Here is a 115,343-nt window from a genome sequence, read left to right on the forward strand (position 1 = left end):
CTCCAGGAAATACAGCAATGTTTTCTATCGCCCTACTTTCCAAATCGATTACAGCCAAACTCAGCGGAATATCTACTGAACGAGAACTGCTTTCCAATGACACACGGTCTGTACTGAATACAAGTGTCTTTCCATCTGGTGAAAAACTTGGCTGAAAATCAGAGTACTTGTCATTGGTCAATTGTAGAAGTTCTTTCGTTCGCAGATTATAAATATAAATATCGCTTTGCCCTTCTCTCAACCCTGAAAACGCCACACGATCGCCGTCAGGAGCAAACGTAATATTGGTAAATTCCACAATATCGCCCATTGCCTCTACCGACAGTGTTTTTCCTGTTTCCACATCCAGCGTCATCAGTTTGTTTTTCCCTTCGCTGAACACACTAAAGGCAAACCGTCTTCCATCCGGCGAAAAATCACCAGCAGATTCCAAAAAGCTGAATTCATCAATATCCTTATTGGTCGTTCGACTACCCAGTTTCCGGATAATCCGTCCAGTACTGGCATCTGCCAAGAAAAGATCTATGCCGAACAGGTCTTTTTCAGACATAAATGCCACGTAACGCCCATCGGGAGAAATCGCCGGCGAAACATTCATACGCCCGGCATTCTTCGAGGTAATCAGCGCCTGTCCGATTGGTCGGGAAGTGGTGTCTTTGTTTAAGCTTCGGAAAGTCGATTCCATGCTGTTGCGCCACAAGGTAGACATCGTTTGTGCATCATAACCGAACACACGGCGCATGGCAAATTCATAGCCGTATTTTGCGGTTTCCATAAACAACGGCATAATCACCGTATCGCCATAAGTCGCCCCCACATAGGCCCAAAATGCCTGTCCGTAACGGTATGGGAAATAATCATAAGATTGCTCGGTCAATTGTTTTAACGAAGGAATATCCTGGCGAGCATATGCATCACGCATCCACATCGCAGTAAAGGCATCTTTCTTACCGATAGACAGATACTCCGCCATCCCCTCAACCATCCACAATGGAATATTAGCAACACTTTCTAAACGAGTGGTGTCCTTACCTTCCATCAAAATACGGTATTGGAAAGCATGCACTAATTCGTGCCCCAAGACGTGGCGAGTCTGTTGGTTAATCTGCATAACAGGCATTACCACACGTTGTTTGAATGCTTCCGTCACACCTCCTGTACCTACTGATATCTCACCGGAAATTGTTGTCGTCTGTTGGAATTCGGGATGGTTATTATAGATAACAAGTGGATTTTTACGAAGAAAAGTATCTTGAAAAACCTGCTGATGCATGCCATACCACACTTCGGCTTCCTTTGCCAACCAATTGACCATGCTGTCATTTTTCAAGTAACTATACATCTCAAAATGCGGCGTTTGCCGAACTTCAAAATTCAGTTTCTTATAACGCATCTTGTTCTGTCCAAAATACTGCGCAAAAACCATATTGGGCAGCATGAAAATAGCCACACATATAGCCAAGAAACATGACTTCATAATAAACGATAATTTACCCATATCCATAATTACAGATTAGTTTGCTCTAAATATACACTTTTTTTACTGTTCCGTTGCTTCCTGATCCTCTCCTGCTGAAGGCAATGTTGGAAGAATTATCCTCGGCAAGTCAGGCCCCGCTTCTTCCACCTGTAAACTGTCAACAGGTGCCTCTATCCGTATCCGAGGACTTGGACAATTGTATTTTTTCTTGATTTCCACTTTAGCCTCGGGAAATTCCCCTTGTGCTATCCCTAATTCCGGTTGTTTATACAAAGCCTCCATAAACTGACCGAAAATCGGCAGAGCGGTCTTTGACCCTTCTCCTGTTTGTGAGTTTTTGAAATGAATGCTTTGTTCATCACAACCAACCCAAACACCTGTTACCAAATCTTTTGTCACTCCCATATACCAACCGTCTACATAATCAGATGAAGTTCCTGTTTTTCCACCTATCTGGTTATTATTCCGAAATAGATCCCACTCCCACAACGCTTGGGAAGTTCCTCCGGGTTCTTCCATCGTCCCCCGCAGCATGTAACTCATCAGCCATGCATTCTCTGGATCAACAACCTGCTTATACTCCGGTTTGAATTCAGCAATCAGTTTACCGTTATTGTCAAATATCTTGGAAACCAAAATCGGTGTTACCGCTTTTCCTTCGTTCATAAATGTTGCATAAGCTTTGACCATTTCAAAGACTGATACATCATTAGACCCCAAACCTACAGAAGGAACAGATTCCAAGTGGCTTTCGATTCCCACCCGATGAGCTGTTTCCACAATTTTATCCCACCCGATATCCCGGGTGATCTGTGCCGTCACTGTATTTAAAGAACGAGCCATTGCCCATCGAAGCGACATATTGCGATGAGAAAATGTCCAATCCGCATTTTTGGGTTCCCAAACCTCATTTTCGCCTTTGTCATTTACAAACTCAATCTTCACCGGTTTATCCTCATACGTATCGCAGGGCGCCATGCCGCTTTCCAGTGCCGCCAGATAGACAAAAGGCTTAAAGGTAGAGCCTGCCTGTCGTTTGGCTTGGTTGACATGGTCGAATTTATAGTACTGATGGTTAATTCCTCCGAGCCAGACTTTTATTTCACCTGTACGAGGTTCCATAGACATCATACCATTATTCAGCATGGCCAAATAATGTTTGAGGGAATCCATAGTGGACATTTCTACCTCTTCATCTCCGTCCCAGGTAAACACGGTCATTTTCTTCGGCTGATGGAGAATTTGGAACACCGTATCTTCATTTTGGTATTTCTCCATCAGGGCTGTATATATAGGCAACTTTTTTGCACGGTCTTCTAAGAAATTCGGAATCACATTTCCTTGCTTATCTCGCCAAGGAAGCTCATTACGCCAGGTATTATCCAGTCGTCGTTGCAATTCCTTCATCTGCTTTGCAGCTGTTTCTTCTGCAATTTTCTGCATACGGGAGTCAATCGTAGTATAGATCTTCAGCCCTGCAGTATAAATATCGATATCATTCTCTTCACTCCATTTTTCCAACCATTTTTCTACAGCCGTACGCAAGTAAGAATCGTTGGCAATGCGTTGTTCTTGATTGTTCAGATCCAGCACCAAAGGCTGTTTGGAAAAATTTGCATATTCTTCTTTACTGATATACCCTTCTTTCTCCATTTGTCCTATCACTATATTTCGTCTCTCTGCTGCTCTTTCCGGATTACGGATCGGGTTGTACAGCGTTGTCCCCTTGAGCATTCCAATCAAGACGGCCGCTTCCGGCACTGTCAAATCTTTAGGATGCTTATTGAAATATCTGATCGAAGCGGACTTTATACCATAGGCATTGTTACTGAAAGACACCGTATTCAAATACATGGTAATGATATCTTCTTTGGAATAGCGCCCTTCCAACTTATAAGCGGTCATCCATTCTTTGAATTTGGTAACAAGCATCTTGACCCCTGGAATCTTGCTCAACAAACCTTGCGATTGGGCATAACGCGTTCGATATAAGTTTTTAGCTAATTGCTGGGTAATAGTACTTCCGCCTCGCTTATCGCCCCGTAGTGTCGACACTGCACCAGATACCAGACCAATCACATCTACTCCATTATGCTTGTAGAAACGGGCGTCTTCTGTAGCAATCAATGCCTGCAGTACATTCGGCGAAATACTATCATACGCTACGGGATCTCGGTCCTGCTCAAAATACCTTCCTATCAGCACTGAATCCGCCGTATACAATTCCGAGGAAATATTCAGCACTGGCATAACAATATCCTTTTTCGTAGGCGAATAGCCGAACAACCAAAGAAAGTTTAATTGTACTGCACACACCCAAAGAATAAGGCTATAAATGGCAATCAGTCCATAGCGCAGGAATTTATTTTTGACCCGTTTAAACATGAGGTAAAGATGAAAATTGTTTTGCTAAAATCTTGTATGCACTATACAAAAACAAATGTTGGATTTTAAAATTAACTAAATTTAACATTTTCAGCATTCCATTTAAAATATAGGCCTATAATCAGTTGCCCACAAAAATTATACACTTACGTCGTACATGCAGATAAGTAAGTTTATTATTTGGATATATTTAAGTATTTTTATCCCTGACTAGCACGGCAAACATGTTAAAACAGACATTACAACAGAAATTACTACAAAAACTATCTCCACAACAGATACAATTCATCAAGTTGTTGCAGGTGCCTACCGTCTCATTGGATGCACGGATAAAAGAAGAGCTGGAAGAAAATCCGGCTTTAGAGGATGGAAGCCTTACCAACATGAATGACCCGGTGGAAGAATATCCTGACCGTGATCCGGATGACAATTTTGAAGATAACAATTCGGAATTCGAAGATGAGTTCAGTGTGGACGAGTATATACAAGAAGACGATTATAAAGATTATTCCAGCAACTACGGCAGTGATGATGACGACGACCGCAAGGAAATCCCTATCGCAGTACAGGACTCATTTTTTGAGCTTTTGCAAAATCAACTGGAACTGTTGGCTTTATCAGATCAGGATTATCTTATCGGTCAACAGATTATTGGTAGCTTGGATGATGACGGTTACCTTCGCCGACCTATCCTTTCATTGATTGATGATTTGGCTTTCTCACAGAATGTCATTGTCAACGAGGACGAAGTAGAATCCATGCTTAAAGTTATTCAGGACTTTGAACCTGCAGGTATTGGTGCGCGCGATTTGCAGGAATGTCTACTTATACAATTACGTAAGAAAGATCAACATAATCCAACTATACAACAAGCTATTAAAGTCGTTGAGAACTATCTGGATGAGTTCACTAAAAAACACTACGACAAAATAGAGCGCCAATTGGGTGTAGATTCGAATACGTTAAAAGATATTATTAACGAAATTCTGAAGCTTAACCCCAAACCGGGTGATTCTGGTACTTCGGCAGGAAAACAACTACACATTATTCCCGATTTTCATATCACAAACAATGATGGTATACTTCACCTAACGTTGAATGGTAGAAATGCTCCTGAACTTAGAGTATCCCGCTCGTATCAAGAGATGTTCGAACACTACGAGAAAGCGGAGAAGAACGATAAGAAGATGAAAGAAGCTGTTCAGTTTGTCAAACAAAAACTGGATTCTGCAAAATGGTTTATCGATGCTATTAAGCAACGGCAGCAAACATTATTAAAAACCATGAATGCCATTATGGAATATCAATACGAATATTTCTTAACTGGTGACGAGCGTCTTCTTAAACCCATGATATTGAAAGATATAGCCGACCGTATTGAAATGGATATTTCAACTGTTTCTCGGGTTGCAAACTCCAAATATGTACAAACAGAATTTGGCACATTCCTATTGAAATCATTTTTCTCGGAAGCGATACAAACGGATTCTGGCGAGGAAGTATCCAACAAAGAGGTTAAGAAAATCCTGGAAGAATGCATTGCCAATGAGGATAAGAAAAAACCTTTGGCCGATGAAAAGCTGACAGAGATTCTAAAAGAAAAGGGGTACAGCATAGCGAGACGTACCGTTGCAAAATACCGTGAGGCGATGAATATTCCCGTAGCAAGATTAAGAAAGGAGTTGTAAAGCTCCTCTTTTCATACATTGACATTTCTACGATTTTTCTATTTCTTATTTTCCCTAAATTTATACTATGAATATATTAGCATTTGCAGGAAGCAACAGTACAGAATCCATCAACCGAAAGCTGGTTACGAGTGTCAGTAAATATTACAAAGAGGCAAATGATACCATTGAAGTATTGGATTTAAACGACTTTGAGATGCCGATATACTCCAAAGAAAGAGAAAAGGAAAATGGCATACCGTCACTGGCTTATGATTTCGCAAATAAAATAGACCAAGCAGACTTTATACTTATCTCACTTGCTGAACATAATGGAAACTACAGTGCAGCATATAAGAATATTACTGATTGGGTATCCAGAATACCGCAACGCAAGATTTTCAACGGTAAACCTGTTTTCATTATGGCAACCTCCAATGGCAAAAAGGGAGCGCAAACCGTATTGGATATTGCTGTAAATCGATTGCCTTATGACGGTGCAGAAGTTTTGGAGAGTTTTAGTCTCCCAGAGTTTCAAGAAAACTTTGAAGAAGGAAAAGGTGTTACTACTATACTATATCGCAGCCAACTGGAAGCAAAAGTGAGAAAGACAAAGCGATTGTTAGCGGCTAAATTGAATGAAAACAATTAAGTATTAATTTTTAAAATTGAACAACTATGGCAAAGAAAGTATTATTAATTGTTGGGGATTATGTAGAAGATTATGAGGCGATGGTGCCTTTTCAGGCAATGGGCTCAGTAGGCATAGAAGTAGATGCTATCGCACCAGACCGTAAAAAAGGCGATGTCGTCCCTACCGCCGTACACGATTTCACAGGCGACCAGACCTACAAAGAATTGCGTGGACATAATTTTGCTATCAATAAGGATTTTGACAGTGTAAATCCCGAAGATTACGACGGATTGTATATTGCTGGTGGTCGTTCGGCAGAATACATCCGCTTAAATGACAAGGTGCTATCCATTACCAAGCATTTCTTCGAACACAATAAACCTGTTGCAGCCATTTGCCACGGCATCCAAGTGTTGACGACCGCTCGCGTATTGGCCGGAAGAACGTTGACTGCTTATGTAGCCGTAGGACCGGATATAGAATTAGCTGGTGGAACATGGAAAAACATTCCGGCTGACCAAGCTATAGTAGACGGCAACCTTGTAACCTCCCCTGCTTGGCCGGGCCATCAAGCTATCTTGAAAGAATTTTACAAATTATTAGGTATAACGATTAATCTGTAATGAAGAAAAACAAGAAGTTTTGGTGGTTCGCTATTGGTCTTATCGTTATTCTAGCTTATGGTATTTGGGAATCTTTTAACCAGCCTTCCATCAAGGATCTGCCAGGTGATTTTGAAGAGGTGGCATTTGTCCGCAACGAACAGAATAAGGGAGGAATATTGCGTATTTACGCAGTTACGGTTGGCGATATTCCACATGCAGATTTTGATGCTTGTGCTGATTTATTCCCTACCAACGATTATGGGAGCATGACAAAAATCTATTTTTTCGATAAGAACAAACCCTACCCTACGGAACTTTCCTTAGAACCACCACACTACGATGGCAGTAAGTATGAAGCTATCAGCATTCTGAAACGAACCGGCTCATCTAAAGAATAGACTTGTATAGAGACTTCCGAAGTTCAAGAAAACTTCGGAAGTTTTCTTGAAATCGTACTTGATCCCTCCTTTTGTCAGGATAACAAAAAGAACATCAAAAAGCTTTAACGGTATGAGCCGAAATAAACTGTGAAGGGGATACCTTCATCAGGTTTCGAAAAACCCGATTAAAATGTACAGCCGTATTAAACCCACATTGATAAGCCGCTTCCGAAATATTCTCTACACGATTGTTTATCAGCAGTTGACACGCCTTCTCTATACGTATCTCATTTAGAAAAGTAACAAAAGTCTTCTTGGTATGCTTCTTGAAGAACTTACAGAAAGCAGTAGGTGTCATATGTATAAGAGCAGATACTTCATCTACCGTGATATTCTTTCGATAGTTATCAATGGCGTATTTGATTACGGTATTGATACGAAGACCATCTGAATCATGAAAGTCCACCTTGCTCAATCCCGAATAAATAGAAATAAAATGATGCTCTTTGGCTAATATCTTCTTGAATATATACAAGACTTGAATCAATTTCTCGGGCCCATCTTCCATATGAAGGGATAAAAAGAGTTCTTTCAGATCTCCTGTAAAATCTGAAGGCAGCATCTTACTGGTCTCCATGTCATAGAATAGGGCTTTAATGGCCTGCATCTCAGTCATATCAAAGAAAGGTCTCAATTTTTCCAAAGAAAAAAACAGATGAATGACATGTACCGTAGCATTTTCAGACACTCCCTCCTCCTTAATAAACATGTGAGGATCATTAGGTTTCACTAAGAACACTTCATCTTGGCCACAGGGACGCAAAAGATTACCCAACATCAACGAGGCATTGCCCTTAATCAGGTAGCTGATCTGAAATTCCCGATGTCTATGGTAATAATCGTAGAAATTTACGCCTTTATTTTCCATAACATAGAATGCTCCATCTCCATACACCGGAACAGTGAACTCAATAGGTTTTCTATTTTCTGGCTGCTTCATACTCAAGCATGTATTTAAAAGCCTTTTTATAAAACTGGTTGTTTCAATTGTATTACGGGCCATTAAGTGGCCCGTAATACTTTTTTCGATTATCCTAAAAATGGATATCTATAGTCAGTATCAGGACTAAACGTTTCTTTGATCGTACGTGGAGAAACCCAACGCAATAAGTTAATCATCGAACCTGCCTTATCGTTCGTACCCGAACCTCTGGCGCCCCCAAATGGTTGCTGACCAACAACAGCTCCTGTACACTTATCATTGATATAGAAGTTTCCTGCCGCATTACGCAACGCGTGGGTCGCTTGCGCAATAGCATAACGGTCTTGTGAAATGATAGAGCCTGTCAACGCATAGATAGAAGTTTTATCCACCAATTCCAATGTCTCATTCCATTTTGCGTCTTCATATACGTAAATTGTCAAAACAGGACCGAATAGCTCTTCCGATAAGGTTTCGTAGTCCGGAGTTTTAGCCAAGATAACCGTAGGGTGAATGAAATATCCTTTCGAATTATCATACTCTCCGCCAATGACAACCTCGGCATCTGCAGATTGCTTTGCACGGTCTATATAACTAGTAATCTTATCAAAAGCTTTTTCATCGATAACGGCATTGATAAAATTACTGAAATCCTCCGTACCACCGATTTTGAAAGACTTGATATCTTTTTCCATCATAACTTTTAATTCGCCCCACAAGGACTGTGGAATATATGCTCTGGATGCAGCGGAACATTTCTGACCCTGGAATTCAAAGGCACCCCGTACCAAAGCTGTATTCAACACATTCAAATCTGCTGATGGGTGAGCAAGTATAAAGTCTTTACCACCTGTCTCGCCTACAATACGTGGATATGTTTTATACGTATGGATATTCTCTCCTATTGTTTTCCAGATATCTTGGAATACGCCGGTAGAACCGGTAAAGTGAATACCTGCAAAATCTGGATGCTTGAAGATTACATCACCTGCATCCGGACCGGAAACATAAATCAAGTTGATTACACCATCCGGCAATCCTGCCTCTTTAAAAATCTGCATCAATACATTTGCCGAATATATCTGTGTATTGGATGGTTTCCATACGACAACGTTACCCATCATTGCCACACAGGTAGGTAAGTTTCCTGCAATAGCGGTAAAGTTGAATGGTGTCAAAGCAAACACAAAACCTTCTAACGGACGTTGCTCAACACGATTCCAAACACCTTTACTGTTTGCTGGAGGTTGTTGGCTGTATATCTCCGTCATGTAGGCAACATTGAAACGCAAGAAATCCACGATTTCACAAGCGGAATCAATCTCTGCCTGATAAGGGTTTTTGGATTGTCCCAACATAGTCGCCGCATTTAATTTATAGCGATATTTTGTGGAAATCAATTCAGCAGCTTTCAAAAAGATACCTGCACGTTGTTCCCAAGCCAATGCTTCCCAGTCAGCTTTTGCCGCTAATGCTGCATCAATAGCAGCTTTTACATGGCTTTTGTCACCTTTGTGGTAATACCCCAATACATGCTGATGGTCATGTGGAGGAGTTAACTTACCTTTATTATCGGTACGTACTTCTTCCGAACCAATATACATTGGAATATCAATTTCTACAGATCTTGCCTCTGCAACAGCGTCCTGTAATAATTCTCTTTCTTTCGTTCCCGGAGCGTATGAATAAACAGGTTCATTCGCTGGTGCCGGAACATTAAAAAATCCTTTTAACATAGTTCTTTAAATTATGATGAGTTAAAGTTATGATTAATTCCTCACGACAAATTAACCAATAATAGTTTATATTATGCGTATTTTGCAATTAACAATATACTTTGACAACGTAATAAAGAAAAATATGTTGTACTAATATTTTATTTTTAATCGCTCGAATACCTTTGACCATAACCAAATCGGTCCAATGGTTACCAGCTGCCAAATATCTTTACCCTGCAGTGGCTTCATTTCGTTTCTTCCTAAAAACAGTATCCCACCAAGGCCTATCAAGGCCAAAAGCAGCGAGACAAGCCATACGGCAGGGCCACCATCACGCTCCACGTATTCCAACTGCACAATAAAAAAGCTCATGATCGCAATGCTAAACAGCATGGCATAGGACAGTGTGGGCGCTAGACGCAGGTATAAATAGACAATAATAGCAATATAAAAGGAGCCCCAATTCAAAAAGGTCTGCGCATTCATCCGTTCTAAAAAAGCCAGTTGCGGAAATGGAATCATCCAAATTAATCCCATCACCCCAAAGAATAAAAGTGTCAAAAACACCGCATAAATACTGCGATTCTTGTTTGAAATAAGGTTATCCAGTTCATAGAAATGACGCTCAACAGGTCGATCAAAAACAGGCGTCTTAGTTACTTTTTTATCCTTTTTTTTCATGATGCTAAGGTACGGAATATCGCTTAAACCCCACGGTTGGACTGATGTAAAATTTCCTTTCTATGCATCCAATAAAAAATGACGGGCAAAACGGTGAAACTCAGTATCAGACAGACAACAAGCCCCCCTACAATCATAATAGCCAAAGGTTTCTGGATCTCTGAGCCCATCCCTGTGGACATAGCTGCAGGCAACAACCCCATAGAACCCATCAAGGCAATCATAACCACTGGTCGAATCCGGCTTTTTACACCACTTCGTATAGCCTCCAACAAAGGTAGCTTCTGCCGGATATTATCACGTATTACACCTATCAGTACAATACCGTCAATGGTCGCAACACCGAACAAAATGATAAAACCTATACCTGCTGAAATCCCGAAAGTCGTTCCTGTAATCCACAGAGAGGTAAAACCTCCAATAAAGGCAAAGGCCAATGTCAACGAACAGACCAAAGTATCCTTGACATTTCCAAAATTAAAGTATAGCAGCAAGAGGATAAGCACTAAACTAATAGGTACTACAAGAGCTAACTGTTTAGCAGCTCGCTCTTTGCTTTCAAACTCTCCCGCCCATTCCATACGGTTCTCTTGCGGCAGGATTACTTCATGAGCAACAACCGCCTTCGCTTCTGCTATGGTACTCCCTAAATCCCTTCCCTCAATACTAAATCCCACACCAATATAACGGCTATTGCCTTCTCTATAAATAAAAGCAGGGCCAGTCTGATAACTCACCGTAGCAATCTCCTGCAGAGGGATACCATGACCATTGCTTGTTGGTATCAGGATATTCCTTATTTTTTCTGGAGTGTCTCTATAGGATTCATTAAACCTCAACACAACATCAAACTGCCTGTCTCCTTCATAGAATTTCGTTGCCGAATGCCCTCCTATAGTCATAGCAATCACGGCTTGCACGTCCGATGTAAACACACCATATTTCGCCATCTTGGAATCATGTAGTTGAATACGTAATTCTGGCAGTCCTATATTCTTATACACATTGATATCCGTTATCCCTTTTACCTTCCCAATAGATTCTGCAACCTGTGCAGCATATTTCTCCAGATCATAGAGTTCGTCACCAAATATTTTAATAACCAAAGCACTTTTTACCCCAGCTACATATTCCTCAACATTATCCTGTATGGGCTGGCTAAACCCTAAATTGATACCTGGATAATGGTTCAGTTGCTCCCGTAGCTCTTGAACTATTTCTTCTTTGGTTATTTTACGAGTCCAATCATGCTCATCTTTCAGCTGTATGTTGAATTCTATATTGAAAAAACCCGTCGGATCTGTTCCATCGTTCGGACGCCCTGTCTGTGTTAGTATGAAATCGATTTCCTCCACATTATCCAACATAATATGTTTCATTTCCTTTGTCAATCTGGTAGACTCTGTAAGACTAACACTATTGGGCAGCGTCGCTCTGATGTAAATGGCTCCCTCATTAAGTTTAGGAAGGAATTCCGAACCATAATGCAAAAATCGTCCTATACAGACAATCAAAATCCCCACGAATACAGCTATTGTAATCCGTTTATGGCGAAAAGAAAGTGCAAAAAGGCCATACACCGACCGTTGGAAGAATCGGGTGATAAGATTTTCCCGTTCATGCATATTTTTCGTAAATAGAAGTTTGCACATTGCCGGGACATAGGTCAAGCTCAACACCAGCGAACCCAGCAATGCATAACCCAACGTAAATGCCAAGGGAGTAAACATCTTACCTTCTACCTTCTGGAAAGAGAAGATAGGTAGCAAGGCCACAATCAGAATGACCAATGCGAAGAAAATATAAGATGCTACGCTACCAGCACTCTTCTTAATTACACCAAGCTTGCTCATCTTCGCAAAACGTGCTGGCCCTACCCGATGGGAAAGCGTTGCCAGGGCGACAAAAACGGTCTCCACAATAACCAAAGTTCCCTCAAGCAACAGTCCAAAATCCAAAGAACCCATAGAGATTAAATTAGCTGGTAGACCTTGAATCTTGAGCATGATGATGGCAAAAAAGAAAGAAAGTGGGATTACAGAAGCTACAATAAGTGTAGACTTCCAATTGTATAGAAATATAAAGACAATCAATGATACCAACAAAATACCTTCCACCAGGTTTTTGGAAACGGTATGCACTGTATTATCCACCAATTTGGTTCTATCCACGACCGTTTCAATCTTCACCCCTTCTGGAAGAACGCGGTTGTTCAGCTCTTCGATCTTCTCTTTCAACAGACTGACAACCTTAGAAGGGTTTTCGCCTCGAAGCATGATAACAATACCCTGTATCAAATCATCTTCCTCATTCAACCCAACCTGCCCCAACCTAGGTTTATGAGAGACCACTACATCCGCTACATTTTTAATCAATACGGGAGCCGAGCCATTCAACTTAATCGTGATATTGCCAATATCTTCCATTTTATCCAACAAGCCAACTCCTCGCACTACGTAAGCTTGGTCACCTTGCTGAATGACATCCCCACCTACATTGATGTTGGATTTGGACACAGCTTCGTACACGTCCAATGGGGATAAGTCGAAATTCTTAAGCTCCGTTGGGTGTATCCTAATCTCATATATCTTCTCTTCTCCACCAAAACTTACAACATCAGCCACTCCCGGTACTCCTAGCAATTCCCGCTCTATCACCCAATCCTGTAAGGCGGTAATTTCCTTTAACGGAAGATCTCCCTTTACAACATAGCGAAAAATTTCACCCGTTGCTCCAGAAGGAGGCTCTATAGACGCTTCTGCCCCATCAGGGAGTTCAACTCCCGATAATTTATTGGACACATACTGTTGGGCATAGAAATCATCTATATCATCTTCAAACTGCACAGTCACGACCGATAGGCCAAATAGTGAGATAGAACGTACATTCGATTTTCTTGGAATACTATTCACTTCTTTGGATATAGGTAAGGTCACTAGCTTCTCCACTTCCTCGGCGCTACGCCCAGGCCATTGGGTAATAATACGTGCTCGGGTATTAGTTACATCGGGAAAGGCTTCAATAGCTGTGTGTCTAAGGGCATAAACCCCTGCAAAAATCAAAACCATTACACCAAACAGCACAAAGGTGGTATTCCGTAGAGAGAAGGTTACGATATTTTGTACAATCTTTTTCATACTTATAATTTCTCTACTGCGTTATTTTACTCAACTCTTCAAAAATCAACAAAGCATTGTTCGCGATTATTTTCTCTCCTTCGAACATTGGTTCTGCGACAAAAGTATATTCTTCATTGTGCGCAATAGGATTTATCCGACGTGCTTGTATGTCACAATCTTCCTTATAGACCAGTATATATTCTTTATTATTATGGAATATTTTGGCCTTGTTCGGGATAGCATAAGCAGTCCCGAAATTATTTTTCATATTAATAACAATATCTGCACTTAATCCCGGCATCAAGTCAAGCTTCGGGTTGGCGAGTACAACCCTTGCTTTCAGCACATGTTCATTATCATCAAAGACATTATAAATTTTATCTATCTTTCCTGTATAAAAAGTATCTGGATAAGCAATTGTACGTACCTTCACTTCATCGCCGACATGAATATGCCTCAGGTTGCTGGCATATATATTGACCATCACCCACACCTCCTTAAGGTTAGAAACAGCGAACAGAGATTCACTATCTGCCGTGATAATCTGTCCTGCACTAATGGATTTCTGGATAACATAGCCATCTTTAGGTGCTAAAATTTGAAAATAACCATCTCCTACAGCACGATACAATTGTAAGTTCTCTTGAACACGAGCCAACTCTATTTGTGCATTTTCCAATTCACGCTCAATTTCCAACACCTCAGGCATAGATGCAAGCCCATCCGCAAGCAATTCCTTTTTACTTTTCAACCCTTTCTTCAAATGTTCGATCTGGTTCTCCTGCTGACGTTTCTGCTGATATAATTCTTGTATCTGCGTGGATTTTATCGTTGCCAGGGTTTGTCCTTTACGAACCTGATCACCCAGTTCGAACTTTACCTGTTCCACAACCCCATCTAGAAGACTACGAAAGGTTACCATATCGTTTTCATCATACTCTATCTTACCAGAGAGGGTGAGTTGTTCCTGAATAGGTTGCTCATGTAAGGCTATGATAGATGTGCTTTTTTTAAGCTGATCGTTGAGGCAAAATGTTTGTTTGGTTATCACTCGCTCTTGTTGTCCTTGGCTTGATTCACAGGCTTGTAAAAAGCAAAATAGACCGACAAAAGGTAAAATTTCAATTATTCTTTTCATCACGTTAAAAATCGTTTCCTACTAAATATTGTAATTCTTCGTATGTAAGATTATAGTTTTCCCATAAGTCCAGAAAAGCCTGCTTTGCCTCACGGGCAGACTGTACAAAATCGATGAATTCCATCAGCGATATCTGTTGCACCTGTAAATGCCTGCGGTAGTTGTCTATCAACTTTGCCTGTTGCGTCCAATCTTGTATGGGCCAATCTTGTAAAGCATTTTCGTATGCCAACAATTGAGCTTTGTAACGTTTTACAGCGGTCTCCATTTCCAGTCGCAGTGCAGATTGAAAAGCCCTTTCTTTATCAATACTTTCTTTGGCTGCCTGGATATTACCCTTATTGCGATTGAATACGGGTAATTCCATGCTTACACCGACGCCTATAAAATCACGCATGATATTTCCGCCACGGTCATAGCCAAGGTGCATGGTGAGATCAGGTTTAGACCGAGCCTTTTCCAACGAAAATTGGCTTTCTGCTTTTTTGACGGCCGTAGCCTGTTGTTTTAAACCTATATTTTGTTGATGTACCAAGGATAATAAATCTAACGGCAGACGTGCTGTGCGACTTACAAAACACCCCTCAGTATCAAGCTCCTCGACAGACAAACCCTGAATGCCTGTAATGGTCTGAAGAATCGAAATCGCTTCTGTTATACCTTCATCCAACAAAAGCGATTCTCTACGGAGTCTCACCAACTCCGCTTGTATTCTTTGGTAGTCTGCTAATGAAACATTCTGTTTTTGGCTTTGATTGGCATATTGCTGAGTCAGTTCCTCAAAAAGGCTAATAACATTACTCAACTCCTTTTTACCAACCTTCAAGTTAGCTAATCGGTAGAACCCTTGACGCAGTTCCTTTTTCAGTTCGCGCATCGTTTCTTCAAACGCATAAACATACTGTTGCTGGTCGAGTTGCTTAATAGCTACCCGCTTTCCACGCTTACCCGCAGTTTCAATTAGCTGTTCCAGTTCGACGGAAATCTGTTGCTTTTTACCGTAATTTCCGATTAGAGGAGGAAGCACTTCGCTGCTTGCGTTCGACCAAAGGTTAGCTTCATCAACCGTGAAAATAGGGTTAGTCCACAGTCTTTCCTGCAACACTTCAGCTTCTGCCTGCGCGATTTCATAACGAGCAGCAATCAGCAAATAGTTGTTCTCCAAGAAACAGGATTCAAGTTGTGATAGATTATAACTCTGTCCTCGTCCTTCTGTAAATGCCAGTATGGCAAGACATATCGCAAATAAATATTTCACCTTAAAACTTTTCTGCAAAGCTACAGTTCGTGTATTAAGGATGATTTTGGAGTAAATTAGAATTACATTAGAAATACAGACACACGGTTGTACCTTTATCGGTGGAGGTAATCTTCATTTCAACTCCGTGGAGGGTAAAAATTACGTTGGCTATCGATAAACCAACACCTTTACCTTGAAAACCTTTGGTATTGGCTGCGCGATAAAAGTTTTGTCTGACATTCGCTAAATCATTTTGGGGAATACCTATTCCTTTATCCATAACTGAAATCAACAAGCATCCTTTCTCCTGCTGCAAGACGACCCTTACCGTTTGGTTATCTGAATATTTGATGGCATTTTCAAGGATATTGCCAATGGCAAGTTCAAGCAATTTATCGTTACCTTTAACAGTCAATACGTTAGTGTCTTGTACCTGAATATCCACATCTAAATGTGCTTGATGATAGAGAACCATATTTTCAATCAATTGCCATACGACCTCATCGATTCGTAACGCGTTAAACTCGAAATTAGTCTTTGCACCAGACAGTAACATCATCTTGTCTAATGTTTCCTGCAAGTCCGTAGTGTACTGTTGCAACTGTTCTATAACATCTCGATATTCTTTTTCTGTACGTGATTTATTTTTGGTTACTTCCAGTGTTCCCAGTAACGCTGTTATGGGTGTACGTAGCTCATGCGACACATAGTCAATAAAATTTTTCTGTACGTGAAAGGTATCGGCGATACGTTTCACAAAATGGTTATAGGTCTCTACCAGGTCATTTACTTCAGCGTAGGTTTTTGAGAGTTGCAGTGGCTGGTTAAAATTCCGTGTATCTCTTTCCTTAATCTGTTTAATAATATGTATGATAGGTTGGTAAGCAATGTAACTGAGGTATTGAGAAAAGAAGAAGATAAAAACAATTCCCAATAAGAAAGCAATCAATAAAATCTTAAAAAGAGAAAACATCTGCGCCTTAAAATCCTCTTTGGGTTCTCGGGTAACAACAACAAAATCACCTTGGTTATCATGATAGAAAATACCGTTGTAAAAATAAGATTCTGTATCGAAAAACGCATTTTTGGATTGCCTTACCTGTTCCAAAAAGTCGATTGAAATATCAATCACAGACATCATGTCACCATTCGATTGTTGGTTTGCACTATCAAAAACCGCAATATTACGTCTGGAAATAGCCTTGTACAATTGATTTTGGATATTGGTATGCTCCATAAAAGAAAGCTCGTCCTTTTCAAGATAATAGATAGCGGCAAGCAAGGATTTACTTTCCAATGATTCCTTTTCTTTCTTCTCCATTTGGGTATAGTAAGAAAAATAAATCACCGCAGAAAACAGCAACATAACGATAGTAAAAATCGTTACGGAATACAATGACAAACGATGCTTTAATTTCATAGTAGCTACCCTTCTGTCTTAAACATATAGCCAACCCCTTTAACCGTATGTATATATTTATCGCCGTTCTTTTCGATCTTGTTCCTTAAATAGGAAATATAGACATCAACCACATTGGTGTGGTTGTCGAAGGTAATCCCCCAGACTGCGTTCAGAATCTGTACACGGCCAACGGTTCTGTTTCTGTTCTCAACAAGGTAATTCAGCAATTTATATTCCCGAGGCGAGAGCTCTACCTCTTCTCCATTCACACTAACCTTATATTGTTCCACATTAATCTGCAAATTTCCAAAACGGAGCTCTGTTTCAGGAAGTTCATGTAGATACTTCCTGCGGCGTGTCAATGCCTTGATCCGTGAAAGCAGTTCATCAAAATGAAAAGGTTTAGTGAGGTAGTCATCGGCACCATAATCCAGTGCCGAAACCTTGTCTTGCACACTATTTAGCGCACTCAACATCAGTATAGGTGAATAATTCTTTTTATAACGCAAGATTTGCAATAACTGCATACCATCCATTCCTGCCAGCATAATATCCAAGATGATGATATCCCAATCAATATTTGCATAAGTTTTCAAAACCTCCTCAGCATCCTTGCATAATGTAACCAAATACCCACACTCTTCCAGCCCTTTGACTAGAAAGTTACTGATTCGATTATCATCTTCGACTACAAGGATTTGCATAACCTGATCTATTTTTACAAAACTAGCGATTTTATTGGACAGCAGGTGCGCTTAATCAAAACTCTAATGCACTTCTAATATTGAACAGACAGATGATATCGCACCTATTAAGTTGTTCATCAGTTTGCAGTTTCTAATAGTATGCTATTCCCGATACTCCTTCCCTGTGAATATGTCAATATAATAGACCTCTTTTCCTTGCCCATTATTCAAACCTACTAAACCATCGGAAGATATGTGTTCATATCCCCTCTCTCCAATACGTTGTTTCCGCATATTATCATAGAGATAGAAGCATTCATCTATGGAATCCCGCACAGCGAAAATCTGCTTTTCACCATTCAAAACAGATATATTAGAATAATCTGGCGACAAGTTCCAAGAACCTTCTTTTGTATTCCAAATCCCCCACATAGCTTTTTCTTCTCCTTTTTTTATCTCGGCTATATACAAATCTGCCCCAGCATGAGAAATATGTCGGATTTTCCCCACTTTCCAATCTTTAGGCAATGAAGCCGATTTAAACACCATGTGCTTATCAGGCCATATAGAATTTCCAACCTGATCATAGATAAAAAAATCTTGTACATCGATCTCGCGTAGCAAATTACCCTTATCATCGATATATAGCCAATCATAAACCCAGACTGCATGATCGTAATTAAAACGTCCTAAGATAAAATACGGTGAATTGTTAATCGAATAGATCAAAGATACTTCTTTTAAAAAGTTACGTTGATCAGCAGTTGCCTGTCGGATTTGTTTTGGAAACGGCTTATCATATTGTGGAAAGGCATAAATCTGATTTGTTTGCGGGTCTTTCAACAGCTTCGGGATAATAGGTAGAAAACGTTCTTGATTAATCGAATCCAGTAGAAAAGTTCCACCGGACAAAGTAACGGAAAGACGATCTACTCCAGTCAGATTCGCATGTACAGCCTTTCCTCCTCTCCCTACGTCATAAATAGCAAAAATTTTGCCCTGCGATTTTATATACCGATGGTTATCCAATACGAAATCAATATCACTTTTCAACTTTTTAAAACGCTTGTTCAACCGTTGATACAGGTTATTATTCCAGATATAATGTGTAGAATCAAGTTCATGGACGTATGAAGTATATTCATTATCGAAGTATGGAACATCATCTTTCACAAGCACTTGACCTGTTTCCAAAATTCGGGTTTCAACCTTAACGTAATTCGCTCTCTTTTTTATATGCTTACTAAAGATATTCCACTCCCATTTCCATATCGGCATTTTCTTTTCATGAGGTTCTTGCATCATTATAAGCGTAAACCCTCCTACCGCTGAAAGCGATATCTCTTTTTTAACATAAGGTTGTACAATCCTACCCATTCCATCAATTACTGCACATTCCTTTGCTTCATTCTGAACCACGGCATAACCAGTTGACGTGAATTTGCTCGCATTATTAAACGTTTGGGCAATCAATACATTTAAATCTTCATCTACATATTGATATTTCCCCTGCTTCGTCAAAAATGGTATCCTATTTTCATGCTTGGTATGTAAAGAAGATTGTGCTCGGATTTCCATTGTGCTATTTCCACAACCTATCAATAACCCCAATATAACGAGTATCCGAACCCGATAACTTATGTAACAGCACATCTTTATTCTCCTTCTATTTGTAAAGGGTAAACATAGGTATAAAGAACTACTTAAGAAATAACGGATTCCAGTGATTTTTACCGATGGATTGTAGAAACGAAAAAAGCCCCAAAATTTTCATCTTGAGGCTTTCTATTCATATTCGGTAAAGAATTAACCTATTTGGCATAAGATACCGATCTTGTCTCTCTAATCACGGTCACTTTAATCTGACCTGGATAAGTCATCTCGGTCTGGATACGGTTGGAAATATCTGCCGCTAAAATTTCAGCTTGTGCATCCGAAACTCTCTCCGATTCTACCACTACGCGCAATTCACGTCCTGCCTGGATAGCAAAAGTTTTCTCTACGCCTGGGTAAGATAAAGCAAGCTCTTCTAATTCTTTTAATCGTTTGATATAGCTTTCCACCACTTCGCGACGGGCACCCGGACGAGCACCAGAAATCGCATCACAAGCCTGAACAACAGGTGAAATCATCGAAGTCATCTCGATTTCATCGTGGTGGGCGCCGATAGCATTGCATACATCTGGATGTTCTTTGTATTTTTCTGCCAGTTGCATACCTAAAATAGCGTGTGGCAATTCCGGGTTATCATCAGGTACCTTACCAATATCGTGCAATAATCCAGCACGTTTAGCAAGCTTCACGTTTAAGCCCAGTTCCGCAGCCATAGTAGCGGCAAAGTTCGCAACCTCACGGGAGTGTTGCAACAGGTTTTGTCCATAAGACGAACGGTAACGCATACGACCAACCATACGGATTAATTCCGGATGCAATCCGTGTATACCCAAATCGATAACGGTACGCTCACCGATTTCAACGATTTCATCTTCAATTTGCTTACGTGTTTTCGCAACCACCTCTTCGATACGTGCAGGGTGGATACGACCATCCGTTACCAAACGGTGTAGGGAAAGACGTGCAATTTCACGACGCACAGGGTCGAATCCGGAAAGGATAATCGCTTCCGGTGTATCATCCACGATAATTTCCACTCCTGTAGCTGCTTCTAAGGCACGGATATTACGTCCTTCACGACCAATAACACGTCCTTTAATCTCATCGTTCTCGATATTGAAAATAGAAACTGTATTCTCGATAGCCGATTCCGTCGCTGTACGCTGAATTGTTTGGATAACCACCTTTTTAGCTTCTTTGGAAGCGGTCAATTTGGCTTCATCTACAATATCTTTGATCTGCATGATAGCTTGCGAACGAGCTTCTTCACGTAAAGAAGATACCAATTGCTCTTTGGCTTCGTCAGCAGATAAACCTGCAATGGTCTCCAATTGCTTTATATGTTGGTTTTTCAAATGCTCAACTTCATCACGTTTCTTTTCATTCAGTTCGACAAGTTGATCCAGTTTTTTGCTCTTGTTATCAACCTCCTGCTTCTCCCGATTCAAGCTTTCAAGCTTTTGATTCAGAGATTGCTCTTTCTGTTTTATCGTATTCTCTTTTTGCGCTACGGCTTGGTTACGTTGGTTTACTTCTTTTTCATGTTCAGCCTTCAATTGTAGAAACTTTTCTTTAGCCTCCAAATTGCGTTGCTTCTTATGATGTTCAGCCTGTTGTTCAGCCTCTTTGATAATGCGTTGTGCCTTTTCATTAGCGGATTGTTCTTGTTTTTTGAAAACGAGTTGTAACAAAAAACGACCGATAACCACCCCAACGATAAGCGAAATTATAATTGAAATTGTTGTTAATAAGTCCATTTTTATATTAAGTTGTTTTTATTTAATTGTTTATTCGTTTAATTGTTTACTTGCATTTTTTTCAAAAAAAAACCGCAATTAAATATAACAGGTCCCATGTATTATTAAACTTCCATTACACATGATTGAGCAATTGATCATGACCGAGATGGCTTACGCAAAATGGCCTACATCTTGTTTTCGCTCGTGATATTGAAGCGTTAAGTTTAAAATAGTGACAACCCGAATTTAATTGCGGCAAATTCGTCGTTATAAAGCTCTACTTAAAAGAACGATATTTATTTACTAAAGAAATTGTTCAGCAGGGCATCCAATTCATGAACCTGTTGCTCGACCCCATCTTCATGTTGCTGGGCTTTGCGTTCAGCCTTTATCATCCCTGTAGCATATTGCAATACACACATAGACAATAAATCCTGCTTATCACGAACTGCATAATTATCTTGCAATTCCTTTATTCTTTCATTAACCAATTTCGCAGCGTGGCGGATAATCTCCTCCTCCTCTGTCTCTACCCGCAATGGGTAGACACGGTCTGCGATATTTATCTTTATGGAAATCTCTCCCATGCTTTTTGAGCTTAAATAACGTAACAGGCTTTTACTTCTTCCTTTCTTACACCTACTTCAACAAGCCTATACATTTGTCTATTTCTCGCACAAAATCGTTAATTTTTTGTTTTGTGTCAAGTATTTTTTCATTTATTGCTTCCCTATCCACATCCGACTCTTCCAAGGATTTCGCAACTGCCAAAGCTTTAAGCTTTTCCTCCAATTGTTGTACTTTCGCCGAACTGGTTTCGAATGCAACCTGCAACGATTGTACTTCTAACTTTAGGAGGTCATTTTCCTCTTGTAAGGCCTCACACAATTGAATCAAATTTCTCGTTTTCTCAACGATGATATTCATTTGTGAAGATAGTGTAGCCATATTTCGCAATTATACTTTATATGGAGCTGAACTAACGTATTGTAGCTCCTGTCTCTTTCTCAAAGTTAAGAATTAATTTTTTAATTATTGCATCAATTTGCTTGTCATTTAACGTTTTTTCTTCGTCCTGAAGGATAAAGCTCAGAGCATAAGACTTTTTGTCTGCTGCCAATTTATCGCCCTTATAAACATCAAAAATATTAACCTCTTTGAGCAATTTACGTTCTGTCTTAATAGCGATATTTTTCAACTGCTCAAAAGTAACCGCATCGTCCACCAATAAAGCCAAATCACGGCGTACTGAAGGAAACTTAGAAACTTCTTGGTATTTGATGCTATTCTTACGGATAGCTTTGATAACCAAATCCCAATCAAACTGCGCGAAAAAGACCTTTCCATCCACATCGGCTTTTTTCAAATTCACGGATGATACTGCTCCCAAAGTAACCAAGACCTTCTGGCCTTTCATATAGCTCAAACCGTAATCAAAGTATGTTCCATTAGCTTCCACAAGCTGTAAACCTGAAATGTTAAGGCGTTGAATAATAGCATCTACTGTGGCTTTCAAATGATAAAAGTTAACAGGCTGTGTTTTGGTCTTCCAGTGCTCTTCTCTGTCGTTTCCAGCTAGACAAATAGATAAATTCTGTTTCTCCGTATATCCTTCTTCTGATTTGAAATACGTTTTACCATATTCAAAATACTTCGCGTTCGGATTTTTACGTTTTTGGTTGTAAGACACCGATGTCAATGCTGAGAAAAGCAAATTTTGACGCATTGTGTCCAAATCCGAGCTTAACGGATTCACTAAACGCACAGCCGTATTTTCGTCATCGGCAAAGGCAAGTTTTGTCAGCGAGTTGTTTAGAATCTCTCTATAACCATTCGCAATCAACAAATCGGCAATTTGGTTCAGTACGACTTCCTTGTCTGGTTTTTCTTGTGTATTTAAGGATGCCTTTATCTGAGTCCCTAATTCAATATTGTTATAGCCGTAGATACGTAATACCTCTTCAATAACATCCACTTCACGAGTCACATCCACTTTATAGGCTGGAACGTTCACCAAAAGATCCTTCTCATCTTCCTTCACAATAGCAATTCCCAAAGCTGCAATGATACCACGGATTTCCTCTTTTGGAATTTCCTTACCGATTAAACGTTGCACGTTAGCATAATTGACCGTAAATTCAAATGGTTTGACTGGTTGCGGATATATATCTGTAACAGCTGAAGCAATCTGTCCACCTGCAATTTCCTGTATAAGCAATGCAGCTTTTTGCAATGCATATATCGTCATTTCAGGATCAGTCCCTCTCTCAAAACGGAAAGAAGAATCAGTTTTTAATGTATGTCTTTTGGATGTTTTACGTACAGAAACCGCATTGAAGTAAGCAGACTCCAAGAAGATATTCTTCGTTTCGTTGCTTACGCCAGAGTGCTCACCACCGAACACACCGGCAATACACATTGGTTTTTCTGCATCAGCAATAACCAAATCTTCCGAAGACAACTTACGCTCGACCCCATCTAAAGTAATGAAAGATTCATTCTCTTTAGCTAATCGGACAACAACCTCATTACCAGAAATTTTATCTGCATCAAACGCATGTAAAGGTTGACCTAAATCATGTAAGATATAATTGGTGATGTCAACAATATTATTGATTGGACGGATCCCTATGACTTGCAGTTTTTCTTTCAACCAATCCGGTGAATCTGTTACAGTCACATTACTGATATTGATTCCTGAATAACGTGGCGCAGCTTCTGAAGCCAAAACCGATACTTTGGTCAGCAAGTCATCTGTTGCTTTGAATGAAGAAGCCTCATTCAAGGTATAGGATTTACGGAAATATGCGGCTAAATCACGAGCAACCCCAAGATGTGAGGCCGCATCGGCACGGTTAGGTGTCAAACCAATTTCATAGCGATAATCATCCTGGATATTGAAATAATCCTTCACCAAAGAGCCTACCTCAGCATCATCTTTCAACTCAACAATACCTGCATGTGAGCTACCCAAACCTATCTCATCCTCACCACATAACATTCCCTCTGAAACTTCTCCCCTGATTTTGGATTTGGTGATTTTGAAAGGTTCGCCTTGCGTAGGATGGCAATGAGTACCAACTGTAGCGACGATTACTTTCAGTCCTGTACGGACATTAGGTGCGCCACATACGATATGCAACAACTCTTCAGCCCCTACATCCACTGTAGTGACTTTCAATTTATCGGCATTCGGGTGTTGTTCGCAGCTCTTCACTTCGCCCACAACCAAACCTTCCAAACCTCCTGGAATGCTCTGTACCTTTTCCAGAACCTCCACTTCGAGTCCTATATCCGTCAAAATCAAGGATAGTTCCTCGGGTGTTTTATCTATATCAATGTAATTCTTAAGCCAATTATAGGAAATATTCATCTTGGAATCCTCTATTTTAGGCACAAAGATAGGTTTTTGTTAAGGGAATATCCATTATTCCAATGGAAAAACCACGTTTTTTTTCGCAAATCATAAAGTCTTAAGTAATCGTTATTCAGCTTTATTCTAAATCTACAACCGTTCCCGATATTCTTTTGGAGTTACACCCAACATTTTTTTCACATAACGAGTAAAGAACGAACGGCTCGAAAAATCCATTTCATCGGCAATTTCTGAGATATTCAGATTCTTGTTCTGTAGCAAAATGGTTATCCGTTCTTTCACATACCGCTGTATCCATTCCGAAGCCGTAATTCGGGTATTGACTTTACAAATATAGTTGAGATATTTGGGTGTAATGTTCAACCTATCACTATAAAACCGCACCTCTCGCTCTTTCATACAATATTCCTGTACCAACTGTATAAACCGTTCGTACAACGTGCCACTTTGCAAACTACGTTTGCGTCGGTCGATTTCGTCTTCAAAAATATGCCACATTTCCAAAAGAAAAAGTTGCATTTGGAGTTTCAACACTTCTTCATAAAATCGATGATTGGTTTCTTGTGATTTATCATACAACAACTGAAAATTTTTTAAGATTTTCTCTTTGTCTTTTTCTCTGGATGCAAAATCGGGTTTTCTTTGGAATGTACATAGCTGTCTATACTCATAGTTGCACTGGGTAAATTCATTGTCAGCAGGTCGTTGTCCACAAACAAAAGCATGGCTTTAAAATTTGCGGAAAAACACAAATCAGAAACAGCAAAACCAGCTAACCAAAAGATAAATTCCCCCTTTTTGCAATGATATTGCCTCCCATTAAAGACAAATTTCACACTTCCGCTTTGGCAATAAAGATGTGTGTGATACCGAATTTGGAAGTCTTCCGGAAATTTGCGTATCTCTAAGACCCGCAGGTTCGGTCGCACTTTGCTGCATTTGGAGCCCTAAAATGGTTAACAGTTTCCCGTGCGCATATAAACTAGCTCCCTCTGGAGAAGAATGTACAGCATTAATGGTTTGTATATTATAATGAAGCTGGTCACTAATATCATTGTTATCCTTGAACACAAACAAATCATTCTCTTCAATACCATCTGGCTTTAAGGAAAAGTAATCCATGATTTCCTTAAAATACAGAAATGGTAGTGTTATCATATATAAAGAAAGTGGCGATTCCTTGAGTTGCGAAGAAATCAACAATTCCTCTTTGGCAATAGTTATTGCATTAAATTGGTTTGCCTGTAGCTCCCTTGTCCGACTCTCCACTTGGATTTCTATAGCCTGTCCATAGTTAAAAATCAAGCAAACACTAAGTTCTCGACTCTGAAACCGCAACTTGTCTCGGATAGCCTGTATATTAAAATAGGAGATACAGTCTGTCAATACAGTTCTATTTATAGTGCCGGAAATAGCAGAAGTCTGATTAACAAGCTTTAGCATGATCTGTTATTATTTTATTTGTTTAGACCTATTACAAATAAAAACACCGATTTTGTAGACATTCTGTTTTCATGGTGTTAAGAATTGCGTAAATTACTCACGTAACATTTTAAACGAAAACATGGATAATATAACGATAGAGCAAGTAACCTTAAAAGATAAAGAGCAACTCCAACAGATTGGCCGACAAACTTTCTTCGAAACTTTTTCATCGAGCAACACAGACGAGAATATGAAAAGATATCTCGAAGAAGGTTTTTCCTTATCGAAATTAGCACACGAACTTAACGATACTAATTCTGCCTTTTATTTTGCACGGATAGGGCAACAGATTATTGGTTATCTGAAAGTCAATTTTGGGGAATCGCAGACTGAATTAAAAAATGAACAAGCACTTGAAATCGAAAGAATTTATGTATTACGAGAATTTCATGGTAAGAATATCGGTCAGGTTCTATACGAGAAGGCAATGGCTATTGCCATAGAGAAAAAAGCCGATTACATTTGGCTAGGGGTTTGGGAGGAAAATCCACGTGCTATCCGTTTCTATGAAAAGAATGGTTTTGTGGCATTTGATAAGCATATCTTCCTGTTAGGCAATGATGCCCAAACAGATATCATGATGAAAAAACAAATATAGAGGAGCTATCTCAAAAGAGAAAACATCACCAGATTGCTTCGTTTCTCCATCGCCAGAGGCGAGGCACAGCGCAATGACGGTGATGTTTTTCTTTGATACTTTACTTAATAATTTCCTCGATTTCGTTCATGATTTTCTTTGCTATAGCTTCCGCAGCCTCTGGTGTAGGTCCTTCGGAATAGATTCGGATAATCGGTTCCGTATTGGATTTACGAAGATGTACCCATTCTTCAGCAAAATCAATTTTCAACCCATCAATGGTGCTATGCTGCTCATGCTTATATTTTTCCTGCATTTTGCGCAATAAACCATCAATATCCAATTCTGGTGTTAACGTAATTTTATTCTTAGACATGTAATATTGCGGCAACTCGGCTCGATATACAGAGGCTTTTTTACCCAATTTTGCCAAGTGCGTCAAGAAAATAGCCACACCAACCAAGGCATCGCGCCCGTAATGCGATTCGGGATAGATAACCCCTCCATTTCCTTCACCTCCGATGACAGCATGTACTTCCTTCATCTTCGTTACAACATTCACCTCACCTACAGCAGCGGCATAATATTCGCCACCATGTTTTACGGTTATATCACGTAAAGCACGCGTGGAAGAGAGGTTGGATACCGTATTTCCTTTCGTATGTTGTAAGATATAATCAGCTACTGCAACTAATGTATACTCTTCGCCAAACAGCTCGCCATCTTCCATCATAAATACTAAACGATCCACATCCGGATCAACCGCAATACCTAAGTCTGCTTGATTTTCTAAAACTGCAGCTGATAAATCGGTTAAATGCTCTTTCAGCGGTTCAGGGTTATGCGGAAAATGCCCATTAGGCTCACAATGTATTTTATATACAGTCTGAACACCTAAGGCTTCCAACAAGGCTGGAATAAAAATCCCTCCCGTACTATTTACTGCATCTACTGCTACTTTAAAGTTTGCTTGACGAACTGCTTCCTTATCGACCAAAGGCAATGCTAAAACTGCATCAATGTGTTTTTGGAGGTAGCTATCATCATGAACAATCTGTCCCAAATCATCAACCTCAGCAAAGTCAAAATCCAAAGATTCACCTAGGGCCAGTACTTCTTTTCCCTCCTGATCGTTTATGAATTCACCTTTGTTATTCAAAAGCTTTAAAGCATTCCATTGCCCCGGGTTATGGGAAGCTGTCAGAATAATACCACCTGCAGCATTCTCCATAGGCACTGCCAGTTCCACCGTCGGCGTAGTCGACAGTCCTAAATCAACCACATCTGCCCCAATACTTTGCAAAGTACCCACAACGAGGTTATTCACCATCGCCCCAGACAGACGTGCATCTCGTCCTACCACAAATTTCTTATTACCGGTCTTCTCGATTAATATTTTTCCAAAGGCCGCTGTAAATTTTACGATATCGATAGGTGTCAAACCATCTCCCGGCTTGCCCCCTATTGTTCCTCTAATACCTGATATAGATTTAATAAGTGTCATATTTTCTGTAAACTTTAAATCGTAAAAATAGCTTTATATCGTATAATTTTCATATAAAACTTTCACATTTAAATTGGAAACATTACTTTTGCGCAACATTGTTACATTTAGATTGAGAACGGGACACTCTTTTATCCTTAGTTACTCGAACAAAGTGTTTACGATGGAAGATATAAATAGCTTCATTTTTATGGATACATGCCATTTAATAAAAACGAATTATTTATGTTTGGGAAGTTTTTAAACATCATAGTTACGTATTATGTTAAATCAGTTAATCCATTTTGACCAAGAGATATTTCTACTCATCAATCAAGGAATGAGTAATCCTTTCTTTGATTGGTTACTGCCTATCCTTAGAAACCCCTATACTTGGGCACCTTTATATTTATTCCTGATTATCTTCTTTATCAAGAATTACGGTAAGATGGGGATAATTATTGTTGCCTTTACTTTAGCAAATTTCGGTGTATCCGATGCTTTGTCATCTCATATTATCAAGAAAAATGTCAAGCGCATACGCCCATGTAACGATCTAGTCTTTAAAGAAGAAGTCAACATTAGGGTTCGCTGTGGATCTGGATTTAGTTTTACTTCTTCGCATGCCACCAACCATTTTGCCATGGCTTTTTTCTGGATAGCCCTATTCCGCAGGAGATGGAAACATACACTCTGGCTTTGCATTACCTGGGCATCACTTATCAGTTTTTCACAGATTTATGTAGGTGTTCATTATCCTTTTGATATTCTTTGTGGGGCACTATTGGGAATTGGTATAGGGACAGGTATGGGATATTTATTCAAACGGTTTTTCCCAAATTATTTACAAGCAGATACTAATAAAGCTACGGCTAACACACTATGAGTTCTTTTTTAATCGTCACGATTTTATTTGGATCAGCCTTTTTGGCGGGTCTGGCTGTTTTCTTTGTCAAGAGAGATAACACCAATTTATTAAAACTTACGCTTTCATTTAGCGGGGCTTATCTATTCAGTATCACGGTATTGCACCTGATTCCACATGTTTATCTCAGTTCCACAACAAGTCCTGAAGTGATAGGTCTTTATGTGCTTGGGGGCTTTATCTTCCAATTAGTGTTGGAACAATTCTCACAAGGGATTGAGCATGGACATATCCACCACAGCAACCATCAAGTATTTCCATTGGGGATTTTGATAAGCTTATGCTTACATGCTTTCTTGGAAGGGATGCCCTTAGCAGCGGGCCATCAGACAGAGTTGGTATTTGGTATTGCTATCCATCACATTCCTGCAGCATTCGCATTGGGTAGCCTTTTGTTGAACACCAAACTGAACAAGACAAAGATTACCTTATTTGTCTTGATTTTTGCGGCAATGACTCCACTAGGCTTTTTAACAAGTAAAGGGATTAGTCAAGGAGAGATAGGCAATATCGCACAATACTTCGACAAAATGATGGCTATCGTGATTGGTATTTTCCTACACATTTCTACTACCATTCTCTTTGAATCCGGTTCGGCAGATCACCATACTTTCAATAAAAGGAAAATGCTCGCTGTTCTTTTAGGAATAGCCGTATCGTTAGCAAACTTTCTATTCGATGGTCACAGCCATGACCACGGTGGAGGCCATCATCACGATCATGAACATCATCACCATCATGATGAGGAGCACCAACATTAAAAAACGAAGGGCTTTGTGTTATAACACAAAGCCCTTCGTTTTTTAATCTAATTCTTCTATATTTGGGTATAAACAATCTACAGCACCCATGAAAAATCTCAAATATTTCTGAATACTCTTTGTTTTATACTTCGTATTTGCCCACCCCGCTATCATCTATTACAATATCCCACGAAATAATATTGCAGATGAAAACCCGATAATAGCATTGTTGCTGCTTGCTATAGCGGTTATTGGCTGGACAATCGTATTAGTTATACTGGCGCGATCCATCTAAAAAACACCTATGGTCAACGTACAAATATCAGCAAGATTCTTCAAAGCGGTCGCTCCGTTGTTGGTACAGTCATCAGTAGTAAGACATTGCCAAGCAACGATGATCGATATGTACCCAAAGAGGTAACTGTCGAATTTAACAACTTCGCTAAGCAGACTGTCCGCTACACGTTAACCATAAACAATAGCCAACCGCAGCTCCGTCGATATGAACCTGACAAAAAATTACGTTTGTGTATCGATGAACAATTGCGTTATCCCCCATATATTCTTCCGGAAGATATACAAGCTAAATTACATTCGGGTCGTATTGCAACATTATACATACTTTGGGGCTTATTCGTATTTGCTATTATCGGATATTTCCTCTATGCTTACCAAACGGAAAACAATGGATACGGTTGGCGCTTCTTGGTCGCTTACCATCCCCTGCTTCTTTCACTTTACATGATTGCTCTCTTCGGTTTCATCGGCTATATGATAAAAGGTGGGTGGTACAACAGGGCTGCAAGAGGCAGCAAAGGAATGAAGCTATTACTTTTCGGAAATAAGACGAATGCGACTGTATTATCCGCTACGCAGACCGGAACTTACATCAATAACCAACCGGAAGTGAAGTTTAATCTTTCTTTCATGGATACCAAAGGCAGAACCCACCAAGCAAGCATAAAAAAGATTGTCAACCTGTTAAATCTTTCCTACATACACAAAGAAACCAAAACAATACTTTATCTACCAGAGGAACCAGAAGTTATTGCTTTTGAAGAAGATATTGAATAAAGTGAAGGAGGATCATTTACTTATATAACTTTAAAACACGAAACACATGATTAAAAGGACATTATATTTATTCATAGCCGCAATCTTATGTACTTCTTGTCGGGAAATCAGTAAGTCTATTACCGATACACTACAAACCAATCAAGAGGAAAAGAAAGAAACAAATGTGCCCAAAAGCAATACTGCTAATGAATTCTATAGTGAGGATGAATTAGCCGAATTAGGTCGATCTGAACAACAGAGGATATTCACGGCCGATAAAGAAGCACTACAACAGGCTGAGAACAGCTTGCGTCAGCGATCTGAGTTTCAAGGAAAGCCCATTGTTATCTTTCGTAATGCCCATTTCTATAATGATGGAAGAATTATCCTGACCATCCAGAATCCAGAGAATCCGGAATTTATTGACAGCTATCATTACAAAAATGGCCAATGGGGTGAGCCTGTGCGGACAACCAAAGCCGACCGTGTAGAGGAAAGGCTTATCTCCTTAGATAAAGTACCTTTCGTGAACGCGAATAAAGTATATGAAAGCATCCAACAAAAACTCAAAGAAATCGATTTTGAAAAGCCCGATATAACGGTTTACTTTGTTATAAACAAGAATAAAACACGGTGGTATCCAGGTAGTATAGACACGGATCGGTCTCGTTATTCCTTGGAATTCAATGAAGATGGCACTTTAATAAACTTTAAGAAGGACTAATCCTTCTTAAAGCTATTATATTATCTCTTTGTTGTAGGCAGAAAACGCTTATCATTTGCTTCGGAATCACCATATTGCTGACGGGTGTCCGCAAGTTTTTTGTGCATATCCGCCCGCACCTGTGCGTAATCTGGATGGTTATAAACATTATTTAGCTCTTTTGGATCTTTCTCTAAATCATAAAGCTCCCATTCATCAACATCATAGTAGAAGTGCATCAACTTATATCGGTCTGTCCGTATACCATAATGCCGTTTGACGGTATGAATAGACGGGTATTCATAATAGGTGTAATACACCGCATCCCGCCATTTCTTTTCTTTGCCATTGACCAGGTTTCGGAACGATTCGCCTTGCATATCTTGTGGAATTTCCACGCCCGCATAATCCAACAAAGTCGGTGCAAAATCCAGATTCTGTACTAAGGCATCGGAAGTTTGACCAGATTTAATCTCAGCCGGATAGCGAACCAGTAAAGGCGTGCGCAGGGATTCTTCATACATAAAACGCTTATCGTACCAACCGTGCTCTCCAAGATAAAAACCTTGGTCCGACGTATACATCACAATGGTATTTTCATCCAATTCGTTTTCTTTCAAAAAATCCAACAAACGCCCTACGCCATCATCGACTGCTGCAACCGTTCCCAAATAGTCTTGCATATACCGTTGATATCGCCAACGCATAAGCTCCGTATCCGACATATGCGCATAATTCGCTTTAAAATCAGCCATAATAGGGTCGTATACCGCATCCCACTTAGCACGTTCTTCCGGACTCATGCGTCCGAGGTTATTGTTGAACGCCGCCTTATCCCAAGACATATATTCCTTAATTCCCAGTTCGTCCATCATCGCTGGCGGAATCTTATTATCCCCTGCCCAATTCATGTGCTTTAGGATATGCATTTCTGCTGTTTTAGCAGCCGTCCCTCTCCCTTGGTAATCGTCAAACAAAGTTGTCGGTTCTTTATAAGTACGGGAAGTATATTCCTGAATATGTCGTAATGCTGGCAGCCATTCGCGATGAGGCGCTTTCTGATGATAAAGCACACAAAAAGGTTTGCTTGTATCACGCTTGGCAATCCAATCCAACGTCATATCGGTAGTCAGGTCAGTTACATAACCTTCTATCTGCTGCTTAGTGCCATTAATCACAAAGTTAGGGTTATAGTATTCACCCTGGTCGATGAGCACTGCGGAATAATCAAAACCCTGTGGCAATCCATCCATATGGATTTTACCGATTAAAGCCGTCTGATAACCGTTCTTCTGCAAAAGCTTCGCAAAATTATCCTGATTCCAGTCAAATTTTGCTTCGTTATCAATCTTTCCGTTCACAAAACTATGTTTTCCCGTGAGCAAAACCGCACGGCTGGGCGCACACAGGGAATTAGTTACTGTCGCTCGAGTAAATAATACACCTTCTTTTCCAAGCCGATCAATGTGCGGTGTTTCATTCAGCCCATAGCCGTAAGCACTTACTGCCTGATATCCATGGTCATCACTCATAATATAGACAATGTTTGGACGTTTGGCCTTGGTCTGGGCACTACCTACAAATGGCAGCACCATAAAAAAGCTCACAGATAACAACTTACATATGTTCATCTTATTCTTTATTATACATAAAAATGATTATGGTGAAAATACAACTTTAATAATTAGGATACAAATAACCTCACAAAACCTTAACGTTAGCTTAATCTAGCACCAGTACATTTGTAGTATTCGATGTATACATTCCTTTTAATATACAATTAATTCAAATTCTATAATGAAACATCAATTAAAAGCTTTTATCAGCAGCGGATTACTCTTGTTTTCTGGATGGAGTTATGCACAGGAAATGGCCATGGGTACAGTATACCACGACCAAAACAACAATGGTAAACGTGATAAGAAGGAAGTAGGACTTCCTAATGTATCCGTTAGTAATGGTGTAGAAGTCGTATTGACAGATGCGAATGGCAAATACCAATTGCCTGTTGGCGATGATAATATTATATTCGTCATTAAACCAAGTGGCTATATCTCAGCATTGGATAATAACAATCTTCCCCAATCCTATTATATCCATAAACCCAAAGGTTCACCAGAGAATTTGACCTATAAAGGTGTTGCTCCCACCGGAGCATTACCGAAGAGCATCGATTTCGGGCTTCAAAAAACCGATGAATCCGATCAATTTCGCATTTTAGTATTCGGCGATCCGCAGGCCTACACCGAACAGGAGCTTGCTTTCTTCAATCGTGGTATCGTAGATGAAGTAGAAGGAATCAAAGGAATTAGCTTCGGTATCAGCTTGGGGGATTTGGTTGGTGACAATTTGGATCTGCACCACGGCTATAAAAAAAGTATTTCCCGTATCGGTGTTCCTTGGTACAATGTCATAGGAAACCACGATATGAACTTCAACGTAACGGCAGATAGCTTATCCGACGAAACCTTTGAGACCAACTTTGGCCCGGCAAACTACGCCTTTAATTATGGCAAGGTACATTTTATTGTGTTGGATGATATTCTCTACCCAAACCCACGGACAGGCAAAGGTTATCTGGGCGGTTTCCGAAAAGACCAACTTGACTTCGTAGAGAACGACCTGAAAACTGTACCCAAAGACCACCTCATTGTTTTGGCTTTTCACATCCCTTTAGAACATAACAACGGCGATGTTTTCCGTGCGGAAGACAGGCAACGTCTTTTCGACCTATTAAAGGACTATCCGAATACACTTTCACTATCTGCACACACACATTTACAAAATCAGCTATTTTACACGAAAGAAAACGGATGGCATCAGGCAAAGCCGCACCATGAGTATAACGCAGGAACTACTTCCGGCGACTGGTATTCAGGACAATTGGATGAACGTGGTGTTCCGACTACAACAATGCGTGACGGAACACCAAACGGTTATGCTTTTATTGATTTTGACAACAACAATTATAACATCCGTTATCAAGTTGCAGGAAAAGACAGCAAGCATCAAATCAATGTATTCCATGCCAAGGTAGTTGGTCAAGGGAAAACTTCCCGTGCAGCCATCTATGCCAATTTCTTTATGGGGCATCACGGGAACAAAGTGGAGTATTCCGTAGACGGTGGTGAATGGAAAGTGATGCATCCAACCAATGCGACTGATCCAGCTTATCTGGCTTCGCTCTATCCATGGGACAATGGAGATACACTACTTCCCGGTCGTCGTCCTTCTGATGCCGTAATCAGTCGACATCTGTGGTGGGCAGCCTTACCTGCTACACTTCCGGTCGGTCAACACGAGATCCGTATCCGGGCTACAGACGATTATGGGAATACATATGAAACATCAAGTAGCTATCGTGTAGACCCCACTAAAAATTATCCTGACCCACCTCAGAAATAATGGACAGAGGGATGTTGCGTATGTACACAACATCCCTTTTCTTCTTTTTCCAATTGTAATCGTTCAAAAAGCCTTGCATAATCTTTTACCATCTTATCCCAACCAAAATGATTTAACGTATAATTACGGTAAGCTTCGCGTTGCTCCACCATTGCTTTAGAATCAACAAACAATTGCTTCAAGGTTTGCACCCACAATGCCTCATTTTCAGCTTCTATCAATAGACCATTTTTCCGATGATGTATAGCATCCGTTATTCCTTCGAGTTCTGACGCGATCACGATTGCTCCGCTAATACTCGCTTCTAAGCATACCAAACCAAATCCTTCCATATCTCCTGACACACGAATATTCGGCATCACAAATGCAGTTGCTTCCGCAAGGAGCACTTGCAAATCCTCTTGTGGAAGCTTACCTACATGCTTCACTTGATTGCTATATCGTTCATCACAAAGCAAACCTCGAAGTTCCTGTTCGTCAGAAGGGTATCCCATCATCAACATATATAACTCCCGCCAACGAGCAGGTAAACGGTTAAGCCATTTCTCTTTCTTCGAGGGTTCAACTGAAAAAGGTCCTGCCATCACCAAATAACTCTCTTCAGACAACTTTGGCAAAACGTTCTTTATAAACCAGGAAAACCCTTTTCGTTTTACAGGTCGTCCCAAGGTAGTAAGTATCCGACGATTTTGAGGAATATCGTATTTTATACAGAAATCTATCCATTGTTTTTCTTGTGTGGCCTGAGCAAAATGATGGTCTATGCCATTGGGAATGACTGTTATTTTATCCGCAGCGATTCCTCTTTCTATAGCAGCTTTCGCTGTAGCCTTGCTCACCGTCACTACTTGGTCGAAGCGGTTAAACCGAGGAAGAATAAAGCGCTGGTAAATTTTCCATGGGAAGACAACATCTAATCCATGTAAAGTCACGACACGTTTCAAATGCACATAACCAACATGCCACAGACTCAATGCCGCAATCAGCCCATCATTGAAATGCACGACACTAATTTTAGGATAGCGATGTATCATCGCCAAAATACGACCGTTCAACTTCCGGAAGAATTGAAAAGAACTCTCTTCTCCTGTATAAACAATCTTTCTTACCGTGACACAGGTTTCCATACCTTTTATCAACTCATAGCTTTGTTTTTCCATCCCCCCTGTAGCAGGTGGATATTTATGACTGACGAACAGGATTTCCATAGTTGAAAAGTTTAAGTGTATCCGGTTTACGGACTAAAACATAACAGATTATGCCAATGAATATCCAAAAGACCTGACGCGCACGGCGGAGTACAGATACTACTAGCCAAACCGAAACAGCCTGAATACCAATAACGGCTAGCACTAACTTATTTCCCAGTTCTTCTATACCTAACTGTCCGGGAATAAATGCGCCCAGGCTTTTCACAGCGATAACGCCCATATCCAATAGCAAGCTCTCCATCAGCGGGATATTATACCCCAGAAAGGAAAGAATATAATAAAATTCCATGCTCCCGACCAGCCAATGCAAAGCAAAGAGCAAATAGGAAAGCCAAAAATTCACAGACTGCTGCTGATAAAAACACCGAGCCTGAACGGCTAAATCCCTGACCTTATACACCCATCGACGAAAACATCCCCCTTCTTCAACATTCGCTCCTGTGGTTTTCGATGTTCGGCTAAGCCAGAAAAACAGAACAATCTGCCCAACAATCAATAGATTAAGGAAAAACCACAACCCATATTTAACGTAAGCAGAAGATGTCCAATCCATATTGGACATCAGCCAGATAATAGCCAATGTAAGTAACAATAATTGCGACAAGACAGCTGTTATCCGCGAACCAACGATTGATCGGGTTGTCAATTCGGTCGATATTCCATAAGGTTTAAGTAATTCATTTTTCAAGACGTCCCCCCCTATCACACTGGTGGGGTTATACAAACCAACTGTTTCACCCACCTGACGGATCATAAAAAGTCTTGTAACCGTTATTTTTCTCCGCTGAGTGCCCAAACATACCCACCAGCCTAATGTACCCAAGAGATAGGCAACAAAAGTGACACCGATCAGCATGAAAAATTTCCATCCTATTTTTGTCAATTCTGCAAAGACCATCCGGAAATCAACCTGCACAATAAAAATCGTAATAGACACAAAGATAGCGGCTATGACCAGTAGTCTTAGGATCCGCGTGCTGATTAACCGGCGAGCCATATCAATTCCCGATTCGGTTTCAAACTTAATTGTGCAAGTTCCGCAAAATAGCGATTCGTCAATCTATTCCAGTCCATTTCCTGCACCGTATCGAGTGCATGACGGGCGATGTAAGAGCGAAGACTATCATCCTCTAACAAAAGGCGGATATAAATCAAGTAATCTTCTGCTGCCTTTGGTTTGCACTTATATCCGGTTTGTCGGTGACGTATCAAATCCGCACTTCCTCCTCCATTGGCAATGACGCACGGTAAACCCGAAGCCATAGCCTCCACCACTACATTTCCGTATGTCTCCGATACCGAAGGAAACACAAAAACATCGCACGACGCATATAAAGCAGCTAAATCGTTGTGGGATAGCTTACCCAAAAAAATAGCATTGGGCATTTGCTCTTGCATCTCTTCCTTCGCTGGTCCCTCCCCCACAACGAGAAAGTTATGCGCTATGCCCTGTTTATCCAACAAATGATAGATATCAATCAACGTCTGGATATTCTTCTCCCAGACCAATCGACTGGCAAATAAAATATTAGGCTGATTATTGCCAGTAATTTCTTGTACATAATCCCTATCCCTTTTTCCGGGGTGGAACAGGTTCAAATCAATCCCTCTTTGCCAAAGCGTCAACCTTTCTCCTTCTACCCCCAAATCTTCCAATTGCTTCTGCATTGTCAACGATGGCACATACGTCAATTGACAGGTATTATAGAATCTTCGTGTTGCTGCCCGCATCCAACGTTGTACAGGTTTAATCAGCAAAGGCATTTTTTTGAGGTAGTAAGGTATATAAGAAAGGAAATTGGTATGATATAGGCTGATAACTGGGATACTTCTTTGTCGTGCATATTTTAAAGCAAAAAATCCCAGCAGTGACGGCGTGGCGATGTGAATAACATCCGGTTGGAAGGCATCCAATTCCCGTATAAGTCTGCTCCTCACCAAGAGAGGCACACTCAGGCTATAATCTTTGTTGACTTTCGTATTTACAGTAGGTACATGTAAGCACCGATGCCCATGTAATTCTTCCGGACCTTGACCACAAACAAACAAAAACGAAAATCTCGAGGCATCAATCCGATCTATAATCTGAAACATGGTTCGCGATGCACCATCAAACTCTTGTATAAGTATCTCTGCAAAAAAAACTGTTTTCACCATACGGTACCCTGATTTTATGGTGAACAAGATAGATAGTGAATATTTCCTTAAAAACAACTGTATATTAACGATTTATGAAATTATAAAGATATTTCAAGATATACAAACAATTAGAAAACAAAAAATTAATCAATTTTTCATAAACAGCTAATAACCACAAGGTAGCTTTGGGTAAAATAAAATAACTCACAAAATGGTCTTCGAAATGGCTTTGCACAAAAAGAAGTTCTGGAACAAAGTATCCCCTGTTTTACTCCTCCTCCTGACAGGCGCCTATTGGATAAAGACGACATCTTCTACCCCCTATATCCAATCTAAGTCCGAACTATCCACCGCTGAGTTAACAAATCTCAAAGAGGGAGAACTAAGTCTCCTGACATACAACATTGCAGGTCTTCCCGAAGTACTATCCGCAGCAAGTACGCCACGCGCAAGTAGCATAAAAGAAATTGCGAAGAAAATCAATCGATTTGACATCGTCAATGTACAAGAGGACTTTCACTATCACAAAGAACTTTATAATTCCGAGAATAATCACCCCTTTCGCACCTTGCATAAACCGGGACTCCCCTACGGCGATGGGCTCAACACCCTATCGAAATACCCTATAACCGAAACAAAACGCATTGCATGGAATGCATGCCATGGTTCTGACTGTTTAGCCGCCAAAGGATTTTCTTTTATCCGTATACAATTAACCAAAAATATCTATGTTGATGTGTATAATGTGCATGCAACCGCCCGCGACGAAAAAGCCGCCGCCGCCGCTCGTCAAAAAAACATAGTACAATTGGCCGAATATATAAATATGCATTCCGCAAAAAATGCAGTGCTTGTTATGGGCGATTTTAATGCACATTTTGCCGCTTCTTGGGATAATCTGCAATGGTTCACCAAGGAAACACAATTGCAAGATGTGTGGGTGAATATGATGCATAATGGAGAATATCCGGATGGGCAACCCTCTTTCACACCTAAAGAAAAATTGACATTGACCGATAATTGCGAAAGCATTGATAAGATATTCTTCCGAAATAGTGAAGATATTATATTCCTACCTCGTCAATATAAGATTGAAGATCAATATTTTTCGAACAAAAAGCACACAGCCCTTTCCGATCATCATGCTGTTTCATGCGTTATTTCATGGAAAACACGATAAAAAGAAAACTTAATAATCTATTAACCCTACATTAACCTTAAGGGAACTTACCTCCGGTAGCTTTGCCGCAAACTTTGAGTTAACTCATTTATAAAAGTAAACGGAATTCTTTATGAAAAAAAGCAGGGGAACTACTGTAAACTTTGGAAAAGTTAGGTATTTGCCATTATTATTGGCATTACCGCTCCAAATGCCAGGAACAGCCATGGCAGTAAACAGCATGAACACCATTTGGCAAGAGCAAGTTCAGGTGACGGGTGTTGTTGTAAATGCCCACGACCAAACACCAATCCAAGGTGCTACACTCCACGTCAATCAGCAGACTGTCGGCACCACCGATGGTGCAGGTAAATTCAGTATTTCAGTGCCTGTTGGTAGTGAATTGCGGATAAGCAGCGTAGGTTTCACCACCGAGAGAATCGCTATTACCCAACAGCGAAATAATCTCGTTGTGTCATTGAAAGCCACCTCTGCCGATATCGACGAAGTCGTTGTCACGGCTTTAGGTATCCAACGCGAGGCACGCCAACTAGGGTATGCGGTGAGTACCATCAAAGGTGACGAACTACGCGAGGCTATGCCTACAAACTGGTCAGACGCGTTAAAAGGTAAAGTAGCAGGATTGAATCTTACACAAGCAGGTTCTGGACCACTAAACAGCACCCGCATAAACCTGCGTGGAGACCGTTCTTTCAGTCCCAATAACAATGAAGCATTGATTGTTATCGACGGTATCCCAATGATCAACAGTAGCGGTAAAGCCAGTTCTGGTGTCAACGATGCCTATGGTGCCGGTGTTACCGGAAACATAGACAAAGATATTCCCATCGATTTTGGTAATGGATTGAGCGATTTGAATCCTGATGATATTGCCTCCGTAACCGTGTTAAAAGGACCTGCAGCAGCAGCCCTTTACGGAAGTCGTGCTGGAAATGGGGCTTTAATCATCACGACTAAAAAAGGTCTTAAACGTGACGGTATCGGGATCTCCTTAAACTCTAACACAGCGATAAATGATATTTTAAGATGGCCGGATATACAATATCAATACGGTCAAGGTAATAATAACCGTAATGCTAACGGTGAGCTTTATTATTCCTATGGTCTTTCTGAGGATGGTGTAAATACAGGTTCTACTTCCAGTGCCTGGGGTCCTAAATTTAATGGACAAATGTATTATCAATACGACCCCGCAACAGAAGAACAATCTACAGAACGTTTGCCTTGGCAGCCCTATAAAAACAATATCCGCGACCTATTCCAGACAGGGAGCACATTCACCAACAGTGTGTCACTTGACGGAGCTACGGATAAATTCTCTGCACGCGCCTCTCTGACGCACACCAAAAACAATTGGATTCTGCAAAATTCGGGGTTTGAACGCTTGGTCGCATCGATGAACACCAGTGCGCAGATTTCGGAGAAATTGAAGATCAATGCAAAGTTTTCTTATGCAAGCAAAAACAGCGACAATCTTCCGGGAACAGGATATAACAATCAGTCTATCTCCTATTTCATGATTTTCCAAAATCCAAACGTGGATTTGAATGCTGTATACGGCCCCCGTTGGAAACGTGGCCAAGAACAGTTGAAACAGATTCACCCATATAGCTCCTATATCGAGAATCCATTCATCATCATGCATGAGATGACCAACGGAATCAACAGTATGAACATGGACGGTAATCTACAAGGGGTTTACACCTTTAATCCGAAATGGGAATTGATGGTGCGCTCGGGAATCAACCTACGTCAGGACAAACGCGAAAGCCGTCGTCCTTTTGACACGGCAAACTTCCCTCGCGGTTATTACAAGCAGCAGGATGTATATTTCTTCGAGTCCAATACCGACGCTCTACTTAGCTTCAATGAGTCATGGGATGATCGTTTCTCGCTAAGAGCATCTTTAGGGGGCAACGTTCGTAAGTACAACAGCAAAGAGAACAATGCAGTAGCGCGTGCGCTAAACCTTCCCGGCATATACAAGCTGAGCAATTCTTTGGAAGCACCAGTTGCCAATAACACCATTGAAGAAAAAAATGTGAATAGTGTTTACGGTTTGGTCAACTTAGGCTGGGATGATAAAGTTTATGTAGACATTACTGGACGTAACGACTGGTCATCTACCCTTCCATCGTCCAACCGTTCTTATTTCTATCCATCCGTAAGTTCCAGCTATATCCTTTCGGATATTTTTGAACTGCCTTCGACCATTTCTTTTGCTAAAGCACGCTTGTCTTGGGCAATGGTGGGTAACGACACCGAACCTTATCGGTTGCATAAATATTATCAAATTTCGCCGTTCCCTGGATCGTCTACCTCTCCGTCAACATTACACAATACTAATCTGAAACCCGAAATTTCAACCTCTTGGGAAGCCGGGATAGACTTTTCGTTGTTCAACAGTCGCTTAAATGCGGATGTAAACTACTACAACAACGTTACTGTCAATCAGGTGTTACGTGTACCGTTGGATATTACCACAGGTTACAGTTCCGCTTTCATCAATGGTGGCAAAGTACGCAACCGAGGCATTGAGGTTTTACTAAGCGGTCGTCCTATCGTAAATGACAATTTTAGCTGGACAACTACGGCTACATGGGCAAAAAACAAAAACCGTATCTTAGAATTAAGTAAAGATCTAAACACTGAGGAGCAGGTTATAGCAACAAGTGGAGCAGGAGCAGTTTCCATCATCGCACGTGAAGGAGGTACTACCGGCGACCTGTATGGTTATGCCTTAGTGCGCAATGAGCAAGGACAGGTTATTTTCGATGCCAACACAGGTCTTGCTATACGTCCCACAGAAATGGAAAAAATAGGTAATGCTTATGCAGATTGGCGTGCAGGCTTCAACAACGAATTCCAATACAAAAACTGGACTCTAGGCGTGCTTTTGGATGGTCAATACGGTGGTATCGTGTACTCACAAACCCACCACAAAATGACCGAACAAGGAAAACTTGGGCATACCCTTCGGGGTCGTGAAACAATGACCATAGTTGGCGATGGCGTTATCCAAAATAGTGACGGCACCTATTCTCCAAATACCAAAGAGGTTGCTATCCAGACTTGGTACGGCGATTATTACCGCAGAGCGAATGCAGAGACCAATAGCTTTGATGCCTCTTATTTAAAATTACGTGAAGTTCGTTTAGAATATCGTTTACCACAGTCTTTTAGTAAACGATTAAGAGTCTCTAACATTAATGTAGCCGTTTTCGGTCGGGATTTAGCGATGATTTCGAAATTCCCAATCTTTGATCCAGAAACAGCAGCGTTGAATGGCGATACGATTATGCCAGGCATGGAAATGGGCCAGATGCCTACACCACGTACATGGGGCTTTAACCTACAACTTTCACTATAGTACACAAATCTTGAATACACGAAAATGAAAAAATTATTTTATATACTACTTGGCGCTACTTCTCTCCTGACGACAGTGTCCTGTACGAAAGATTTCGATGAGTTGAATATAAACCCAAACCTCATCGATAAAGTTACTCCTGGAAGTTTGGTTACTCCAACGGTATACGGGATGAGCAACTATTTTACCCTAAGAAGCTACGACTTCACTTGGCAAATCATGCAGGTTGGATTACCCAACCCAAGTGTACAGTTGGGCATCCACAGGTATGATTTCATGCCTACCTCTGGAAACGGAACTTGGAATACCTGCTACACTTGGTTGAGAAGCGTACGGGAGATGCGGGAAGCAGCCGATGCTTTTAACCAACCTGTTTATCATGCTGTAGCTTCTACATTGCAGGCTTATATCGGTGGCATACTAACCGATTCATTCGGAGATGTACCTTTCAGCGAAGCCTTGTTGGCAGAAGACGGCATCAATCAGCCCAAATTTGACACGCAAGAGGAAATTTACACCCGATTAATCAACGATTTAGAAGAAGCAAACAAAATTTACGCCGGGGAAGGCAACATGAGCGGCAACGACCTGCTCTACAATAACGACAAAACAAAATGGCGGAAATTCAACAATTCGTTATTGTTGCGTCTTTTACTACGAACTTCCAATCAATCTACATTTGACAGCTACAACCGTATCCGTCAAATCTTAGGCAACGAGACTGAGTATCCAATTTTCACCAGCAATGCGGATGCTGCTCTTGTCACCATTACAGGTATTGCACCCTATAGTTACGCTTGGGCACGCCGTCAGGACTATGTGAACTTTGAAGCGATGTCAAGTTTTTTCGTTGATATGCTGAATGATATGAATGATCCCCGTCGTCCACTTTTCATGACACAGGCCAGCCGTATGGTGGACGGAGCCCCACAAGCCATCGGCTATAAAGGTATCCCAAGTGCACACTCCGGTGACGAATCCCAGTTTGACTACTCGCCGAGCACGCCAAATGGAAATCTGATGATCTACGATCAGATAGGTACACCGATTAAGCAAGTGATGATGAGCTATGCCGAAGTGGAATTTATAAAAGCAGAGACAGCATTGCACATTGGAAACCAAGACCTTGCCAAAGAATGTTACGAAAGGGGTGTTACTGCTGCTATTACACAATGGAACGGTGGCGCTATACCCGTGGACTATTTTGACAACGAGGCTGCGGCATTCGACGGCACATTAGAAAGGGTCCTAGATCAAAAATACCTTGCCCTTTTCTTTAATGATTACCAGCAATGGTATGAATATCGCCGCACAGGTTACCCTGTATTGCCAAAAACAGAACATATGCTTCATGATGGCATCATGCCTTCCCGCTTTATGTATCACAGTGATGTACAACGCTATAATCCCGAGAACTACAAGGCAGCAGTTGATCGCATCGGAAAAGATGATTTTCATACCAAAGTATGGTGGGAAAAATAAGTAGGATTAAACAGGTAATTTAACCACAAAGACGCAATTTCACACAAATGGAATTGCGTCTTTTTATTATCTTTTGATTTGCCAGAAAAAAATGTATTTTCGCTTTCACAACAATACATTAGCATCTCATGGATCCAAGTCATTTGTAATTTTTATCTATATCAAGAAATATGTTTTTTGTCGTGCTGGATGAAATTGAAGCCCCACAATAAACATAAATCAAACAGTTTCCTAATTATTGAATCATTACAAATGAAAAAGACAAATATCGCTGTTCCAGCAGCTCTCCTATCCATGATCTGTGTACAAGGGGGCGCTTCCATCGCTAAGCGGCTCTTTCCTACCGTGGGTGCTATCGGTACTTCGGCCTTACGAATAGGCTTAGCAGCTATATTACTTACCCTCATCAACAGACCTAACTTCTCCAAGTTCACCAAACAACAATGGCTCTACTGCGCCATATACGGAATTGGCATTGCCGCTATGAACCTTATCTTCTACATGGCTATCCAGCGTATTCCTTTAGGTCTTGGCGTGACCATCGAATTCGTGGGGCCATTATTTTTGGCCTTGGTCCTATCCAGAAAATGGCTCGATCTGCTTTGGGCGCTACTGGCTTGTACAGGGATCCTATTGATTGTACCCTGGCAAAGCGGAGATGTGGATCCAATTGGTTTGCTGTTGGCCTTCACTGCAGGCATATTCTGGGCAGTCTATATCGTCATGGGCGGAAAAGTAGCCAAAGTGTTGCCCGGTAAAGATGCTGTAACCACTGGCATGCTCTTTGCCTTTCTGTTCATCATTCCTTTTGCTTTGTGGGACGGCGCTATCTTAAACAGCAACGGTTCTGTTTTTTTATTAGGACTTGGGGTTGCCATATTTTCCAGTGCGCTGCCCTTTTCGCTCGATTTTATCGCTTTGAAAAGACTACCGGCCAAAACCTTCAGTATTTTAACAAGCTTACAGCCCGCATTTGCAGCCTTATCTGGATTAATATTTCTACAGGAAAAACTGTCTTTCTTACAATGGGTATCCATTGCTTGTGTAGTATTGGCAAGCATGGGAACAACCATCTTTAGCCAAGGTAAAACAGAGTAATACCTGCTGATAAAGACTCTCGCAACAAAACTTTGACAACATTACAATGATAGAATCAATCTAAATTAACTATCTTTGGTCAATTTCAACTTATTATACTTAATATAAAAGTTATTATTTTTTTTAATCCAAGATGCAAGAAAAACTTAGTCTTACCGTATTGAAGATTGGCGAAAAAGCAACAATCAGTGCCGTCAACTCTGAAGAACTGCCTGCCAAGTTTTTGGAAATGGGACTTCTTCCCGGTCACGTTATCGAGGTAAAGCACAAAGCTCCCTTCAACGGACCTATTGGCCTTCATATTCACTCATCCAATGTATTAATCGCCCTTCGCAAATCAGAAGCTGAACATATTTTTGTTGAAAAATAACGCATGAAAAATCCTATCATAGCCCTTTTGGGGAATCCCAATGTAGGGAAAACTTCTCTTTTTAACCGTATTACCAAGTTACACCAGCGCGTGGGGAATTACCCCGGCATCACTGTTGAGAAACGTGAGGGAACCGTCAATGCAAACAGCAAAACCTATAGTGTCATTGATTTACCAGGCACCTATTCACTTTTCCCAACATCATTAGATGAAGCAGTTGTCTACGATGTCTTGGCCGATAAGAGGAACAAATATCACCCCGATTTAGTCGTCGTTGTCAGTGAACCCAATAACATCAAACGGTCTATTATCCTATACCAACAGGCACGTGAACTGGGCGTTCCTGCAATTTTTGTCATCAACATGATTGATGAAATCAAAGAAAAGGGATTAGAGATTGATTATGACCGCCTCGAGCAATATTTAAACACCAAGGTATACACTACCGATGCCCGTAATGGTAAAGGCATACAGCAGTTGATACAGGCATTCGAAGAGCGTCCGTCACACTATGTCAGCCGCTTCACTATAGAAGAGAAATACCAATCAGCTTTAGAGGAAGCTAAAAAACTATTCCCGCTACATACAGAATACCAGACCTGGCAGTTTTTAGCACAGGATCACGTATCATTTTTGGATGAAAAGCAACGTGCTGGCCTGAAAGCTATCAAGGACAAACACGCCTTCACCTTCCATGAGTTACAAAAAACCGAAGCATTGCAACGCAATGAGCAAACCAGCGAACTGATTAAAGATATTATCTTCCACAAAGATAACCTTCAACTGTCGGCTACCAATAAAATGGACCGTATTTTGTTACATCCTGTTTGGGGTTATGTCATTTTCTTTGCGCTGCTATTTATCATCTTTCAGCTTGTCTTTACCTTGGCAACACCGATTATGGACTGGATCGATGAGCTTTTCGCTTCGCTGATTGACACAACTGCTGCTGTACTTCCAGAAGGACCTTTTTCTGATTTACTTACACAGGGAGTTCTCGCAGGTATTGGGGGGATCGTCATTTTCGTGCCGCAGATTGCTATCCTATTCTTACTCATTTCCATGATGGAAGAAACTGGTTACATGAGCCGTGTAGTATTCCTGATGGACAGATGGTTAAGACCTTATGGATTAAACGGAAAATCGGTTATTCCACTGATGTCCGGAGCAGGTTGTGCCGTCCCGGCCATCATGGCAGCCAGAAATATTGAAAACACCAAGGAGCGACTGATCACGATGCTGGTCACACCCTTTATGACCTGTGCTGCCCGTTTACCTATCTATATTGTATTAATCGCTTTAGTTATTCCAAACGAAACATTCATGGGCTTTGGTTTGCAGGGATTGGTACTTAATGCATTATATATTTTAGGGGTATTAGCCGCGCTTCTATCGGCATGGGTATTGAGTAAAATCATCAAAACTACCCACAAGTCCTTCCTTATTTTCGAACTCCCGGCCTACAAAGGACCCGATTGGAAAAATGTAGGGTACAATGTTTGGGACAAAACCTCTGGTTTCTTATTTGGAGCCGGTAAAATCATTCTGGCTATGGCTGTTATCCTTTGGGTATTGGGCAGCTTCGGCCCTAATGATAAGTTCAGCAATGCCGAGAGCTATGTAACTGAAGCTAATCCTACTTTGTCAGAGGACGAATTATCAGAAGAAGTCGCTTCTTATCGTCTAGAACATTCTTTCCTTGGATACCTTGGCATGGGAATTGAGCCGTTTGTTAAGCCGTTGGGTTACGATTGGAAAATGGGTATCGGATTGATTTCTTCCTTTGCAGCCCGTGAGGTATTTGTCGGCACAATGGCGACAGTATATAGTCTGGGAGAAGAGGTCGATGTGGAAGACGAGGAGGAACAACAGACTTTACTGTCAAAAATGCGTTCAGAGATAAACCGCAATACTGGAAAACCAGCTTATAATTTGGCTTCTGGTATATCATTGTTGCTGTTCTACGCATTTGCCATGCAATGTATGAGTACTATTGCCATCATGAAGCGTGAAACAGGTTCCTGGAAATGGACAATCATGCAGACTGTCATGATGACCGGATTAGCGTACGTTGTTGCATTTATTGCTTATCAGGCGTTGAAATAAGGAACTTTAAAAAGCAGGGCGTCATCGTCATTGCGAGGTGCGATAGCAACGAAGCAATCTGCGTTTATGTTATAACTTTCGCAACTTAAAAAAATATGGACTCATTAACTATACAATACATTCTCATCACCGTCATCTTTTTGGTGGCTGTTTATTATTTGATTAGGCGCTTTCTCCCTTCCAAAAAGAGGAACAGCGGAGGATGTAACAAAGGTTGTGGATGTGCCATGGACGAAACAAAAAAATAGCTTTAGGGCTACTTTTTTGTTTCTAAACTTACCTATCTTTATGGAATCTTAACAAAGAATGCATCGTTAAAATAAAGCTTACCGCAAAATGAAACAACTCTTCATATTATCATTGGGGCTGGCTATAAGCCATTCATCATTCGCCCAAAAATCTATTGTACAGAAAGCCGACTTAAAAAACGTCACCGTCTTTACGCAAGCAGCTGAGCTGAACCATACAGCAACCGTAACATTACCAAGCGGTAGTAGCGAAGTCGTGTTCACACATGTAGCAAACAGTATAGACGAAAACAGTATACAAGTCGGTTCCGGTTCTGGTGTAACCATCCTTTCTGTACGCCCTGCACGTAACTATACTAACGTAGATGTAAAAACAGCGGCTTACACAGAAGTAGAAAACAGCTATAAACAAGCGCTGACTACGCTTAAGAAATTAGAGAATGAAAAAGCTACAGAAGAGAGCTTACTCAAACTACTGGAGAAAAATCAAAAGATAGCTGGAGAAAATAGCAGCACTACTGTTGCCGAACTGGCTAAAATGGCTGAATACTACAAACCAAAATACTTGGAAATAAAGAATAACATCAGTACATTGGAAGATAAAATCGTGCAACAGCAGGATATAGTCAACAAAGCCCAAGTACAATTTGACGAGGTCAAAGGACAAACTTCCGGATCTGGCGGGCAATTGGCCGTGCAGATCATGAACAACCAGGCCGGAAATCAGCCTTTCCAGATTTCCTACTTGACACGACAGGCGCAATGGCATGCCTCCTATGAACTGCGGGCGGAAAACGCATCTGCGCCTTTACAACTGTTGTACAAAGCCAATATCTCCCAACAAACAGGTGTGGATTGGCAAGCGGTCAATCTACGTTTGTCCACAGCCAATCCTTCGCAAGGAGGAATAGCACCTACATTAAATCCATGGCATTTATACTATCAACAGGACTATAATCAACCAGCTAGAATTATGTTGCGTGGTACGACAGCTAAGACCAGTAGCTCGGTCCAGATGGAAGAAGTTGCTGCATCTCCCGGGGCTTTAAACGACTATGTCCAACAAAGCGAGAATCAATTGAACACCACTTTTGACATCGACATTCCTTACAGTATTGCTTCAAATGGAAATCAGCATTCGGTTAATTTACAATCATATACTCATCCGGCCACCTATCAATACTATGTAGCACCACGGTTGAACCAGGAGGTGTTTTTACGTGCAGAATTGACAGATTACGAGAAGCTAAACCTTGTGCCGGGACAGGCAAACGTACTCTTTGAAAATATGTTGGTCGGTAAAACATACCTTAATCCGAATGTAGCAAGCGACACGTTGAAATTGAGCTTAGGTCGTGATAAAATGATTGCTGTAAAACGCGAGAAAATCAACGACCTCTCCTCTTCTAAAACATTTGGTAATAGCCGTACACAGACTTTTGTCTACGAGATAACAGTCAAAAATAACAAAAAATCGGCGATAGAACTTACCTTGGAGGAGCAATACCCCCTATCAACGGACAAATCTATGGACATCACATTAGATGAAGCCAAAGGTGCAATTATCAATAAGGAAACGGGCATCGTGACTTGGAAATTAAATATTCCAGCTGGTGGCACACAGCAGATCCGTTTTGGTTATTCCGTTAAACATCCCAAAGACAAAACGGTGAACTTATTTTAAAATTTGTAGCTTTAAGCCATAAGCATCTATATAATTTATTTAAAGCTTATTGCTTAAAATTTATTTTAAATGAAATTCACAAAGAAACCGCTGATAATACAGCGGTTTTTTTATTTTTACATTATGAACAATAACAAGGTACTACCTTATGCCCTTTTCATACTGTTTTTGATGCAGGTTTTCACTGCTGAAGCACAAAGGAAAAAGAAGGATAAAAAGGATTTTGAACGTTCGCCAAAACAAGAATTGGTATACGATGACAAAGCTTACCTTCCGGTTATCCGTACTGTGCAGTTTTATCCGCAAGGAAAAGAAAACCAACTGCCAATATACACCTTGGGAAGTACAGAACGCTTGTTATTGACTTTCGATGACCTACGTGCCGATGTACGCAATTATTACCTAAGTATCGAACATTGCAACCAAGACTGGACACCGAGCCGGACAACTGTTCTGGACTACATCGATGGCTTTAACGAAGACCGTATCGATAATTTCCAAACTTCCCGAAGCACTTTCCGGTCCTATACACAGTACAAGCTTACTTTTCCAACAGAATACATCAAGCCTAAATTGGCTGGAAATTATATCTTAAAAGTCTACGAGGATGCCGATAAGAGCCGTCTTGTTCTAACACGCAGATTTTATGTCCTCAACAGTTTAATGCAGGTCAATTCTACCGTCCAGTCCTCATACAAAACCACTAATCGTCTTAAAAACCAGAAACTGAACATCAACCTGACAACAGGGTTGACCATCCAAAACCCACAACGTGATTTGATAGTCCAGGTGAAACAAAACCAACGTTCAGATAACCAGATGATATTGCAAACACCAAGTTTTGTAGGCAACAATGAGTTCCGTTACACCAATAGCGAAACTTTTGATTTCAAGGGAAACAACGAATTTAGATTTGTCGATATGCGCAGTTTTCGCATACCCTCTGAACGGGTGCAACAGATTACCCAAGATTCTATCACACAAATTCTGCTGTACACAGATGAAGATGACAGTCATGAAACCTATGCCGCTACATTTGATGAAAATGGCTTATATTTTATCCGCAATCGAGATCTCAATGATGATGCCTTAGACGCCGATTATGCCGACGTGACCTTTTCACTCAAGACGAGCCAAACGATACAAGGAAACATTTATCTTGTCGGAGGTTTCAATCATTTTCAACGTACAGAAGAGAACAAGCTACATTTTGATGAAGAAAACCAAATATGGAAAGTGACTCTACGACTAAAGCAAGGGCTCTATGACTACGATTATGTTCTGGAAGATCAACAAGGAAATGTAATTACGGATGCTTTTTCAGGCACACATTTCCAAACCGGCAATGATTATCAGATATTCATCTATAACCGACGTCCAGGCGCCTATTGGGATGAGCTGGTAGGGTTCGGTCAAAACAGTATAAACAATAGAAACTAAAACCATACTTAACACTTTGAATACACAACAAAACGACGAAAAAAAGCTCAAACGTGGATTGAGCAACCGACATATACAGCTCATTGCCTTAGGCGGAGCCATAGGCACAGGTTTATTCTTAGGAATCGGACAGGCAGCTGTTTTGGCGGGTCCTTCAGTCATCTTAGGTTATGCTATAGCAGGCATGATCGCATTTTTTATCATGCGTCAGTTGGGCGAAATGGTAGTCCATGAACCCGTCTCCGGTAGTTTCAGCTATTTCGCCTACAAATATTGGGGACCATTTGCAGGTTATTCATCTGGATGGAACTATTGGGTGCTCTATCTTTTGGTAAGTATGGCCGAACTGACAGCTATAGGTCATTACGTACAATTTTGGTGGCCGGAAATTCCACTATGGATATCCAGCCTATTTTTCTTTATTGTCATCAATGCCTTAAACCTAGCTTCCGTTAAGGTCTATGGCGAAACGGAATTCTGGTTTTCTATTATCAAGGTCGTAGCCATTATCGCCATGATTATTTTCGGGATTTACCTGCTTCTAAGTGGTAACGGTGGAGAACAAGCTACCATAGCAAACTTAACCAATGATGGAGGTTTTTTCCCAAAAGGTTGGTTAACAACTGGTGAAAATGGTGCTTACCAAGGCTTATTAGCGGCATTAGTCATGATTATGTTCTCTTTCGGCGGATTAGAATTAGTTGGAATCACCGCAGCAGAAGCTGAAAATCCAGAACGCAATATTCCCAAAGCGACCAACCAGGTACTTTGGCGTATCTTAATTTTTTATATCGGCTCGCTGATTATTCTTTTCTCCTTGATGCCTTGGCGACAGATTACTCCGGAGACTAGTCCTTTTGTTGAAGTTTTTGCCAGTCTGAAAGGCATGCAATTTGAACTGGCGGGTAAGACTTATTACTTTACGAACATCATTGCCAATGCTTTAAATATCATCGTACTCACAGCAGCCCTTTCCGTATACAACAGCTGTGTGTATAGCAACTCACGGATGCTCTACGGATTAGCGGAGCAAGGCAATGCACCTAAATTTCTGACCAAGTTGAATAAGAACCACTCGCCGATCAATGCTATTTTGGTTTCCGCAGCCTTGGTCGCTGTCTGTATTGTCATCAACAAAGTGATGCCTGAGAAAGCTTTAGAGGTACTGATGAGTCTCGTGGTATCTTCTCTGGTTATCAATTGGATTATGATTAGCTGGACGCATATATTCTTCAAAAACAAAATCAACAATTTAGGCGAGCCGTCCAAATTTCCGACTTTATTATATCCCTATACAAACTACATTTGCTTACTATTTCTATTAGGCGTATTAATCATGATGTGGTTTACCGGGTTAAAGATTTCAGTAGAACTTATACCTATCTGGTTGCTCCTACTTTACGTGAGTTATCGGTTAGTAAAGAGAAATCAAAATAATAGAAGATAAGTCGTTAAACAAATTTGTAGTCACTTTGTAGATAGTGTACAATAGATGCGTAGATGCTTTGTGGAAATAGTTTATTATGCCTGCTAGTGATAAATTCCTCAACTTTGGATAAGAAAAATTATTCATTTTAAAATATCAAAAACATGGACAACAAAACACTTTCAATCGTATCCTACATCACGATCATCGGATGGTTAATTGCGTACTTTGCAGGAAAAGAAAAGGCAAATGACTTATTGAAGTATCATCTTAGACAATCTTTAGGGTTATTTATTTGCTCCGCTGCTTTCAACATTATTGTCACTATTTTGGTTTTAATTATCCCCGCTTTGGCTATCCTTTCTTACTTTAGCATTATCTTTTTGATCCTTATTATTCTCGGGATCCTAAACGCTGCTAATGAGGTCAAAAAACCATTGCCTATTATCGGTAAAATATTCGAAAATCAATTTGCTTTTATTGGTTAACCTGATTTCCAAAAGACACAGTCATGAGAAAAATATTAATCTATAGTTTAATTGCTTTTCTAGCAGTTCTTTACGCGTCGTGCAATTTCTTGGGTAGTAATCCAGATGAAATCTTTGCAAAAGTCGGGCTGAACGCCAACAAAATTCCAAGGAGCTTCAAAAGGTCTTTCGATGAAATCCGTGCACACCACAAACAGGGTTCTCTGACAATCATTACAAAGGATAATGAAGTAAAAAATGGGGTATCTGCTACAAAATATATCTAAGGCTATTGTGTTTCAACAAGATATCAAAAGCATACAGAAATTGAGAACAGACGAAGAATCGGAGCCTATTATTAACTTAGGCTTGGATATGTTTCGATATGCAGAAGAGATTTATCAAACCGATTTTCCTCGCATTGCCAAAATGATCGACGAGGGGAAACCGGACGAAGAAATCGACACGGCTATTGAGGAGCTTGACAACAGTAAAGGTGTAATATTGGATGAAAAGTATGCAGCCCTAATGGAACAACTGCTCCCCTATGCTGATAAACATGGTGTAAAATATAAGACATTTAACTCACCGTTTTAACTACTTGGTATCTTGACATTAATACGCTATATGAAGAAATGGCTTATTATATTCATCAGCACAATGAGCTTTCTATTTGCGGAGGCCCAACCGACATATCGGTTGGACTCCGTCGTTAGTGTTCGAAGCGATATACAAAAGAAGACTTCTTGGCAGAAACACGATACAGTTCAGAATCGCTTATTCGCCCAACATGAGAACAGAATCGAGACAATTCTCCATGAAGGTTCAAGACACGTTACACAATACGATCAGCGGGGTAACGAGCTTGAACATATCTACAGCAATTGGGACAGCACTGTACATAAATGGATCGAACAAGAGAAAGTTACCAAATCCTACGATAGCCAAGATCGTATGCTTTCCTACATAGAGTACGAAAAAATTGGTACAGACTGGATAGGACTCGCCAAAACCGAACAAATCTTTGAAGAAAGAGCCATCAGCAATATAGAGTATACAGGTAGAGGAGGTCGTTGGCATCCTATTTTTAAAAATGTAGAAATGTTGGGTGACAAAGATGTATCATTGCTCAGTTACAATTACCAATGGGATAGCCTTGCCAACGATTGGGTCTTCTGGATGAAGCACGACAAGACTTTTTCTAGCGACACCTTATTGCACGAATCTACTTATATATGGGAAAATGGCAAATGGATGAACAAAGAAAGGATAAGCTATGTCTATGAAAAAAATAAGCTATCTGACCGTGTAGTCTATTCAGGGACAAAGGACGACTGGCAGTTTAATCACCTTATTCAATTCCGACCATTTGACACAGGTCATGCCGAAGAAGCTTTCTATTGGTCTGTAGAAGAAGAAAAATGGAAACCCGAATCTTTCCAAGAATCCTATATGGATAGACATGGACGGGTAACAGACTATGCCGCCTTTATCTGGAACAAGAAAAAAAGAGAGTATGTCCGCGCTGCACAAGGTATTACCGTATACGACGCAAAGGATAGAATAACATTCTTGCAAGAAGCGCAATACGATGACGAAGGCAAAGGAATCAACGGCTCGCAAATGACTCTTTATTTTGACAAAGAAGACAATTTATACCGTGAAATACACCGCTCTTTCCATCCAAAAGATAGTTGGAGAACTCACCGAACCAAAGAAATCACTTTCCGTAAAGATATCACTTACCAAGACGAACAAGGAAAGACATATGTAATCGACCCAGCTCGATTAGGCATGGAGAACCTATCCAAAAGTCAATATGCTATAGACTGCATCTCCATCTACAAACATACTGATGGCCAAAAGATATTGGAAGAAGAGATCAGATATTACTATACCCCGCTATCCGAGAAGTACTGAACAGCGCGCAATACTATACCCAAAAGGTAAACGCTAACTACAAAACCGAGAAAATAATCGATTTTGAAACAGCAATTATTATATTTGAAGGAAAACATAAACCTTCCATTTTATTTTGATATAAAAAATATGATGACTTGGTATAAAAGATCAAACAATGAAATCTAAATATATTCAACTCATGGTCTTGTGTATCGGAATCATCCTGCTGATCCTTTTTATAAACAGGTTTACCACTGTTAATCTCAATTTTACAACAAACTCAAAGAATATTCCTGATTTATCACAACCGATAGAAAATGATTTTTGCAGCATAAAAAGAGTGACTAAAGGCGATTGGAACGAGATACGCTATGACCCGAAAAATGATTTTTATATTATAGCCTGCAAAACAAAGATAAAACATATTGTTTGGACAAAGTTTCAAATGTTGCAATTCCTGCCGAATACAACGACCACGATTTTAAATTGTATGACACTGAAGATCTCGGTATTGAAAACGGAGTATTAAGTATCCGGCTATATAGTATCGGACCAAGTGGAAATCATTTTGCTGGTTTCAAATATGTTGAGAACGAACTTATTCTGATCAGCTATGAAGGCTATTTCAGGGGTGCAGGTTCTCATTCCTCACGGACTTATAATTTTGAAAAAGAACAATTAACAGCAAATACCACAGATGTAATAGACGAAAAAGAAACGACAACATCTGAAATTATTCCTTTAAAAAAGAAAAAATATTTGTTTGAGAATACATCAATTACCGATTTTTATAATCAAGATTAACAAAAAAAGGGTTTGGCAATTGCCAAACCCTTTTTTGTTACTGAACATCCAGCTCTTTAATATAAATATCTCTATACCAAACTTGTGAACCATGTGCTTGCAGTTCAATCTGCTCTTTCGGGAAGATGGACTGATTGCGATCCCAGTAGTTTTCCAACGTTACGTTATCAACCACCAGTTCACCGTTCAACCAAACCCAAACTTTCTCGCCGATCATACGGATTTTAAAAGTATTCCATTCGCCCAACACATTATCCGCTACTTTCAACGGGTCTTTCGGATTCTTTGCGTTGTTGTACAAACCGCCAGAACCAACCTGTGCTCCTACTTCTGTTCTGGAAATATCCCAAATCTGTACTTGCGGTGTACCCCTTAGATAAACCCCTGCATCTGGCTCTTTACCGTTAGGGTCTAATTTCCAATCCACTAACATTTCAAAATCACCATAGTGTTTTACCGTAGCAATATTATCACCATGCCCACTGAAAACCAAGTCACCATTGACGGCAGTCCAGTTTTCACGCATATTTTTATCGGCAGCAGCCTGCTTATCTGCCAACTCCTTCTCCGACATCTGTGCGCGCTTGATTGGATTTTCTACCAATCCTTTCCAACCAGTCAAATCTTTACCGTTGAAAATGGACACATAGCCTTCGCCGGCAGACATTTCAGACAAGTGGCGCACAATGGCTTCACGCAAATACGCACTTTCACTACCCGAAAGATTACTCATTGCGGCATTCAGTATATTACGTACATCCGTACCATCAAAATCATGAGTTTCCGTAGCAATGCTCATTGCAGTATTCGTTGCCGACCCTTTCAGTTCCGCATCATTCATATACTTCGCCGCGAACATCATCGCCTGATACGTTCCCGTTCCTTGCAAACTACCTAAAACCGAACGTTTCTGTGCTGTATTTTTAGCCAAAGCAAAAGCATCTTTCAACAGCAACGTTTTCTGTTCAGCAGTATGGCTGCTTGCATTGATCTGACGAACCAATCCACGGAAAGCCGTCTCAAAATTAGCTTCGTCCTTTTCCGTACGGGACAACGTAATCAAGGTAGGCAACGCGTCTGGTGTAGACCAGCCGGACAAAGAAGCAATTGCTGCATTGCGAAGATTTGCATTATCTAGGTAACTCTTCACCGCTTTCAGCGCATCATCCCCTCCTATTCCAGCAAATACAGGAAAGTATTTTACAGACTGTGCTGTCGGATTACTTGCAATACTTGCTGCCAACGCTTTGATTTTAGCGTCTGTATCGTTACTACTATGTAACGCAATAACCAAAGCCTGTTGAATATATCGGGCATCGCTTTCGGAAGCTTCCGGCAACAATTTGACCAAAGTATCGTAATCAGCAGCATTAACCACATTTGGCAAAGCTTTTAAAGCAGCAGTCTTTACATTATTGTCAGCCGATGAAAGCAATGGCAATACAACTTGTGAGGATTGTGCATTCGTACGTTGGGACAACAATTCCAATAATACCAATTGCGTCTTTACATCTGAACCGGCAACCGACTTGTTTATCGACTCTACAACGGTAGGGTTTTTCGAAGAAAGCAACAAAGATTTGATAGCTTCCGTAGTCAATGCGTCAGCCTGCGCGATTTCACCGATTAAATAATCCGTGTTCGCATAATTAGAAAGCTTGGATAAAGTATTCAGAGCCGCTATTTTAGCACGGGTATGCTGTACATTTCCCAAAGATTTTTCAATAGCAGGCACATCGTTAGCCGATGCTTCTTTCGCTAAGAAGTTCAAGATGCTTTCTTGTACCTCCGGTGAAGATTTTCGCAAAGTAGCAATCAGCGTTTTCGTGTCTGCATCTGATCCATGTTCACGCAACAAATCCAATGCCGCTGCGCGATACAAGGTATTGCTGCTACTGGCAGCTTTCATCAGTTGTTTACGTGTCTTCGCTGGATTAGCTTTTGTAAGCAACTGTAAAGCCCCAACCTGTAAAGCGGCCGACCCAGCTTTTTCAGCTTCCTTAGAAATTGTTGTTGCGATAGAGGTAGCTAACTTTTGCTGACCTTCATCAAATAGATTGTTGGCATAATCCAAAGTCAATCCACCGATATTGCTTTTATCGAATTGATAATTTACAGATTTCAGTTTCTGCAAGAACACAGGAGCAGATTTAGCACCTGCTATTTTGCTTAAAGCAGTATACGTATTGCGCTGAAAGTTTTCATCCTGATATTTAGCTAATGTCGCCAAAACAGCGTCTTCATCAGATTTAGAACGTAAATCGCCTAATACTGCGACAATAGCTGTGGTAGCTTTCTCAGAACCTGCTTCCGCCAACGCTTTGGACAAAGCCTGCGAAGCTTCCGCTGTACGAATACCGTTCAATGCCAATGCTGCCCGGTCTACCAAATAATCATCTTTCAGATAAGGCACGATAGCTTGGATAGCTTCATTTTTAGAAGCCTGCTTCATCAATGTCAGCACAAAACCTTTGTTATCTTTGTCGCTGATTCTATCCAAAGCCAGAATAAGACCTTCAGAGAAAGTAGCTCTTTTAGCATCCATCCCCGATTGCATGACGTAGAACGCATAGGAATTTGCGGCATATTCTACTGCGGCATTGTCCTGTCCTTGCGGTTTCAATCCTTGTAAAAGTGTAGCGATGTCTTCTGCAGTAAAGCTTTCCAACTCCCGCATAGCCGATAAGAACTTAACCTGCTCTTCGGCAGGTTGCTGTGCCAGCACATCGGCAATCTTGGCTGTAGATGTCTTATGTGCCGGTTGTTGGGCATAGGCGCCAACTTGAAGCAATAATAAAGCTGATAATGTATTAAATACTTTTTTCATTTCTTGTCGATAGATAGAATTAAATGGTCCAAGGTCCTCGCATCGGTTGATCAATCAAACGGTTAGCCGCTTCGTCATTCACAAACTCCTGCTTATCCGAATCGAAATGTAAGGTTCTGTTTAAGCGGAGTGCTGCAAGCCCTAAATTTACTAATGTTGCGGAATAATATCCGTTCTGTTCATTCAATGCAAATTTCTGACGTGTACGACAAGCCTCCACAAAATCCGTCATCTGCGGAGCAGGATCTGGGAATTGTGCTAATTTTCTTTCCAAATCCGGAATATCCGAAACGAAACCTTTATAAAGTTTACCTTTTGGTCCTTCGATATAGGCTTGTCCTGCTTCCGTTCCTGCGCCATCCAGTACGATCTGGCAACCATCGGCATACGTATAGGTAATTTTACGCCATGTGCCTACCGCGTCATTGTGTTGTTGCGGTGCATCAACTTCAATCTTGACAGGACTTTCATCGTCTTTACCTAAGAAATATTGAACAGGATCTAGATAATGCTGTCCCATATCGCCAAGACCACCCCCATCATAATCCCAATAACCACGGAAAGTCGTATGAACACGGTGCGTGCTGTATGATTTGTATGGCGCCGGCCCCAACCACATATCATAGTCCAGCTCCTTAGGTGCCTGCTCCACCGGTAAATTCTCCTTCCCTACCCAATAAAATTTCCAGTCAAAACCCGTATGCTTACTGATAGTCACTTTCAAAGGCCAACCCAACATACCCGTATCCACTAACTTTTTCACTTTCTTGACAGGCGTATTCAGTCCGTAGAAATTAGCGTCAAAACGAAACCAGGTGTTCAAGCGGAAAATATTTCCATGTTGCGCCACGGCTTCTTTCACTTTTTTACCCTCACCTATCGTACGTGTCATCGGTTTTTCACACCAGATGTCTTTGCCTGAACGCGCTGCTTCCACGGCCATAATACCATGCCAGTGCGGAGGTGTTGCAATATGGACAATATCCACTTCAGCATTTTGGATTAGATCACGAAAATCATGATGCTCCTTTACCCCACCGCCCAAAACTTTTTGAGCCAAAGACAAATGACGGCTATCTACATCACAGATAGCAACGGTTTTTGTTCCCGCATATTCAAAATGGCCTCTTCCCATCGAACCTACTCCGATGACGCCCTTAGTCAAATGATCACTCGGAGCCAAGAACCCTTTACCACCAAGGACATAGCGGGGAACTATCGTAAAAGCTGCAGCACCAATCAATGACTTTTTAATAAAATCACGTCTTGAAGTGTTTTTTTCCTTCATTTTTATTGCGTTAGTTTAATTGAATGTTAACAAAAAATATAATTGAAGCCTAAGTTATCAAATTATTGGCAATAAATTGTAGATTTATTCCCGAAAAACGAAATAGACCCAAATGACATTCTGTAGAACAGCAGCATTAGACCATATAAAACAAACGACCGATTGGGACATCGTCATTATCGGCGGTGGAGCAACCGGTTTGGGCATTGCCGTGGATGCCGCTTCCCGAGGCTACAGAACATTGCTACTGGAAAAACACGATTTTGCCAAGGGTACTTCCAGCAAAAGCACAAAACTGGTACATGGCGGGGTACGCTATCTGGCGCAGGGCAATGTCAAACTGGTATACGGTGCTTTAAGAGAACGCGGTTTAATATTTCAGAATGCTCCGCACGTTTCTTTCGTCCAAAGCTTTGTTATCCCTACCTACAGCCTTTGGGACAAATGGAAATTCATCATCGGGTTAAAACTATACGATTGGATGGCCGGAAGCCTGCGCATTGGAAAATCCGTCATCCGCAACAAGCAAGAAGTGTTGAGCATGCTCCCTACACTACAGCCCAAAGGTCTGTTGGGTGGAATACAATATTTCGACGGACAGTTTGACGATGCTCGGTTGGCTATCAATCTGGCACAGACAGCCGCTGAACATGGCGCAACTTTACTCAACTATGCGGATGTTACCAACATAACCAAAAACAAACAAAGCTATGTGAGTGGACTTTCCTTCACTGACCGCACAACCCAACAATCTTACACAATTTCCGCTAAGGCAGTCATCAATGCTACGGGTGTATTTGTAGATGACATCCTAAAAATGGACAGCCCTAGCCACACCAACCTTGTGCGTCCCAGCCAAGGCACGCATATCGTTATCGACAAACATTTTTTGGGTGACAAAGATGCCTTGATGATTCCTAAAACCAGCGACGGGCGCGTTTTATTTGGTGTTCCCTGGCATGATAAAGTGCTCTTAGGTACAACCGACACACCGTTGGAACAACATCAAATCGAGCCCAAACCCTTGGAAGAAGAGATCGATTTCATATTAAAGACAGCGAGCCAATACCTCACTCAAGCTCCACAACGGAAAGATATACGCACTATATTTGCCGGATTACGCCCTCTCGCAGCTCCGACAAAGGACAAGCAAAGCACCAAGGAAATCTCGCGCGACCATAAGCTTATCCAAAGTTCATCCCGAATGATTACCATTACTGGTGGGAAATGGACAACTTACCGCAAAATGGCTGAGGAAACGGTAGATTTAGCCGTAAAAACTGCCAGGCTTCCCGAACAACCTTGTCAGACAAAGCACCTGCCTATCCACGGCGCTACATCCACACGCTATGAGGGGCATTGGCAGGTCTATGGAGACGATTATCCTCGTATTGTGGAACTCATGCAAACCCATCCTTCATCGGCAGAAAAGCTACACCCAGATTATGATTTCCGAATGGCAGAAGTGATCTGGGCTTGTCAACATGAAATGGTGGTCAAACTAGAAGATTTCCTTGCACGACGCATACGTTTTCTACTTCTTGATGCTAAAGCTTCTCTCGAAGCTGCCCCCAAAGTAGCCAAGCTGATGGCTGAGCAATTAGGCAAAGACGAGCAATGGATTGCAGCAGAGTTGAGTGATTATCAAGAATTAGTTGAAACCTATATAGTATAAAAAATTGAATCCATAAACTGTGATTATGACCAAAGAATTTATTTTAGCGTTAGACCAGGGAACAACCAGCTCTCGGGCAATCCTGTTCAATAAAAAAGGACAGATTGAAAACGTAGCACAGAAAGAATTTACACAGATATATCCGAAATCAGGTTGGGTAGAACACGATGCACAGGAAATCTGGTCATCGCAATTGGCTGTACTTACCGAAGTTATTGCAAAAGCCAAAATCAAACTGCCACAAATCAAAGGTATTGGAATTACAAACCAGCGCGAGACTACTATCGTGTGGAACAGGAAAACAGGCGAACCTATTTATAATGCTATCGTATGGCAAGACAGGCGTACGGCAGAATATTGCAAACAGCTTGCCGATAAAGGGCTTGATAAAAAGTTACAAGAAAAAACAGGACTGCTCATCGATGCTTACTTCTCCGCTTCCAAAATTAACTGGATTTTAACTCATGTCCGTGGCGCTAGAAAGTTAGCAGACAAAGGTGAGCTGGCTTTCGGAACAGTGGATTCATGGCTGGTCTATAATCTAACCAATGGTGAAAAACACATCACCGATGTTTCCAATGCATCACGCACTTTGTTATTTAATATCCACACCTTGTCTTGGGATGAAGAGCTGCTTACCCTTTTCGACATTCCGAAATCCATGTTACCGGACGTCTGCAGCAGCTCCGAAGTATATGGCGAAACCAGTACCGAATTAGGAAGCAAACCGATCCCTATTGCCGGTATCGCAGGCGATCAGCAAGCAGCTCTGTTCGGACAGCTATGCACACAAAAAGGCATGGTCAAAAACACCTACGGCACAGGTTGTTTTTTATTGATGAACATCGGCAAAAAACCAGTTATATCAACCAATAAGTTGGTCACAACAGTAGCCTGGAAAATAGGAAGTGAAGTAAATTATGCATTGGAAGGCAGTATATTTATCGGCGGTGCCGTTGTACAATGGTTACGCGATGAATTGGGCATTATCAAAAAATCCAGTGATGTGGAGCGATTGGCAACACAAGTAGATAATTCAAATGGCGTTTATCTCGTTCCAGCTTTTTCTGGATTGGGTGCTCCCCATTGGAATCCACAAGCTCGAGGTACGCTTTTGGGATTATCCCGAGGCTCAAACGATGCACACATAGCACGAGCAGCATTGGAAAGTATTGCTTATCAAACCTACGATATTTTGAAAGCCATGGAAATCGATGCCAAATCTAAAATTAAAGAATTAAGAGTTGATGGCGGAGCAACACAAAATCAATTTTTGATGCAATTCCAGGCTAATATCCTACAGACCAATGTCATTCGGCCGGCAATTACTGAAACAACAGCAATGGGTGCAGCTTTTCTTGCCGGACTTGCCGTTGGTTTTTGGAAAAACCGGGAAGAATTACAAGCGCTCTGGAAAGAGGAAAAGACTTTCATGGCTGATAAAAAGAAAAAGCACAAAGTCGAGATACAAGAGTGGAAACGCGCAACGGAGACAGTAAAATATTGGGCAAACTATCAAAACTCTTAATTATGACACCTTTTATAGCAGAACTTATAGGCACTGGTGTAATGATACTACTGGGAGGTGGCGTAGTAGCCAATGTATTATTAAAAGACACCAATGGAAACAATAGTGGCTGGATTGTAATCAGCACCGCCTGGGCTTTGGCCGTATTTGTGGGCGTAAGTATCGCAGGACCATACAGTGGCGCGCACTTAAATTGTGCGGTAACTTTGGCCAATCTTGCTTTAGGGACCATGGATTTATCCACCGCTATAAATTATATGGCGGCACAGTTTCTAGGGGCTATGCTGGGAGCTTTAGTCGTTTGGTTAGTCTATAAAGATCATTTTGACCGCACCACCGATGCAGGAGCTAAACAAGCCGTGTTCTGCACCTCCCCTGCAATAAAAAACCTACCTGTCAATTTTTTGAGCGAAGCCGTAGCTACCTTTGTCCTGATATTTACTATCCTGCATTTTACAGATGCAAAACTCGGTGAGTCAAACACAATTGATCTAGGTTCTATCGGGGCTATTCCAGTTGCCTTTTTAGTTTGGGTAATCGGGCTTTCTTTAGGCGGGACAACAGGATATGCGATTAATCCGGCTCGAGACTTAGGACCACGTATCGTGCATGCACTGCTTCCTATCCAAGCAAAGGCTGGGTTTAATCTCTCGTATGCTTGGGTTCCGGTCGTTGCTCCGATGGTGGGATCACTCTTGGCGGTCTTACTGCATACCTATATCTCTGGGTAATACGCTGTAACAAAAAAAAGACTTCCGAAGTTTTTGAAACTTCGGAAGTCTTTTTTGTATTTGCCCTTAAATCGTTCTCGTTTGCAACGAGGAGGCATTCTAATACTCGTTGCCGCATCGTCGCGCCTCAGCTATGACGAAGGCTCAAGCGAGTACAAGAGAGTGTACAATAAATTGTCATCTTGAGTCTCGCCCAAGGCGAGAAAAGACACAATTTGCTGATCTTCAAACACATTAAGTCCTTCCCGCTTGAAGCGAAACTCATTCTCATACTCATTACCACTATCGCTTAAACGAGTACGAGAGAAAGAACACTATTTAATCCTGTACCGTCCATACTAACTTATCAATGGCATAGCCCGATTGTTTCGCATAGTCTAAGTATTTCTGTTTAACTTCCTCGGGAATATTTTTATCTCGGGACAATATCCATAAGTAATCTAAGTTCTCACCGAATACCAAAGCATACCGGTAATCCTCATCAACCATAACCACATTATAACCCGAATAAAAAGGGCCGAAAAAAGAAACCTTTAATGCACCTTCATTTTCCCCACGAAGAAAACGCGCTTTACCCACACTTTGTTTATTCTTCTCCTTGACCATATCGTACCCCTGATTATTTACACGGATACTCCCGTCATCGTTTAGTGTATAAGTCGCAAGCACATTTTTCAGATTTTTCTCCCAATAGAAATCCATACGGGCAATTTCATACCACGCCCCTATATATTTTTCTTTTTCGAAATTTTCCACTACCGCAACTTCCGATCTGACTGGTTTCAATGCATTATAAAGAGCTGTACCTGCAGCCACAGCCGCTAACAATAACAATGATTTTTTCTTATCCATATTAGTAAAATAATGAAAATGAGGAAAAAGTTTTTCAATACAAGTATCTTGATTAAATCAAAAAAAATACTGTCAACAATACTAAATTAAAAGGTGAATTGTATTGTTCATAATAGAATTAAATTATAGTCGTGACGACATCAATCTTTCCTTTAGTTGCATTTGAATATGGGCAGATATGGTGCGCAAGTTCAACAAGCTTTTGTGCAGTCCTACTTTCAATACCCGGAAGGCAAACGAATAGTCTAGCTTGTAACTGATAGGCCTCGCAAGACACTCCAAGATCTACTTCCGCATCCACATAAGTATCTTCAGGAAGTACTGTCCCAAGCTTTCTAGCTGCAATAACTAAAGCACCAATATAACATGCAGACCAGCCAACTGCAAATAGCTGTTCTGGATTTGTTCCTTTTCCTGCCGATCCCGGACGAGACAATAGCACATTCAATTTTTCGTCGCTGCTCTTTCCAATTCCGTCCCTACCACCCGTTGTGTGTGTGTGCTCGCTGTGTAGATTACTTTTTCGATGTTGTTCATTGCTCATGTTGTTTAATTAATGATGAATTGTCTTCTACTTTTACTGACCCCTAATTATTTTGCTTTATTTTTTTCTTTTTGTGCCTGTTGGCATCTCATATCTCTATTACCAAAGATACTATAAAGCCCTGATACTAAGAACGACCATAATTGGCTCAATATTAAATTTGAAGATAGAATCCAACAGAAATAAAAGAATTTACACACTTTTGGTGACAGTGCCTCTGAGAACACAACAAACTCTTTCGTTGACGCAACAAACTCTTTCGCTAACACGCCAAACTCTTTCGCTAACGCACCAAACTCTTTCGCCAACACACCAAACTCTTTCGCTAACTCACCAAACTCTTTCGCCAACTCACCAAACTCTTTCGCCAACACACCAAACTCTTTCGCCAACACACCAAACTCTTTCGCTAACACGTCAAACTCTTTCGCTAACACGCCAAACCATTGTAAACCTACATCAAACAGTTTAGGCTTTACAAAGGCCTGTAATATGCCATTCATCGCTTACCACTTATAACTTATTTGGAAACTTCAGGTGTCTGTGATAGCTTTGCAAAAAGAAAGAATATTTTGTACACAAAAGAAGAAGCAAAAAAACTAAAAGAGAAGTTCTGGACCAGCTTTGGTCAATATATGTCCTTAAATTTATCGGACGAAGGCCTCAAAACCAATTGGATAAATTACAAAACGGGCATAAAGCATCTGTACTTCCGTATGGACGCGGACAACAAAACTGCTCAAATCTATATCGAAATAGCCCATACTGACGAAGGAATCCGCGAACTTATCTTTGCCCAGTTTCAGGAATACAAAGCTATATTGCATGCTGAATTGGGGGAAGAATGGGAATGGGATGCCTGCTATTACGATGCCTACGGAAAGCCAACAGCAAGGATAGGAATCGTACTTGAGGAGAAAGTTTCCGTATTAAAACAGGAGGACTGGCCAAAACTCATCAGCTTTTTCAAACCCCGAATCATGGCTTTAGACAGTTTTTGGAGCAATGCGAAATATGGCTTTGACATGTTTAAATAAGCATAGATATACTTAACTTTACCCACATGAAAACAATACTAAAACTTATACTTATCTGCTTACTAGTCTTGCAACATCAATTCGCAAATGCTTGGGGCATGACAGGTCACCGGGTCATTGCGGAAATTGCAGAAAACCATCTGAACAAAAAAGCAAAAAAGAATATCCAAAAAATCATTGGCAACCAAAAACTGGCTTACTGGTCCAACTGGGCGGACTTCATCAAATCCGATCCAGATCCTGCATTAAACCGGACAGGTTCCTCTCATTTCCTAAACACCAATGGCAATCTTTCTTTTGAAGCTTTTGTGCAGGAAATCCAAGCCAGTCCGGATTTTAACCTTTACAAATCCTACAACCGCATCAAAGAAGAAGCCAAACAGGCAGGGCTCTCACAGAAACAGCAGGAACAAAACCTATATTTCATTATCCATTTATTAGCCGATGCTCACCAGCCTATGCATGTCAGCCGTGCGGAAGATCTAGGTGGTAACAAGATTGAAGTAGATTTTTTTGGGCATAAGACTAATATACACCGTGTTTGGGACTCGGATTTGGTAGACAATGAAAAATATAGCTATACAGAATATGCTCGTGTGTTGGACATCCGTTCCCCGGCCTATTACAAGCAATTTACGGAAAGTAGTTTTGAACAATGGCTGTATGAATCCCATCAAATGGCAAATACCATTTATGATGATGTTGCTAAAAATGCCAACTTGCGGTACGAATATATCTATCAGAACAAATACCGTATGGAAGAGTGTTTATTAAAAGCAGGCCTCCGTTTAGCAAAAGAACTAAACGAGATATACGGGAGATAGTCCCGATGAGAATTTTCAGAAAAGTAGAATAGATTGTCATGGTGAGCGAAGTCGAACCACGATAATCTATTCACACATACTCGTTACCGCTATGCTCAAACGAGTACGAGAGGTGGTAATACAAACCTTCAAGGTTTCAGATTTAACTTTCCCGATGATACCGCTGCGCGATAATAGTAACCACCAGAATCTGAAACGCGTGGAAAATCATTAAGGGTAAAAAGAATAACCCTGCACTGGTAGAATTAGCAAACAAAAACTTCCCGAAGACAGAACCGTGTGTCAGTGATTTTTTTGACCCACAAAACAACGCTGTAATACGGTCTTCCCTATTGAAGCGAAAAACGTATTTTACCAAGACATAAATCAGTCCATATACCAGAAAGAATAAGACCACAACTCCTGCGAACAGTGCTAAAAGATAGTTTTGGCTTATCTTATCAAAAACACCGCCAACGAAGGATTCTGCAAAGCTGGCATAAACGATGAGTAAGATAATACTTTTATCGAATTGGCTCAATTGCTTGCTGTATCGAGTTGCCCACTTGCCCCAATAAGGTTGCAACAGCAATCCCAAAATAACCGGAATGATGATTTCCTTGATAAGTCCCCAATACACATCGCCCCACACATTGATTTCCTCAAATTCCAAAAAGAACTGCATCCACAATGGTGTAATCAACACCCCCAATAAGCCGGAAATACTTGCATTGAAAATAGCTGCCGGAATATTGCCCCGAGCAATGGATACCATGACCACAGAAGAAGAAACCGTGGAAGGCAATGCCGCCAAAAAGAAAAATGATAGCCAAAAATCATGTTGTACAGCGTTCTCAACCAAAGGATAAAACGGAAGCACAAGCTGCGGAAACAGCCCAAAAGTAGCAAATTGCACTAAGAGATGCAGTCGCCAGTTACCCAGCCCCTCCTTAATCTGCTTAAAGCTTAGCTTCAACCCATAAAAGAAAAATATCAGCGATACGCCTACGGTTGTCACCCAACCCAACACTTCGCCATCCCGCCATTGAGCGAGTTGCGGAAATACATAGGCTACACCAATAACAAGCAACAAAGCGACAATAAAGCCATCGAAATTAACTTTCTTTGAAAATGACATGCCCCAAAGATAAAAAATTCCCATTGAAACGGTATCCTTTCATCTGTTTTGACAGATAATTACCATTTTATCAAAAAATTACTGCAATAAATGCGATGCATATAATATATTTGCAGTATCATGAGTACACCATCATATTTATCAGATAGGATTAACAATTTATCCGAATCTGCGACCCTAAAAATGACAAAATTAGGGCGCGAGTTGGCTGCTAAAGGCGTCAACGTTATCAGTTTAAGTGTGGGCGAGCCCGACTTCAACACCCCTGACAACGTTAAAAATGCTGCAAAGAAGGCTCTGGATGACAACTTCACCCGCTATTCACCCGTTCCGGGATACCCAGATCTGCGTCAGGCTATCGTGGACAAGCTAAAGCGTGAAAATGGATTAGACTACGAACCTTCACAGATTGTAGTATCTACAGGAGCGAAGCAATCCTTATCTAATGTGATCCTAACCTTGATAAATCCGGGCGATGAGGTCATCATTCCGACCCCATATTGGGTTTCTTATTCGGAAATGGTTGTTCTTGCTGAAGGTAAATCAGTATTTATTAATACAGATATTGAATCTGATTTCAAGATTACGCCGGAGCAATTGGAAGCTGCCATCACACCGAAAACGAAACTATTCATGTTCTCGTCCCCTTGTAACCCAACCGGGTCTGTCTATAACAAGGAAGAATTAGCGGCATTAGCCAAAGTTTTTGAAAAACACCCACAGATTTTTATTCTTTCCGATGAGATTTATGAACATATCAACTTTGTTGATAAGCATGAATCTATTGCGCAATTTGACAGCATCAAAGACCGCGTGATTATTGTCAATGGTTTTTCCAAAGCATTCGCGATGACCGGCTGGCGATTGGGCTATATTGCTGCCAACAAAGAGATTGCTGCCGCAAACGACAAGCTACAGGGACAAACTACATCTGGAACATGCTCTATCGCACAGAGGGCTGGTATCGTAGCCTACAACGAAGGTTTGGATAGTGTGCAACAGATGAAAGAAGCTTTCCTCCGTCGCAGACAATTGGTATACGATTTATTAAATGACATCCCGGGTGTGAAAACCAACCTTCCACAAGGTGCTTTTTATTTCTTCCCGGAAATCAGTTCCTTTTTCGGTAAAAAAGACACACAAGGCAACGTCATCAAAGATTCTGCCGACTTGGCTTTATACCTATTAAACGAAGGACATATTGCTACTGTTGGAGGTGACTCTTTCGGAAACAATAATTATATCCGTCTTTCCTACGCTGCTTCGGATGAAAACCTCAAAGAGGCTTTAAGAAGAATGAAAGAGGCTTTAGGAAAATTAGCCTAACACATAAAAAAACGAAGCCAATTGGCTTCGTTTTTTTATGCTATATTTGTGCTAATAAATATAGCATTCCTTACATGAAACGTTCCGGAACAGCAGATCTTCCCTTGCATTATGGCAAAGTGCCTGCCTGGCTCTACGAGCGTATGTCAGCCTTGGGGCTTTCTATTGTAGAAGTTATATTGGCAGACTATGGTCCGGATGAGGTGCTAAGGCGGTTAGCTGACCCATTCTGGTTTCAGAGCTTGGGCTGTGTCTTAGGGATGGACTGGCATTCTTCCGGTATTACCACCTCTGTCATGGGTGCGCTAAAGCGAGCCATTAATCCCCAAGCAGCTTCTTTGGGTATCTATATCTGTGGCGGAAAAGGTAAGTTTTCAAAAGGTACGCCTACTGAGTTATTGCGCATAGCCGACCATACAGGCTTACCCGGCAACGAATTAGTGCGAGCCAGTAAATTATCAGCCAAAGTAGACAATACGTCCATACAGGACGGCTATCAGCTTTATTTGCACAACTTCATCGTATCGGACAAAGGGAATTGGACAGTCGTGCAACAAGGTATGCATGACCATAATGGAACGGCACGGCGCTATCACTGGCATTCCGCTAATATGCAGTCGTTTATCGACAATCCACATACTGGTATTGAAGGACTTTCGCAAGGTACTATTCTCAACCTTACGGATACACAAGCAGCCCCGAACCGACAGGGCATTCTGGATATTTCCCATGAAGACCCTACCAAGATATTGCAGGAATTTACGCACTTGGTTATGCCTACCCGACACGACATACGCTCTTCTGATGTAGACTTGAAACGTCTGGGGGCATTACTCTACGTGACCCGCGAAATGCCATTGGACAATTTTGAGGATCTTCTTTTGCTGAAAGGTGTTGGTCCACGTACAATGCAATCTTTGGCACTGGTCAGCGAAGTCATCCACGGTGCTCCGGCTCGTTTCCGTGATCCCGCCCGATTTGCCTTTGCTCATGGTGGAAAGGATGGTCATCCCTTCCCTGTCCCTCTCGACATTTATGACGACAGCATACAGATATTAAAAAAAGGTATTGAAAAATCAAAGATGGGCAATAGCGATAAATTGCAATCTATACATACGCTCCACGAAATTATCTTGCAGGCCGAGACACATTTTACACCGAAATTTGACGTGCAGCAAGTCATCGAACAGGAGCGCCGTGATTCCTGGAAGTACGGCGGTATGACCTGTGAAGGAAAAGCAAAGCCATACCCTCAGGACAATCAGCTATCCCTTTTTTAAGCTTCTCCCCTTCTTTTTGTTAAAGATTGTTAATACAACCCTGCGGATGTAATGTTTCGTCCATAGCGGACGTTATTATTGTACTTTTCATAGATTAGTTTATAATTGGTTAGTTAGCAGAAATCCCGGAGTTCCCCGCTCCGGGATTTTCTTTTCTAAAAAAATTACACCTCAACACAATATTCCCGAAATACCATCGTTTTAATAATACAAAGAAAGCAATAAACAGGTGATAGCCAATAGGCATCATCTTCAAAATAAACGCTTCTTTATTGAATTTTGTAAAGAATAAGCAAAGGGTTTATTCGAAAAAAGAAACAAGAGAACATAAGAAACAAGAAACGAAAAAAAAGAAAAACAGTAAAGAAGTCTGAAAGGGTTTAGAAGAGATTCTAAACCCTTTTGCTATATATAATGCCGCCATTATTTCAGCAAATTCGTAACAAAATGGATATTCTTATTTTCTGAAAGGTTCAGAATCTCTAGAACTTCGTAACTTTATGACTATACAACTTCATAACTTAAGAAATGAACAAAAACCTTATTTACCTGTTTACCTGCATGCTATTTATAGCCTTGTCTTCGAGCAGTTGCCAATCTTCCAAAGCAACATCACACAAGGAATTTCCGATGTTCTGGACTTGGTTAGATTACCGTTCTGATATAAATTTTGATTCACTGTGTCGGGAAATGAACGAGTTGGGGATTGAAGGAGTCATGCTTAACGCACCTACCCCCGAGGATTATAAAGTAGCCATTCCCATTGCAAAAAAATATAATATTCAAGTCTACGCGTGGCTATGGACTATGAATCTGGAACATGACAGAGAAAAAATATTAAAAGAACACCCCGAATGGTTCAGTGTCAACAGGTTGGGGAATAGTCTAGCGGATACAACAGCTTATGTGGGGTATTATAAATTTCTGTGTCCTATTCTTCCTGAAGTGCAGGAATATATTAAAGCAAAAGTAAAATCTTATGCGGAAATAGAAGGCCTAGATGGTATCTCCATCGATTACCATCGGTTTGTGGATGTTGTTCTTCCGACTACGCTTTGGCCAAAATACGGAATTGTTCAAGACCGTGAGTATCCAGAATGGGATTTTGGTTATCATGCCGAAATGATTAAACGTTTTCAAGAAGAACATGGTTATGATCCTCGCGAGCAGGAAGATCCATCGAAAGACACGACATGGAGACAATTTCGTTGTGACCGCATCACAGATGTAGCCAATATGATTGCTGACGTCGTTCACGAGCATGGAAAAACCATGGCTGCATCACCATTCCCAACACCAAAAATGTCTGCACGTATGGTTAGACAGGATTGGGGAAAATGGAACTTAGATATTGTTTTCCCTATGGTTTATCACCAATTTTATACAGAAGATGTCAGCTTCATTGCCGACTGTACCATTGACAATGCAAAGAACAAAAATCCAAACACCAGTTTATACTGCGGCATTATGGCCAACGACAGTACAGAAGTAATCCAAGCCATGGACGCTGCTTTAGAAAATGGTGCGCAGGGAATAGCGATATTTACCATGCGCAGCCTAAAAAGCCCGGAAATAAAACAACAATTCAAAGCTTATACCGATAAAGCGAAGGCTTTACGTAAAGAAAATGGTGGTATCTATCCTACAAAAACCACCTCAAAGATTAACAAAAACCCTTTCGAGAACCAGCATATTATGAGCCGTATCGAAAAACGTATTCAACGAGATATTCAGGCTAAGAATAAACTAAAATCCAGCCCTACATTATCCCTTTCCCCCTATGAGTTAGTAGAGGAATACGACGTAACCAAGCGCTATAAGATAGAAGATAAGAATAGTGGACAGGTTTTCCATATCACATTCTATTTCTATGGCGATCTGTTATCAGGTTGGGACGTGAAAGCTATATAATTTATCGTAGAGGGGTAAAAGAAAGTTAATTTTTGTTAACGGCACAGGACTAAACTCTATAATGGCATCGCAATTGTAACCTATATATGACAATCAAAACATAAGGTATCATTAAAAAAAGAGTTTATGAAAACAAGTATCAAAATTTTAAGCTTACTGTTTATTGCCCTATTTACTTTTGCCTCCTGTAGCAAAGATGACGATCCTTCAGATAACGATTTGTTTATCGGAAAATATGAAGGTCCGATTTCCTTTTCCAGTTCAAATGAGGGCGATACCGATGTGCCGAGGAAAGACGGTTCAGTTACAGTAACGAAAATTGGAGATAATTATACCTTCAATTTTTCCGATGGCATTCCTACATTAAGCAATATCGAAATGAAAAAGGGCGACAACAACACGCTGATTATCGGCGATGGCGCTTTAGGAACCATTACAATAACGGCCTCCACGCTGGTAATTGCGTATACAACGGATGGCCGTGCATGGACAGCCAATTGCGAACGCTAATAAAGTATGTAGATAAAGCATAGAAAAGCCAACCTTAAGAAGGTTGGCTTTTCTATGCTTTATAATCCTACCGAATGTTTATTTTTATCCTATGGATATTGCCAAAAGGTTTAACAGAATAGTCTCAATATATTTTCATCTGCAAGCTAAGTCGGTAGTTAAAGCTCAGGAACTAGCTACACGTTTTGAAGTAAGCTTGCGCACGATTTATCGGGATATTAAAGCCTTGGAGCAAGCCGGTGTCCCCATATATGGAGAAGCAGGAACGGGCTATACGCTGATGGACGGTTATCGGCTTCCTCCTACCCGCTTCTCCTCCGAAGAGATATTAAGCCTTACTGCCGCAGACAAGTTAATGAGGAAATTTGTCGATGCTGACCTGTACAAAAACTTTGATACGGCAATCAACAAGATAAAAGCACATTTACGCTATACGGATAAAGACCAGATAACCACTTTGGAAAATAATATGTGGATGAGTTCTATAGGCAATACCTTCAACGAGCAAGTTCCTTCAGCCCTTTCTACTCTCTTTGAAAGTATTGCCGAACGTAAAATAGTAAACCTAAGTTACCAAGGCAATGCATATACAGAGTGCTCTTATCGGGAAACAGAGCCTGTCGGTGTTTTTCATCAGGGGAATTATTGGTATTTTATGGCCTATTGCCACCTAAGAGACGATTATCGACAATTCCGAATTGACCGAATACAGCAAATCAAGCTAACGGATAGAAACTTCACCAAAGCACACCGTGAACTTTCTTTCTACTTACCGCAAAAGGAAGATATTTCCACCACAACAGTTCGGATTTCCGTTCCTGTATCATTTGCTCACTATATGCATTGGGACCGCCCTTATTACGGGTTTATTGAAGAAGAAGTAATAGATGGGCATGCAATTATGACATTTCATAGCCGAAATGTGGAAGAAGAATTTGCCCGTTGGTTTTTGATGTTTGCCGATAAGGCAATTATTTTAGAGCCTATGAGTTTAAAAATGCGAATAAAGGAACTTGTAGATGCTATTCGTATTCCTTAATTTTTTCATCTCTTTACTTCTTATTTACAGTCAAAAACAGTAAGTTATATAACTATAATAAACCGACTACATGATGAGATATATACAGTTTTTATGCTTTATTTTTTTGTTGACCATCACAACAACATTACGCGCGCAACAGAATCCAGTATTTCCAGGCTGGTACGCCGATCCGGAAGCGATTATTTATAATAACGAATATTGGATATTTCCGACCTATTCTGCTCCCTATAAAGAACAGATTTTATTTGACGCATTCTCATCTAAGGATCTGGTCAGCTGGACCAAACATCACCGTATATTAGATAATACTGAAGTGAAATGGGCACACATGGCAATGTGGGCGCCCAGTGTTATTGAGAAAGATGGTAAATATTATTTTTTCTTTGGAGCGAACGATGTACATGAAGGCGAAATCGGTGGAATCGGCGTAGCGGTTGCCGACCAACCACAAGGGCCATATAAAGATTTACTGGGAAAACCCCTTATCAACGAAATTGTCAATGGTGCACAACCCATAGACCAGTTTGTATTTAGGGATAAAGACGGTCAGCATTACATGTTTTATGGCGGCTGGCGACACTGTAATGTGGTAAAATTAAGTGATGATTTCAAAAGCCTTGTGCCTTTTGAAGATGGCAGTATTTACAAAGAAGTTACGCCTGAAAATTACGTAGAAGGCCCTTTCATGTTTATTCGTGATGGGAAATACTATTTCATGTGGTCAGAAGGCGGATGGACAGGCCCTGATTATAAGGTAGCCTATGCTATTTCAGATTCTCCTTTCGGTCCCTTTGAACGCATTGGCACCATCTTGGAACAAGACCCAGAAATTGCAACCGGAGCCGGTCATCATTCGGTGATTAAAATCCCAAATGAGGATAAATATTATATCGTTTACCACCGCAGACCTTTAGGGAAAACACAGGCCCATGAAAGAGAAACCTGTATCGAGCCCATGACTTTTGATGAAAAGGGTTTTATAAACCCCGTGAAAATGACCTTTGAAGGTGTGAGACATGAGTTAAAATAGCTTAATCAGCCAGCAAGAACCTTATTCTTGCTGGCTGATTAAGCTTATTCTATTACTACCTATCCCAGAAAAAAGGTGGTTCTATCCCTAGAGCCCGCAGATAAACAAATCCTTGTGCCCGGTGATGGATTTCATTATCCACGAAATAGAGCAGATTGCTATAAATAGGAAATTTGTACTCTCCAAATAGATTGTGTTCTTTATGGAAATCTTCCTCAGGAATACGGTTATAAAGTTCTATAATCTTAGGCGTATCTGCATCCCAACGAGACAGCAGGGCTTCTTTAGTACTTAAACCCAAATCGTGCACATACCCTTCCTCACTTCGTTCCACAATACCTCTCAAACCTGGCTCGGCAATGGATATCAATTCCATGACTAACTGCGCAAAAGAACGCATGCCTCCGATTGAAAATTCAAAAAGGTCCTTTTCCGGGAATTTCTCTATAGTGCGACGTGTCAACACACGGTGTCCCAACCAATGCTGCAAAAACTCCTCTTTTGTTAAAATTACTGCTGTATTCATGATAATAAATATTAAATGTTCTTAATTACTGCTGTGCACACCACAAAGGTAAAACCCGATTATGACAACAGTATGTCAACAGAAAACGTATATATTTCACTTTTTTTATTGACTCTATTTTCACCGATGGCTACCCCTCTTTTACCGAGAAAAGACATTGATTGGTCTAATCTCCATTTCGCAGGAACCCTGTTTAATCTACCTTTGAGTCAACAAAACAGAAAATAAATAATTAAAATATTTAAAACATTAAAAACACAGTATCATGAAAAAGACATTGGCAACCCTCGCAACAGCATTCGTTATGGTAGCATCATTCAGCTCATTTGCAGCAGAATCACCACGTCCTTCAAAAGAAAGTAAATCAACACACATGATTGACAACTATTTAGCTTCGTCTACTTTGGGGGACATCACTTGGAACAATGCCCTTTTTGCTGAAGATTTTGAATACCGCAATCTCAACAACAACGATCAATTCGACAAAAAGGCATACATGAAGTTCTTAAAAGAAAATAAGAATAAAAAATACAACTGCACGACGACATACAGCATTTTAGATGAAAACGCCCAGACCTGCTTGGCTAAAGCAACAATGGTTTTCGAAAATTTCACCCGTGTAGATTATATTACGCTAAATAATAGTGAAGACGGTTGGAAAGTCAGTAAAGTAGTGACGACATACCCATAGAAGCAAGGGTTATTGCTTCAAATCAAAATATCACTCGATATTTAATTGTTTAGTTTAATTGTTAAAAGCCTGTATCTCCTACAGGCTTTTTTGACGTAATATGACTAAAAAATTTGTTGTATCTGTTGTTCCCTATCATTGAATTGAAAAATCTCTCCAACTTCTTTTTCCCACAACAAACGACCTATCGGGGAGTGCGGAGAAATAACCATATAGGTATTTCCAGCTATCTCCAGCTTTCCCAAACTAATTGCAAGAAAATATGTAGCGCCTTCCGTCACAATCACAGCACCAAGAATAGCTTTCTCCTTTGGTTTAAGCTCTATTTGCTGCAGAACAATCAAATCCTTTTTAACCTGATTCAGTTGGTCCTGATAGCGACTTAAATCCTGCTGTATCATCTCCCGAGAGGTTTCATACTTATCACCGGCGCTACTTTTTGTTTCGCTTTCCAAAGATTCTTGTGCCTGTGTCATCCCTAGTTGTATTTCTTCAAAACGTGCTTGGGTACGTTTCAGACAAGATTCCTTCAGTAGCTCTTTTATATTTCCCATAGTTACTCTTTCCCTATAAAAATAAGATAGGCTGACCCAAACTTTCGTTTATAGGACAGCCTATCTGATGCAAAGATACCTGACTTCGCTATTAATTTTTCAAAGCTTCTTTTAAGTTTTTCGCTTTTCTTTCTGCGTCATTAGCAATCTCTTTGGTTTTATCTGCTGTTTTTTCAGCAGCTTTATCTAAAGCCTTGCCTGTAGAGTGCGCCGCATCTTTTGTAGCATCTACCGCAGAACCTACGCCTTTTTCCACTTTATCCCCAACATTTTTAGCGGCATCTTTTACTTTTTCCCATGCATTTTTCGTTTCATCCACAGATTTCTGAGCCGCTTCTTCTGCTTTTTTATCTCCCTTAGCAACCGCAGCTTCTAAATCTGCTTTTGCTTTGAGATAAGCTTCTTCTGCTCTTGCTACGGCATCGTCAGCTGAATGATCGTGACCTGCATGGTCATGGTTGTGACCTGCGTGATCGTCAACTACAGATGTACTATCTGTATTATTTGATGAATTAGTAGAAGCATTATTACACGAGGCCATTATCAAGGCTCCCGCAACTAAAGACAATAATCCAATTTTTTTCATGATTATAATTTTTTTAAATTGACGAGTATGATATACAATATTTATGCCAAATGAATATAATTAAGCTTTAGGATAAATAGTACCTTTTGCTGCCTCCAAGGTGTTTTTCAATAGCCCTACGATGGTCATAAGCCCTACACCTCCCGGTACAGGTGTAATCCAAGATGCTTTTTTAGCCACAGGCTCAAAATCCACATCACCATACAATTTAAAACCAGACTTAGTTTCTGTAGAATTTTCTCGGTTGATACCCACATCGATAACAATAGCACCCTCTTTAACCATATCTGCGGTAACAAAGTTTTTCTTACCGATAGCTGCCACAACCACATCACCTTGCAAAACTTCTTCCTTAAGATTTGCCGTGCGGCTATGCGTCAACGTCACCGTACAGTTCCCTGGATTACTATTACGCGCTAACAAGATACTCATTGGGGAGCCTACGATATTGCTACGTCCAACCACAACAGCTTTCTTACCGGCAATATCCAATCCATAATGCTCCAACATCAACATTATTCCATATGGTGTGGCCGGGATAAAGCAAGGAAGATTTCGTTGCATACGACCCAAATTTATGGGGTGAAAACCGTCCACATCTTTACGGTAATCTATCGCTTCAGTAATTTTATCCGGATCGATATGCTTCGGTAATGGAAGCTGCACAATCAATCCATCGATAGTAGGGTCTAGATTAATCTCATGGATTTTAGCAATAAGCTCTTCTTCTGTAATATCGACACCATAGCGGATATTCGTCGATTCGAAGCCTACCAGTTCACAGTTACGCATTTTACTGGCAACATAGGTTTCACTTCCGCCATCGTTGCCTACCAAGATAGCCACCAAATGAGGTTTACGTCCTGCAGAAGCTGTAAATTCAGCAGCTTCTTTTTTAATATCTTCCTTAATTTTCGCAGAAACTACTTTTCCGTCTAATAAGTTCATTTTTTTAGTATTGAGTATAGCGCATTGAGTATTGCCCGGTCTTTCTATTAACCAACAATACCCGGTACATTTTCAAATCTTCAAATCTTCAAATTTCCAAATTCCCTAATCCAACTTCAACACGGCCATAAACGCCGATTGTGGAATCTCCACGTTTCCAACCTGACGCATACGTTTTTTACCTTTTTTCTGTTTCTCCAAAAGTTTGCGTTTACGCGAAATATCACCACCATAACATTTTGCCGTAACATCCTTACGCAAAGCCGAAATCGTTTCACGGGCAATAATCTTAGCGCCGATAGATGCCTGTATACGAATCTCAAATTGCTGTCTTGGCAGAAGTTCTTTCAATTTTTCACAGATTTTTTTACCAAAATCATAAGCATTGCTTCGGTGAATTAACGATGATAGTGCATCCACAGGTTCATCATTCAGGCGAATATCCAATTTCACCAAGTCAGATTGACGATAACCGATCTGATGGTAATCAAAAGATGCATACCCTTTGGAAATAGTCTTCAATTTATCATAGAAGTCAAATACAATCTCCCCCATCGGCATTTCAAATACCAGTTCAACACGATCAGAAGTCAAGTAAGATTGATTGATGATCGTTCCTCGTTTTTGTATACAAAGGGACATCACTGGCCCAACAAATTCAGCTTTGGTAATGACATTGGCCTTGATATAGGGCTCTTCGATGAAATCCAACTTACTCGGATCCGGTAAATCGGAAGGGTTATGTACTACAATTTCTTCTTTATCCTTGGTTAAGAACGCACGGTAAGAAACGTTGGGAACGGTCGTGATAACCGTCATGTTAAACTCTCTTTCCAAACGTTCCTGAATAATCTCCATGTGGAGCATGCCCAAGAAACCACATCGGAAACCAAAACCTAAAGCTGCTGAGGACTCTGGCTCAAATACCAACGAAGCATCGTTCAATTGTAAGCGGTGCATGGACTCGCGAAGCTCTTCATAATCTTCGGTATCGACCGGATAAATCCCTGCAAATACCATAGGTTTTACCTCTTCAAATCCTTTGATAGCCTCCGAGCAAGGTCTTTCTTTGTGGGTGATGGTATCCCCTACTTTGACTTCCCTTGCTTCCTTGATACCCGATATGATATAACCTACATCACCCGTTTTAATCACATCTTTAGCTACCTGATTAAGTTTCAAAGTACCGACCTCATCAGCAAAATACTCTTTTCCTGTAGCCACAAACTTTACTTTATCTCCTTTACGAATTTCCCCATTTTCCACTTTGAAATAGGCCATAATCCCTCGGAAAGAATTGAACACTGAATCGAAGATCAAAGCTTGCAAAGGTGCGCCCGGATCACCTTCCGGTGATGGAATGCGGTCGATAATAGCAGACAAAATATCTGGTATTCCCATACCAGTCTTACCCGATGCAGGGATGATATCCTCACGTTTACCACCAATCAAGTCAACAATCTGGTCTTTCACTTCCTCTGGCATTGCTCCTGGCAAGTCCATTTTATTCAAGATGGGAATAATTTCCAAATCGTGTTCCAATGCCAGATATAGATTGGAAATAGTCTGCGCTTGTATACCTTGCGAAGCATCTACAATCAACAAAGCTCCTTCACAGGCAGCGATCGACCTTGACACTTCATAAGAAAAATCTACGTGTCCCGGTGTGTCGATTAAGTTTAACACATATTTTTCTCCATCTCTCGTATATTCCATCTGAATCGCATGCGACTTGATGGTGATACCACGCTCACGTTCTAAATCCATATTATCCAACAGTTGTGCTTGCGCTTCCCGCTGAGAAATGGTATTGGTATACTCCAACAACCTATCAGCCAGCGTACTCTTTCCGTGGTCAATATGTGCTATAATACAAAAATTACGTATATGCTTCATAAAGGATTTTATCCAAAATAACTAAATGGCAAATATAGTCTATTTACAATAGATTTTTACCATTATTTTTCGGAAGCGCTCGGCAGTAAACAAAAAAAAGGCCCTACATAAGTATTATGCAGGACCAACTCATAAATTAGTCAGTTAGTAGTAAACTTCTTTACAATTGTTCTCCGTGCTGGGATAAATCCAAACCAACCTCTTCCTCTGCTTCACTGACACGCAAAGGCGTAATGATATCGGTGAGTTTAAGTAAAATAAAAGCAACGACTATGATAAAAACTGAAGCTCCGATTAAGCCTATAATATGTGCGGTAAAAAGCGAAGTTTCACCAAAGAACAAACCATTGGCTTCAACAGCTTCATTAATCGATTTGTGCGCAAACACGCCGGTCAACACCATCCCCACCATACCACCTACACCATGACTTGGAAACACATCCAATGTATCATCAATGTTGGATTTTGTTCGCCAGTCAATCAGTAATCGGCTAATAATGGCTGCTACCGCACCGATTACCAAAGAATGTGGAATACTGACAAACCCCGCAGCGGGTGTAATCGCCACAAGTCCCACGACTACACCGATACAGGTTCCCATCGCAGAGGGTTTCGTTCCGCGCGCGGCGTCAAAAAGGATATACATCAATGCTGCAGCTCCTGATGCTGCGGTTGTAGTCGCCAAAGCTGTTGCAGCCAGAGCATTGGCTCCAAAAGCTGAACCCGCATTAAAGCCAAACCAACCAAACCAAAGCATCCCAGTTCCTAACAACACATAACTGATACGTGCCGGCGTATGTTCTTTAAAAGACTTCCCTTGTTTTAAATAGAAAGCAGAAACCAAGGCTGTCAAACCTGCAGACATGTGCACGACCGTACCACCGGCAAAATCCAAAACCCCCATCTGGTATAAAATCCCATCGGGATGCCAAGTAGCATGCGCCAACGGTGCGTATATAAAGATAAAAAACAGGCAGATAAACAAGATATAAGAGGTAAACCTAATTCTTTCGGCAAAAGCACCAGTTATCAAAGCCGGCGTAATAATAGCAAACTTCACCTGATACATGGCAAACAAAACAAAAGGAATCGTTGGTGCACCGCCCCACGGCTCATGATCCAAAACTCCCTTGAACATAAAAAAGGTTGTTGGATCTCCAATAAAACCACCGATGGAATTTCCAAATACTAAGCTAAACCCAAACACAATCCAAATCACAGCTACCACTGCCATACAAATAAAACTCTGCAGCATGGTAGAAATTACATTTTTCTTCTTGACCATACCGCCATAGAAATACGCCAATCCCGGCGTCATAATTAAAACCAACGCCGTTGAGGCCAGCATCCAGGCAATATCTGCGCCGTTATAATCAAAATCATTTAAATTTTTAGGCAAATTAGGATTAAACAAAGCCACAAAGACAATAATCACCATGATTAAAAATGGGAAAATTGATTTTTTCTGATAAGTTGACATATTTTTAAAATTTTACACCGCAATTATATAAAACATTATCAATAAAAAAGAATTTTAAGTGAAAAAACAACAACAAAAAGATAAATAAATTTTAAAAAAATCATTTTTTTAAACAAAAAACAGTAAAATAACACAAAATAAAACATAGATTTATACCGCAAAACAAACAAACCCAAAAATATAATATGAAAAGAAGAACAAAAACACAAAAATTAACAGCATTATTAGCCTTATCAACAGCTTTTTTTAGCTTAAACGCCCAAGAAAGCAACACAACCTTCTCCTTAACCTTAAATTCAGATCAATTTTTCGGTGTAGCACCGAGCGTTGGTATAGAACATAAGCTATCGGAAAAGGTAGGTGTCTCTGCTTACGGAATTTTTTGGGGAGCAGGAACAGCAGCAAACTGGGGCAATTGGACAGAATTTGGCATAGGTACCAACCTTTACCTCAGTGAAGGAATTACCTTTAACCCCAACATCGGTTTTACTTTCGGCAATCTACTTTCTAAAGGAGCCAGCGATGGTCAGTTAGGCGGTATCGCTGGCGATGGTATCGTTCCAAATTTCTTTTTCAATGTAGACATACCAAAATTTGAAAGTGAGATCTATGCTGGTTATTACGCCCCGCTTCGCGATAAAGCTCCAGCAGACGGATCTACTTTAGCTTATTTGCATTACTGGGCAAACGCAGGCTATAGAGTGAGCAGCCTATTCTCATTCGGTGGACATTTTGAGCATCTAAGAAGAACAAAAGATGATATCGGTGGTAAATTAGACTACTATCAATGGATCGGTCCCTATGTTCAATTTAACGCTGAAAAATACGGGAGCTTTATAAGATTCTCTGCAGGTCCGGAAATTAAAAACGGCCTACAGGAAAAAGACTCTTATTACAAACTTTCCGCAGGTATTTCTTTTTAACCCCCTCCTTACATAAAAACAATAAAAAAAGGGATGTTCGTTGAACATCCCTTTTTAGCTATATACGTAAAAAATTACTTCTTAGCGACTAAAGAAATCTTAAAGTTGATTTCTTTGGAAATCAAATCATCCTGTTTACCGGAATAAGTAACTCCCCAGTCTTCACGAGCAATATTAAAATCAGCGTCTACTTTAGCTGAAGCATCTGTCAATTCAACTACTTTCGCATCGAAAGTAATGTTTTTAGTTACATCTCTGATAGTCAAATTGCCGGACACTTTAATATCACCTGCCGCCGCACCAGCTTCTACAGCTGTCACTTCAAATTTTGCTTCAGGGAAAGTAGCCGCATTAAAGAAGTCTTCCGACTTCAGGTGACCATCTAACTTTTCTTTCCACTCGCCCTCCAAGTCAGTAGAGTTAATAGATGTAACATCCAAAACAAAATTACCACCGGTGATTTTATCTCCATCAACGGTCAATGCACCCGATTTGATGTTTACTGTACCTGTATGGCTTCCGGTTACTTTTGTACCAGTCCAAACAACAGTAGAGGCTGCCGCATCCACAGCGTACGAAGCACCTTCTGCAGTTGTTGTAGTCTCGATAGAGTCAGTCGTTTCCGCTTTTTTCCCCTCAGGGTTTCCTGCGCATGAAGCAAGAATCAATCCCGCTACAGCAGATAATAATAAGATTTTTTTCATATTCTATTTCTAATATATAAAAGTTTGTTTTGCAAATTACAAACCATAAAAATAGGACAATCTGTTTAAACACAAAGATTACCCTATTATTTTTAACATTTAAAAGACATTTCTAATGATAAGGAATCGCTTCGATTCTGCGGATATCCGCCCCCAAAGCTTTTAACCTTTCTTCAATATCTTGGTATCCACGTTCAATTTGCTCAATATTATAAATCACCGATTTGCCTTGAGCCGAGAGCGCTGCGATAAGCAATGACACTCCCGCACGAATATCCGGCGATGTCATTTCAATACCTCTTAACTTCGTTTGCTTGTTCAACCCAATTACAGTGGCCCGGTGCGGATCACACAAAATAATCTGCGCACCCATATCAATCAGTTTGTCTACAAAGAACAAACGGCTTTCAAACATTTTTTGATGGATCAGCACATTACCTTTTGCTTGAATAGCCGTAACCAACACAATACTCAACAAATCCGGTGTGAAACCTGGCCAGGGAGCATCTGAAACCGTCAAGATAGAACCATCAATAAAAGTATCAATCTCGTAAGACTCTTGAGCAGGAATAAAAATATCATCTCCACGGAGCTCAAATTTAATTCCCAACTTAGCAAAAACAGTCGGGATAATCCCCAACTCGTTGAAGCAGACATTTTTAATGGTAAGCTCCGAGCCCGTCATGGCCGCCAACCCGATAAACGACCCGATCTCAATCATATCCGGCAACATACGATGTTCTGTTCCACCTAATTTTTCCACTCCCTCAATAATCAAGAGGTTTGAACCTATACCGGAAATCTTCGCTCCCATACGGTTCAACATTTTGCAAAGCTGCTGCAAATAAGGTTCACAAGCTGCATTGTACAGAGTCGTTATGCCTTTCGCCAGAACAGCAGCCATCACGACATTTGCCGTCCCTGTTACAGAAGCCTCGTCAAGGAGAATATATGTCCCTTTCAATTCCGTTGCATCGACATTGAAAAAATGCTTGTCCGGGTCGTAAACAAATTTTGCCCCCAGTTTTTCAAATCCAAGAAAGTGCGTATCCAATCGACGACGACCGATTTTATCGCCTCCCGGCTTGGGGATCGCTGCCTTACCAAAACGAGCAAGTAATGGACCAACAATCATAATCGATCCACGCAATCCACCACCTTTTTGTTTAAACTCTTCCGACTGGAAATAGGCGATATTAATATCTTTTGCCTGAAACTCGTAGGTATCTTTATTTAATCTATTGACCGTAACACCTAAAGCCTTCAATAGATCAATCAGTTTATTGACATCTTTAATATCGGGAATATTACTGATAGTCATTTTTTCTTCGGTCAAGAGAACCGCCGATAATATCTGCAAAGCCTCGTTCTTCGCCCCTTGTGGAATTATTTCACCTTTAAGGGGTTTTCCACCCTGTATTTCAAATGCATTCATATTCTTCTATATATTTATTCTCAGTGAGCCCTGATATGCAACATAAACAAAAAGAAAAAGGCAACCAAATAACGCTCTACGCCATGCAATTGCCTTTTTTCTTATACTGTTGGCAGGTGCAACCTACATCTTCTTCTTCTTCTTTTTGTTATTGTTATTATTATTGTTCATCATCTTCTTACCACCATTCTTATGGTTGTTTTGCTGTTGCGGTGTATTGCCTGATTTCGTACGGCTACCCGGAGGCGGAGTTTTGAAATCCAATTTTGTCAATACTGTATCCAATGGCAAAGACAATTGCCCTTTGGACAACTCGATAAGATCATGAATAATATGGTCATCCTGTACCGAATCTTTGTTCCAGGTAATGTAAGCCATCTTCATAAAATTAGCGATGGAAATCGCCATTTTTTGTCTTGCTTCCGAACCTTCCGGCATCGCTAACGCCTTTTCAATCATACTTTCCACGGTATGTCCATAATGCTTATAGCGGATGCGATGTTGTGGATAGTCCAGCATCTGTGGCTTCTGGTGAATGGCCTCACGATCAGGTTCCGGATATGGAGAGTCAACATCAATTTTAAAATCGGAGATAATATGCAAATGATCCCACAACTTGTGTTTAAAATCTGACACGTCCCGTAAATGCGGGTTCAGCACCCCCATCATATCAATAACGACCTGTGCATAGCGATTTCTTTCTTCTTTCGTTGGAAGCGTACAGATATAGTCCACCATATTCTGCACATTCCTTCCATATTCCGCCAATATTAACTTGGGCCTTGTACTGTTATAATCAAACTCCATAAAGTATATTTATACGCTTCATCTAACGCGGATGCCTGCGCAATTATTATTTTTTTTACTATTCTACTATTCTAAGTTTTGCAAATTTAAGCAACAATTGTTTCTGTCCCAACTCTTTGAAGAAAATAGTTGCTTTCACATCCGGTTTATTCCCTTCAAGGTTCACCACCTTTCCAAATCCAAAACGCTCGTGTTCGACCTGCATCCCCACCTGTAACCTAGAAGTATCCGAAGGTGCAAAACCCTGAGTTGGCACGTGTGCTTTCGGCAAAATTGAAGTGGTCTTAACCATCTTGGGCTTAGGTTTCGAAAACGTATCCGTTTCCCGTTGTTTCCAAGCCACACGTTCAGATTGGAATCCACCATCTGTATACATATTTGCCGCAGTCTTAGAATGGAAATCCAACTCCAGACAAGCGGGATTCAACTCATCTAAAAAGCGGCTTGGCTCGCAGTTATTCAACGTTCCCCAACGATAGCGCGAAGTCGCATACGACAGATGTAGCTTCTTTTCCGCACGGGTAACAGCTACATAGAACAACCTGCGTTCTTCCTCCAGCTCAGAACGTGAGTTGAGCGATAATTGGGAGGGAAATAGATTCTCCTCCAACCCGACGATAAATACCGCTGGAAACTCAAGCCCTTTAGAAGAGTGAATCGTCATCAACGAAACCGTATCTGCATTAGGATCCTTATCATTATCATCATTGGTCAACAAGGCAATATCCTGCATAAAGATATCCAATCCCTTTTCTTCCAAATCTTCACGTTCCGAAAACTCCTTAATCCCGTTCAACAGCTCTTGAATATTTTCATAACGGCTCAATCCTTCTACAGATTTATCTTCATAAAGGTCTTTTAAAATTCCTGAATGCTGTGCGATATGCATAGCAACATCAAAAGCCGAAGCAGTCTTTGCAGCTGCCTGAAAACTCTGGATCATCAAAGCAAAATTACCAACGGCAGTCGCACTTCTTCCGTCGAGAAACATTTGTGCATTAGCAACAACATCCCAAAGACGGTATTGCTGCTGGTCGGCAGCAACCATAATTTTCTCAATGGTCGTATCACCGATACCACGACGCGGGTAATTGATCACGCGCTTCAACGCCTCTTCATCGTTCGGGTTGAACGTCAAACGGAAATAAGCAATCAAATCCTTGATTTCTTTACGCTGATAGAAAGACGTTCCTCCATAAAGCTTATATGGAACACCCAATTTGCGCAAGGCTTCTTCCATCGCTCGAGATTGGGCATTCGTGCGGTAAAGAATGGCAAAATCTTTATATTGCAATCCTTTCAGTGCTTTTTCCTGGCTGATAGCCTCCGCAACAATCTTTCCCTCCTCGTTATCCGAAAATGCTCTGGCTACTTTTATTTTTTCACCATCTTCATTCTCGGAGAAAACATTTTTCTCCAGTTGATTTTGGTTTTTTTCAATAATACTATTGGCCGCATTGACGATCATTTTAGTTGACCGATAATTTTGCTCCAGCTTGAACACACGCACATCAGGATAATCCTTCTGGAAATTCAGAATATTCTGGATATTCGCACCACGGAAAGCATAAATACTTTGCGCATCATCTCCCACCACACAGATATTTTCATTGACCGCTGCCAAACGCTTTACAATCAGATATTGCGAAAAGTTGGTATCCTGATACTCATCCACCATCAAATATTTAAACTGGTGTTGATATTTATGCAATACATCAGGAAACTTGTTCAGTAACACATTGGTCTTAAACAATAAATCGTCAAAATCCATTGCTCCAGCACGATAACAGCGCTGAGCATATGTCATATAAATTTGTCCAAGCTGCCCTCTACCATTGGAAATATCTTCCGCCATGATGGCTTCATTTTTATTATATTCCTGTGGAGAAATAAGATTATTTTTCGCTGAAGATATTCGTCCATATACATGGTTGGCGTTGTACAGTTTATCGTCCAGGTTCATTTCCTTGATGATAGCCCGTATGAGGCTTTTTGTATCGTCCGTATCGTATATGGTAAAGTTTTTAGGATAACCTATAAGCTCTGCTTCCACACGCAAGATACGTGCAAAGACAGAGTGAAATGTACCCATCCAGATATTTTTGGCTTCCTGACCGACTACTTTCATGATACGCTCGCGCATCTCCTTTGCAGCCTTGTTGGTAAAGGTCAACACCAAGATATTGAAGGGATCGACACCCTTCTGAATCAAGTGTGCCACGCGATAAGTAATCACACGCGTTTTACCTGATCCGGCTCCAGCCACAATCATTACCGGACCTTCGGTCTGTTCCACAGCTGAGCGCTGCGAGGGATTTAATCCTGCTAAATAATCCAAATCTTTCTCCTAATTTTAGTTGAATTCGCTCCTACAAAAAGGGAATGTAAAGCTACACAAAATTGAATAAGGAACAAAGTGGAAAGATAAAGGAGCAAAGACCTTTTCATCTTTGCTCCTTTAATCTTTAAACCTTAAACTATTAAACACTAAAAAGGTGCATCATCCGGCATATCATTCATCCGTGAAGGCATGGTGATACCTCCGCCGCCACTGCCATCAAAGCCACCACCGAATCCACTAAAGGCATCAGACGGACCCATAGCAGAACTAAAGCTATCCGGCGTACCGAAGGAATCCCCGGCTGCGCCGGCAAAATCCTCTTCCAGATCCACAAATTTCACATATTTACCTACGAAACGCAATGGAACGATACCGGTTTCACCATTACGGTGCTTGGCAATAATCACCTCTCCGACCCCAGCAGTTGGTCGTCCCTCTTCATCCTCGGTAAGTCCATAGTATTCCGGACGGTATAAGAAAAGTACCATATCGGCATCCTGCTCAATAGAGCCCGATTCCCGCAAATCGGACAACATCGGGCGCTTACTGTTACCAGGGCGCGATTCCACCGCACGGCTTAACTGCGAAAGTGCCAATACAGGGATATTTAATTCTTTCGCAACAGATTTCAAGGCTCGCGAGATACTACCGATTTCCTGCTCACGGTTACCGCCCCCTTTCCCCTCGGCCTTACCATGCATCAACTGCAAGTAATCGACGATTACCATCTGTATATCGTGCTGCGCTTTCAAGCGTCTGCATTTCGCGCGGAATTCAAACACATTCAGTGCTGGTGTATCATCAATAATAAGTGGAGCTTCGGTCAAGCGACCTATCCTAGAATGCAATTGTTGCCATTCATGGTCAGCAAGGTTTCCTTTTTTCAATTTTTCCTGTTCAATTTCCGTTTCTCCAGCTATAAGACGGTTGACCAACTGTACAGACGACATCTCCAAAGAGAATACCGCCACAGGCTTTTGATGATCTACAGCTGCATTCCGTGCAACAGAAAGTACAAAAGCGGTCTTACCCATCGCTGGACGCGCCGCAATAATGACCAAATCCGAAGGCTGCCAACCGGAAGTCATCCTATCCAATGCTGTCAATCCGGATGGAATACCTGTCAACCCATCCGTACGATCACGCAACATTTCCAGGTTGGAAATCGCTTCACGCATGATATCATCCATCTTTCGGGAGTCCCGACGCAAGTTATTCTGCGCAATATCAAATAGGGATTTCTCTGCGTGATCCAGCAAATCGAAAATATCCGAAGTTTCGTCGTATGAGCTGTTAATGATTTCGGTCGACACCTGAATCAACTCTCGTTGTATATATTTCTGGGAAATAATGCGAGCATGATATTCTATATTAGCAGCAGAAACAACCCTATCAGTCAATTGTGTAATATAATACGCTCCACCAACCATTTCCAGAGCTCCCATTTTGCGCAGTTCCGCCGTCACTGTTAGTATATCTATGGGTGAAGTTTGTTGAAACAAACGAAATATCGCCTCATAGATTTTTTGATGTGCTTCTTTATAAAACGAATCTGGCTTTAGAATATCAATAACTTCGCTCAGCGCATTCTTTTCCAACATCAGCGCACCCAACACAGCTTCTTCCAAATCAACAGCTTGAGGAGGAAGCTTACCAAGCCCGCTGACCAGATTATTCAGACTGGTACGCTTCTTATTAAAAGAAGCTTTATTGGCCGCATTGCCGGTCATGTTATTTTGATATTCGTTCTCTAACGCCATTACAAAAGATATACAGTTTAATTCCTTAATTTATTCCTCTTTGGGAGGTGGGGAAACAAAATTATAAAAAATACCAACGAAGCGACAAACAAGTTGTAAACACTTCTAACAAGTTGCCCCAACAAGCAATCTTTATGCCCTTGACACCATTGGTTATCAATACCCTTGTTTTGAACACCTTTTGTTAAAAACGTGTGGAAAAAGAAAAAAGTGTTATGAACATCAAATGATTAAACCAATGTTAATAACTTTCAGCAATGTGGATAACCTACAACTTTCCCTTTCCTAAAGCAACCATTCCCCTATTTTAAGCATATCATTTCATAGCCAATGAGTTAACTAAAAACCTCTCATTTCTACTATGGATAAACGAAGGTCAAATACTATTTTTAGGATGTAAGCCTTTATTGTATCTTTGTGCTATGGCAAATGACAGTTCAACGATAAAGCCTTACAAATCCAAGGAAGGTAGCAAGAAGGAACAAGTAGCGGACATGTTCAACAACATATCCAAAACCTATGATAGGTTAAATCGTATGATGACAATGGGCATCGATACTATTTGGCGCAAAAAAGCTATCCGCTCCTTGAAGGATCTTAAACCACAGCTATTATTAGATGTGGCTACAGGGACAGGGGATTTTGCCATTGAATCACTTCGTATTTTACAACCAAAAAAAATCATCGGTGTCGATATTTCTGCTGGCATGCTAGAAGTCGCCAAAGAAAAAATACAGAAGAAAGGCTTGGAAGGCAAGTTTGAAGTACAATTAGGAGACTCTGAGAGGCTACAGTTTGAAGACAACACTTTCGACGCCGTTACAGTAGCATTTGGCGTGCGCAATTTTGAAAATTTAGAACAAGGTTTAGCGGATATTCGTCGGGTACTGAAGCCAGGCGGTCGAGCAGTTATATTGGAGTTATCCAATCCGAAAGCTTTCCCTATTAAACAGCTTTATTATTTCTGGTTCCATAAACTAACACCTGCTTTTGGAAAACTTGTCTCAAAAGACACGAGAGCCTACTCTTACCTACCAGAATCTGTGGCAAACTTCCCTGACGGTGAACGTTTTGCAGCCATTACGAAAAAAGTAGGCTACAGCAAAACAAAAGTTCGTCCGCAGACTTTTGGTTTTTGTACAATTTACGAATGCACAAAATGAGCAGATTACGTACATACCTCGTTCTTATCCTGTTAACCTTGATTAACTTTACGTATGCACAGCGAGGGCTTTCCCTTCCATTCTCTTCGTTTTACGATGAGAATGCCTGGCTTTCTATGGGATTACAATACAATTATGTCAACTCTTCCTACAAGGTCGGACTGAAAGATAATTGGGCTTCAATGGGGATTCGAGATGTCCCAGTTAATAATGTGCGTTATATAGACGAATTTACGTCGATCCAATCTATAGTAAGCCATGGCATGTCCGTAGCTTTACCTATCGAAGTTCGCTTTACAGATAACTTATCCAGCTCCTTCCAACCAACATTTACATTTATAAATAGTACAGGGGTTAACTTCAAAGGTCCTGATGCAGGAGGTGTAGAAAAAGAACTAATCCGAAAAATGCGCCATGTAGGCACCGGGGGAATTGAAGGAGCAAACTATAATGCTTTCGAGTTCCCTATCAATATTCGCTTCCGATCGGATGAAAAGATACTGAAGAATAAGTTCAATCGATACAGGGGCTATGTAACAGGTGGAGCACGTTATATTCGTTGGGCAAATATCGTTGGCGAATACAATGAATATAAAACAATGATTGCCAATGGTACTTTCTCTAACCCACAAATGTTGGTCATGAAGCCCGGTTATTTTGCTTGGGAAGCAGGAATGGGCGTGGAGATTTTCTTCCCTTACTTCCGTATGTCTCCCGAAATCAAGCTTATACAAAGCTTTGGTGATGTACTGGACCGTAAACATATTTTATCGCAAAACAACCCTTTTATGACGCCCTTAGATAAAACTTTTATCCGAAATATTCAGTTTAGCTTAATCTTTCAATAACCATGAGAACAGTATTTATCACGGGAGCAAGTTCAGGTATTGGTGCAGCATGTGCCGCGGTTCTTGCACGCGAAGGAAAATATCGTTTATTGCTGTGCGCCCGTCGGTTACAGCGTTTAGAAGAACTGCAGCAACAGCTACACGAGATTGCTCCACAATGCGAAACCTATATCTTTGAATTAGATGTGCGCAATGCTGAAGAAGTAGAGCAGAAACTTCAGCAGCTACCTGCTGAATGGCAGTCTATTGATGTATTGCTTAACAATGCGGGCTTAAGTCAGGGCTTAGATCCAATCCATCGTGGCGACATTGGTGATTGGGATCGCATGATAGACACCAATGTCAAAGGCTTGCTATATGTCACCAGACAAGTTATTCCTTTGATGGAAAGCAGTCAAGCTCCGCACATCATCAACTTAGGCTCTATTGCCGGCAAAGAAGTCTACCCCAACGGAAATGTCTACTGTGCGACCAAGCATGCGGTAGATGCATTGACACAGGCAATGCGTATTGACCTTTTAGAAAAAGGTATCAAAGTAACCTCTGTAGATCCGGGTATGGTGGAAACTGAATTCTCAGAGGTACGTTTCAAAGGCGATAAAGAGCGTGCAAAAAATGTCTACCAAGGACTTACACCGCTATCGGGAATCGATATCGCAGAAATTATAGCTTTTGTGCTCTCTCGCCCTGCGCATGTCAACATCAATGATCTTTTGGTTATGCCAACAGCGCAAGCTTCAGGGACTGTAGTGAAGAGAAATACGTAGTGAGATATTAGACACAATTAAACATTGAACTTTAAACGGTTAAACATTTTAAACAATTAAACAGAAAAACATGTCACTAGAACAACAAATAAATCAGGATATCAAAGCGGCAATGATTGCTAAAGACAACGCTCGCCTACGCGGTTTGCGTGCCGTTAAAGCTGCAATATTATTGGCAAAAACAGAAAAAGGTCAACAAGAAGAAATGACCGAAGAAGCGGAAATCAAAGTTTTGCAAAAATTAGTAAAACAACGTAAAGAATCTGCGGAAATATACAAACAGCAAAACCGTGAAGATCTTTACCAGATCGAACAGGAGGAGCAGGAAGTCATCGAAGCCTATCTACCAAAACAATTAGACCGTGCGGAAATTGAATCCATTATTAAAGGCATTATCGCCGATACTGGAGCTGCATCAGTGAAAGATATGGGTAAGGTAATGGGGGCTGCAAACCAGCAATTGGCAGGCCGTGCGGATGGTAGAACCATTTCAGAAGTGGTCAAGTTCCTATTGAGCTAATTAGCATCTATGCAACAGCTGATTTGGACCGTCAAGAGCTTCCATGAGCTGACAGCTTTGGAACTGTACCGTATCTTGCAATTGCGCATTACGGTATTCATGTTGGAACAAGATTGTCTTTACCCCGAATGTGATGACAAAGATCTTAAAAGTCAGCATCTGTTTGCTTACACAGCAGAAGGGGTTATCGCTGCTTACGCACGCCTACTGCCTCAAAACCTATCCTACACAGAGGTGTCCATAGGACGTGTCGTTATTGATGAAGGCTACCGCAAATATGGCTTGGGAAAAGAGCTAATGCGGCGAGCTATAGACTATTGGGATACCCAAGCTCCGGGAGAAGCCATCCGCATCAGTGCGCAACTGTATTTGCAACGCTTTTATGAAGCATTAGGCTTTCAAAAAGTAAGTGAAGAATATCTGGAGGACGATATTCCGCATATCGAAATGCTTAAAAAATAAATCCAAAAAAATAAGGGTGGCAATTGCCACCCTTATTTTTTTGGATTTCCATAATGTCTATCCCGCTCAAAAGTATTCATATGCCTTTCTTTCTTGGCCGGATAAACATCTGCTATAGTAATCATAATACCCGTTTCTTCCACTTCTCCAAATTCATCATTCAATGCCGTCCCAAATGTTTTCATTGTCGGCGAAAGATTCATGTATGTATTGATTAATGGAGGAATATTCTCACCCAACTCCCTGATTTTGGTATTCAACAATTTGTAACCTTCCTTGTAATCCAAACCGTCAAATATGCCCATATAGGATGTAATATCTGTCTTATAACCAATCTTCAACGATTCTAGTGGAGTTGCCAGACCTTCTTTATCCGGGAAATAATACTCCATAAAATAAACCAACAGATCCCGTGCCGTCGCATTGTAATGTGGATACATCGTCACCTTGCCAAAAAGATATTTAATCTCCGGATTTAGCATAACCAAAGCCCCTAGCCCATCCCAAAGATTATCCAAGGAAAACAAGCCTTTGCGGTTGTCAACCGCTGGCTGATAACGCGGTTGTACCCAAGATCGTCCAAGCTCGATGGTGTGAGGTAGATATTCCGATTTAAATTTTTCCGAAAACTCAAAATAATGTGCCGTAGAAAGGTGAAGCTGTCCTTGCTCATCCCGTGAATCTTCACATTTAATAGATCTGTATCCAGCTATGATCTCTTCATCTTCGGGATTCCAAGCGATTAATTGGTCATAATTGTGCGTACAGGTATCGTTTTCATCAATATCCAAAGGCAACCCTGTTCCTCCTCCTGCACCACGAAAAGTAAGTTCGCGGAGCCTGCCGATTTCGCGCATAATATTGGGCGCGGTATGATAGTTCACCAAGTAAACTTCGTTATTGCCATTGTTGGTATAGCGGATAAAAGCTTCTTTTGTTAATTCCGCTTTTATCAATGCTCTATCTACTGGTGCAATTATTTCTTGCATATATTATTTTTTATCCGCTAAACTATAAACTATCTCTCTCACCTCCTTCGCCCAATCCCGCTCACTTTTTGAAGCATCGAAATGGCTATAAGGTATTCTTTTTCCAAATGTAATCGTCACACGCTGGTTACGCTGTGAGAACATTTCATCAGGCAAATATAACATCTCCAAATTAACCTTTAGGCCTATCTTTTGCCTGATACGTGCTAAATTATAGAAAAAATTGGAGTTTCTTCCCGAAATATGCACAGGAATAATATCGCGTTGATACTTTTTTGCTTTTGACACAAAACTTTTTTTCCATTCCAGATCGGTGATTTCACCCTTTATCTTACGCGACACCAATCCTGCCGGGAAAATAAGCAAGGCATTTTCGGAGGCATAGGCTTTGTCTATCGCGACAATACCACTCTTGGCTTGATTTCCTACTTTATTCACAGGAATAAACAAAGGCTCAAGGTTGCGGATATTCATCAGAATATCGTTCACTAAAAATTTCACATCCCGACGATATCGTCCAATACCCTGCATAATAGCAATCCCGTCCAGACCTCCCAAAGGATGGTTGGAAGCAAAAATAACATTATCTGTCGCAGGAATATTTTCCACGCCTTCCAGTACAACATCTACACCAAGTTCCTCGATCAGGGCATCCACAAAATCCAGTCCATAAAGATCCCTAAACTTGGTCATGATATAGTTTATATCATCCTCATGCAGGACGCGCTCTAAATATCGTACTAAAGGTCTGGGAATCCATTTCGCCAATTTAGGACTTTTTTTGTGGATGACATTACGCACCTCAATAAACTTCACCTGTTCTTCTTCGTTCATGCTTGATGATAAGTTATCTTCTACATTTCCACATTAGCTATAGGCTTTAAGCAATAAGCATCGATTAAAAGCACTTTGGCAGGCTAAACAGTCAGCTTACAGCTTAAGGCTTACTGCCTATTGCTGAGTTTCAATCAACAAACCGTAAAAATACATAAAATTTATTTCATACGGTCAAAAAGTTCCTATATTAGATGACAGAATATGCAAGCTGATTAAACGTTTTGCGCTGCTAAGTGTTTAATCATATAAAGGAGCACATCATGTACATAGGCGAAATTCTTACACACGACGATTACCAGCTGACAGTGGAAGACACCATTGGTTATGCCTTGGACAGAATGAACGAGCTACATGTACATCAGCTCCCTGTCATTAACCAAACGGAACTATTAGGCGTTATCCACGAAGAAGACTTATTGTCTGCCCACAACGACAACCAATCTTTAAGTAGTCTCTTTGTCTCATTGCGTTTTGTATATCTCTTCGAAGACCAGCATATTTTCGATGCCTTACAATACACATCTGTACATCAACTAGACCTTGTTCCTGTGCTGGACAAAGATAAGATGTATGTTGGTGTTGTGACCTTGTCCGAACTTTCTAAAGCCATCAACGTCACATTAGGCAATGACAACAGCGGAGCCATTATCGTATTGGAAGTTGGCAAAAACGACGTAGCATTCTCTCATGTCGCCCACATTGTCGAATCTGAGAACATGCGCATTCTCAACATGTCCTTACGCAATATAGAAGAAAGCACCAAAACCGAAATCACGATCAAGGTCGATAAGCAGAATATTTCTGCCCTAATCGCTTCTTTCTGGCGCTTCGACTATACCGTCAAAGCTACATTCAACGACGGAAATCAGCATTCTGACATCAAAGACCGCTACGATATCCTTATGAATTATTTAAATTTATAAGAATAACCTATTTTTTAGCATCTTTGCAAAAGCTTTGACAACAATACTTCCCATGCAACAACACACCATAGCAATATATGGAAGAGAATTCAATTCGTCTGTAATCCCCTATGTAGAGCAACTATTTGCCTATCTAAAGGAGAAAGGCGTTCAGGTATATATTCATTCGGACTTTTATGGCTTCTTGAAGAAACAGTTTAACTGCCCAGATGATTTTTTGTTGTATTACAACCATGGCGACCTTCCTACAGACATTCTCTTTCTTTTGAGCCTCGGAGGTGACGGAACTATGTTATCCGCAGTTTCGCAAGTCAAAGCTTCAGGTATCCCCATCGCGGGAATTAACTTCGGGCGTTTAGGGTTTCTAGCCTCTATACATAAGACCAAAATCATCGAAGCTTTAGAGGATATCTTTTCAGGGAAATACCAACTACAACCCCGCGCTTTATTAGAAGTATCCGGTAGCGACAAAAACATCTTTGGAGAAGACAACTTTGCGCTCAACGATATTACTGTATTTCGCCACGATACTTCCTCCATGATTACCATCCATGCAAAACTCAATGGAGAATTATTGAATGCCTACTGGGCGGATGGCATTATTATCGCCACGCCTACGGGTTCCACAGCTTATTCACTAAGTTGTGGCGGACCGATCATCATGCCAGGAAGTGGTAATTTCGTCATCACGCCCATAGCTCCGCACAACTTAAATGTTCGTCCTATTGTTATCTCAGCAAATAGCACTTTAGAGTTAGAAATCGAGAGTCGCACGGACAAATATATCCTCAGCTGCGACTCTAAAACGGCAACTCTGCCAACCACGACTAAACTAACCATCCGCAAAGCACCGTTCCATATTAACCTTATCCGGTTGGAATCAGACAAATATTTCAACACCCTAAGGGAAAAGCTACTTTGGGGATTAGACGTAAGGAACTATTAACAACAGCACCACTCTTTTAACATTTATTAATTCATTTATATTCTTATAAAACAACTATCTTTACGCCAAAAGTCACAAATCTTGAAACGCGTCTCGTACATACTGATTATTTATGTTCTATGCTCAATACATACTGTCTCTGCGCAGCAATGGGAAATTGGCATCAACGCTGGCGCAACAGGGTTTATGGGTGATATTAACCCAACGAATCCCTTTTACTTCAAGAGTGCCGGTGGTGGGCTATTTGTCAAGCATAATTTTAACCCTACCTGGGGCGTTCAGGCTTTTTTCAATTATCTGCACCTTGCCGGAAGTGACAAAGATGATAAAGATCCCTATCGGAATAGCCGCGGCCGCGTATTCAACAACCAAGTAAAGGAATTTGGCGTACGTGCAGACTTCAACTTCTTCAAGTTTATCCCTGGCCGTCAGGTTTATCGTTATACGCCTTATCTATTTGCTGGCGTAGCAGGGGTTCGTCATAGTCCATATATCCTCAGTGGAGGCACACGCTATGAACCTGAAGAGGTCAAATTGCAGGCCAGCGACAGCGTCAGCACTAAAATACAGAAAACAGCCATTAGTATTCCTTTTGGAGTCGGTTTTAAATACAACATTAAAGGGCCCTGGTCCATTGGTGCTGAAGTAGGCTACCGCCTGGCTTTTAACGATCAGCTGGATAATATTTATGACAATTACCCTACCTCTTCGGTCATTCCAAATGGAGTACAGCCGGAGTTACACGAAATATCCCAAAATGGAAATTCTCTTTGGCAGAATATGGCTTTCCCGAGAGGGAATGCAGCAGATTATGCAGGGAAACCTATTGGGAATGGACGGGCATTTGACGGCTATATGACTGCCGGCGTGACCCTAACTTTTACTTTCATCAGTAAAAAATGCTATTGGTGGAATTAATGACAAACGAAGAAAGTGACACATGAGTTTCAAAGATAAATTAAACAAAGATAGACTACCTCAGCACATCGCCATTATTATGGATGGCAATGGTCGCTGGGCAAAGGGTATTGGGAAACTACGCATTTTCGGGCACCAGAACGGAGTAAGCGCGGTGCGGGAGGCAATGGAAGGTGCTGTTGAAATCGGAGTCAAATACCTGACGTTATACGCCTTTTCGTCCGAAAACTGGAATCGTCCGAAATTTGAAGTGCAAGCGTTAATGGAGCTTTTGGTCAACACCCTTGCAAAAGAGACCAAAACCTTCATGGCTAACGGAATCAGATTGAATACTATCGGAAATATTACCGACCTGCCTAAAAATTGCCAGGACAAACTGCGGGACACAATGGAGGTGACAAAAGAGAATACATCCTGTGTACTGACTTTAGCCCTCTCCTACGGCTCACGAGCTGAACTTGTAGAAGCCAACAAAGCTATCGTACGCCAAGTATTGGAAGGGAAATTAGACCTCGACAGTATCAATGAATCTACCATAAACGATAATTTATACACAGCAGGTATGCCCGACCCGGATTTGATGATTAGAACAGGGGGTGAGTTGCGTATCAGTAATTACCTACTCTATCAAATGGCATACACCGAGCTATGTTTCTTAGAAAAGATGTGGCCAGAATTCCAAAGAGAAGACCTTTTCGAAGCCATTTATGAATATCAGCAACGAGAAAGAAGATTTGGCAAAACAAGCGAACAATTGTAATATTTACTTTACCTTTGCAGCATTATTAACGCACGGAGAATAAACTGAAAGGTAATTATTTTCTTTTAACAAAAATTAACAAGAGATTGGTGTACTTTAGCACCCGAGAAAACATACTAAATGAAGCGCATACTCTATTTAATAGCATTTACATTACTCCTTGGTAGTCAAGCGCTGCAAGCGCAGATCGGCCGTAATCCCATTAACTTAAATGATCCGAACGAAATCAGTTATTTAGATCCTAAAAACTACATTATTGGCGGTGTTCGGGTAACGGGTACACAATACCTTGATACGGATGTGCTGATTACCATTTCTAAACTGGTTGTTGGACAATATATCGAAGTGCCTAGCGAGCAAACAGCAAATGTGGTTAAAACGCTGATGGGGCAAAACCTATTTGACGATGTACAGTTGTATGCAGAACGCATCCAAAATGACGAAACCATCTTCCTTGAAATCCGTGTACAGGAGCGCCCTCGCTTAACACGTATCGATATCGAAGGTTTGAAAAAAGGAGAAACAGAGGAGGTGCGTAAACGCTTAAATGCAAACGCTGGCAAAATCGTCAACGAGAACCTGATTAAAACCACGCGTGCGACCATTCAGAAATTTCTACGGGAGAAATCTTACCTCTACCCAAATATTGAGGTCAAAACTCTAAAAGACACCGCACAGGCCAATAATGAAATTGTAGTAGTCAACGTAGAAAAAAATAAAAAAATTAAGGTTCACCGCGTGCATTTCGACGGAAACGAGGAATTCAGCGACAAGCAATTACGTAAAGCGCTGAAAGGTGTTAAACCTCGCCGTTGGTATCGGATTTTTGGCCCTGGCAAATTCAAGGACGAAAAATATAAAGAAGCGAAAGAGAAAATGATCGCGAAGATGCAGGATAAAGGTTACCGCGACGCGGAAATCCTTGCAGACAGTGTCGTTCGTTATGACAATAATGAAGTAGATGTTTATATCCACCTGCACGAAGGCCCCAAATACTTTTTAGGTGACGTATCTTGGTCTGGTAACTCTAAATACAGTGATTCCGTATTGAACATCATATTGGGTATGGAAAAAGGCGATGTATACAGTGAAGAGAAGCTACATACTAAGCTTTCCGGGCCTACCCGTAACAGTGATGACATCAGCGCCTTGTACCAAAATGATGGATACTTAACATTCAATATACAACCGGTTATCAAAAGAATTCTTAACGATACCGTAGACCTTGAGATCATCGTGAGCGAAGGCAAACAATTCACGATCAACAATGTCGTTGTCAAAGGTAACGATGTAACCAACGACCGTGTTGTCCTACGTTCTATCTATACCAAACCCGGACAAAAATTCTCACGTGCTTTACTCATGCAAAGTGTGCGCGAAATATCGCAATTGGGGATGTTTGACGAGCAAAAGATAAACCCAATGCCGACCAACTTGAATTACGAAGAAGGCACGACAGATTTATTGTACACCATCGCCGAAAAGCCGTCAGACCAAGTGGAACTTTCAGGAGGTTATGGTGCTGGACAGGTTATCGGTACCTTGGGTCTAACATTCAATAACTTCTCGACCAGCAATTTCTTCAAGAAAGACGCCTGGAAACCTCTTCCTCGTGGAGACGGACAAAAGCTGAGCATCCGGGGACAAACATCAGGAAAACGTTACCAATCCTATAGCTTCTCGTTCTCGGAACCTTGGTTGGGTGGTAAAAAACCAATTTATTTCGGTCTGAGTGCATATACTTCCAGTTCTTCTTTTGGAGGGTTTAACTGGTATACAGGTCGTCAAATGGTAGCCGATTCAGAATTAAATAGAATCTGGATGACAGGGGTAACCGCGACTTTAGGTAAGCGCTTGCGTTGGCCGGACAACTATTTCCAGATTAATACATCTTTATCGTTCCAGCGCTATAAGTTGCAGAATTACGGTGGCTATTTCTTGTTTGACAACGGTACGGCTTATAACATGAATATTACGCAGGAAATCAGCCGTAACTCGATTGATGCGCCAATCTATCCGACTTCGGGTTCACACATCCGTTTCTCGGTACAGCTAACGCCTCCGTACTCCGCATGGAATAACATTGATTACCAAAATGACCCTGATGATGTACGCTTTAAGTGGACAGAATATCATAAATGGAAATTTGATAGCCAATGGTACACCAAAATTGCCGGTAAATTGGTATTCAAAGCACAGGCACAATTTGGTTATTTGGGCAACTATACCAATAGAACGCAAACATCTACTTTCGAACGTTTCAAACTGGGGGGTGATGGTATGATGGGATTTGACTTCCTACAAGGTTCTGAAATCATTGCCATGCGCGGTTACCAAAACGGAGCTATCATCCCGGAAACCACAGGTAGAGATTCTGAACGGATCGCTATAAGTTCCGGTAGCCCTATCTATACAAAATACCAGATGGAATTACGCCATCCGGTGATGCTCAACGATCAGGCTACGGTATTCGTTTTGGCTTTTGCAGAAGCGGGTAACACTTGGAATAAATTCAGTGAGGTGAATCCATTGAAATTACGTCGTTCTGCCGGTGTCGGTGCACGTATCTTCCTACCAATATTTGGTATGTTAGGTATTGACTACGGTCATGCTTTCGACCCTATTCCAGGTATGCAGTCCAGCCAATGGAAACAGAACTTCACCTTCAGTATCCTACAGAACATGGGTGGTTTCTAATAATAGAAAATATATACAAGAGAGACGGGCAGCTATTGAAGCTGCCCGTCTTTGTTTTTATAACAGTTAATTTAAGTTAAAAACAGTAATGAATTTCAATCATCCTATGCTTTTTTTTATTAATTTGCGCCATAGATCGAATAGCGGTTTACGGATTAAACTTTTTTCGCTTTTTTCGGTCTGAAAGAGTATTAGGAAATAATAAAAATAACAATATCGATGAGAAGAGTATTTATACTATTTGCTTTTTTAGCCTTCATGACAAGTGCTACTTATGCACAACGTTTGGCTTATGTAGACTCAGAATATATATTGAAACATATCCCTGAGTACGTATCTGCTCAAAAGCACCTCGACGACTTAGCTACGAACTGGCAAGAGGAGGTAGACAGACAGTACGGCGAAATCGAAAAGCTATACAAAGCCTATCAGAATGACCAAGTGTTGTTGAATGATGATATGCGTCGCCGTCGTGAAGATGAAATCGTCAACAAAGAAAGAGAAGTGAAAGAATTCCAGCGTCAGAAATTTGGCTATGAAGGTGAATTGTATAAAGAGCGTATCCGCTTGGTGCAGCCTATACAAGATCGTGTAGCGAAAGCCATACAAGATATTGCAAATAATCAAGGGTTAGATATCATCCTGGACAAAGGTAGCGAGGTTACTTTTTTATTCGCTAACCCAAAATTGGATAAGAGCAACGATATCATCACAAAATTAGGTTTCAAACCAGATCCTAATCTTTCAAACTAATTTTGTATACTTGCGCCATAAAAAAGCAAATTAATTATTAACAACATATTTTGAACAATATGGCATTAGGTTTGTAAAACCTAATGCATCAAAAGAGAAAAAGTAAAAAAAGAATGAAAAATTTATTTAAAGGTGCGGCTTTAGCAGCGGTAATGTTCTTAGGCACTCAATATGTTAGTGCACAACAAAAAGTTGGTCATATCAACGCTGATGAGGTATTTCAGGCAACTCCAGAGTTTAAAGCTGCGGAAGAGCAGTTGAAAACTTTACAGGAATCAAAAGGCAAAGAATATCAAGGTATGGTCGAGGAGTACCAAAAGAAATTAGCTGAAGCACAGGAAAAAGCCAGAACACGTAGCGAGGCGAACAAGGCAACAGTAGATGTAGAATTGGAAGCTATGGGACAAGAGCTTCAAAACATTGAGCAACGTATTCAGGAAAACCAACGTATTGCACAGGAAGAAGTGGGCAAAAAACAACAAGATCTGCTTGCTCCAATCCAACAAAAGGTAATGAATGCAATTAATGCCGTAGCGAAGGAAAAAGGATATGCTTACATTTTGGATGTTTCCAATGGTAGCGTTATCTACTTCGATGGTGGTGAAGATGTATCCGCTGATGTAAAAGCAAAATTAGGTATCAAATAAGATTAGATTCTAATCAAGTACAAAAAAAGCTGTGCAAATTTGCGCAGCTTTTTTTGTACTTATACTATTTTATTCTTTTATAATATTCCTGCAATACAAACTCCAATTGCTCTGCTTGGCTTAAGTCAGAGTTATCCAGTACAATAGCATCCTTAGCTTGTCTTAGCGGACTTTCCTCGCGCGTGCTGTCGATATGGTCACGATGGGCTAAGTTCGCTCTGACGTCTTCTACTGTCGTCTCCTCTCCTTTTGCCTTTAGTTCTGCAAAACGGCGTTCTGCACGCACATCCGGACTGGCTGTCATAAAGATCTTCAAATCTGCCTTAGGAAACACCGTCGTACCTATATCCCTACCATCCATGACAATATTTCGACGCTGCCCTAATTGCTGTTGCTGTGCCACCATTTCGTGACGTACCTCTTTAATAGCACTGACTTCGCTTACCTTCTCCGAAACATGCATTTGCCGAATTTCGTCAGATACATCCTCTCCATTTAGCAGAATTTGTGTTTTTTCATTATTTGGTACAAAATCGATTTGTATATTTTTCAAAGCGGAAACAACCTGATTCTCATCGTTAAAATCTACATTATTCCGTAGGAAATAGAGCGTTACGGCTCTATACATCGCCCCGCTATCAATAAAGACAAAGTTTAAATGCTTAGCTAAGGCCTTGGCGACCGTACTCTTACCACAGGAGGAAAAGCCATCAACCGCTATTACAAAATTTTTATCCGCCATTTCTCTATTTACTTCCTCCAATTACTATTCCTGCTTTGTTCATCAACGGAACTTTAATCAAATTTTCATCAACAATACTTTCCGGAAGGAAGATATATTTTTTATCATAGATCGTACCATCGATATAATAGCTCAACCAATATTCGTTGGTCAATCCGAATACCTGTGTATCGATTGCTTCCACCTTTACCGCTTCCTTGCCTGCAACATCACCTATAAAATGTCGAAGCGTAGTCGTTTTTACTTCCCGACCGTCTTTCAGTCCATAACCTTTAGAAGACACTAACACATTTTGCAGTGAGACCTCCTTTTCATTGACCAAATAGACATTCCATACCTTATTCTCCGGGCCTTCACTTTCCAAGACCACCGCTATCGAAATATCCTCTACAATATTCTGAGGCAAATCTTTCTTCATGCTATTTTTTAGCTTTTGCTTTTGTCGTTTTTTTAGCTGTTGCTTTCTTTGCAGGAGCTTTTGCTTTTGAAGCTTTAGGGTCTGCTGCTGCCCATTTCAACACATCTTCATACGTAATCTTTTCGACTTCAGTACCTTTCGGAATCTTGAGGTTCTGCTTACCAAAACGGATGAAAGGTCCCCAACGCCCGTTCTCAATCTGCGCATCCGGATTCTCATCAAATACACGGATTACTTTCTCAATATCACGCTGGCGTTTATCTTTAATAATCTGTATAGCTTCCTCTTCGGTCACATCCATGGGATCCATGCCTTTAGGCAGGGAATAGAAAGCACTGGCATGACGGATATACGGACCAAAACGACCAATAGCCACCGTCATTTCCTTATCTTCGAACTCACCTACTTTCTTCGGTAGCTTGAACAAGTCCATCGCCTCATCAAAAGTGATAGTCTCAATCATCTGTCCTTTGCGTAAAGAAGCAAAACGGGGCTTCTCTTCATCATCCGCAGAGCCAATCTGTACCAGTGGTCCAAAACGACCTACACGCACGCTCACAGGCTTTCCTGTAGCCGGATCAGTCCCTAAACTACGTTCATTGGTTGCCCTATCAGCATTTTCCAATGTATCTTCAATGCCATCATGGAACGGACCATAGAAATCATTCAACATAGCCGTCCATTCCTTATCTCCTTGCGCTATTTCATCAAATTCCTTCTCTACCTTCGCTGTGAAGTGGTAATCTACAATATCATTAAAATGCTCAACCAGAAAATCATTCACCAACATACCAATATCGGTAGGGAACATCTTTGAACGTTCAGCACCCGTAATTTCCGTTTTTGTATCTTCTACAACTTTTCCATCTGCTATATGCAAGACCTTATATTGACGTTCCTTTCCATCCCTATCTTCCTTCACCACATATCCCCTGTTCTGTATTGTAGAAATAGTCGGTGCATAAGTTGACGGACGTCCAATACCTAATTCTTCTAATTTTTTCACCAAAGAAGCTTCGGTGTAACGTGCAGGAGGACGAGAAAAACGCTCAGTTGCTGTCAGCGCTTTCAGGTTTAAGGATTGTCCTTTTTCCAAAGGAGGCAATAATGCGTTACCACCCTCATCATCTATTGCTCCGTCATTCTCATCATCGGTAGACTCTATATAAACCTTCAGAAAACCATCAAAACGCATAATTTCCCCAGTAGCTACTAATTCTTCCGAACGTGTAGAAACATGGATTTTAGCGGTCGTTTTTTCAAACTCTGCCTCACTCATCTGTGAAGCAATAGCTCTTTTCCAGATTAGTTCATATAATCTACGTTCTGCATTATCGCCATCGATACTATGTTGGGAGAAATATGTTGGACGAATAGCTTCGTGTGCTTCTTGTGCACCTGCCGATTTTGTTTTATAACGGCGCATTTTATGGTACTTATCGCCGTAAGCTTTTACAATCTCGTCTTCTGCTGCCTGAATAGCCGTATCACTTAAATTGACAGAGTCAGTACGCATATAAGTAATGCGCCCGGCCTCATACAAGCGTTGTGCTACCTGCATGGTACGCGCCACAGAAAAGCCTAATTTACGGCTGGCCTCCTGTTGCAAAGTGGATGTAGTAAAGGGAGCTGCGGGGTTTCTTTTTGTAGGTCTTTTTTCTAAGGAACTAATCTCAAAAGCCGCCGCAATACAATCTTGCAAGAATTTTTCCGCTTCTTCTTTCTTTTCAAAGCGTTGCGGAAGCTCCGCTTTAAACTGTTCTTTTCCCTTCCCTGTTGTGAACTGGGCCACAATCTTAAACGAAGCCTCAGCCTGAAAACGGTTAATTTCGCGCTCACGTTCCACAATCAAACGTACAGCGACAGACTGCACTCGTCCGGCAGAAAGTGAAGGCTTTACCTTGCGCCATAAAACTGGCGAAAGCTCAAAACCCACTAAACGATCCAAGACACGTCTGGCTTGCTGCGCGTTGACTAAATTAAAATCAATGCCACGAGGCTGCTCAATAGCCTTAAGAATAGCAGGTTTGGTTATCTCGTGAAAAACAATACGTTTGGTTTTATCTTCTTTTAATCCTAAGGTTTCGTACAAATGCCAAGAAATAGCCTCTCCCTCGCGGTCCTCATCGGATGCTAACCATACGGTTTCAGCTTCTTTAGACAATTTTTTCAATTCACTGACAACTGCTTTTTTATCAGAAGGCACTTCGTACTTCTGTTTAAAGCCGTTATCTACGTCAATAGCGTCATCGGTCTTCACCAAATCGCGAATATGCCCATAACTCGACTTCACTAGGAAGTCCTTACCCAAATAACCCTCTATGGTTTTGGCCTTTGCCGGTGACTCTACAATCAGTAAATTTTTTGCCATCTATTATTAAATGATTTTTGCAAAGAAAAGTAATTCCCAATGGAAAGACAAAATAATTTTTGTCACTCCTTTATAAAAGCTCTCCTTTTTCGGGCATTTTACGAGGAAGAGGAAAGAAAGACCTAACAAATTTTCTTTATTATTGTACATTATGGACAAAACAAAATCGACAAAGGAGAAGATGATTGCCGGAGATCCTTATCTGGCAATGGATAAAATATTATTTGACGAACGTCAACATGCCAAGATGGAGCTTTTTAAATACAACAGTATGGAGCCGACAAAAATCAAAGCCCGCAATCAGATATTAAAAAACTTGCTGGGTAAAACGGCTTCCACTTTTTTTATTGAACCTCCTTTCCGATGCGATTATGGATATAATATCGAATTGGGCGATAACTTTTATGCGAACTATAACTTAACCATTCTTGATTGTGCACCAGTTAAAATAGGCAATAATGTGATGATAGCCCCCAATGTCTCCCTGTTCACGGCTGGTCATCCGGTTCATCCCGAGCCGCGTATAGCCGGATGGGAATATGCATTCCCCATCGTTATTGAAGATAATGTATGGATTGGTGGAAACACAGTGATTAATCCAGGGGTAACCATTGGAAAAAATTCTGTCATTGGTTCTGGTTCGGTGGTCACCAAAGATATCCCTGCAAATGTAGTAGCTGCGGGTAATCCCTGCCGAGTTATACGCTCCATCACCGAAGAAGAAAGATTGAATTGTGCAAAAAATCAGAAAATAGAAGAAATACGTTAATTTAATTATTCTTTTCTGTCAATATACGTTGCATTTCCTCTAACATAACTGGAAAGCCGGGATAAGTCATGCCGTGACCATAGCCTTGAAACTCCATCAATTTGGTATCAGGATGCCCCACAATATCCATCATGCGCTTAAGGTAAGCATTTTCCTCATATCTTCCCAACATTTCCTTTTCTCTATCTCCGGTCAACAAAACCAACGGAGGTGCGTCTTTACGCACCCAATACAGAGGGGCTAATGCATCTATCGTAGGTTGCTTTTCATCAATCCCCAATTCCTTGCGTGCCGTAAAATGGGTAATGGCTTGCCCACTAAAAGAAATAACCCCTGTTAAATCATTCGCATTCATCCCATGAGGTTCCAAGTAACTTGGGTTTAGTGCCAACATAGTCACCAGATAACCACCAGCTGAATGTCCGGACAAGAAAAATTTGTTTTTGTCACCATTATATTTATTAACTTGATTATAAATAAATGACACCGCTTTAGCTGCATCGTGGATAATCCCTTCTACTTTAACCTTTGGCGAAAAACGATACCCTACCCCAACAACAACTAAACCTTTATCTTTCAAATAAGATGGAATCTCCTTCTGCCCTCCTGTCAATCCACCTCCATGAAACCACACGACCACCGGTCTTCCTTCTGCTTTCTCTTTACCATCTACAGGATAATAAATATCCAACAGGCATTGTGTCCGCTGATAATCATCCTGCCCAGCATCATAATACGGAACGTTCTCTACGAACTGATAATTGTATTTATCTTGAGCAAACGCTTGAAAAGTGAAACAGCTAATCAATAGACTAAGCAGGTAGAAGGTTTTAAATTTCATCATCTGTGTTTTATATAGTAAATACCAACTTTCTCAATTAATACTAAAACACTAAAGATACACAACCTTACCAAAAAAAGCAACGCCCGATCGCGGGGAGCGTCGGGCGTTTACCAAACCAATTATTAACCTAAATTATGAAATTATGAATTCTCTTTTACAACTATAGAACGTCGTTATATTTCCTTTATTGTGTAAGATTTTATTTTTTTTTAAAATAATGTGATAACAGTAAAAAGAATGAGAAAAAAATGGCCATCAATCCTTATACGTATCCACGCCTATTACATTCGTTACCTTTTTGCTGAGGCTTGTAATATCTGATTTCAGACCAACCATCAACGTTAAGAACTGCACAGCATTTCCCTCTATCTTTCTAAAATTATGCATATATCCTATTTCCGCTCCCAAAAAGAAACCTGGAAACTTATAATCTGCTCCTAATCCTATTTTTGCTGCAGGAGTTAACGATTTCTTATTTTCCATTTTTATAGTCTCGTTTACTAGGTTTCCCCTTGGCTCAGTTACCAGACCGAAAGCTGGGCCTGCATAAACAAAAGTATTCAATCGTTTCATTTGTTTTCTGCGACCTGCCGCCAAACTCAGCATATAAAAACTGACGCGCCCATTTTCAATCATCTGGCTGTATTTTGGATCCTTGATCTGCTGGTCGTAACCAAAAGTAAGTAGATATAAGGTCGGCAATAAGAAATAATCTGAATTTTTCAGAGCAATATCCAACCCCATGCTTCCTGCAAACAATTTCGTGGATAAGGCTTCTTTGGACTTACCTATGGGAAACGAAAGCCCTGTCCCCCCCATATAATATACCTTGCGGTAGTGAATGGTGTCGGCATCTGTCTGTGCATAGCCTCCATAGGTTAACAACAACAAAAGTAACAAAAGTAGGTTTTTCATCTGTTCATACTCTTTCCCTACAACAACTCTTACCAAGAAATGTTTGCCTTAAATGGCTACAAGAAAGATTTACTTTGCGGCCCTTGATTAAACAATAAGTCTACGACACTTAAATCAGGTAAGAAGCCATGCTTTTCCTCAAATACTTGATAATAGGATTTCGGATTTGCGAACAATGATTCCTTTTTCGGATGGATAATACTACGAAAATCTTGTCCATCTACCCGATTGTACGATTCTGTATAGGAGATAGAGCGCTGTATCTTCAAACATTTTAAAATAAGCTTCAATTGTTCCACATTAAAATCCAGAAGAAAATCAAACTGCTTTTCATAAAAGACAGAAAAATCATCTTCGTAATACTCAAAATAAGGCGAACTTCTGTATGCAGTCTGCAAGCTCAACCAATGCAGACGCTGCCAGTTAAACTCATAATTGATACGGATATCTTTCATTGCTACACGTTCTTTTCTACCATGTTCAATAGGTACAATCATATCCAGCACACCGTTTGCCGTTGCTATCTTTGCACGTGTACGGTATGTTTGCTTGGGATAATGTTCAAACTTTTCGATACATATCGGTATCTCATGTTGCTGAATAACATGAAAGTACGACACAGGAGGCAAATAAAATGCAGGTAAAAGCAATGATGATTCCATGTATTTTGATTATTTTGCAGACAAAAGTAACTTAAATTAAGGATATTTGTAAAGCAATCGAGGAAATAGCCCGAATACATGAAGCAAAAGTTAACAGCAAGCATACTTTATATTTTTTCATTATTACCTTTTTGGCTGTTGTATAGACTGTCAGATGCTTTGTATATTCTCCTTTTTTATATTACGAAATATAGAAAACGTGTCGTGTTTGAAAACCTCAGCAATTCATTTCCCGAAAAATCGGAACAAGAAATCGTTACGATTGCAAAAAAATTCTATCGCTTTCTTCCCGACTTGTTTGTAGAAGCGATCAAGATGCGTACCATACGCCCGGAAGAAGTCATCAAACGTATTGAATTACTGAATCCCGAAGAAGTATATCGCCATTTTGAGGCAGGCAAGGGAGTGATTGGCGTAACGGCCCATTACGGAAACTGGGAACTGGGCATACATCGCCTATCACTCATGACCGACCACCCTCGATTAGTAATATACAAACCACTGAACAACAAAAGTTTTAACACTGTTTATAATGATCTGCGGTGTCGATTTGGTGCAACGATGGTTCCTATGAAGCAGATTCTACGCCATATCGTCCGCTTGCGGAACACGCCACATATCAGTATGTTTGTAGCCGACCAGACACCGACCTACCAGGACTCCGACTACTTTATGGAGTTTCTCCATCAAGATACATTAGTCTATACCGGAACGGAACGCATAGCGCGTCTGACCAAAAATCCTGTCGTATACTGTCACATCGGACGAAAGAAAAAACGTGGACATTATTATTGTAAATTTACTACATTAGTGGAAAATCCTGACGATTTTGCCGAACATGAGATTACCCATCTTCATAACCAGTTTACGGAGCAAATGATAAGAAACCAACCCGAGTTCTGGTTATGGTCGCATAGACGTTGGAAAAGAAAACGTAGAAAATGAAGCATTACCCAAAAGTAGCAATCGTCATCCTCAACTGGAACGGTAGATTTTTCTTAGAAAAATTCTTACCATCAGTCTACAACAGCACCTATCCAAATGTTGAGTTTATCATCGGTGATAATGGCTCTACAGATGATTCTGTTGCTTTTATAGCGGAAAACTACCCTTCTATTAAGGTCTTGACAAACAAGACAAATCTGGGTTTTGCTGGCGGGTATAATGCCATACTCGAACGTGTAAACGCTGATTATTATATCTTGCTCAATTCTGATGTAGAAGTCACGGCAAACTGGATAGAGCCCGTTATTGATTATATGGAAACCGAAGCTAATATAGCGGCAGCACAGCCCACTATTATGGCTTATCATGAAAAGAGCAAGTTTGAACATGCTGGAGCCGCAGGTGGTTTTATGGACAAATACGGTTACCCTTTTTGCAGGGGGCGTCTTTTTGACAAGGTAGAAGATAACCAAGGGCAATACGATAACAATACGGAAGTCTTTTGGGCTACCGGAGCTGCGCTTTTCATACGTGCAGAAGCCTGGAGAATCGTTGGGGGATTTGACGCAGATTTTTTTGCCCATATGGAAGAGATTGACCTTTGCTGGCGGTTAAAACGTATGGGCTACCGCATCGGTTGCTGTACCGATTCAATCGTATACCACGTTGGCGGAGGCACGTTAAATACCAGCAATCCGAAGAAAACCTACCTCAATTTCCGCAACAATCTTCTCATGTTGCAAAAGAACTTACCATTGCTTTCAGCTTATTGGATTATATTCATACGTCTGTGGATGGATTTATTAGCACTTATCAAATTCCTCATTGATGGCAAAGTCAAAGATGCCTGGGCTGTTAGTCGGGCGCATCAATATTTCTTCCTGAACATTTTTAAAACAGCAAAAAAACGCCAAAAGATGACCATAGAAGAAAACCGGTGCGGACTTTATAAAAAATCCATTGTAAAAGCATTTTTCATGAATAAAATACAAAAATTTTCACAGTTAAAAGCTGAAAATTTCTATTAAAACCAATTATTCCGAAGAGCAATTTTTACAACTTCTGAATTTCGCTTCCAAAGTTTGCATAGTCTACCAAAATATTAGTTTTTATTTAGCTAAGGGCTATTTATTTTGTAATTTCGCTCACTATGTCAACAGCAATTCAAGAGAAAATTGAGGCTTTAACCCGAGAATTGAACGAATATAATTACCAATATTATGTTTTGGCCAATTCGCTAATTTCGGATTATGACTTCGACCAGAAACTCAAAGAATTAGAAGCATTAGAAGCACAATATCCTGCGTATAGAGACCCCAACTCTCCTACCCAGAAAGTAGGTGGAGATATTACACAAAAGTTCACCACGGTAAAACACCGTTGGCCCATGATGTCCTTGGGGAACACCTATAATGAACAGGAATTACGAGACTTTGATGAGCGCGTGAGAAAAGTGGTGGGCGATCAGGTTGAATATGTATGTGAGCTGAAATTTGATGGGCTTTCCATTTCCATTACGTATGAAAACGGCCTATTAAAACAAGCTGTGACACGCGGAGATGGTACGCAAGGTGATGAGGTAACGAACAATGTAAGAACCATTCGCAGTGTCCCCCATCGTTTAAAACAAGGACAATATCCCGATGTATTTGAAATACGTGGTGAAATTTTCATGCACCGGAAAGCATTCGAACGCTTAAACCAACAACGGGAAGAGAACGGCGAGCAGGTGTATGCCAATCCACGCAATTTTGCCTCCGGCACCATTAAACTGCAAGACCCCAAAGAAGTCGCTAAGCGTCCACTGGATTGCTTTCTATATTTTCTGTACGCCGATAATAGGAATAAACTTTTTGAAAGCCATTGGGACAGCCTTCAAGCAGTCAAAAACTGGGGTTTTCAAGTATGTGAGCACACCAAGCTCTGCCAAAGCATGGACGAGGTATGGAATTTCATCAACTATTGGGATGAGGCACGTCATAAACTTTCTTATGAAATAGACGGTATCGTTATCAAAGTCAATGACTATGCTCAACAGGAAGAACTTGGTTTTACCGCCAAGTCGCCACGTTGGGCAATCTCCTATAAATTCAAGGCCGAACGTGCGGAAACGGTACTAAAAAAGATAACTTATCAGGTTGGGCGCACTGGTGCGGTAACACCGGTAGCAAATCTTGAACCTGTTCTACTGGCAGGCACGACAGTAAAAAGAGCATCTCTGCATAATGCCAACGAGATTGCGCGCTTGGACCTACATGAAGGTGACACGGTATATGTGGAAAAAGGCGGCGAGATTATTCCCAAAATTGTGGGGATCAACACCGAAAAAAGAGTGCAAGGCAGCTCTCCTATTTCCTACCCCACAACCTGCCCTGAATGTGGAGAAATTCTCGTCCGTCAAGAAGGCGAAGCAGTACATTACTGTCCAAATGAGGATGGTTGCAAACCACAGATTGTAGGTAAACTACAGCATTTCATCGGTCGCAAGATGATGGATATCCAGGGTATGGGCGATGAGACTATTGTTACATTCTATAAATTGGGGCTCCTTAGAAAGATTTCGGATATATACACTTTAAAGGAACATATAGAAGAATTAAAACAATTAGAGCGTTTTGGAGAAAAGTCTATTGACAATATGCTGAAGGGTATTGAACAATCGAAAGCCAAACCTTTCGAAAAGGTACTATTCGGATTGGGTATACGCCACGTGGGCGAGACTATTGCGAAAAAACTTGCCCAACATTTCAAAAACATCGATAACTTGACTACAGCAAATATAGAAGAGATTGCTGCTGTACAGGATATCGGAGGGCGTATAGCAGAAAGTGTATTCGATTACCTACACAACAACGAACATATTGTTGAAATAGAAAAACTAAAGACTGCAGGGCTAAACTTCGCTATCGAAGAAATAGAGGTTGTGATGGCTGGTGACAGCTTAAATGGCAAAACATTTTTGATTTCGGGCGTATTTGCAGATTTCTCCCGTGAAGAGTTGGCACAGCTTATTGAATCGCACGGCGGTAAGATGGTATCTTCCATTTCGACCAAACTAAATTATCTGGTAGCAGGCGATAAAATGGGTCCCTCCAAATTGACAAAAGCGGAAAAGCTCAACATTCCCATCATTTCTGATCAGGAACTGTTACAGCTTATCCAATAAATATTAAAATAAAGCTTAAAGCAATAGGCTGTAGGCAATAAGCTTTAACAGATACTTAAGGTTTACAGCTTAAAGACGTAGACTTTAAAATAAAAACCTATAAGGTTTGGTTATATATCCATGAGAAAAATGGGGTATCACGAAAATCTCCGTATCAGGAAAAACCTTATAGGTTTAAATAGAAAACTTTAAAATAAAGTGATGGTGATTATGACAGTGAAGAAAGTGATGAATGATATTGCTTCCATAACTTCGTTCACTTTCATAACTTTAAAATAAATAGACTATAATTAATAATAAATATATACAATGAACGAGCTTCATGGAGCAGGAGTAGCTTTAATCACTCCTTTTAACGCGGACGGAACAGTAGATTGGGATTCATTAGCCAGACTAATTGCATTCCAAATCGAAGAGAAAATGGATTACTTGGTTGTGCTTGGAACAACAGGAGAAACAGCCACGTTGAATGCAGAGGAGCGAAAGCGTATCTGGGAGTTCACGGCAGAGCAGGTAAATGGACGTGTCCCTTTAGTCGCGGGAATTGGCGGTAATAACACCCTAGAAATTGTACATCAGGTGCAAGCATTTGATACCGCGGGTTACTGTGCTATACTTTCTGTATCGCCTTATTATAACAAGCCTACACAGGAAGGAATCTATCAGCATTACAAGGCTGTTGCAGAAGCTTCAACACTGCCCATCATCTTATACAATGTACCGGGAAGAACCGGAAGTAATATCAATGCTTCTACAACGATACGCCTGGCGAAAGATTTTGCCAATGTTGTAGCCATTAAAGAGGCTTCAGGCAATTTTGCTCAATTCAGCGAAATTATGCGCGACAAACCGGAAGGTTTTCTATTGATCTCTGGTGATGACCCGGTTACTCTGCCGATGATGGCCTTGGGTGCTGCCGGGATCATTTCGGTCGTGGGTAATGCTTATCCGAATGAGG

The 115,343-nt window shown here is 40.8% G+C and carries 102 protein-coding genes (2 of these 102 only partly in view); 55 read left to right on the top strand and 47 right to left on the bottom strand.

Going from position 1 to position 115,343, the window contains the following annotated elements; genetic code table 11:
* Together BM375_RS01075 and BM375_RS01080 are read right to left on the bottom strand one after the other, a co-directional pair.
* On the bottom strand, positions 1-1,477 hold the 5' end (the start) of the coding sequence (locus BM375_RS01075) for a basic secretory protein-like protein (protein WP_244525788.1). It extends 1,643 nt beyond the left edge of the window; only the first 1,477 of its 3,120 coding nucleotides appear in the window; it begins with the start codon at positions 1,475-1,477; its stop codon lies off the left edge, out of view.
* A gap of 63 nt (positions 1,478-1,540) precedes the next feature.
* Positions 1,541-3,865, bottom strand: coding sequence for a penicillin-binding protein 1A (locus tag BM375_RS01080; RefSeq protein ID WP_093363312.1), 2,325 nt, complete (start codon positions 3,863-3,865; stop codon positions 1,541-1,543).
* A gap of 224 nt (positions 3,866-4,089) precedes the next feature.
* On the opposite strand from BM375_RS01080, the gene rpoN reads away from it, so the two are divergent.
* The 4 genes from rpoN to BM375_RS01100 all read left to right on the top strand — a co-directional run bounded on the left by rpoN (position 4,090) and on the right by BM375_RS01100 (position 7,169).
* Positions 4,090-5,553: an RNA polymerase factor sigma-54 gene (gene rpoN / locus BM375_RS01085; RefSeq protein ID WP_093363313.1), complete on the top strand. Its 1,464-nt coding sequence runs from the start codon at positions 4,090-4,092 to the stop codon at positions 5,551-5,553.
* A gap of 67 nt (positions 5,554-5,620) precedes the next feature.
* A complete protein-coding gene (locus BM375_RS01090; protein ID WP_093363314.1) occupies positions 5,621-6,184 on the top strand; it encodes an NADPH-dependent FMN reductase in 564 nt (187 codons plus the stop codon).
* 26 nt (positions 6,185-6,210) lie between these two features.
* Positions 6,211-6,789: a DJ-1/PfpI family protein gene (locus BM375_RS01095; protein ID WP_093363315.1), complete on the top strand. Its 579-nt coding sequence runs from the start codon at positions 6,211-6,213 to the stop codon at positions 6,787-6,789.
* Entirely contained in the window at positions 6,789-7,169 is a 381-nt protein-coding gene (locus tag BM375_RS01100) for a hypothetical protein (protein WP_093363316.1), read from the top strand. Before BM375_RS01095 ends, BM375_RS01100 begins: the two co-directional genes overlap by 1 nt.
* Before the next feature lie 94 nt (positions 7,170-7,263).
* Here BM375_RS01100 and BM375_RS01105 read toward each other — a convergent pair whose 3' ends face one another.
* The 15 genes from BM375_RS01105 to BM375_RS16955 form a co-directional block, all read right to left on the bottom strand.
* Entirely contained in the window at positions 7,264-8,151 is an 888-nt protein-coding gene (locus BM375_RS01105; RefSeq protein ID WP_170852554.1) for an AraC family transcriptional regulator, read from the bottom strand.
* Between the two features lie 89 nt (positions 8,152-8,240).
* Positions 8,241-9,869, bottom strand: a complete 1,629-nt coding sequence (gene pruA, locus BM375_RS01110) for an L-glutamate gamma-semialdehyde dehydrogenase (protein ID WP_093363318.1) — start codon at positions 9,867-9,869, stop codon at positions 8,241-8,243.
* A gap of 132 nt (positions 9,870-10,001) precedes the next feature.
* Positions 10,002-10,532 carry a DUF962 domain-containing protein gene (locus BM375_RS01115; RefSeq protein WP_093363319.1) on the bottom strand — a complete coding sequence of 177 codons (531 nt, stop codon included), beginning with the start codon at positions 10,530-10,532 and terminating at the stop codon, positions 10,002-10,004.
* A gap of 23 nt (positions 10,533-10,555) precedes the next feature.
* Entirely contained in the window at positions 10,556-13,669 is a 3,114-nt protein-coding gene (locus BM375_RS01120) for an efflux RND transporter permease subunit (protein WP_093363320.1), read from the bottom strand.
* Positions 13,670-13,682: 13 nt separating this feature from the next.
* Positions 13,683-14,789, bottom strand: a complete 1,107-nt coding sequence (locus BM375_RS01125; protein WP_093363321.1) for an efflux RND transporter periplasmic adaptor subunit — start codon at positions 14,787-14,789, stop codon at positions 13,683-13,685.
* Between the two features lie 4 nt (positions 14,790-14,793).
* Positions 14,794-16,047 carry a TolC family protein gene (locus tag BM375_RS01130; RefSeq protein ID WP_139227471.1) on the bottom strand — a complete coding sequence of 418 codons (1,254 nt, stop codon included), beginning with the start codon at positions 16,045-16,047 and terminating at the stop codon, positions 14,794-14,796.
* 67 nt (positions 16,048-16,114) lie between these two features.
* The gene (locus BM375_RS01135) at positions 16,115-17,449 is read right to left on the bottom strand and encodes a sensor histidine kinase (RefSeq protein ID WP_212611597.1); all 1,335 of its coding nucleotides are present in this window, start codon (positions 17,447-17,449) and stop codon (positions 16,115-16,117) included.
* Between the two features lie 5 nt (positions 17,450-17,454).
* Positions 17,455-18,135, bottom strand: coding sequence for a response regulator transcription factor (locus BM375_RS01140; RefSeq protein ID WP_093363323.1), 681 nt, complete (start codon positions 18,133-18,135; stop codon positions 17,455-17,457).
* Between the two features lie 144 nt (positions 18,136-18,279).
* Entirely contained in the window at positions 18,280-19,695 is a 1,416-nt protein-coding gene (locus BM375_RS01145) for a hypothetical protein (RefSeq protein WP_093363324.1), read from the bottom strand.
* A 233-nt stretch (positions 19,696-19,928) separates the two neighbouring features.
* Entirely contained in the window at positions 19,929-21,488 is a 1,560-nt protein-coding gene (gene rny / locus BM375_RS01150; protein ID WP_093363325.1) for a ribonuclease Y, read from the bottom strand.
* Between the two features lie 278 nt (positions 21,489-21,766).
* Positions 21,767-22,057 (bottom strand): cell division protein ZapA, encoded by a 291-nt coding sequence (locus BM375_RS01155; RefSeq protein WP_093363326.1) that lies wholly within the window; start codon positions 22,055-22,057, stop codon positions 21,767-21,769.
* A 52-nt stretch (positions 22,058-22,109) separates the two neighbouring features.
* Positions 22,110-22,418, bottom strand: coding sequence for a hypothetical protein (locus tag BM375_RS01160; protein ID WP_093363327.1), 309 nt, complete (start codon positions 22,416-22,418; stop codon positions 22,110-22,112).
* Positions 22,419-22,449: 31 nt separating this feature from the next.
* Positions 22,450-24,843, bottom strand: a complete 2,394-nt coding sequence (gene pheT / locus BM375_RS01165) for a phenylalanine--tRNA ligase subunit beta (protein WP_093363328.1) — start codon at positions 24,841-24,843, stop codon at positions 22,450-22,452.
* 132 nt (positions 24,844-24,975) lie between these two features.
* Positions 24,976-25,428: a helix-turn-helix domain-containing protein gene (locus BM375_RS17280; protein ID WP_212611598.1), complete on the bottom strand. Its 453-nt coding sequence runs from the start codon at positions 25,426-25,428 to the stop codon at positions 24,976-24,978.
* A gap of 237 nt (positions 25,429-25,665) precedes the next feature.
* A complete protein-coding gene (locus BM375_RS16955; RefSeq protein ID WP_139227472.1) occupies positions 25,666-26,289 on the bottom strand; it encodes a hypothetical protein in 624 nt (207 codons plus the stop codon).
* A gap of 121 nt (positions 26,290-26,410) precedes the next feature.
* On the opposite strand from BM375_RS16955, the gene BM375_RS01175 reads away from it, so the two are divergent.
* The gene (locus tag BM375_RS01175; protein WP_093363329.1) at positions 26,411-26,929 is read left to right on the top strand and encodes a GNAT family N-acetyltransferase; all 519 of its coding nucleotides are present in this window, start codon (positions 26,411-26,413) and stop codon (positions 26,927-26,929) included.
* 100 nt (positions 26,930-27,029) lie between these two features.
* Here the strand turns inward: BM375_RS01175 and glmM are convergent, their stop codons facing one another.
* Complete coding sequence (glmM, locus tag BM375_RS01180) at positions 27,030-28,412, bottom strand: phosphoglucosamine mutase (protein ID WP_093363330.1); 1,383 nt, start codon at positions 28,410-28,412, stop codon at positions 27,030-27,032.
* A 262-nt stretch (positions 28,413-28,674) separates the two neighbouring features.
* On the opposite strand from glmM, the gene BM375_RS01185 reads away from it, so the two are divergent.
* From BM375_RS01185 to BM375_RS01200, 4 genes are all read left to right on the top strand, one after another.
* Positions 28,675-29,277, top strand: coding sequence for a phosphatase PAP2 family protein (locus tag BM375_RS01185; protein WP_093363331.1), 603 nt, complete (start codon positions 28,675-28,677; stop codon positions 29,275-29,277).
* Positions 29,274-30,077 carry a ZIP family metal transporter gene (locus BM375_RS01190; RefSeq protein ID WP_093363332.1) on the top strand — a complete coding sequence of 268 codons (804 nt, stop codon included), beginning with the start codon at positions 29,274-29,276 and terminating at the stop codon, positions 30,075-30,077. Before BM375_RS01185 ends, BM375_RS01190 begins: the two co-directional genes overlap by 4 nt.
* Positions 30,078-30,440: 363 nt before the next feature.
* Positions 30,441-31,133: a hypothetical protein gene (locus BM375_RS01195; protein ID WP_093363333.1), complete on the top strand. Its 693-nt coding sequence runs from the start codon at positions 30,441-30,443 to the stop codon at positions 31,131-31,133.
* A gap of 46 nt (positions 31,134-31,179) precedes the next feature.
* Complete coding sequence (locus BM375_RS01200; RefSeq protein ID WP_093363334.1) at positions 31,180-31,839, top strand: hypothetical protein; 660 nt, start codon at positions 31,180-31,182, stop codon at positions 31,837-31,839.
* A gap of 20 nt (positions 31,840-31,859) precedes the next feature.
* Here the strand turns inward: BM375_RS01200 and BM375_RS01205 are convergent, their stop codons facing one another.
* A complete protein-coding gene (locus tag BM375_RS01205) occupies positions 31,860-33,413 on the bottom strand; it encodes a sulfatase family protein (RefSeq protein WP_244525789.1) in 1,554 nt (517 codons plus the stop codon).
* A gap of 202 nt (positions 33,414-33,615) precedes the next feature.
* On the opposite strand from BM375_RS01205, the gene BM375_RS01210 reads away from it, so the two are divergent.
* Positions 33,616-35,223, top strand: coding sequence for a calcineurin-like phosphoesterase C-terminal domain-containing protein (locus tag BM375_RS01210; RefSeq protein ID WP_093363336.1), 1,608 nt, complete (start codon positions 33,616-33,618; stop codon positions 35,221-35,223).
* On the opposite strand, the gene BM375_RS01215 is transcribed toward BM375_RS01210, so the two are convergent.
* The 3 genes from BM375_RS01215 to BM375_RS01225 are packed head-to-tail and all read right to left on the bottom strand — an operon-like array spanning position 35,214 to position 38,591.
* Positions 35,214-36,431, bottom strand: coding sequence for a glycosyltransferase family 4 protein (locus BM375_RS01215; protein ID WP_093363337.1), 1,218 nt, complete (start codon positions 36,429-36,431; stop codon positions 35,214-35,216). The two genes, BM375_RS01210 and BM375_RS01215, sit on opposite strands and share 10 nt — an antisense overlap.
* Positions 36,406-37,431 (bottom strand): lysylphosphatidylglycerol synthase domain-containing protein, encoded by a 1,026-nt coding sequence (locus BM375_RS01220; protein ID WP_093363338.1) that lies wholly within the window; start codon positions 37,429-37,431, stop codon positions 36,406-36,408. Before BM375_RS01220 ends, BM375_RS01215 begins: the two co-directional genes overlap by 26 nt.
* Positions 37,416-38,591, bottom strand: a complete 1,176-nt coding sequence (locus BM375_RS01225; protein WP_093363339.1) for a glycosyltransferase family 4 protein — start codon at positions 38,589-38,591, stop codon at positions 37,416-37,418. Before BM375_RS01225 ends, BM375_RS01220 begins: the two co-directional genes overlap by 16 nt.
* 205 nt (positions 38,592-38,796) lie before the next feature.
* On the opposite strand from BM375_RS01225, the gene BM375_RS01230 reads away from it, so the two are divergent.
* The 15 genes from BM375_RS01230 (at position 38,797) to BM375_RS01295 (ending at position 56,150) form a co-directional block, all read left to right on the top strand.
* Entirely contained in the window at positions 38,797-39,753 is a 957-nt protein-coding gene (locus BM375_RS01230; protein WP_170852555.1) for an endonuclease/exonuclease/phosphatase family protein, read from the top strand.
* A gap of 112 nt (positions 39,754-39,865) precedes the next feature.
* On the top strand, positions 39,866-43,123 hold the full coding sequence (locus tag BM375_RS01235) for a SusC/RagA family TonB-linked outer membrane protein (protein ID WP_244525790.1): 3,258 nt from the start codon (positions 39,866-39,868) through the stop codon (positions 43,121-43,123).
* Positions 43,124-43,147: 24 nt separating this feature from the next.
* Entirely contained in the window at positions 43,148-44,605 is a 1,458-nt protein-coding gene (locus BM375_RS01240) for a SusD/RagB family nutrient-binding outer membrane lipoprotein (protein ID WP_093363341.1), read from the top strand.
* 252 nt (positions 44,606-44,857) lie between these two features.
* Positions 44,858-45,703 carry an EamA family transporter gene (locus BM375_RS01245; RefSeq protein WP_093363564.1) on the top strand — a complete coding sequence of 282 codons (846 nt, stop codon included), beginning with the start codon at positions 44,858-44,860 and terminating at the stop codon, positions 45,701-45,703.
* A gap of 133 nt (positions 45,704-45,836) precedes the next feature.
* Entirely contained in the window at positions 45,837-46,073 is a 237-nt protein-coding gene (locus BM375_RS01250; RefSeq protein ID WP_093363342.1) for a FeoA family protein, read from the top strand.
* 3 nt (positions 46,074-46,076) lie between these two features.
* Complete coding sequence (gene feoB / locus BM375_RS01255) at positions 46,077-48,179, top strand: ferrous iron transport protein B (RefSeq protein ID WP_093363343.1); 2,103 nt, start codon at positions 46,077-46,079, stop codon at positions 48,177-48,179.
* A 95-nt stretch (positions 48,180-48,274) separates the two neighbouring features.
* A complete protein-coding gene (locus BM375_RS17630) occupies positions 48,275-48,427 on the top strand; it encodes a FeoB-associated Cys-rich membrane protein (RefSeq protein WP_093363344.1) in 153 nt (50 codons plus the stop codon).
* A gap of 88 nt (positions 48,428-48,515) precedes the next feature.
* Positions 48,516-50,111, top strand: a complete 1,596-nt coding sequence (locus tag BM375_RS01265) for a DUF4139 domain-containing protein (protein WP_093363345.1) — start codon at positions 48,516-48,518, stop codon at positions 50,109-50,111.
* A gap of 123 nt (positions 50,112-50,234) precedes the next feature.
* Positions 50,235-51,551 carry a type IX secretion system plug protein gene (locus BM375_RS01270; RefSeq protein WP_093363565.1) on the top strand — a complete coding sequence of 439 codons (1,317 nt, stop codon included), beginning with the start codon at positions 50,235-50,237 and terminating at the stop codon, positions 51,549-51,551.
* Between the two features lie 16 nt (positions 51,552-51,567).
* On the top strand, positions 51,568-52,998 hold the full coding sequence (locus tag BM375_RS01275) for an amino acid permease (RefSeq protein WP_093363346.1): 1,431 nt from the start codon (positions 51,568-51,570) through the stop codon (positions 52,996-52,998).
* Between the two features lie 143 nt (positions 52,999-53,141).
* Positions 53,142-53,465 (top strand): import component protein, encoded by a 324-nt coding sequence (locus BM375_RS01280; RefSeq protein WP_093363347.1) that lies wholly within the window; start codon positions 53,142-53,144, stop codon positions 53,463-53,465.
* 23 nt (positions 53,466-53,488) lie between these two features.
* Positions 53,489-53,731: a hypothetical protein gene (locus tag BM375_RS17285; RefSeq protein ID WP_212611599.1), complete on the top strand. Its 243-nt coding sequence runs from the start codon at positions 53,489-53,491 to the stop codon at positions 53,729-53,731.
* Positions 53,703-54,041 carry a hypothetical protein gene (locus BM375_RS01285; RefSeq protein ID WP_212611600.1) on the top strand — a complete coding sequence of 113 codons (339 nt, stop codon included), beginning with the start codon at positions 53,703-53,705 and terminating at the stop codon, positions 54,039-54,041. Before BM375_RS17285 ends, BM375_RS01285 begins: the two co-directional genes overlap by 29 nt.
* Positions 54,042-54,071: 30 nt before the next feature.
* Positions 54,072-55,364: a hypothetical protein gene (locus tag BM375_RS01290; protein ID WP_093363348.1), complete on the top strand. Its 1,293-nt coding sequence runs from the start codon at positions 54,072-54,074 to the stop codon at positions 55,362-55,364.
* A 411-nt stretch (positions 55,365-55,775) separates the two neighbouring features.
* Complete coding sequence (locus BM375_RS01295) at positions 55,776-56,150, top strand: hypothetical protein (RefSeq protein WP_093363349.1); 375 nt, start codon at positions 55,776-55,778, stop codon at positions 56,148-56,150.
* 37 nt (positions 56,151-56,187) lie between these two features.
* On the opposite strand, the gene BM375_RS01300 is transcribed toward BM375_RS01295, so the two are convergent.
* On the bottom strand, positions 56,188-58,977 hold the full coding sequence (locus BM375_RS01300; RefSeq protein WP_093363350.1) for a DUF1080 domain-containing protein: 2,790 nt from the start codon (positions 58,975-58,977) through the stop codon (positions 56,188-56,190).
* A gap of 19 nt (positions 58,978-58,996) precedes the next feature.
* Positions 58,997-60,265 carry a Gfo/Idh/MocA family oxidoreductase gene (locus BM375_RS01305; RefSeq protein ID WP_093363351.1) on the bottom strand — a complete coding sequence of 423 codons (1,269 nt, stop codon included), beginning with the start codon at positions 60,263-60,265 and terminating at the stop codon, positions 58,997-58,999.
* Positions 60,266-60,377: 112 nt separating this feature from the next.
* Between BM375_RS01305 and BM375_RS01310 the strand changes: the two genes are divergently transcribed.
* The 3 genes from BM375_RS01310 to BM375_RS01320 are packed head-to-tail and all read left to right on the top strand — an operon-like array spanning position 60,378 to position 64,199.
* Positions 60,378-61,940: a glycerol-3-phosphate dehydrogenase/oxidase gene (locus BM375_RS01310; RefSeq protein ID WP_093363352.1), complete on the top strand. Its 1,563-nt coding sequence runs from the start codon at positions 60,378-60,380 to the stop codon at positions 61,938-61,940.
* A gap of 25 nt (positions 61,941-61,965) precedes the next feature.
* Positions 61,966-63,468, top strand: a complete 1,503-nt coding sequence (gene glpK / locus BM375_RS01315) for a glycerol kinase GlpK (protein ID WP_170852556.1) — start codon at positions 61,966-61,968, stop codon at positions 63,466-63,468.
* A gap of 2 nt (positions 63,469-63,470) precedes the next feature.
* Positions 63,471-64,199, top strand: a complete 729-nt coding sequence (locus BM375_RS01320; RefSeq protein WP_093363353.1) for an MIP/aquaporin family protein — start codon at positions 63,471-63,473, stop codon at positions 64,197-64,199.
* A gap of 318 nt (positions 64,200-64,517) precedes the next feature.
* Here the strand turns inward: BM375_RS01320 and BM375_RS01325 are convergent, their stop codons facing one another.
* The 3 genes from BM375_RS01325 to BM375_RS01335 all read right to left on the bottom strand — a co-directional run bounded on the left by BM375_RS01325 (position 64,518) and on the right by BM375_RS01335 (position 66,098).
* Complete coding sequence (locus BM375_RS01325) at positions 64,518-65,051, bottom strand: lipocalin family protein (RefSeq protein WP_093363354.1); 534 nt, start codon at positions 65,049-65,051, stop codon at positions 64,518-64,520.
* A gap of 118 nt (positions 65,052-65,169) precedes the next feature.
* A complete protein-coding gene (locus BM375_RS01330) occupies positions 65,170-65,595 on the bottom strand; it encodes an Ohr family peroxiredoxin (RefSeq protein WP_093363355.1) in 426 nt (141 codons plus the stop codon).
* A gap of 47 nt (positions 65,596-65,642) precedes the next feature.
* The gene (locus BM375_RS01335; protein ID WP_093363356.1) at positions 65,643-66,098 is read right to left on the bottom strand and encodes a hypothetical protein; all 456 of its coding nucleotides are present in this window, start codon (positions 66,096-66,098) and stop codon (positions 65,643-65,645) included.
* A gap of 69 nt (positions 66,099-66,167) precedes the next feature.
* Between BM375_RS01335 and BM375_RS01340 the strand changes: the two genes are divergently transcribed.
* Both BM375_RS01340 and BM375_RS01345 read left to right on the top strand, forming a co-directional pair.
* Positions 66,168-66,632, top strand: coding sequence for a DUF4268 domain-containing protein (locus BM375_RS01340; protein ID WP_093363357.1), 465 nt, complete (start codon positions 66,168-66,170; stop codon positions 66,630-66,632).
* Between the two features lie 26 nt (positions 66,633-66,658).
* The gene (locus BM375_RS01345; protein ID WP_093363358.1) at positions 66,659-67,456 is read left to right on the top strand and encodes a S1/P1 nuclease; all 798 of its coding nucleotides are present in this window, start codon (positions 66,659-66,661) and stop codon (positions 67,454-67,456) included.
* Positions 67,457-67,598: 142 nt separating this feature from the next.
* Here the strand turns inward: BM375_RS01345 and BM375_RS01350 are convergent, their stop codons facing one another.
* Positions 67,599-68,573 (bottom strand): bile acid:sodium symporter family protein, encoded by a 975-nt coding sequence (locus BM375_RS01350; RefSeq protein ID WP_093363359.1) that lies wholly within the window; start codon positions 68,571-68,573, stop codon positions 67,599-67,601.
* A 120-nt stretch (positions 68,574-68,693) separates the two neighbouring features.
* On the opposite strand from BM375_RS01350, the gene BM375_RS01355 reads away from it, so the two are divergent.
* The 6 genes from BM375_RS01355 (at position 68,694) to BM375_RS01380 (ending at position 75,672) form a co-directional block, all read left to right on the top strand.
* Complete coding sequence (locus tag BM375_RS01355; RefSeq protein ID WP_170852557.1) at positions 68,694-69,899, top strand: pyridoxal phosphate-dependent aminotransferase; 1,206 nt, start codon at positions 68,694-68,696, stop codon at positions 69,897-69,899.
* Positions 69,900-69,973: 74 nt separating this feature from the next.
* Complete coding sequence (locus BM375_RS01360; protein WP_093363361.1) at positions 69,974-71,179, top strand: DUF763 domain-containing protein; 1,206 nt, start codon at positions 69,974-69,976, stop codon at positions 71,177-71,179.
* 528 nt (positions 71,180-71,707) lie between these two features.
* Entirely contained in the window at positions 71,708-73,090 is a 1,383-nt protein-coding gene (locus BM375_RS01365; RefSeq protein WP_093363362.1) for a family 10 glycosylhydrolase, read from the top strand.
* A gap of 126 nt (positions 73,091-73,216) precedes the next feature.
* Entirely contained in the window at positions 73,217-73,600 is a 384-nt protein-coding gene (locus BM375_RS01370) for a hypothetical protein (protein WP_093363363.1), read from the top strand.
* 91 nt (positions 73,601-73,691) lie between these two features.
* The gene (locus tag BM375_RS01375; protein WP_093363364.1) at positions 73,692-74,639 is read left to right on the top strand and encodes a helix-turn-helix transcriptional regulator; all 948 of its coding nucleotides are present in this window, start codon (positions 73,692-73,694) and stop codon (positions 74,637-74,639) included.
* A 70-nt stretch (positions 74,640-74,709) separates the two neighbouring features.
* Positions 74,710-75,672 carry a glycoside hydrolase family 43 protein gene (locus BM375_RS01380; protein WP_212611601.1) on the top strand — a complete coding sequence of 321 codons (963 nt, stop codon included), beginning with the start codon at positions 74,710-74,712 and terminating at the stop codon, positions 75,670-75,672.
* A gap of 55 nt (positions 75,673-75,727) precedes the next feature.
* Here the strand turns inward: BM375_RS01380 and BM375_RS01385 are convergent, their stop codons facing one another.
* The gene (locus BM375_RS01385; RefSeq protein ID WP_093363366.1) at positions 75,728-76,198 is read right to left on the bottom strand and encodes a DinB family protein; all 471 of its coding nucleotides are present in this window, start codon (positions 76,196-76,198) and stop codon (positions 75,728-75,730) included.
* A 265-nt stretch (positions 76,199-76,463) separates the two neighbouring features.
* On the opposite strand from BM375_RS01385, the gene BM375_RS01390 reads away from it, so the two are divergent.
* Positions 76,464-76,889: a nuclear transport factor 2 family protein gene (locus BM375_RS01390; RefSeq protein ID WP_093363367.1), complete on the top strand. Its 426-nt coding sequence runs from the start codon at positions 76,464-76,466 to the stop codon at positions 76,887-76,889.
* A gap of 104 nt (positions 76,890-76,993) precedes the next feature.
* Here BM375_RS01390 and BM375_RS01395 read toward each other — a convergent pair whose 3' ends face one another.
* The 5 genes from BM375_RS01395 to BM375_RS01415 form a co-directional block, all read right to left on the bottom strand.
* Positions 76,994-77,443, bottom strand: a complete 450-nt coding sequence (locus tag BM375_RS01395; protein WP_093363368.1) for a hypothetical protein — start codon at positions 77,441-77,443, stop codon at positions 76,994-76,996.
* Positions 77,444-77,534: 91 nt separating this feature from the next.
* Positions 77,535-78,029 (bottom strand): hypothetical protein, encoded by a 495-nt coding sequence (locus tag BM375_RS01400; RefSeq protein WP_093363369.1) that lies wholly within the window; start codon positions 78,027-78,029, stop codon positions 77,535-77,537.
* A gap of 60 nt (positions 78,030-78,089) precedes the next feature.
* The gene (locus BM375_RS01405) at positions 78,090-78,977 is read right to left on the bottom strand and encodes a bifunctional 5,10-methylenetetrahydrofolate dehydrogenase/5,10-methenyltetrahydrofolate cyclohydrolase (RefSeq protein WP_093363370.1); all 888 of its coding nucleotides are present in this window, start codon (positions 78,975-78,977) and stop codon (positions 78,090-78,092) included.
* Positions 78,978-79,082: 105 nt separating this feature from the next.
* Positions 79,083-80,873 (bottom strand): translation elongation factor 4, encoded by a 1,791-nt coding sequence (lepA, locus tag BM375_RS01410; RefSeq protein WP_093363371.1) that lies wholly within the window; start codon positions 80,871-80,873, stop codon positions 79,083-79,085.
* 160 nt (positions 80,874-81,033) lie between these two features.
* Positions 81,034-82,353, bottom strand: coding sequence for an ammonium transporter (locus tag BM375_RS01415; RefSeq protein WP_093363372.1), 1,320 nt, complete (start codon positions 82,351-82,353; stop codon positions 81,034-81,036).
* Between the two features lie 185 nt (positions 82,354-82,538).
* Here BM375_RS01415 and BM375_RS01420 point away from each other — a divergent pair, with 185 nt between their 5' ends.
* Positions 82,539-83,276, top strand: a complete 738-nt coding sequence (locus BM375_RS01420) for a DUF6733 family protein (protein WP_093363373.1) — start codon at positions 82,539-82,541, stop codon at positions 83,274-83,276.
* Positions 83,277-83,350: 74 nt separating this feature from the next.
* On the opposite strand, the gene BM375_RS01425 is transcribed toward BM375_RS01420, so the two are convergent.
* The 5 genes from BM375_RS01425 to dnaB form a co-directional block, all read right to left on the bottom strand.
* Positions 83,351-83,980, bottom strand: a complete 630-nt coding sequence (locus BM375_RS01425; RefSeq protein WP_093363374.1) for a YceI family protein — start codon at positions 83,978-83,980, stop codon at positions 83,351-83,353.
* 112 nt (positions 83,981-84,092) lie between these two features.
* Positions 84,093-85,415: a UDP-N-acetylglucosamine 1-carboxyvinyltransferase gene (gene murA / locus BM375_RS01430; protein WP_093363375.1), complete on the bottom strand. Its 1,323-nt coding sequence runs from the start codon at positions 85,413-85,415 to the stop codon at positions 84,093-84,095.
* A 123-nt stretch (positions 85,416-85,538) separates the two neighbouring features.
* Positions 85,539-86,222, bottom strand: a complete 684-nt coding sequence (locus BM375_RS01435; RefSeq protein WP_093363376.1) for a DUF4290 domain-containing protein — start codon at positions 86,220-86,222, stop codon at positions 85,539-85,541.
* Positions 86,223-86,280: 58 nt separating this feature from the next.
* A complete protein-coding gene (locus tag BM375_RS01440) occupies positions 86,281-88,560 on the bottom strand; it encodes an ATP-dependent helicase (RefSeq protein WP_093363377.1) in 2,280 nt (759 codons plus the stop codon).
* A gap of 149 nt (positions 88,561-88,709) precedes the next feature.
* Entirely contained in the window at positions 88,710-90,323 is a 1,614-nt protein-coding gene (gene dnaB, locus BM375_RS01445) for a replicative DNA helicase (RefSeq protein WP_093363378.1), read from the bottom strand.
* 422 nt (positions 90,324-90,745) lie between these two features.
* On the opposite strand from dnaB, the gene ubiE reads away from it, so the two are divergent.
* From ubiE to BM375_RS01470, 5 genes are all read left to right on the top strand, one after another.
* A complete protein-coding gene (gene ubiE, locus BM375_RS01450) occupies positions 90,746-91,486 on the top strand; it encodes a bifunctional demethylmenaquinone methyltransferase/2-methoxy-6-polyprenyl-1,4-benzoquinol methylase UbiE (protein ID WP_093363379.1) in 741 nt (246 codons plus the stop codon).
* On the top strand, positions 91,483-92,334 hold the full coding sequence (locus tag BM375_RS01455) for a hypothetical protein (RefSeq protein ID WP_093363380.1): 852 nt from the start codon (positions 91,483-91,485) through the stop codon (positions 92,332-92,334). Before ubiE ends, BM375_RS01455 begins: the two co-directional genes overlap by 4 nt.
* A 2-nt stretch (positions 92,335-92,336) precedes the next feature.
* Positions 92,337-93,101, top strand: a complete 765-nt coding sequence (locus BM375_RS01460) for an SDR family NAD(P)-dependent oxidoreductase (RefSeq protein WP_093363381.1) — start codon at positions 92,337-92,339, stop codon at positions 93,099-93,101.
* Positions 93,102-93,171: 70 nt separating this feature from the next.
* On the top strand, positions 93,172-93,621 hold the full coding sequence (locus tag BM375_RS01465) for a GatB/YqeY domain-containing protein (RefSeq protein WP_093363382.1): 450 nt from the start codon (positions 93,172-93,174) through the stop codon (positions 93,619-93,621).
* Between the two features lie 9 nt (positions 93,622-93,630).
* Positions 93,631-94,083 (top strand): GNAT family N-acetyltransferase, encoded by a 453-nt coding sequence (locus BM375_RS01470; protein WP_093363383.1) that lies wholly within the window; start codon positions 93,631-93,633, stop codon positions 94,081-94,083.
* A gap of 32 nt (positions 94,084-94,115) precedes the next feature.
* Here the strand turns inward: BM375_RS01470 and BM375_RS01475 are convergent, their stop codons facing one another.
* Together BM375_RS01475 and BM375_RS01480 are read right to left on the bottom strand one after the other, a co-directional pair.
* Positions 94,116-95,072, bottom strand: coding sequence for a glycine N(alpha)-acyltransferase GlsB (locus tag BM375_RS01475; protein ID WP_093363384.1), 957 nt, complete (start codon positions 95,070-95,072; stop codon positions 94,116-94,118).
* Positions 95,073-95,075: 3 nt separating this feature from the next.
* Entirely contained in the window at positions 95,076-95,906 is an 831-nt protein-coding gene (locus BM375_RS01480) for a lyso-glycine lipid O-acyltransferase GlsA (protein WP_093363385.1), read from the bottom strand.
* A gap of 263 nt (positions 95,907-96,169) precedes the next feature.
* Here BM375_RS01480 and BM375_RS01485 point away from each other — a divergent pair, with 263 nt between their 5' ends.
* The 7 genes from BM375_RS01485 (at position 96,170) to BM375_RS01515 (ending at position 103,553) form a co-directional block, all read left to right on the top strand.
* The gene (locus BM375_RS01485; RefSeq protein ID WP_093363386.1) at positions 96,170-96,832 is read left to right on the top strand and encodes a CBS domain-containing protein; all 663 of its coding nucleotides are present in this window, start codon (positions 96,170-96,172) and stop codon (positions 96,830-96,832) included.
* 52 nt (positions 96,833-96,884) lie between these two features.
* Positions 96,885-97,778, top strand: coding sequence for an NAD kinase (locus BM375_RS01490; RefSeq protein ID WP_093363387.1), 894 nt, complete (start codon positions 96,885-96,887; stop codon positions 97,776-97,778).
* 81 nt (positions 97,779-97,859) lie between these two features.
* Positions 97,860-98,696, top strand: a complete 837-nt coding sequence (porG, locus tag BM375_RS01495) for a type IX secretion system protein PorG (protein WP_170852558.1) — start codon at positions 97,860-97,862, stop codon at positions 98,694-98,696.
* A 22-nt stretch (positions 98,697-98,718) separates the two neighbouring features.
* Positions 98,719-99,456 carry an isoprenyl transferase gene (locus tag BM375_RS01500; protein ID WP_093363389.1) on the top strand — a complete coding sequence of 246 codons (738 nt, stop codon included), beginning with the start codon at positions 98,719-98,721 and terminating at the stop codon, positions 99,454-99,456.
* A gap of 120 nt (positions 99,457-99,576) precedes the next feature.
* A complete protein-coding gene (gene bamA / locus BM375_RS01505) occupies positions 99,577-102,153 on the top strand; it encodes an outer membrane protein assembly factor BamA (protein ID WP_093363390.1) in 2,577 nt (858 codons plus the stop codon).
* 219 nt (positions 102,154-102,372) lie between these two features.
* Entirely contained in the window at positions 102,373-102,906 is a 534-nt protein-coding gene (locus tag BM375_RS01510; protein ID WP_093363391.1) for an OmpH/Skp family outer membrane protein, read from the top strand.
* Positions 102,907-103,019: 113 nt separating this feature from the next.
* Entirely contained in the window at positions 103,020-103,553 is a 534-nt protein-coding gene (locus BM375_RS01515) for an OmpH/Skp family outer membrane protein (RefSeq protein ID WP_093363567.1), read from the top strand.
* A 64-nt stretch (positions 103,554-103,617) separates the two neighbouring features.
* On the opposite strand, the gene cmk is transcribed toward BM375_RS01515, so the two are convergent.
* Genes cmk through topA form a run of 3 tightly spaced genes read right to left on the bottom strand, consistent with a single transcriptional unit; the run spans position 103,618 to position 107,084 of the window.
* A complete protein-coding gene (cmk, locus tag BM375_RS01520; protein ID WP_093363392.1) occupies positions 103,618-104,295 on the bottom strand; it encodes a (d)CMP kinase in 678 nt (225 codons plus the stop codon).
* A 4-nt stretch (positions 104,296-104,299) separates the two neighbouring features.
* Positions 104,300-104,713, bottom strand: coding sequence for a hypothetical protein (locus BM375_RS01525; protein WP_093363393.1), 414 nt, complete (start codon positions 104,711-104,713; stop codon positions 104,300-104,302).
* Between the two features lies 1 nt (position 104,714).
* Positions 104,715-107,084 (bottom strand): type I DNA topoisomerase, encoded by a 2,370-nt coding sequence (gene topA / locus BM375_RS01530; RefSeq protein WP_093363394.1) that lies wholly within the window; start codon positions 107,082-107,084, stop codon positions 104,715-104,717.
* Positions 107,085-107,235: 151 nt separating this feature from the next.
* Here topA and BM375_RS01535 point away from each other — a divergent pair, with 151 nt between their 5' ends.
* The gene (locus tag BM375_RS01535; protein WP_093363395.1) at positions 107,236-107,853 is read left to right on the top strand and encodes a sugar O-acetyltransferase; all 618 of its coding nucleotides are present in this window, start codon (positions 107,236-107,238) and stop codon (positions 107,851-107,853) included.
* A 1-nt stretch (position 107,854) separates the two neighbouring features.
* On the opposite strand, the gene BM375_RS01540 is transcribed toward BM375_RS01535, so the two are convergent.
* The 3 genes from BM375_RS01540 to BM375_RS01550 all read right to left on the bottom strand — a co-directional run bounded on the left by BM375_RS01540 (position 107,855) and on the right by BM375_RS01550 (position 110,274).
* On the bottom strand, positions 107,855-108,697 hold the full coding sequence (locus BM375_RS01540; RefSeq protein WP_244525791.1) for an alpha/beta hydrolase: 843 nt from the start codon (positions 108,695-108,697) through the stop codon (positions 107,855-107,857).
* Between the two features lie 255 nt (positions 108,698-108,952).
* On the bottom strand, positions 108,953-109,612 hold the full coding sequence (locus BM375_RS01545; protein ID WP_139227473.1) for a hypothetical protein: 660 nt from the start codon (positions 109,610-109,612) through the stop codon (positions 108,953-108,955).
* Positions 109,613-109,668: 56 nt separating this feature from the next.
* The gene (locus BM375_RS01550; RefSeq protein WP_093363398.1) at positions 109,669-110,274 is read right to left on the bottom strand and encodes a WbqC family protein; all 606 of its coding nucleotides are present in this window, start codon (positions 110,272-110,274) and stop codon (positions 109,669-109,671) included.
* Positions 110,275-110,352: 78 nt separating this feature from the next.
* Between BM375_RS01550 and BM375_RS01555 the strand changes: the two genes are divergently transcribed.
* The 4 genes from BM375_RS01555 to dapA all read left to right on the top strand — a co-directional run.
* Positions 110,353-111,219, top strand: coding sequence for a lysophospholipid acyltransferase family protein (locus tag BM375_RS01555; protein WP_093363399.1), 867 nt, complete (start codon positions 110,353-110,355; stop codon positions 111,217-111,219).
* Positions 111,216-112,247, top strand: coding sequence for a glycosyltransferase family 2 protein (locus BM375_RS01560; protein ID WP_093363400.1), 1,032 nt, complete (start codon positions 111,216-111,218; stop codon positions 112,245-112,247). The genes BM375_RS01555 and BM375_RS01560 overlap by 4 nt, the downstream gene beginning before the upstream one ends.
* A gap of 122 nt (positions 112,248-112,369) precedes the next feature.
* A complete protein-coding gene (ligA, locus tag BM375_RS01565; protein WP_093363401.1) occupies positions 112,370-114,385 on the top strand; it encodes an NAD-dependent DNA ligase LigA in 2,016 nt (671 codons plus the stop codon).
* Between the two features lie 309 nt (positions 114,386-114,694).
* Positions 114,695-115,343: the 5' portion of a 4-hydroxy-tetrahydrodipicolinate synthase gene (gene dapA, locus BM375_RS01570; protein ID WP_093363402.1), read on the top strand. 233 nt of this gene lie beyond the right edge of the window; only the first 649 of its 882 coding nucleotides appear in the window; its start codon is at positions 114,695-114,697; its stop codon lies off the right edge, out of view.

The organism is Sphingobacterium wenxiniae (assembly GCF_900116225.1).
Taxonomy (GTDB): domain Bacteria; phylum Bacteroidota; class Bacteroidia; order Sphingobacteriales; family Sphingobacteriaceae; genus Sphingobacterium; species Sphingobacterium wenxiniae.

Coding starts and splice junctions, on each gene's coding strand:
- BM375_RS01155 (WP_093363326.1), bottom strand. CDS start 22,057: ATGGGAGAGATTTCCATAAAGATAAATATCGCAGACCGTGTCTACCCA.
- BM375_RS01285 (WP_212611600.1), top strand. CDS start 53,703: ATGGGGTATCTGCTACAAAATATATCTAAGGCTATTGTGTTTCAACAA.
- BM375_RS01160 (WP_093363327.1), bottom strand. CDS start 22,418: ATGGCTACACTATCTTCACAAATGAATATCATCGTTGAGAAAACGAGA.
- BM375_RS17630 (WP_093363344.1), top strand. CDS start 48,275: ATGGACTCATTAACTATACAATACATTCTCATCACCGTCATCTTTTTG.
- BM375_RS01535 (WP_093363395.1), top strand. CDS start 107,236: ATGGACAAAACAAAATCGACAAAGGAGAAGATGATTGCCGGAGATCCT.
- pruA (WP_093363318.1), bottom strand. CDS start 9,869: ATGTTAAAAGGATTTTTTAATGTTCCGGCACCAGCGAATGAACCTGTT.
- BM375_RS01090 (WP_093363314.1), top strand. CDS start 5,621: ATGAATATATTAGCATTTGCAGGAAGCAACAGTACAGAATCCATCAAC.
- BM375_RS01300 (WP_093363350.1), bottom strand. CDS start 58,977: ATGAAAAAAGTATTTAATACATTATCAGCTTTATTATTGCTTCAAGTT.
- BM375_RS01480 (WP_093363385.1), bottom strand. CDS start 95,906: ATGAACGAAGAAGAACAGGTGAAGTTTATTGAGGTGCGTAATGTCATC.
- feoB (WP_093363343.1), top strand. CDS start 46,077: ATGAAAAATCCTATCATAGCCCTTTTGGGGAATCCCAATGTAGGGAAA.
- BM375_RS01555 (WP_093363399.1), top strand. CDS start 110,353: ATGAAGCAAAAGTTAACAGCAAGCATACTTTATATTTTTTCATTATTA.
- BM375_RS01125 (WP_093363321.1), bottom strand. CDS start 14,789: ATGAAAAGAATAATTGAAATTTTACCTTTTGTCGGTCTATTTTGCTTT.
- BM375_RS01435 (WP_093363376.1), bottom strand. CDS start 86,222: ATGGAGTTTGATTATAACAGTACAAGGCCCAAGTTAATATTGGCGGAA.
- topA (WP_093363394.1), bottom strand. CDS start 107,084: ATGGCAAAAAATTTACTGATTGTAGAGTCACCGGCAAAGGCCAAAACC.
- BM375_RS01455 (WP_093363380.1), top strand. CDS start 91,483: ATGAGCAGATTACGTACATACCTCGTTCTTATCCTGTTAACCTTGATT.
- BM375_RS01205 (WP_244525789.1), bottom strand. CDS start 33,413: ATGGTGCTGCCATTTGTAGGTAGTGCCCAGACCAAGGCCAAACGTCCA.
- BM375_RS01345 (WP_093363358.1), top strand. CDS start 66,659: ATGAAAACAATACTAAAACTTATACTTATCTGCTTACTAGTCTTGCAA.
- BM375_RS01355 (WP_170852557.1), top strand. CDS start 68,694: ATGAGTACACCATCATATTTATCAGATAGGATTAACAATTTATCCGAA.
- BM375_RS01290 (WP_093363348.1), top strand. CDS start 54,072: ATGAAGAAATGGCTTATTATATTCATCAGCACAATGAGCTTTCTATTT.
- BM375_RS01350 (WP_093363359.1), bottom strand. CDS start 68,573: ATGTCATTTTCAAAGAAAGTTAATTTCGATGGCTTTATTGTCGCTTTG.
- BM375_RS01320 (WP_093363353.1), top strand. CDS start 63,471: ATGACACCTTTTATAGCAGAACTTATAGGCACTGGTGTAATGATACTA.
- BM375_RS01270 (WP_093363565.1), top strand. CDS start 50,235: ATGAACAATAACAAGGTACTACCTTATGCCCTTTTCATACTGTTTTTG.
- BM375_RS01390 (WP_093363367.1), top strand. CDS start 76,464: ATGAAAAAGACATTGGCAACCCTCGCAACAGCATTCGTTATGGTAGCA.
- rpoN (WP_093363313.1), top strand. CDS start 4,090: ATGTTAAAACAGACATTACAACAGAAATTACTACAAAAACTATCTCCA.
- BM375_RS01470 (WP_093363383.1), top strand. CDS start 93,631: ATGCAACAGCTGATTTGGACCGTCAAGAGCTTCCATGAGCTGACAGCT.
- BM375_RS01175 (WP_093363329.1), top strand. CDS start 26,411: ATGGATAATATAACGATAGAGCAAGTAACCTTAAAAGATAAAGAGCAA.
- bamA (WP_093363390.1), top strand. CDS start 99,577: ATGAAGCGCATACTCTATTTAATAGCATTTACATTACTCCTTGGTAGT.
- BM375_RS01425 (WP_093363374.1), bottom strand. CDS start 83,980: ATGAAAAAAATCTTATTATTATCTGCTGTAGCGGGATTGATTCTTGCT.
- BM375_RS01225 (WP_093363339.1), bottom strand. CDS start 38,591: ATGGTGAAAACAGTTTTTTTTGCAGAGATACTTATACAAGAGTTTGAT.
- BM375_RS01560 (WP_093363400.1), top strand. CDS start 111,216: ATGAAGCATTACCCAAAAGTAGCAATCGTCATCCTCAACTGGAACGGT.
- BM375_RS01370 (WP_093363363.1), top strand. CDS start 73,217: ATGAAAACAAGTATCAAAATTTTAAGCTTACTGTTTATTGCCCTATTT.
- BM375_RS01305 (WP_093363351.1), bottom strand. CDS start 60,265: ATGAAGGAAAAAAACACTTCAAGACGTGATTTTATTAAAAAGTCATTG.
- BM375_RS01095 (WP_093363315.1), top strand. CDS start 6,211: ATGGCAAAGAAAGTATTATTAATTGTTGGGGATTATGTAGAAGATTAT.
- pheT (WP_093363328.1), bottom strand. CDS start 24,843: ATGAATATTTCCTATAATTGGCTTAAGAATTACATTGATATAGATAAA.
- BM375_RS01475 (WP_093363384.1), bottom strand. CDS start 95,072: ATGCAAGAAATAATTGCACCAGTAGATAGAGCATTGATAAAAGCGGAA.
- BM375_RS01115 (WP_093363319.1), bottom strand. CDS start 10,532: ATGAAAAAAAAGGATAAAAAAGTAACTAAGACGCCTGTTTTTGATCGA.
- BM375_RS01545 (WP_139227473.1), bottom strand. CDS start 109,612: ATGAAAAACCTACTTTTGTTACTTTTGTTGTTGTTAACCTATGGAGGC.
- cmk (WP_093363392.1), bottom strand. CDS start 104,295: ATGGCGGATAAAAATTTTGTAATAGCGGTTGATGGCTTTTCCTCCTGT.
- BM375_RS01330 (WP_093363355.1), bottom strand. CDS start 65,595: ATGAGCAATGAACAACATCGAAAAAGTAATCTACACAGCGAGCACACA.
- BM375_RS01385 (WP_093363366.1), bottom strand. CDS start 76,198: ATGAATACAGCAGTAATTTTAACAAAAGAGGAGTTTTTGCAGCATTGG.
- BM375_RS01140 (WP_093363323.1), bottom strand. CDS start 18,135: ATGCAAATCCTTGTAGTCGAAGATGATAATCGAATCAGTAACTTTCTA.
- BM375_RS16955 (WP_139227472.1), bottom strand. CDS start 26,289: ATGCTAAAGCTTGTTAATCAGACTTCTGCTATTTCCGGCACTATAAAT.
- rny (WP_093363325.1), bottom strand. CDS start 21,488: ATGGACTTATTAACAACAATTTCAATTATAATTTCGCTTATCGTTGGG.
- BM375_RS01135 (WP_212611597.1), bottom strand. CDS start 17,449: ATGAAATTAAAGCATCGTTTGTCATTGTATTCCGTAACGATTTTTACT.
- BM375_RS01400 (WP_093363369.1), bottom strand. CDS start 78,029: ATGAAAAAAATTGGATTATTGTCTTTAGTTGCGGGAGCCTTGATAATG.
- BM375_RS01335 (WP_093363356.1), bottom strand. CDS start 66,098: ATGAATGGCATATTACAGGCCTTTGTAAAGCCTAAACTGTTTGATGTA.
- BM375_RS01500 (WP_093363389.1), top strand. CDS start 98,719: ATGAGTTTCAAAGATAAATTAAACAAAGATAGACTACCTCAGCACATC.
- BM375_RS01540 (WP_244525791.1), bottom strand. CDS start 108,697: ATGATGAAATTTAAAACCTTCTACCTGCTTAGTCTATTGATTAGCTGT.
- BM375_RS01310 (WP_093363352.1), top strand. CDS start 60,378: ATGACATTCTGTAGAACAGCAGCATTAGACCATATAAAACAAACGACC.
- BM375_RS01080 (WP_093363312.1), bottom strand. CDS start 3,865: ATGTTTAAACGGGTCAAAAATAAATTCCTGCGCTATGGACTGATTGCC.
- ubiE (WP_093363379.1), top strand. CDS start 90,746: ATGGCAAATGACAGTTCAACGATAAAGCCTTACAAATCCAAGGAAGGT.
- BM375_RS01145 (WP_093363324.1), bottom strand. CDS start 19,695: ATGGAAATCCGAGCACAATCTTCTTTACATACCAAGCATGAAAATAGG.
- BM375_RS01220 (WP_093363338.1), bottom strand. CDS start 37,431: ATGGCTCGCCGGTTAATCAGCACGCGGATCCTAAGACTACTGGTCATA.
- BM375_RS01415 (WP_093363372.1), bottom strand. CDS start 82,353: ATGTCAACTTATCAGAAAAAATCAATTTTCCCATTTTTAATCATGGTG.
- BM375_RS01510 (WP_093363391.1), top strand. CDS start 102,373: ATGAGAAGAGTATTTATACTATTTGCTTTTTTAGCCTTCATGACAAGT.
- BM375_RS01485 (WP_093363386.1), top strand. CDS start 96,170: ATGTACATAGGCGAAATTCTTACACACGACGATTACCAGCTGACAGTG.
- BM375_RS01105 (WP_170852554.1), bottom strand. CDS start 8,151: ATGAAGCAGCCAGAAAATAGAAAACCTATTGAGTTCACTGTTCCGGTG.
- BM375_RS01240 (WP_093363341.1), top strand. CDS start 43,148: ATGAAAAAATTATTTTATATACTACTTGGCGCTACTTCTCTCCTGACG.
- BM375_RS01375 (WP_093363364.1), top strand. CDS start 73,692: ATGGATATTGCCAAAAGGTTTAACAGAATAGTCTCAATATATTTTCAT.
- BM375_RS01460 (WP_093363381.1), top strand. CDS start 92,337: ATGAGAACAGTATTTATCACGGGAGCAAGTTCAGGTATTGGTGCAGCA.
- dnaB (WP_093363378.1), bottom strand. CDS start 90,323: ATGGCGTTAGAGAACGAATATCAAAATAACATGACCGGCAATGCGGCC.
- BM375_RS01245 (WP_093363564.1), top strand. CDS start 44,858: ATGAAAAAGACAAATATCGCTGTTCCAGCAGCTCTCCTATCCATGATC.
- BM375_RS01200 (WP_093363334.1), top strand. CDS start 31,180: ATGATTAAAAGGACATTATATTTATTCATAGCCGCAATCTTATGTACT.
- BM375_RS01420 (WP_093363373.1), top strand. CDS start 82,539: ATGAAAAGAAGAACAAAAACACAAAAATTAACAGCATTATTAGCCTTA.
- BM375_RS01325 (WP_093363354.1), bottom strand. CDS start 65,051: ATGGATAAGAAAAAATCATTGTTATTGTTAGCGGCTGTGGCTGCAGGT.
- BM375_RS01230 (WP_170852555.1), top strand. CDS start 38,797: ATGGCTTTGCACAAAAAGAAGTTCTGGAACAAAGTATCCCCTGTTTTA.
- glmM (WP_093363330.1), bottom strand. CDS start 28,412: ATGACACTTATTAAATCTATATCAGGTATTAGAGGAACAATAGGGGGC.
- glpK (WP_170852556.1), top strand. CDS start 61,966: ATGACCAAAGAATTTATTTTAGCGTTAGACCAGGGAACAACCAGCTCT.
- BM375_RS01365 (WP_093363362.1), top strand. CDS start 71,708: ATGAACAAAAACCTTATTTACCTGTTTACCTGCATGCTATTTATAGCC.
- BM375_RS01360 (WP_093363361.1), top strand. CDS start 69,974: ATGAAACGTTCCGGAACAGCAGATCTTCCCTTGCATTATGGCAAAGTG.
- BM375_RS01265 (WP_093363345.1), top strand. CDS start 48,516: ATGAAACAACTCTTCATATTATCATTGGGGCTGGCTATAAGCCATTCA.
- BM375_RS01185 (WP_093363331.1), top strand. CDS start 28,675: ATGTTAAATCAGTTAATCCATTTTGACCAAGAGATATTTCTACTCATC.
- BM375_RS01210 (WP_093363336.1), top strand. CDS start 33,616: ATGAAACATCAATTAAAAGCTTTTATCAGCAGCGGATTACTCTTGTTT.
- BM375_RS01120 (WP_093363320.1), bottom strand. CDS start 13,669: ATGAAAAAGATTGTACAAAATATCGTAACCTTCTCTCTACGGAATACC.
- BM375_RS01280 (WP_093363347.1), top strand. CDS start 53,142: ATGGACAACAAAACACTTTCAATCGTATCCTACATCACGATCATCGGA.
- BM375_RS01550 (WP_093363398.1), bottom strand. CDS start 110,274: ATGGAATCATCATTGCTTTTACCTGCATTTTATTTGCCTCCTGTGTCG.
- BM375_RS01235 (WP_244525790.1), top strand. CDS start 39,866: ATGAAAAAAAGCAGGGGAACTACTGTAAACTTTGGAAAAGTTAGGTAT.
- BM375_RS01405 (WP_093363370.1), bottom strand. CDS start 78,977: ATGAACTTATTAGACGGAAAAGTAGTTTCTGCGAAAATTAAGGAAGAT.
- BM375_RS01100 (WP_093363316.1), top strand. CDS start 6,789: ATGAAGAAAAACAAGAAGTTTTGGTGGTTCGCTATTGGTCTTATCGTT.
- BM375_RS01525 (WP_093363393.1), bottom strand. CDS start 104,713: ATGAAGAAAGATTTGCCTCAGAATATTGTAGAGGATATTTCGATAGCG.
- BM375_RS01190 (WP_093363332.1), top strand. CDS start 29,274: ATGAGTTCTTTTTTAATCGTCACGATTTTATTTGGATCAGCCTTTTTG.
- BM375_RS17285 (WP_212611599.1), top strand. CDS start 53,489: ATGAGAAAAATATTAATCTATAGTTTAATTGCTTTTCTAGCAGTTCTT.
- BM375_RS01380 (WP_212611601.1), top strand. CDS start 74,710: ATGATGAGATATATACAGTTTTTATGCTTTATTTTTTTGTTGACCATC.
- BM375_RS01515 (WP_093363567.1), top strand. CDS start 103,020: ATGAAAAATTTATTTAAAGGTGCGGCTTTAGCAGCGGTAATGTTCTTA.
- ligA (WP_093363401.1), top strand. CDS start 112,370: ATGTCAACAGCAATTCAAGAGAAAATTGAGGCTTTAACCCGAGAATTG.
- BM375_RS01250 (WP_093363342.1), top strand. CDS start 45,837: ATGCAAGAAAAACTTAGTCTTACCGTATTGAAGATTGGCGAAAAAGCA.
- BM375_RS01465 (WP_093363382.1), top strand. CDS start 93,172: ATGTCACTAGAACAACAAATAAATCAGGATATCAAAGCGGCAATGATT.
- lepA (WP_093363371.1), bottom strand. CDS start 80,873: ATGAAGCATATACGTAATTTTTGTATTATAGCACATATTGACCACGGA.
- murA (WP_093363375.1), bottom strand. CDS start 85,415: ATGAATGCATTTGAAATACAGGGTGGAAAACCCCTTAAAGGTGAAATA.
- BM375_RS01215 (WP_093363337.1), bottom strand. CDS start 36,431: ATGGAAATCCTGTTCGTCAGTCATAAATATCCACCTGCTACAGGGGGG.
- BM375_RS01395 (WP_093363368.1), bottom strand. CDS start 77,443: ATGGGAAATATAAAAGAGCTACTGAAGGAATCTTGTCTGAAACGTACC.
- BM375_RS01490 (WP_093363387.1), top strand. CDS start 96,885: ATGCAACAACACACCATAGCAATATATGGAAGAGAATTCAATTCGTCT.